Consider the following 115,343-nt stretch of genomic DNA (forward strand, 5'->3'; position numbering starts at 1 on the left):
CTTTTGATTTTATTTACGCTTTAGTATTAGGCGGCATTCTGGAAGAAGGCATTTACGATGAAAAAGTGTCGATTTGGCAGATTCTATTTGCCATTTGCCTTTGGGGGATTTCCGTTTATATCATTGAGATTTGCGCTCAAAAAAGTAATCGCATGAAAAAATTGCTCAAAGGACATCCTTCTTTGATTATTCGTAATGGCGAATTGGATATAAAACAAATGAAAAAAAATCACCTGGAAATTGAACAGGTTCGAACCATGCTGCGGAAACAGGGGGTGTTCACTCTCCGGGAAGTGCGAGATTTATATCTTGAGCCTGGCGGGGACATCAGTGTAAAGCTTCATTCTAAGGCGGGAAGCATCACACCAGATATGTTTGACCTCAATCCTAGGGATGAAGCACCTTCTATCTTAGTAATTGAAGAAGGCAAAATAAAAGAGGAAGAACTTCGATCCGTGATAAAAATCAAAAGAATGGCTTCTGGAAGGGCTTCAGAAGAGGAATTATAAAAAAATTGAGGATATCCTATATGGAGAATGGTCAGAAACGGATGGATTCTATATACAGCCGTATCCCAAAGAAAACTCTCATATACACAAAAAAACTTGAAGATTTTTATTTTTCACACCGCTTAATTAAAGACGGTACAGTGAAAACCTCTAAGATTCCCGCTGTACCGTCTGCTTTTAAAAAAACAATAGGCCAGGTCGCCCCTCTTGTTCTTCATTCAAAGCATATTTTCTACTTCCAGAAAATTAGTTCAATAAGATAAAAACACCTTAAAGACAGATCGTGAAAAACGTTTTTATTTTTCCCTTCTCCCTTCTCAGTTATCATCTTCTTCAAGATGACAGTTCGAAATTTTTAAAAATTCGCAACCATTTGAGCGGCTCTATCAGTTTTTCAATATGAATTTTAAGGGGTGGCTTCAGGTGTTCTTTCTCAGAAAGCGACAGCTAAATGCAGAAAGTTAATCATTAAAAAATTCCTAAACTTTTGCTCTCTGCATTATGGTTTCCAACTCTCAAAATACCTATTTTTCACAAAAATATTCATATGTAAGATGTGGGTTTTTCTTAAAGTTCTCTCACCTTGTTCACACTTTAGAGAAGAAAAAACAAAAGGCAGCATATTTGCTGCCTTTCATTCAGGGTAGGTGAACTGTTTTAATATGATGAAGATTTAAATATACAGGTTCCTCCCTAGCCGTAATAAGTTCAACAAAATTATCTTCTAACTTATTAATTTGTCCAATTAAATTGGAATTTTCTCCTATATTAAAAATAATTAAGCTACCGATCAGTTTTTCCATTTGTACGTCAAAGGTTCTTGCCATTGAATGTTTTGATGGATGTACAGGAAGATCCTTGTTACTTAAACCATAAGGAGTTTGATTGTCCGTATATGGGATAATCCACTTTAAATGATTTAAAGGTATATACATAGTCTTGTAAACTGGTGAATAGAATTCAAAGTAATTATTCATCACCCTTGTTATATAACCATGTAACGGCTGGTTACCAGTCACGTATACTTCCGTGAACATCCCTTTCGCGGATAAAAGAGTTTTTCGTAGTGATAATTCTTCCTCAGATTCAATTCCAGGTGAATCTACAGGAAGGAAAATCTCCTCGTTTTCCGTAGTATTTACTTTGCAATTTTGAATATGAATTATTGGAAGATACACAAAGTCCTGTCCATTAAAGATGACCACTACATCAATACCAGTATCAACCAGTGTACCGAAAAAGATTTTTTTTCCGGAAATTTCTATTTTAATTGTTTTTCCTCTGAGATTTTGTAAGATTTTATTCATAATCACCCCTCCTTCCTACTTTAATAACCAAGTGGTCCAAAAATACAGCGAGATTAAACTTACGATTAACCCTATAGGGATTATCAAAAAGGTAACCCTAAGATACTTTCCCCAGGAGATATTGATGGAGTGTTTCTTCAATATATACATCCAAATTAATGTAGCCAGCGTTCCAACAGGCGTTAACAAAGCACCTATATCGCTTCCAATCACGTTAGCAAGATAAGCAATTTGTACAAGGTGAGGATCCAATCCCATCTCTGTTATCGACAAAGTCCCTATCATGACTGCAGGAAGATTGTTAAATAAATTGGATAGGATCGTTAATAATATGCCCATGATCATGGTAGCGTTGAATGGGCTGTCCATTATTAAGGGTTTTAAATTGCTGACGATATAATCATTCAAGCCAACATTCTTCAAACCATATACCAGCACGTACATATTGAAAGCAAATAAAAGAACATGCCACGGTGTTTTCTTTACAATATCGCTAAGACCAGTTTTGGTTTTATACCATCTCAGTATTATTAAAAGGAACGCTCCCACCATACCGATCAATTCCAAGGGAACCCCAAATGGTGTAAGTGCGAAGAAGCTCGCCCGAGTTAAAATGACGATTGCAAAACTCATTTTAAACAATTTCCAATCATTATCTTCGGATTGTTGTTTTACATCGAGTGGATGAGTTTGTACATAGCGTGAAAAGGTATTATCCCATTTTACAGGTACACTGGGAATTTTCCTTGGAAGGTCCTTCTTAAAATAGAGATAAAGTAATAACCCGATGGTTAAAATCCCTATCATTGAAGGAACAAACATCATATTGATATAACTATTAAGGCTCAGTCCTACAATTTTTAGTGCAATCAAATTGGAAATATTGCTTACTGCTATTGGGGCACTCGCTGCCGTTGCAATTAGAGCTCCTGATATTAGAAAGGGGATTTTTTGGTGAGGTTTAATCTTTAGTAACGTTACAATGTGAATAATGATAGGTGTTGTGATAAGGATACTTCCATCGTTATTGAAAAACATGGTCATGAAAAAACATAGGAGATTAGTGTAAACGTATAATCTAACCCCTGAACCCTTAGACCGGATGATGATATTCAAAGCAATCCACCTAAAAAAACCAATGCTCTCAAGTACAATAGACATCATAATGGTGGATAATATGGTTAAAGAAGCGCCCCTGATAATATCAAATATATTTAAAACATCCATCCAAGGAACAATGCCTGCAACTAATACAGTCAAGGCACCTATTGTAGTAGGTATCGTTTCGTTAATCCCAAATGGTCTCCATAACATGAGAATAATTGTTAAAGTAAAAATTATTGTCATCAAGACAATTTGTGAACTAAGCATTTACCTCCGCCGCCTTGTTTTTGGATGGTGTAATTCTTACGGTATCAGGAGTGGTTTGATTTTGAGGTTTTACAAAAAAAGAATAGAAGACTCCCCCAATAACAGAAAAAAACAAAATCATCATTCCATGTCCTCCTTTCAATTAGCCTTGAATTGTATCTTAAGGCTTTAACCGTTTTGCCTTCAATTTCCCCTGCATTCTTTCAGCAAATTTCGTTAATGAATAATATTCGTTTTTTTGATTTCCGTTGTCTGTATTCATTTTTTCAGTGGACTTCATTAATTCGTAACACTTCTTATCTATCAGTTTTCTTTTTTCTTTTAAATCATTTTTCTTCGCGGATTGATCGTTCATTTCTTGAGGGTTTGATTCCCTGAATACTTCAGTCAGGTTTTCTTGGATTTCGTCATGTCTATCTTTATTATTAGTTACTGAAGGGTTTTCCTTCTTACCTTCTTTTTTCTTTTTTTCACGGGATTTTTGTTTCTTATTTTTATCCGCACTTTTTTTTATTACATTGGACTGATCTTTGTTCACTTCATTTACTGTAGATTGAAAGGTGGGTTCTTCTCTCACGTTAGATAAAACTTCCGGGTGTGCACTTATTTCAGGATTAGTTTCTGAAGCTTTTTCCTTCTTACTTTTTTTCTTTTTTTCAGTGGATTTTTGTTTCTTATATTTATTAGTACTTTTCTTTACATTGGATTGATTTTTGTTCACTTCATTTACTGAAGATTGAACAGTCGGTTCTTCTCTTACATCAGATAAAACTTCTGCATGAGTACTTCTTTCAGTTGGTGAAGCTGGTCCTTCTTTTCCAATAGTTAAAATGGCCTGTTCTTGTTTCTCTTCAACCGGCTCTTCTTTCACGACAGATAAAACTTCCGGAAGTGCACTTATTTCAGTTGATAAGGGTTGTTCTTCTTTTCCAATAGTTAAAATGGCCTGTTCTTGTTTCTCTTCAACCGGCTCTTCCTTCTCTTTGGAATTAACTTCAGCGTCTTCCATCAGCTTGGAATCACTTTCCTTAGCTTGATCTCCTTCTGCCTGTTTACTTTCAGTTTTTTCGTCTTTATTTTCCTGCTGTTTGTTCTCAGATGATTCCTTATTATCTATCCCTTTGAAAATATAAAGTATATTTGATAATTGGACATAAAGTTGCTTATCCTTATTTATTAAAACGATATAATTATTAGTTACGGTACTTAAAAATCCATCAAAGGTTAAATTATTATCCCTTTTTACTGTCACCCAATTACCTTTGAGTTCATTTATTAATTCTGTAAAACTTTGTTTTTGTGTTGGTTCTTGGTCAAGTATTTGGGCCTGGAATTCTTTGGTGTTTTTTGATAAGGCATACACCTGATTTAAGTTAAAATAACATGGTTTATCTGGATTCATTTGAATGACAATAAAGTCACTTTTCACATCCAGTACCACCCCATCATGAACGGTTTTATCATCGGAAATGATACTTACATTAAAACCTATCAGTGAATGAAGTGCCTCTTGAAAATTTTGTTTTTTCATCTGATGAGTCCCCCCTTATTAGTTGGATGGTCGCTTCTGTTCAGAAGCGACACATCATTTATGGGATATACTATTTTTCTTTTTCTTCAGCTTTATTATCTTTATTTTTTTCCGATTTTCCATCGTCTTTATTATCTTTATTTTTTTCCGATTTTCCATCGTCTTTATTATTTTTATTTTTATCCGATTTTTCATCTTCTTTTTGTTTCTCTACTCTTGCCCCGTAACTGATACTGCGGATATGGAACATTGACAGGCGAATAACTTCTTCGTTTAGTATTAACGTTACAAATTCATCATTAATATCATGAAGTACGCCTTCAAGCTTCTCAGGACCGCCTCGGTTAATATTTACCCATTGATTTCTAAGGTCATCTAATAAGCCTTTAAAAGTTGCAGCTGTTTTAAAAGTAAAATCTTCGGGAATTTCCAATTGAAATTGGAACCCCTTCTTTACATTCTCGGTAATACTTTTTATATGGTCGGTTTTATAGTAGATAACACCTTCTTGTTCAGTTAAAATCGATAAGTGGTCATCATATACCCCTAATAATAATCCTGTCCGAGATTCAGGCCCTCCTCTATCTACCTTTAGAACTTTCCCAACCAAATTAGTTAACCATTCCTTATTCATAATGTTGCGCCTCCTATATAATCATTTACCCTGTATGTATATGTGTCATGGAATGACATTGTGTCGTGGTAAATGTCCAACTTCTATCCATAACACTGAAATCCATCAAAAATGTGTATATACACTAACCTTTTGAATTTCCTGGGGTTACATGACGGAAAATACTGAATGAACTCTATGTCCAGAATAATGGATAGTTAAAAAAGCACTTTATTCGAAGCAAGGACGCCTTTAAAATAGCTGAAGTATATTGAATACAAGAGGGTAAAGAGAGTGGATCGCTGCGAATGTACCCAGAGAATTACAAAAAAAAGACCCCGGCGCATAACCGGAGTCATTTTAAGCAGCACTAAAAAGTGTTTTTATGGACTCTAAAAACCTGGTGTTTTGTCACCATTTTTCTATTTCATTTTTATACAACTTGTGTAAGTTTAGATTTTTGATGCCATTCATAACTGCTTTTCCCCGCTGCTCCTTAATTGATGAAGGAATAGTGAACAAATTCGACATATCTGAAGTCAGAGCTTGATGTTGGACAGAAATACTCGGAATATTTCTTGGAAGCTTGAAATGTGCTGCTAAATGAAATCCCCATAAGCCAAAAGAGGGAACAATAACATTGTATTCAAGTGTATTAAGACCGGCCTTATTAATAGTTTTACCAATACTCCAAAATACTGTTGGTGTATCTTCCGGTGAATTGGACTGACAAACTAACACACCTTGTTTGGATAATATTTTTGCTGTTTGACTAAACAATTCAATTGTATATAATGAGCTAATGACTGGGTCAACGGGATCTGGAAAATCAATAATTATTACGTTGTAGGGCTGCAATTCCCTTAAAATAAATTTCTTTGCATCTTCAAAATGAATATTTACCCTTTCGTCCAATAGAGAACGATTATTTTGAGTTATTAATTTTGGATTTGTCTTTGCAAGTTCAATCACCTGAGGATCAATATCAACAAGATCGACATGTTTTACGTTGGGATATTTAAGAACTTCCCGTAAAGCAAGTCCATCTCCACCTCCTAATATGAGAACTCGTTCATGATCAGAAGCCATCTCCATCGCAGGGAATACTAATGCTTCATGATAATGTCTTTCATCCAATGAAGAAAATTGTAACTCTTGATCTAAATATAACCGCAAGTCATTGGCCTCAACTAAAGTAATATCTTGAAATTGACTGGAACCATGATAAAGAATATTATGTTGTCCTTCCACAAGTTCCTTTAACTGTATACTATCATAAGCATTTCCGCGATCATCCCGTAATTCTACAATCCTTTCACTATCTTTCTTTTTACTGCCATCATAAGTGAAAATAAGATCTTTAATGGCAGGTTCACTTTTTGATTCATGTCCGCGTGAAAGTTCATAAACACAAGCGGAACCCGCTTTCATTTCGATAAGAAGCTCTTCTAATACTGGCCATAATTCCTGATTTCCGCACGTATATAAATCCAAAGCTGCATAACGGTGTTCCGGCCATGTATGAATCGAAAAATGTGAAGTTGAGAGAATGATGGCACCCGTTACCCCGTAAGGCAAAAATGAATGGAAATGAGTATTTAAAATCTCCATTCCTAAATCAGACACCGATTTAGTTAATAATTTTTCCAACAACTTCGCATCATTTAGAATTTCCGCCTTGCATTCCTTAGCATCTATAATGAAATGCTGTCCATATGAATCCAACTATTCCACTTCCTTTATAGGTAATGTATGGAGTTATACAGTTTATGATAGAGAGGAACTGTTTCCTACCATGCTTGTATAGCTATTTTATGTTCAATAAGATAAATGGCTTGTACCATTTCCATAAAATGGTTACTAATCATTTTGGAGTGTTATGGAACCTGTCCATATCATTTCGTATTGGTTTTACATAAGTTATATAAAAAAGGATTTGGACGAGATATGAATATGAAGGCCAAAAATACAGTGATCTCCATTGTCGGAAGCGCTGGCGGTGTGGCAAAGTCATTACTCGCTATATTAAATAAATCGATACTTGATAAAAAAGACCCGATTTACGATACCATTTTTAATGACAAAATACACTTAATCGATGTGAAACAAAAAGAACTAGAGTATTACCATAATCTTTTCCCTAATTTAGTCAATAAGCTTTTGCTACACGAATTTGATTTAATGGATACGATGACATTTAAAAAACATCTGGACAATACAAAAACAGATATTGTGGTTGATCTTTCCTATGCTGACACAGTGGAGATGCTAAAATGCTGCAATGAGCTCGGTGTGAAATATGTTAATTCTGCCTTGGAGAACACTATGATTGACGAAAATGAAGATTTGTATGCGGGATTCCCTTTGATTGAGAGAATTAGATACTTTGAAAAATTCAAAAAAGGTTTCACCAATACGTCCGCTATCGTTTGCTCCGGGATGAATCCAGGAGTCGTTCAATGGATGGCGATAGAGCTTCTCAACAAATATGCCCAAGAATCCCCAATTGCCTGCTATATTATTGAACAAGACACTTCTTTTTTTAAAGATAAGAAATTGGCAAAAAAGAACGTCATCTACACAACCTGGTCACCAGAATGCTTCCTTGATGAAGCGATTATGAGCTACCCGATGTTTATTCAGCACCACACACCTCTCTTCTTATACGAGCAAGTTTATAACCTTGAATTCAAAGTGAATTTAGGCGGAAACCAGTTTTATGGTTGTTTGATGCCTCATGAAGAAGTATATACGTTATGTCAGTTGTATGATTTGGAAGGTGGCTTTTTATATAAAGTAAATAAACATACCACTGAATTGATCCGTTCCCATCTGGATGACGTTGATGAATTATGGAACCATGAAATGAGGGTTCTTGATCCGCTTGAGGCGCCAATGGAAGGGGAAGACTTGGTGGGGGTGCTTCTTGTGTTTAAAGACAAGGAGCGATATATGTACAATATATTAAGCAATGATGTGGTGTTTTCAGAATATAAAACCAATGCGACTTATTTTCAGGTGGCGTGCGGTATCTATGCTTCATTAACCGTCCTTTTGCTGGACCAAATACCTAACGGTGTGTATTATGTGGACGAGTTATTGTTAACTACAAACAATCATTATGCTCAATATTTGACCTATTACATGACGGATTTTGTGACAGGAGAAAATGAAAATACAGATGGTTGTTTACTAAATAGGATGAGGAAGTTTCGCGACTGAAATTACTCTTTTAGATAAGGATCAAAAATCTTAGCAAAAATAAATGTGTTGGAGTCTAATCAAGTTTCGGATTTTTTTCATAAGTTAAACAAGAAAATAAATTTAATAAGATGGTGAAAAAATGAAGAAAAAATCTAATAAAAAAGATCAGCCAGTGCCTGCAACTCAAGATGTAACAGAAGGAAAAAACGTCAAAGAAAAAAAAGGACCGAAAGATAGTACAGCCTCCACCGAGTCAGTACAAACCGAGGAGCTCTCAGAACCTAAAGGCGATAAAGGTCCAAATGAAGGAGGAGACTCAGCGGGAGCCGGTGAGGGGAAGCATGGCAAAGGCGCCAAAGGGAAAAAAGGGAAAAAAGGACCGAAAGATGGCACAGCCTCCACCGAGTCAGTGCAAACCGAGGAGCTCTCTGAACCTAAAGGCGATAAAGGTCCTCATGATGGAGGAGATTCAGCGGGAACCGGTGACGTGAAAAAGGACAAAGGCGCCAAAGGGAAAAAAGGACCGAAAGATAGTACAGCCTCCACCGAGTCAGTGCAAACCGAGGAGCTCTCTGAACCTAAAGGTGATAAAGGTCCTCATGATGGAGGAGATTCAGCGGGAACCGGTGACGTGAAAAAGGACAAAGGCGCCAAAGGGAAAAAAGGACCGAAAGATGGCACAGCCTCCACCGAGTCAGTCCAAACCCAGGAGCTCTCTGAACTTAAAGGTGATAAAGGTCCTCATGATGGAGGAGATTCAGCGGGAACCGGTGACGTGAAAAAGGACAAAGGCGCCAAAGGGAAAAAAGGGAAAAAAGGGCCGAAAGATGGCACAGCCTCCACCGAGTCAGTCCAAACCGAGGAGCTCTCTGAACCTAAAGGCGATAAAGTTCCTCATGATGGAGGAGATTCAGCGGGAACCGGTGACGTGAAAAAGGACAAAGGCGCCAAAGGGAAAAAAGGGAAAAAAGGACCGAAAGATGGCACAGCCTCCACCGAGTCAGTGCAAACCGAGGAGCTCTCTGAACCTAAAGACGATAAAGGTCCTCATGATGGAGGAGATTCAGCGGGAACTGGTGACGTGCAAAAGGACAAAGGCGCCAAAGGGAAAAAAGGACCGAAAGATGGCACAGCCTCCACCGAGTCAGTGCAAACCGAAAAGCTTTCGGAACCTAAAGGCGATGCAGGTCCTCATGATGGAGGAGATTCAGCGGGAACCGGTGATGGGAAACATGGCAAGGGCCCCAAAGGGAAAAAAGGCCCGAAAAAAAGATAGCATCAAAAAGAGAACCATGGGATATAAATATTTTTGTGTAAATGTGGTTTTAACCTTTTAGCCTGGCGATGTCTTTCTTTTGGAGGGTATCGCCCAATCGCATTACGCCCACGACATTTTTGAAGTTAGGAGCTGTCAATCAAGACAGCTCTTTCGTTATTCAATTAACACCCGTGGTTCTTCTTTGGCGTTGTCATTTTTTGGAGGGAGGGATGTTTATTTTAATGGTAGTTTAATAACAGATTTCTATTTTGGTTTGGTTGGGATAATACATTGAATTAGTGATTTCAACGAATGCTTCAGGCGTAAAAACATATTAAATTTTATTCGTATAACAAGCCATGTTAACTAAAAAATATTTACATACCATTTATGATTACTACACTGAAAAGACTGATCGTACCTCATCCATTTAAATACTCAACAAATTATCATCCATTATGTCCTTAATTAAAGAAAGAGCTGCCTTAAAGGCAGCTCTGATCTTTTTTAACGTATTAAGAATTCCAGCAAATCCTACTGGACACCATTACATAACCGACCGATATTCTCGACTTCAACAACGACTTCATCACCCGACTTGATCATGCAGCTGCCAGATGGTGAACCCGTGGCCAAAATATCACCGGGCTCAAGTGTCATTACCTGTGAAAGCCAGCTGATCAAAAATGGAATGCTTAGAGACATTTCATTAGTATTTCCGTCTTGGACGACGCGGCCGTTTAAAGTGGTCACAATCCTTAAGTTTGTAGGATCTACCCCGGTAACGATGCATGGTCCCAAAGGTCCGAATGTATCAAATCCTTTGCCCCGCGTAAACTGTGGATCTTTTTTTGTAAGATCTCTTGCTGTCACGTCATTAAATATCGTGCAGCCGAATACATAATCAAGCGCATCTTCTTCTTTAATGTTTTTTCCGCGCTTTCCAATGACAAGGGCCACTTCCCCTTCAAGTTCCACTTGATTGGATAGCTCGTTTGGAGGAAGGATAATATTCTCCTTGTCTGCAATAAGCGAAGATAATGGCTTTAAAAATAGGAATGGTTCAACAAGGTTTGCCTCTCCACCCGTTTCCTTCGCATGACCTGCATATGTCCAGCCGAAATTAACCACTTTCGAAGGTTTTACAGGTTCCAAGATTTTCACGTCACTATATTTCAGCTCGACCCCGTCATACTTTATTTCCTTGTTGACAAGTTCAGCAAAACTGCTAGACAGTTGTAATATCATGTCATCCTCAACAATACCGTAATGTATATTGCCCTGTTGATTCTGATAGCGAACTATTTTTTGTGTTTTTTGTAGCACATGCATTATGAATAAACTCCTTTGATGATTAAGATTACCACAGATATTATAAAATCCGGTTCTACTATACTATAACATGCCTGTTCTTTTACGGGAAAAAAGAGCTCTCGTCGCGACTCCATCTTCTACTAAACCGACCTTTAGTTCAATAAGAAATTATTTAACTATGTATTTTATGGAACCTATCATTTTTTATAATTTTATCTGTGCATTGCCTTATATAGGCTGCAATACATATTCCGATTGGCAGCCCCAGTAGTACATTCCCCATGAAATGTTTACACCCAAACTTGTATAATATTTTCTAAACAAATCCAGTCTATTAAAGACTTATTGCTTATTGATTATCTCAAAATATCAAAACTTTTGTACTGGTAATTCGTCCCTTTTCAGCCAACCTGCCTTGTTAGTGCCATAAGAAAAAGTGCCAACTTCTCTTTAATAGAAATTCAGCACTTCGTTTCTTTGCATACGTTAACGAGTCGCTTTAGGCGGTTGACACACATCACATTTACGTTGGTTATTATTTTTAAATTTCTTAAATGTCTTTTCAAAGTTGCTTCCACATGTACATTTAAATAGTAACTTTTGAGAAAAACCGTGATATTCCGTCGTCAGCAACTTACTTTCCGAATTCTTCTCAACAAATTCTTTAATTTGACCAATCGTCCATTGTTTATTCATTCTCTTACACCTCCATATTTTATCGCTATGCGGAGGCTTTTCTAGGCATCCGTTCAAAATAGTAATTTTCGTAAGTTATTCATTATAACATGAGCCGGCACTCAATCAAACAACTCGTTTGTTGAATAAGAAAAGGAGCTGCTGAACAGCTCCTGGAAATGCACCCGTTAGTTCAACAAAATCACTTAGCCTTATTATGCAATTGAAATGACTCTTCAGAACCATCCCATTTTACATTTACTTTTATAACTTCACCTTCACCTATTATTGCCCCATTTTCTGATCCACCTCTAATTGTAAATACTTTTTCACTAGGTGGTTCTTTGTATGCCTCAGTTTCAGTTCCGCTTGAAGTGGTTGTTTCATAAGTATATTCCAGGTTTTTCATGGAAGATAACTCTTTCAAAGCCCCCTTATATTTTAATACAAGTTCATAGCTATCTTTGCTAGAATGAAGCATTAACAAGGATTTTAATTCGGATACCACTAATTTGGAAACCACTAAAAAAGATACTAATTCGGAGGAAATGACTGAGTATAATTATCAATTTACAGGAGAAAGCGAACATTGGGAAGCTGTATATTTTTATGAAGGAACTGAATTATGGGGAGAGAAAAACGAACAAACCACTAGAAAAAGAGCTGCCAAAAAGCAACTCTAAAGATAAAACCTCTTTTTTGTAATTAACCAATCGTCTTCAGAATATTTTTGACTTGTACGATATTGTTCTGTTCGCCGTCGTTCATCTTATAAACGAAAACGGTATTAATGACATTGTTAAAGCTTAATTTGTAAAAGTGAATGTTTGTATAGTTATATAAATCTATAAGCTTAGTATTCAATACTGCAATGGTATTACTGATTTGCAAAAAATCTTGGATACTGCTGATTGATTTTATTTCCTTTAATTTATATGGTATTTGATTATTCATAAGCCATTCGGTCACAGCTCTTGTATACATACAACCTATACTCAATACGAGCAATGTAATAGGTGTTTTCCAATCAAAATTGATGATATGGTCCTTACTTGAAATGATCTCGAATGTTTCGGATGCAACGATGTCATAAGTTAAGTCGGGATATTTCTTAATAGGTTCACTAATGAGTGCACAATCTAATTCAGAATTGTGCACTTTTTGGTTTATGGCATTACTGGAATCTACGGTGAAATCCACATCCATTTGAATGTCGTTCTTCATATTCAAAGTATTCGCGATATGGGCACCATAGATTTTCAAGGTTGTATGTGATGTGCCAAAATCCACTTTAGAGTTAGTTTGAATGGCACCAATGTTTTGTAAAAATTCTTCGTACTCTTGTGAAATAAGTTGAAGATAGTTTTTATACTGTATTCCTACGCTAGTGATTTTCAATCCTTGGGGCGTGCGTTTAAAAACAAGTTTTCCAATTTCCGACTCTATTTTTTTCACTTTAGCCGTAAGGGCGGATTGAGTATAGTTCGTGATTTCTGCAGACTTACTTAAATTTTGACGGTTTAATATTTCAATTTTCAATGCTATTTCTTTGATGTTCATATAGTTGGCACACCCTATAAAAAAAATTTATGAACCCTATCATTTTCCTCCATTTTACGCTTCTGGGCAGTCAGAGTAAACTCTAGTTAGTTAATAAGTAAGGGAGACTAGATAATGCTAGAAGCTAAAAATAAGAATTTATCCCACCGAATTATTATTGAACGATACATCAAGCATAGGGGGAGAATTTCTTAATGCATACATATTATAAATGGTTAATCGTATTGGTGGCCACGTTATCCCAAACTGCAGCAACCTTTGTGACATATGGCATGGGACCCATCGCTGCATTTTATCAAATTGAATGGAATTTAACACCACTTCAAACAGGCTTCATTGTTTCAGCGGTCAATATTGGTCCGATGTTTTCAATGCTGGCTTTCGGTTACTTGATGGATAAAAAAGGGGAAAAACACATTATCGGGTGGGGGACCATTTTATTGGGCCTCTCAGCTTTAACGCTAGTTTTTGTTAATGATTATATTGTATTGCTGCTTTTATTATTGTTGGTCGGTATATGGTACGGAAGTGCTCAAACCGGTGGAAGCACGGCCATCGTAAAATGGTTTCCAAACGAACATAGAGGTCTGGCTCTAGGGATAAGACAGACGGGAATACCGCTTGGAGGATCTCTAGCCTCTGTAGTTTTATCCTATACATATTATCATTTCAATTTGTCATCAGTACATATAGTACAAGGGATCGTAGCAATAATGGGAGGGCTGCTTTTCCTAATATTATATAACGAACCAGAAAGAACGGGTAAAACGGGATCAACCTCGGTCGGGTTCAAGGAGAAAATGAGTGTCATCAAGAATAATAAAGAATTATATCCGATGTATATAGTGGGTGTTGTAATGATGTCATTACAGATGATTATCATTGGGCATTTTATGAGTTATTTGCATAACGAAGGGGGCTATGCATTAACAGAGGCAGGAAAATATTTAAGCGTCGTTTTAATAGGCGGTATGGTTGGACGGGTAGTCATCGCATGGGCGAGTGATCAATTCTTTGAAGGTAAAAGGGAAAGATTATTGCTTATTGTGATGGCTGTTACCGTAATTCTTACAGTGATGCTGCCACTCATCCTGACTGTTGAAATGGAAATCTTGATGCTATTATTTTGTTTTCTTTTGGGTTTTGTAGCCATTGGTTGGTATTCCATTTTTATTGCTTGTATCACAGAGCAATCGGATTCACGTTTTATAGGTTTAACGGTGAGTTCAGCATTGACATTAAATCAATTATTCATTGTCATAGCACCCTCTTTATTCGGTTTAGTCGTTAATCTATTGAACAGTTATCAACATGCTCTATATTTGGCCGGAATATCTGTAGCTTTGGGAGCGATTAATTTATACAGAGTAAAAATAAAAAAAAGAATGGATCATGGGATCACCACAAAGTTTGATCAAATTAATACAAACAACCTTGATAAATGAATAAATAGAAAGGGCATGTTTTGAAAAAAGATTAATCAAAACATGCCCTTATACTATTAATAAGATTGATCATTTTTGTGTTCCTTAATCAGCTAACGCACCTGTTAGTTCATTAAGGAAAGCGAACCTTATTCAAGAATGCAGCTGATTGATGAACAAAAAAATCCTGTGCATCAACACAGGACCTTTGATAAAACATTTTAAAAACGATCAGGCTTTATGTAGTAAACAACGTTCCATTTAGTGCTTTAACGTACCTAGTTGCAGATTTTTGAACTTGGTTATGGGCTTCTTCTTTAATTACTCGGTGAAAAGCGTCATATAACCGACCAAACTTAAATTCATTAACCCGATTTGCGATTCTTTCTACTGTTACACTGGGCATTGGGATGAAGTTTGGATAACTATACATAAAACTTACCCATTGGCGATCAGCAACAATCCGAATGATATCCCCAGTCAGTAATATTCCGTTCTGGCTGAATCCGTTTTTCCATTCTAAAACGGTGCCGCCTTTAAAATGTCCACCAATTCTCTGAAGTATGACACCTTGCTGTAATTCAAGCGATTCTCCAGACCAGAAAATGATTTTTTCGCTTGGCCTCGTTACCCAGTCTTTTTCATCCTCATGAATATAAATCGGAGCGTCAAAAGCTTCGGCCCATTCCACTTGACTAGAGAAATAGTGAGGGTGAGATAACGCTATAGCATCAATTCCACCTAAATCTTCAATTTGCGTAATCGTATCTTGATCAATATATGTAATACAGTCCCATAATAAATTAAAATTCTTATCTTTTATTAGATAAGCAGTTTGTCCGATTCCAAAATTCGGAATAGTATTTATGCTATATAACCCCTCTTCGTCAAGATTAATAGAATTTTTAAATATTCCATCTTTTTTCATCATTTCTAATGTTGTCCATGTTTGCCCTTTAGGACTAACATATTGTCTTTCTTCCCCGCAAATCAAACATTGATTAGGTACTTTTTTAGAGCTTTCATATTGGACTCCACATGTCTCACAAATATAATTAACCATAACCTTTTTCCCCCATATATACAAAATCTTAACATTAATTATTATATATAAATATGATAAAAATTTAATTTAATGCTCAATTCCACTTCCTTTATGTTTGAGTTATATATAAAAAAAATACAAATTCTTTAATGGTCATTTATTCAACAATCTGGCCCAATTGTTGAACAAAGAGTAAACAGCTTCAATTTAATAATAAGGGTTAATTCTTGTAATTAGGCATGTTCTTCTATCTTGACATGTGTAATTACTTGAATCGTTGTTTTTTAGACTCTAGAGGATTTTTCGGAAAAACGGGTACAAACCTAAAGCCTTTCTTAAACGTGATACATAAAATACAGTACAACATCACAGGAGGGATAGATGTAAGGGGGGGACAAGAGTGGACTTGCTCAATAAACGGGTTAGGTCGTCTCATGAAAACATCATGAAAACTAGCTAGAAAGAAGGAGAAAAATATGCAACCGATGGTTTGGATAACCGTTTTATCTTTTTTGGTTACCCTCGGATTGATTCTTTGGAGGCCTAGAGGCATTAATGAAGCTATACCTGCCACGATAGGTGCGATTATTGTCATACTCAGTGGAAGTGTTTCTCTATCAGACCTGGGTTTAATTGCAGAAACGATAAGCGGTGCTGCGATAACTATTATGGCAACGATTGTAATGGCGATTGTCTTAGAGAGTTTTGGATTCTTTAACTGGGTGGCAGAGAAGCTTGCGGAAAAAGCAAATGGGTCTGGCATCAGATTATTCTGGTATGTCAATCTTTTATGTTTTCTCATGACACTCTTTTTCAATAACGATGGAAGTATCTTAATTACAACCCCAATTCTAGTCATGTTATTAAACAACATGGGCTTAAAAAACCATCAAAAAATTCCGTATTTGCTGTCTGGAGCCTTAATTGCGACTGCTTCGAGTGCTCCAATAGGTGTAAGTAACATTGTCAATCTGATCGCTCTAAAAATCGTGCATATGAGCTTGTATATGCATACGGCGATGATGTTTGTTCCTGCCACGCTTGGTTTACTACTGCTGGCTTGGCTCTTGTTCCTTCGCTTCAAAAAAGTCTTACCGAAAACCGTTCCTACTAAGATTACTGGGCGGTCACACCCTTCTTACCATCCACTTAAGCCAAGTCCTATGAAACATGGTTCAGAGAAGGAACGTACAAGGTTTATGCGAAACGTCCTGCTGTTTGTATTTGCAGTCCGTGTCAGTCTATTTGTAGCTTCGTTTCTTTCCATTCCAGTTTCTCTTATGGCTGTAATTGGCTCTCTGGTCCTTTTAGGATGGAGATGGGCTTATTTAAAAATACCTCCAACCGATATGCTGAAAAAAACGCCGTGGTATATTATCGTGTTCGCTTTTAGTATGTATGTGATTATTTACGGTCTAAATAATATCGGTCTAACAGACTGGTTGATTCAATTTATGCGTCCAATGGTTTCTGGAAGCCTGCTCAATGCAAGTGTGATGATGGGTGTACTTCTATCAGTACTCTCAAATATTTTTAATAATCACCCTGCACTCATGATTGGAACCCTAACGTTAACGGAAATGAATCTAGATTTACTCTCCTTGAAAATCGCCTATCTGGCAAACGTTATTGGCAGCGACATGGGTTCCTTACTACTTCCAATGGGAACGTTGGCTACGCTGATGTGGATGCACATTGTAAAGCGTGGAAAAGTAAGAATCACATGGTGGGAATATATAAAAGTAACAGCTGTCGTTATACCGCCTACTGTATTATTCACATTAGTGGTTTTATATTATTGGGTTTCTTGGCTCTTTGGTGGAGCACTTTAAGGATAAAGCAATATGAGGAAAAAGGAGAATAAATATGCTTTCTGATTTTGAAGATTTAATGGGAAAATATATCGAGGTGGAAATTTCCGGAGGAGAATTTCGCAAGGGAATCCTAATAGATGCTGGGTTGGACATCATTGTTTTAAACGATGGCAGGACAAATTCATTCCTCTACATTCCATTTGTTCATGTTCAAAGATGGAAAAAAGCCAGTTTAGATGAAGAATATACCTCTTTTAACCCTCCTTCAGAAAAACCAATTGAAGCTGATACCATTTCGTTTCGTAAAGTATTAACTATTGCTAAAGGTTTGTTTGTCAAAGTTTACGTCACAGGGAATAAATCCATTCATGGTTATATAACCAGCATTATGAACGACTATTTTGTCTTTCACTCCCCAGTGTACAAAACAATGTTTATTTCGATGAATCATGTTAAGTGGCTAATTCCGTATTCTCCTAATACAATACCGTATTCTTTAAACAAGGAAAATCTACCCCTTCTGCCTATATCCACTCCTTTATCCAGATCCTTTTATGAACAGTTGAAAAGATTGGAAAATCAACTAGTGATTATTGATGGTGGAGACCATACTGAAAAAATAGGCTTACTCCAAAAGGTTCGAAATAACAAAATGATGCTGATAACAGCTGAAGGGGAAACGGTTTATCGGAATTTAGAGCATATCAAAACAATACAATTACCGTAAATACCTTATGTAATTGATAAGGAACTTAATAAACTCATCTTTATACAAGAATAAGTAGGTAGGTGATGTTCACATGAGCAAACAATATATACAAAAAGAATAATCCACCCTGTTTTTGCTGACGAGGATGGATTACTCAATTACTTCTATAATTGTTTGTTGGATCGTGACGTTTGAGTCACGATCTTCTTTATGGGGTACCACATATTGTTATTATATGTTGTTTGGTTGAATTTTGTTTAAGGTAGAAAAAATTTTGTAGTTCTATTCCCATGTATTATCTCCCCTAAATTAATTAAGTCAATCTTAATTGGCACACCCAATAAAATAACTTTTGAAAATCCCTTGTATTTAAATATTTATGCATTTATTCTTCAACTAAGCTCGCCCCCGATAGTTCCATAACAAAAAGCTGCCTTAAAGACAGCTCTGATCTTCAGTTAACGCAACCGTTAGGTCAATAACAAAGCTTACCACTATGGTTGATGAGGTGTATTTTTATTTTTGCCTACTTGCTAAATTCAGCAAGTAAAATATTTTTAAAAGGATTAGGACTGTTATCCCTACCCAAACTGTTCAAACTGACGACCAACGTATGCTTGCCTCCAAGTGTACCTCCAGCAATAGTAGAAAACCCTAGAATGCCACCTGTGTGTCCCCATATCGAGACACCGTTTGGAAGCTTGGTTTCAAATATTCCAAGACCATATCCATCAATTCCTGCTCTTCCTGTAGGAACTGTAGTAAGCATTTGTTTTAGTTGCTGTTCCTTCAGTAATTTGCCACCAAGCAAGGAAGAGAAGAATTTATTTAAGTCGTCAGCAGTAGAAATCATATCTCCAGCCGAGCTACCTGCACTTGGGTTATAATAGGTAACGTCTTTTATCTCACTTGCTTCGTCTGGTTGGGAATATCCCCGAGCGTGCTTGGTGCCTGGAATAACGCTTGAATTTCCAGGTAGGAATGTCTCCGACAATTCAAGCGGTTCAATAATCCGATTTTCAATCTCTTCCGCGTAGCTGTTTCCGGTTACTTTTTCAATAAGAATACCCAGTAATACGTATCCTGTGTTTGAATAGGACCAGCCCTTTCCTGGGTCAAAGTCTGGGGGCAGTGAAATCCCCATCTTCACTAGTTCTTCAGCCGCATACGATTTTTTTGTATCCATAAAATCAGTGTCTTTTGACCTTGAGTATTCAGCGATACCACTTGTATGGTTCAATATCTGCCGGATGGTAATCAGTTTATCATTATATCCGTTTCCTTGAATGACACCAGGCAACCATTTTTCGATGGAGTCGTCTAGACTCAAGCGGTTCTCTCCAGCTAATTGAAGTACAACCGTTGCCGTGAACGTCTTCGTCACGCTGCCAATGCGAAAACGAAAATCTGTTTTCATTGGTTTCTTGGTGCTCAGATTCGCTACCCCAGCGGCATGACCCCACGTTTTTCCATCATCGGAAGTTTTAGCAAGTATCCCTGGGAATCCAAGTTGCAATGTATCCCGCATTGCTTGCTTGACGGAATTATGACCTCGTTGAGTGCTTGTTTGTAACGAACTAGATACATTTTGAGTAGGCTCTACTTTTGCAATTGAGGGTTGCGATGTGTATAGCAGGGAACTTCCCGTTATTAATAGGGCAAGACTTGCAAATGTAAATTGACTACGTATTTTCATAAGGCATTCCTCTCTTTCTATTAATATTGTATGGGTGGTTGCTTGTTGTTCCATATGAATCACACAGCTATACTTTGCTTAAAATGACTATCCTCGTCTTCGTCTTGATACTCATCATTCTCATATTGATTTTCAATGTTCTTTTTTTATATGGAATTGCTCCGTTTCTTTTACATAATTTTACCATAAAACCAAATAATTAGATTTAAATATCATTTTTCTATTCTCATTGTTTAGTATTTATTGTATAGTTCGAATACAATATGTTTGATGAACTATCCTGCCCCGTTAGTTCCATAAGAAACTCCTATGGCGGCGCTCCGCCGCCACCATCTACTACGAAAATCTAAATTCAAAATAGAGTCTAACCCATTAACCCCTTGACAATAATTGAAAATAACAATACAACCAGGCTGAACTTTTTTTGGTGGATCTTAAGGAAGATACCCTGTATAAGAAACTGGTTGTGACAGTATGGAAGAACCATTTAGTGTACTGCTAGTACGTATACAAAAATTTTTGTAACAAATCCCCTGTCATATGTATTGTTAATCTTTTTTGAGGTGATTTCTCCTATGGAAGCAATGATTGAACGGTGTGCTGGCCTAGATGTACACCAAGAAACTGTAGTAGCCTGTGTATTATTTGGTCCATTAGATAAAAAGCCAAAGACCTCTATTGAAACTTTTTCAACTACAACAACAGGACTCTTGGCTTTAAGTGATTGGCTCGCTACCCTTCAGGTATCCGATGTTGTGATGGAAAGTACCGGAGTCTACTGGAAACCAATATGGAATATACTCGAAGGTTCTTTTCACCTTGTTCTTGCCAATGCCAGACATGTCAAAAATGTTCCAGGGCGTAAAACTGATGTGAAAGATGCCGAATGGCTTGCCAAGCTTCTAAGATGCGGACTTATTGAAAACAATTTTGTCCCACCAGAGGATATTCGTGATTTACGAGATCTTACTCGTTATCGAAAAAAATTGATTCATCATCGCACATCAGAGCAGAATCGCATTCACAAAATCCTTCAAGATGCTAATATCAAGCTAACATCCGTTCTATCAGACATTTTTGGTTTATCGGGACGTCGTATCCTTGAAGCGATTCTAAATGGTGAAAAAATAGAGACCGATGGTCTTCGAAAAATGGTGGATTGGCGAACAAAAGCAAGTATAACTGACATTGCCAGTGCAATTAATGGTCGTATTCGCCGTCATCATCGTGATATGTTGCGTTACCATTGGGATCATATGGGTTATTTAGAACAAACCATAGAAGAATTGGAAAAACAAATCGATCAACTCCTGTCCCCCTATCGTAAGGAAGTAGAATTATTGGATGGTATACCTGGTGTGAACAAAGCTGCCGCAGCCACTTTTATTGCGGAGATGGGTGTTGATATGTCCGTATTTAAGTCAGCTAAACATCTTGCCTCTTGGGCTGGTGTGAGTCCTGGAAATTACGAAAGTGCTGGTAAAAAAAAAACGAGTAAAACCACACAAGGAAATAAAGCTTTAAAAACAATGGCCGTAGAATGTGTATTAGCAACATCAAGGCAAAATAATCGAATTGCTTCACATCGAAAAAGGATTACTAAACGACAGGGGAAAATGAAGGGACGAATCGCATCTGCCCATTTACTATTAACGATTACTTACAACATCTTAAAAACAGGAGAACCTTATCATGAACTAGGCTCAAATTACCTTGAAGAAAAACAAAATAACAAAGAATTAAAAATGATCGAATACCTAAAAAAGAAAGGCTATACAATCGCTCCATCTGAACAACAAACTGCATAACTTAAATAACAACATAGTACATTTACCCCCATCAAAAAAATGAGAATATGGAGGGTTTATTTTAGCATGGCTTTTTTACTATTGTGTTTTCATACAAAAAAGCGATCCTTCTTAATGAAGACCGCATCCGTTAGTTGAAGTTCAAGGATATGTTTTTATGTGCTTATAATTTATTAACTCACCCCTTGTATCTACAACAACCTCATCTATTCCATAACTATTATGAGCATCATAATAAGGGTGGACTTTTAGAGTTATCTCATATCCTCCACCAACTCCGTACAGTTGCTTAATTTTGATTATTTCTGTGTCATACGAAGCCCAAGTAAGATTACTTGGTGCATCTTTATCATTTTTATATATTTCAGCAATTGCTTTATCTACTGGTTGTCTAAGACTATTTATAAGTGCATATTTAAGTGTTTCACAAAGTTCCGTATCAGCTTCATTTATTGTTTTAGAATAAACTGGCTTATTAGAGCTTATTAAGAATATTGCTATCAAAAGCATTACTGCGAAATTTTTCATTTCATCACCCATTTTAGTTTCCTAAGAACTGTTAAGTTTTATTCAATTATTTTCCCCAGATAGTGAATAAAGAAAAAGCTGCCTTATAGACAGCTCCGATCTGCAGCTAACGCATCTGTTTGTTCAACAAGAAAATCAAATCACAAAAATCGATAGTAACTATCTAATAATTCTTCGCTTCCGTTTTCTGCTTCTTTCTCATCCATTTCCTTATCTTCTAGCCATTGTTGATAATGGATTATCTCATGAGCCATGCTGCTTAAAATTGCCCATAAAGCATCATTTTTTCCTCTTTCTGAAACTGATTCTTCATAATCACCTGTTGCAATTCTTATGTATGGTTCAACAGTTTTATCATAAGGTGCAAAAAAAAAGTAGCACTTGCCAGTTCTCTTGTATCTCTCGTTTTAAGTTGATAATCCGTTTTTAGATATACAACAACCCTTGTAGGAAATTCCATATATGTACGCAACCAAACCGCAAAGCTTTAGCACGTCCGTCTTACTGATGGATTTACATCCTTTTCACATTTGACTCTTAACCCTGAGCGAAGATGTTGCAAATCATTTGTTTTCATAATCGCTTTTGAAACCCTTCCTTGCGACCCGGTGACTTCAATGTTTTCCTCTGCTCTCTCTTCTAAATCCACAGATGGTATTAATTTCAATTAATCATTGCCTTAATTTATTTTGAAATCTATGTATATAACTCTTAACAATATCAAAACCTATGACCAGCAACACATTATATTCATAGGAGCTGACAACATGGCTAGAAATAACAACAATAATCAATTAGTAGTTAATGGTGCAGAGCAAGCTCTAGAACAAATGAAATACGAAATCGCTAGTGAATTCGGTGTTACACTTGGCGCTGATACAACATCTCGTGCAAACGGATCTGTTGGTGGAGAAATTACAAAACGTTTAGTGCAAATGGCTGAACAACAATTAGGCGGAAGAACTCGTTAATCGAAATCATATGTATTGTTAGGGATAGTGATTGGACTATCCCTATTTATAATTCTCCAAGTAAGTCGTCTATGTGTAGTTTTGAAATCAAGATTGACCAAAATCCCCTCTTGAAACCACATATTAGTGTAAAAACAAGAATCCATTTTGTGAAAAAATATTGAATAAATGAATTCTTTCCTTATGATTCAGATACAATTTTTATAAAATAGTTTGATTATTTTTAGTAATTCTTAATGAACTACCAAAGTTCTCACGATAATCACCAATTCACATTTGTGTCGATGACTATATTATCATGAGATGCCTGGAACTAAATACCGTGGTCCTACCCCTTATTCAATTTGTTTTAGAAAGTCTTCAATCGTTTGTAACAACTTTTCAGGGTACTCCCCATTGATAGCATGAGAGGCGTCTTCAAATAACACCATATTACTGTATGGATTTCTTAAAGTTTCTAAACCGATTTGAAACGACTTTTCGGAATGATGCATAGTCGATTGACCACCCAAAATTCCGAGCACTGGCATCTTAAGTTTCTTCAAATGTTCAGTTTTAACCTTTTCTGGCATTGGCAATTTACTTTTGAATGTTCGCATTCCTGTTTCAATCAATTTGGCAGCCGGCTCACTTTCATCAATTTTAGCACCACCAGAGATATAACTAAGCATTCTTTCCCTTATTGATTTTGGCACTGCTGGTACGGAAGCTGGAATCGAAACTAGAATCATTTTTAGTGGAATAGGACCAAAAACATAAACTGGTTCTACTAATATGAGTGTTTGAATTTTTTCTGGGTGCTTAATTGCTAAATTTGCCGCACTCCATCCACCAAATGACAATCCTAATAAGTTGATTTCCTCTTCTGGTAATTGTTCCAGCACTTGTTTTAACCAAATAGCTTGATCCATATTAGTTTTGATACGTTTTGTTTCTATACTTAACCCTGGCTCACCTATTAAATCAATTGTGTAAACCGGACGGTGTTTAAAGAAGTCATTGAGATTTGCTTCCCACATTGGTGTAGCAGACCCCTTTCCAGGAAGTAACAATAACGGTGTTTTGTCTGGTGTTTCCTCTTCTTGAAATTTGTATAGCTTCACTTTACCAAAATCGGTATTGAGCATTTTTGACTCAACAGGTTGTGGTAAATAGCTCATTGCCTCATGATAAGAATTTATGTATTCTTGCTTACCTTCATTTGTAACGAAACCACTCATTGAACCATCATCTTTGAAAAGACCTGATTATGTACAATAGTATGAATATAGCCAAAGAAACAATAACTAAAATGATCCATCTTTTTTTTCGTAAATATACAAACCTCCTTCTATTCTTACTTTAGACTATGACGTAACGTTATAAAAAATGCTTAAATTGAAGTAATAAACGATATAACCACAGTACCTATTTCTAGAAAATGTGTTGAATATCAGATAACAACCTTCTTTTGATAAATTGAACGTTATTCAATCCTGCCCCGTTAGTGCCATAAGAAAAAGAGCTGCCAAAGCAACTCTCTTATCGATGTAAAGCAACTGTTAGTGGGACAAGGAAGGATTAAGTGTATAGTTCTTTTTTTAAAGCCTTAATTCCATCAATTACACTTTTTACATTTTCATCATTATTCAATTTGTTTCTTGCATGGAGCAAAACTGGTCTAACGGATTCTACCGAACGTCCAAAATCGTACATCCATTCATATCGAGGAACCATCCAAGTATGAAAATGGTGGGTAGTATCTTCATTATAAAAGTAATAAACATGTTCTATCCCTAATACTTCCCTTTGAGCTTTTCTAATCTTAGATAATAAGTTTATGTAATCAACCTTTTCTAAGTCATTTAACTCGTCAAAGCACTTAATATGGCGCTTAGAGGCTAAAATTACTAAACCTTTAATGGGATATGCCACGTCTTGGTGAGCATGAAAATATTCAGTTTCGACTATTACACCACCATCCGGCTCTGTTTCCCCACTTGTTAAAGCACAACTTAAACATTCGACTTCAACTGTTTTTCCATTAGACAAAGTAATTCCCCTCATAATTCCCTCCAATATATAAAATTATCTCTCTTAAAAAGATAAAAATAAACAAACCCTTGTTGAGCTATCCTGCCCCCGTTAGTTCATTAAAGGTAGTTTTTCACTTGAATATGAAAGTATGATAATACTAAGAAACGTTTTTCAAAAGGCCGCCAATTGGCGGCCTTTTAGAATTTAAACTAACTCTAAGATTTCTTTGAAGTTATTCACTACAAAATCTGCTTGTTTTAATTCATCTTCTTGGGCAAAGTCAAAGTTCACACCAACGGCAATAAGTTCATTATCCTTAGCAGCAGATATATCCGAAGACCGGTCTCCGACAACGTAACCTTTTCCAATTTGATTTTTATTTTTCACCATTTGCACTAAATCTGATTTATTCCCAGATTTAATTAGTTGGATACTATATGTATCTTGAATAAACCTATCCAAATTATAAGTTTCTACAATTGTTTGTAAATATTCTATCTGACCATTGCTGGCAATAAATAAGGGATACTTTTTACTTAACTCATTTAATGTGCTTTCCACACCAGCATATAATGCACCTTTTTGTGCTTGGATTAGTTCTATAAGCTTTTTATGAAAAATCTCATTGCTCTTTACTCGTATTTCTAGTGAGTGGTTTGGGCAAAGTGTTTCCCATACAACCGGTAGTGGCACACCCATAATTCCCCTATATTGTTCAATCGGTGTTTTTTTATCCCATAAATTTTCTTTTCGTAGTACTTCAAATGTTGCTTCTAGGGCAGGTTCTAAAATTAAATTTGTTTGAAATAAGGTTCCATCCATATCAAAAATGATTGCTTTACTCATTGAAATTCCCCCTCAAATTATCTCTCATTAAAACATTTTTAAAAAGCGCTGTCTTAAAGACAGTTCTGACCTTCAGCTAACGTCACCTGTTAGTTCATTAAAGCTAGTTTTTATTTGTGATTTTTTAATATTTGAACCTCTTCTTCTAGTTTATCAATTTTTTGTTGAAGTTCTTTCTTAGGTTCTAAAATTCTTCGAACTAATATAACGAGGAATCCGATAATAGCAATAACTCCCCCAGCTGAAGCTATAAACAAAATCAAGGCAATGTCAAACATAAAAACAACTCCTATTTTATTTTCTATACTGCAGGTAAGCCACTTAATCACTATAACCAGGTTAATTTTACCATTAAAAACCCATTCGTTCTTAAACGATCTTGCCCCGTTAGTGCCATAAGAAAAAAGGCTGCCGCAGCAACCCTTGTAATAAGGCACCCGTTATGAATACACTAATCTTCCCTTTTCAATATGAAAGGAGCTGCGGAAGCAACCCCCTGTCCGTTAGTTTATACCGCACGCCCCAAAAGGAAAACGTTGCGAGAATGGACATATTTTCGAAAGAAAAAATGGCCATTCTTTTGGTAATATAGAGGCAGCTACTTATCATGAGGCATTTATAACATACGGAGATGATGAAAAAATGACAGGACCCGTTTTGATTTTGACCATTATTATGACGATATTTAAACTAGTTGTTACCTGCCTTCCAACCGATGTCGTCAATTGGCTTTTGAATAAATTTAAGATGCATCCAACACTTAGTGACGAGAATACCGTGATCACGATGGACGGAAAACAATTGGAAGGGGAAGAGAAGAACCAAGTGATTCAGGATGTTAACCACGCGATGATTTTGAAGAAAAATCATATATTTCCCGGAAACGATTCCTTGTTTTTACATCCAGAGAGCGGTGTTAAGCCATTGGTCATCGATACGAAAAAAGGCAAAAAGGATATTCGGTTATTGGTGTTCGTGTACGGTGACCATGTGGATGTCGTAAAACAGGACAAGAAGAAGCTCGTGGCATATAGCATGCGTTCCGAAAGCCTCCAAGACCGTTCGATGATGAAGGGAATGGATGTAAAAGAAGCATAAAAGGAAGAAAAATGAAAACCACACCATGATGTGTGGTTTTTTGATTGGGAATTATTTATTTTCTGACACTTCTTCTTCTTCTTCTCTTATGAGGATGCCTTCATTTTTTGGCTCGCTCACCTAGATCGCGATCTTATCAGTGACCATTTTCTAGTACGACGCACACTTTAGCTGAACAAGGGAATTTTTTTTCTTGATTTTAATCTATGATAATGTAAAGGAACGCACATTTAAAAGGCCCTAAAATTGGGGGCCTTTTCATTTAATTTATTTTCTTTTTATAAATATATAAATCAATATTAGGAACGTTAATTACTTTTAAAACTACGCATTGCTCTCCGGCGGTCGTGCAGTACCATCAGGATGATTATTCCCATCATCACTCCCAAGACGCTACCTAACTCGGTGGTTAGTGCATATGCAAGCGGGTTCTCTAGAGCAGGTTGTGCATCGGGGCGAGTGGCGGCCAAGCGGTTAAAGAGGTTATAAGAGAACAGCATTCCCGACGAGATCCATGCTGCTGCCATAGGAGGGAGGAACCGCTTCGACCCGCGGCGAGTGGTCAATACCAACAAACCCCACGCCCCCGCGAAGGCCCACACACCGGTACTCAACGACAATAGGTGCCACCATAAATCTCGGTTATCCAACATGGCTGGGTTGATGCCAATAGTTCCGCCAACCGCCCAGAATAGCTTAATAAATCCAAGCAGGATACAGCCAGCCGCGACAAGCCTAGCCAAGGTGATATGCATTTTCTGGCTGTTGCCCGGGAGTAATTCAATGTCGATTGGATCAGCAAATGCCTCTGGCCAACGCGCTTTAGCGTATCCAGCTAAGGCGAAAGGTAGGCAGATGCCGACTCCAACCAGTGAGACCATTACGAAGATCTGCTCATATACCCAAACGTTAGCAGCACCTGCCTTCTGATCGCGTATCATAGCAGCAGGACCAAGCACAGGTGCCAGCAACAGCATAGGAATAAGTAAACCAGTACCTACCCAGACGGGCAAGGCAACCAACCAGGCGGGCAGTCGCTCACCCCATGTCATGCTAAACGCCAATGCTAACAGGATACCAACTGCAGCTAGAACCATTGTTACTGCGTTTGCAGTGCGCCAACTTGGGTCGCCCATTTGTTCGGTCGGCATGAAGAGACCGAACGTCCAGGCTATTTTGATTAACAGATAAGGCATTACCGCTATAGCGGCACCATAACCCCAAAATCTACGCTTCTTCATCAAATGTGAAATTGGCTGCTTTTTCATTTCTGTCATGAGTTCACCTCGGCAGCCTGACCAGTGAGTTCGTAAATCTCTACCCCTACAATGAACAGTGCGCTCCCAATTAAACTCTCATGTTTATTTCTATTTATAACTATAAATAAACACCCCTTAAGAATTATCATTTAAACTGTTTTAGTTTTAATGAATCATAGGACTTTTCTCGAAGATAATCATTTCCCCCATTTCGCTCACCATCAATACCCTAAAAACTGCTCTGTCCGCTTTAACTTTAACATAATATTCCAATTGCAAATCCCTTATTCTAAAAAAAATTAACACAAGAAAATTGTCTTCATTGACGACCTTCTTGTGTTAATTCTTCTATCCCGCCTCGATAGTTCAAGAAGAAAAAGCTGACTTAAAGACAGCTCCGATCTTCTGCTAACGCTCCCGTTAGTTCATTAAGAAAAGCGATTCCTATTAAAGAATCGCTCCCGTTGCAGAAAAAATGTAACTTCCTTTTATATGTTGACCCAAAGATAGTTACTAGAAAATTATCAGTTTAAATCCATATATTATTTTCAGCAGTTAGTTTAAAATTAGTTTCACCAGTGTTGACTACACCTTTAGGCTCTACCAGCATTATATGGCATTCCTTTTCAGCATAAGGCTTATGCTCCACACCTTTTGGTATCACATACATTTCTCCTTTGGAAAGTTTAACCTCTCCATCGCGGAATGCGATGGACATCTCGCCGTCTATCACGATGAATGCCTCATCGGTGTCTTTATGATCGTGCCATACAAAATCCCCCAGAATCTTAACTAACTTAAACTGATAGTCATTCATTTCACCAATGACTTTGGGCGACCAGTGTTCACTGAATTTGGACAGTTTCTCGCTAAGATTAATAGCATTATAATTGATATAAATCCCCCCAGAACTATTCTTACCTTTATTTTACAACTTCCATAGATTAATTGCTATTTTGATTAAGACCTCAAAAGTTTCTGCTGATTTTCCACAAAATGGTCCAATTGTTGAACAAAGACCAAACAATACTCTTGAATCAACCTGCCCCGTTAATGCCTTAAGAAAAAGAGTTGCAGCAGCAACCTACCTTATTTGCACCTAGTTAAGGATTGATATACTTAATGATGAATGATTCCTGCCAATGTCAAAGATAGGACTCAGACTTCCACTTTTCGCCTATCCATAAAAAATTTTACAAAAAAGACTTCCATACACAGTATGAAGTCTCTTTGGAAGGCTCTTTTCGTAAAGATTGATGTTTTTAAAACGAAACCATTTAAGGTTGATTGGAGCGGAAGTGCGAGACTCCTGCGGGAGCAGCGGGACAGGTGAGACCCCACAGGCGTTTACGTCGAGGAGGCCTCACCGCCCGCCCCGCGGAAAGCGAGCATCTGGAGGGGAAATCAACCACAACTCACTACCTGGTAAATAGCAACAAAGTATGTGAAAACAGCCGTTTGGAAAGAGAAGAGTATTACGGTTTTAAAACGACTTTTATACATTCATCCTCACGATTATTAAAAATTCGATAACCATGACTTGCTTCTTCAAGGGACGTATTGCAGAACAGAGCTTGAAGATACTTGAGTATGATGCCCACTATACAACTAATGAAGAATCTTTTCTTTGCAATCCAACTATCCTGCTCTATAGTTCAACAAGAGAAGTGAACAAAAAAAAGAACCCCTTTGCAATAAAGAAGTCCTTATTTATTCATTCAATTTCAGCTGCAAATTGAAACAATTCCGGGTGATCTGCCATGTCTTGCATCGCTTTTTCTCTTTGTTTTTTGGCTGTTTCAATGTCATCTTCAACCAATGTGTCATTTCCGGGTAAAAGAATAACTTCTTCATCTACTGGTACTGGCGCATTTGCTAAATCAGATTGGAAAGAAAAAAGACCTATGAAAGTTACTCCAAATAACATAAGGATTTTCTTAAATTTAATCTACCTCCTTAGGATATGTTTAATTATACCATTTCCTGGCCCTCTTATGGTGCTAACATCACCTGTCAGTTCATTAAGGGTACCACCAGCAAAACGCTAAGTAGATGTGTAAAAAATAACCGGTTTTCACCACGGTAAGGGTGTAACCGGTACTTATTACTATTATGGGTTGTTCAACTGACCTGCCCCTTTACTTGCATAAGAAAAAGGCTGCCGCAGCAACCCTTGTTATTGAACTAACGCACCGGTTAGGTTTAAATCAATTTATTTTTACTCTATCTATCTTCATTATTACTTCTCTCATTATTTTGAAGATAAATCTTTTTTAGAGTTGAATTTATATTATTCAATGCAATTAGAATAACCCCCAACATAACAAAGGTTACTATTTCCCCAGTAAACGTAGATACTATTCCTAAAATTACAGCATAAAGAATGAATAACCAATTACTCATTTATTCAATTTCCTCCCTAATCTACATAGATAACTAATTTTACCTCAAAATTTTAATTTTCATTATGCTACTAACCTGCCACTTTGGCTGCATAATGAAAGAGCTGCCTTAAAGACAGCTCCGATCTTCAGCCTGTTAGTTCTATAAGAAAAGCAACTTAATCAAGAATCGGGCCCGATTACTGAAGAACGAATATAAAACCTTGATACCATATGCCTTGTCATTTTTTTATGATACGGTTCACCGAATCGAATCAAGCCGTGTTTTTTCCACTTTAATTCGATGCCGTTGAGGAAGCAGCGGCTTGATCAGCCTTCACACAATCAATTGCAACAACGAGTGCAATAATGATGGTTTCCATCTCTTCATCTATTATTTGTACTTTGTAGCTATCGCCCCAAGTGAACCACTCCTTGCCCACTTTACCTACGATTTTACCATGCTGTAAAACTTTAAATTCCATATCCCACCAATTGCCATGTACTTCAATGCCTGCCGCATCAATTGTATATCGTGCTTTTAAGAAGGAAAATTCCTTCTTTATTGTTAATACCTCTCGACCATTCACCTCGACCAAAAACTTTGGTAAAAAGCTGAACACCTTTTTCGTAATGAGTGCTATCTCATCTCTTGCTGTATTCATAATGGAGAAAGTCTTTGGAACTTGCATAAAACTTCCCTCCACGTAATATATATCCTTCTCCTGCTGATCCTTTACTGTAAATTTCCCGCTAAGACTGAATACCTTCTGCTTTATATAAAGCTCCCTCATATTATGCCTCCCAACCTTAAGTCTTTTACATTACTTACGTTTGAAATGGGCATTGGTTCCAATAATATGCATTAAATCCCAAATAATAATTCCACTCAAAACCCTTCTTTTCGGTTCACTTTTGTAGCTAATGTTAATAATCAAATAGATTTTAATGAAATACTCTACAATGTACTTGCATTTATCCCATTTGGAATTTATATCAGTATGCTGAAACCAAATTGGTCTTTCTTGAAAAAGATTGCAGTTATAGTAGGAGTTAGTTTGTTATTTGAAGGATTGCAATTCATCTTTGCTATAGGAGCTAGTGATATAACTGACTTTATGGGAAATACATTAGGTGGAATTATGGGAGTTGGAGTTTATATTGTTTTTTGTAAGCTGTTCAGTACAAAAGCAAATAAAATACTTAATGTTTTAGCTTCAATCGGAACGATATGCATTGTTGCATTATTGCTGTTATTAATATAACTCAGGATTAGTGGTGTTATTATTTATAAAGTTTCCTAAGTAAACGGAGAATTGCTGTTCATGAAAATTAACAGAGGGTAACCATCAATGACTTTGATACAGCAGGTTCTTTATTTATAAAACAAGAATGACAAATATCACAAGCCGCCTATTTTGAGGGTGGTTTGTGATATCCAGTAAACAAAGTAATGTATATCCCCTACATTTCCAGTTCAAGGGTTTAAGCCCAACACCCATTAATTGCCCATAATTTATTTGATTTGCTCCGCTAACTCTAAAATAATTCCCTCTGGTCCACGACAGTAGCATAACTTATAACGATCTTCATATTGTTGTATCTCACTAAAGATTTCCGTACCTTTCTTTTTCAATTTGGCAACAAGAGCTTCAATATCTTCAACAGCAAATGCAATATGCCGGATGCCCAGGGTATTTGCAAAAGGCTGCTGACTATCTTTTTCATCTGACGGCGTATAAAATTTAATTAGCTCTATCCATGCCTGACCGTCTGGCTTCCCCAAGCCTACACATGCTACTTTAACGTCATTAAGCCCACTCATCCGATCCATCAAATCTCCTTCCATTTCCCATTCCCCTTGCACTTCAAGTCCAAAATCGAGAAAAAACTCTTTAGCAGCAGAGAGATCATTTACGATTACACCTACATGATCTATTCTGTGGATCTTCATATTTCATACCTCCTTTGTTCCTGTTATTTTGCAATATCCTGTATTCTTACATTCTAATTCTCGAAAAACAGAAAATATCCTTCTTGTTGAAGAAAGGCAAAGAGCACTCTTCAATATCCTGCCCCGTTAGTGCCATAAGAAAAAGAGCTTCTGATCAGCTCTTGATTATTTTTAGTCAAATTTTTATCGTAAAAGAAAAAGCTGCGTTAGAACGTTTCCCTTCCCGCAACTTTTACTTTATACCATTTCGTTTTTGAATTCTGGGGTTAACGATGGATGTGTTAGCTTTGGTTAGTCTACCTGCTCCCCAAACTTCTTCCCAAATTCTTCCATTAAATCAATAATAGGAATGAGTTCTTCCCCTTTTGAGGATAATGAATACTCAACACGAGGAGGAACCTCTGGATAAATTTTGCGATTAACTAAACCAGCTGTTTCTAGTTCTCGAAGTTGCTTTGTAAGAGAGCCTTGTGAAATATCCCCTAAAAAAGCTTTGATTTCACTATAACGGCGCTCTTTGGACTTTATAAACCAAAGAATGAGATATTTCCAACGTCCAGATAGTATGTTTTGGGTATAGGCAATGCCATATACTTCTCTCTGTTCCTTTATACACTTTTTGTCAAATCCATCCTTACATATTCTAGACACCCATTCACCTGCTTTCTACTGTTAAGTACAAAAAAATGTACTATGGCAATTTTTATTGCCTTCTTCAAAGAAATGAGAATTGGTTATATTCTAGTATATGTAATAAAAACGCACAATATTTTTAATATCTAATGAGATATGTTTACGGATTGATAAAGTGGTGATATTGATTCAGATAAAAATATCATTGTTAACTTTAAGCAGAACAACTCTTTGATATACAAATTCTTTAGGAGGAGAAATGATGAAATTTGGAATTATAGGTGCTGGAACAATCGGGTCGATTATTTCTAAAAAATTAGTTAAGAATGGACATGATGTAAAAATTGCAGATGCACGAGGAATTGAACATTTAGAAGGAAAAGAGCTTGCTGGAACTCCTGTCCTTATAGAAGATGTAATGACCAATATTGAAGTTCTTATAATATCTCTCCCTTTAACAGCACTGCCAAGCATTCGGAACATTATCGAGCAAGTTGGGGAGGAAGTAATCGTCGTAGATACTTCAAATTATTACCCTAGCAGAGACAAAAAAATTGCAGAAATTGAGAACGGGATGGTTGAAAGTGATTGGGTTTCCAATCAATTAGGTAAACCTATCATCAAAGCTTTCAACAACTTGTTAGCCCATACTTTAGAAAATGAGGGAACCCCCGAAGGTACTAGTGGACGCATTGCCATGGCGATTGCTGGTAATGACGTATCACAAAAACAAATAATCATGGACGTAGTAAACCAGCTAGGCTTCGACACAGTGGATAGTGGTTCTTTAAGTAATTCGTGGAGACAACAGCCAGGAACTCCTGCATACTGCACAGAACTAACAAAAGAAGAACTAACAAAAGCATTGGAAAAAGCAAATAAAGACAAAGCCCCATTCCTGCGGGATAAGGTAATAGAGAAGTTATCAGCTTCTAACTTCCCCCTCGCAAATAAAGATATCGTGAATATGAACAGAGAAATATATAATTCATAAAACAAAAAGGTGCACTCAGTTTAAAGTGTACCTTTTTGTAATATTGCCACCAAACAATCCACAAAAGCCTATCCAGTCCGATCTCGATTTTTTTTCATGATAAAAAGCTACCCATTAAGAGTGGGTAGCTAGTATTACATGTTATTTGAAAACAATTTGCAGTTTTCCAGATACTCTTCCAGAAGAGTATCCATCTTTAACATCTACATAAAATTTACCAATTCTCATATCTGTGAATAAGGTCTTTCCACCAGCTAAGCTATGATAGCCTGTGCACTTTCCAGTACTGGCATTGCAGAGACGGGACCATATGTTACTATAATTAGTCAACAACTTACTTCCAGAAGAAGTCTTTAAATAGATTGGGGAAACCAGTTCTACCTGTAAGTCACTACCTCTGTTAGGATTTCCAACTTCACCATCCCATTTTCCATCTTCTGTTTGAAAAGAATACTGAGGAACACTTGCTTGTGCAGAAGAATTGCCTAATACCATCCCACCTACCAGAACTAACACAAACATACTTAAGATTGAAAATAAGTTTTTTATGTTATTCCCTCCTCCCATTTTATTCCTTTTATAATATCAGAATAAACTGATTATTAAAATGATTAAAAATGACTATACCTTCTTAGCTTCAAACATGTTTTAAGTTTCGTCATCTTCATCGCTTTACAGTTCCAGTCACTACGTTTTGAACAATCCTGCATCTATTTTCTTTTGGAGCGCATGCCTTTAAGTTTTGTAATGTCATCTTGCTTAAGCAACTGATTATACATTTCACTGTTAACATCATATATCGCAATTTTCCCTTGATTATTATAATGAATTCCCCAACCATAATTTTTCACTAAAGGAGAAGCCCTGAAACAAGCCTTGGATTTTGAAAAGAACTGTTCTCGAAGTTCAGCTGCATTTTCCGCTTCCATTTGATTTTTGATTAAATATGTTTTGAATTGGACGTCTTCTTGTGTAAATTTATAGGGGTTATTGTTGATCAAATCATGCTCAATATAAGCAATGGTCGGTTTTTCGTTTCTGATGACAGGGACCTTTGCTGAAGAAACTTTTGAATCCTCTGAAATGGTAATAAGTGTGTTCTTATAACTCATATAACAACCTCCTTAGTCTACATACCATATCATACCATTATTCCCCTCCACCATCCTGCCCCTTTGGCTCTATAAAAAAGCGTCGCTTCGTTATGTCTTCATAGCAATACAGATGATGAAAGGCTTTCGTTAATGGCTTTGAAGAAGGGTCACCATAACGATCATTATAGGAATTAATCTACTAAAAAAAGGCTACTTAACGTAACCTTTTTTAGCACAATCATTTTCTATTTACCTTTGACTTTAAGGGCCTTAATTACTTCTTCTGTCGCCTCAGCAATAAGCTCGTCGTTATAATCAGCCTCTTTTTCATCACGACTTGAAAGTACAGCAAGAACAATAGGATCTCCTTTTGATGGCCATATGATCGCAATATCATTTCGCGTACCATATGATCCTGCACCAGTCTTATCAGCCACTACCCAACCTTTCGGCACTCCAGCACGAATTAAAGCATCTCCAGTAGTATTTCTCTTCATCCAATCTATTAAAAGTTCACGTTTCTCAGTTGGAAGTGCATCTCCCAATGTAAAAGCCTGAAGACTAGTAGCAAGTGCTATTGGTGTACTCGTATCATGCGTTTCACCAGGATTAACTACATTTAAATCTGGCTCAATTCGCTCAGGGTTGGTAACATTGTCTCCAATTCCCTCCAGTACTTTTTTAAATCCAGCCGGTCCCCCCAGTTGTTCAAGGATAAGGTTTCCAGCAGTATTGTCACTGTATCGAAGCGAAGCATCAGCAAGCTCCTTAAGGGTCATCCCCGTATCAACATGCTTTTCGGTAATCGGATTATAATTAACAAGATCCTCACTTGTATAGGTAATTCTTTGATTAAGGTCTTCTATTGATTTCTGGTGTAAAAGTGCCCCTACAGCCAGAGCCTTATGAGTAGATGTAAACGCAAATCGTTCGTTCTCATGAAATTCCACGGTTTTTTTCGTTCCTGTATCAATGGCATAGACCCCAAGCTTTGCATCATATTCCTTCTCAAGTTGTTCAAATTTCTTGATTGTGGCTTCTTTTGCCGTATTATTTTCCGATGTTTGGTTAGTTCCCCCGGTTTGTTCTGTTTCCGACTGTTGTACAACCTGTTTTTCCTCATCTGAGCAGCCTGCAACCATAAGCACCAAGCCTATTGGTGCCAGTATTTGATAAAACCATCTTTTGTTCATCATGTAAACCTCCTAATTATTTGATTAGACTCTTATGTACGAATTGAAAAAACAACCTCATGCAAGGAGTTTTAACAGATTACGTTTGTAGTCTGATTACATCTGTAGTATAGTATTACATATGTAATCAAAGAAAGTCAATTCTTTATTTTTTTACCATCAAGCCACTATAAATTTGCTATAAACCTGTTTTATAAATTTAAAAGTCAAGAGAGGTGGTATTGAAGGACATGTTTTTAACCTACTTTATAATAGGTCTATTGGTGTCTTCATTTTCCGTTACTGTTATCCTCCTTATACGAAAATGGTTTGGAAGACAATTAACAGCAAAATGGCACTATCATTTGTGGATGTTTCTTTTTATGGCTTTAGCACTTCCTTTCATACCTACTGATTTATATAATTTTAGTTCTCTCTTTAGCAGCGGGGACATAAATCAAATTAATGCACCCAGCTCTAATATGGAAAAAACCGGGACCGATATGATGCAGGGCCTACACCTCATACAAGACTTTTCTGTATCGGTCAATCGGCCGGACCTGTCCTTACTTAATAGGGGAGTGATGGTTTTATGGTTGTCAGGGATGCTTTTATTTACCTTTACTATGGTTCGTGGATGGCTCACAATCAGAAGGATTAAGAATGATTCTTCTCCGTTTTCCAATCAAGAAGTCCTCGTGCTTTTCGAAGAATGCAAGAAAAGACTGCAGATAAGAAAACCAATAGAGATTGTTATTTCGAATAGAGTCCAATCTCCAATGATATTCGGGCTTTTTCAAACATATATCGTCTTACCTTCTCAGCATGAAAACTGGCTTAGCTTGAAAAATTACGAGTATATCTTTCTTCATGAACTGAATCACTATAAAAACAAGGATTTGCTGACAAATTACGTGATATTGTTCTATCAAATCATTTATTGGTTTAATCCCCTTGTTTGGCTTGCTTTTAGAGAAATGAGATTGGATCGGGAAATCGCATGTGATACATCTGTTTTACAGGTACTGGATGATCATTCCATTAGTGAATATGGAAATACTATCATTAATTTTTTGGATCTATCAAAACGGTCAAGTAATCTACAGTTGGTGACACAACTAAACGGTTCGAAGCTTCAAATCAAAAAACGAATTGAACAAATTTCTGCCTATAAGCATTCCGCAAAAAAATCATTAAGGAAAAGCGTCTTCATTTATGTGTTGGCCAGTATCATTTTGACAATCCAATTACCTATCGTTTCCGCATTTGCGACGGAAAACGACCGATACTATTTTAAAAATGACGGAGTAGTTTATGAGGATTTACAGCTATTCTTTAAAGGGTATGATGGAAGCTTTGTTTTATATGATCATAACGCACAACAATATCGCATTTATAATGAAGAAAAAAGCACTTTGCGGGTATCACCTGATTCCACATACAAAATCTATAGTGCCTTATTTGCTCTAGAATCAAATGTGATATCACCCGAAGAATCCAAACTTTCATGGGATGGGACGGAGCAACCCTATGAAGCTTGGAATATGGATCAGGATGTTTCATCTGCTTTACAAAAATCTGTAAACTGGTATTTCCAAGAATTAGATCGTCGAACAGGATTTGAAACAATTCAATCCAATCTACAAGAGATAAACTATGGGAATTCCGATGTATCCGGGGAATTTAGTGAATTCTGGAACGAATCCTCATTAAAAATTTCTCCTGTCGAACAAGTCCAACTGCTGCAAGCCTTTTATAACAATCAATTTGGATATAAGGAAAGGCATATCCAAGCCGTGAAGGAAGCACTGCTCTTAGAAAAGAATGAAGAAGCTCGCCTATCAGGAAAAACAGGCACAGGAGCAGTGAATGGAAAAAACATCAATGGTTGGTTTATCGGGTATGTAGAGACGAAGAACAACACTTATTTCTTTGCTACCAATATACAAAATGAAGATGATTCATCCGGAAGCAAAGCGGGAGAAATCACTTTATCAATTTTAAAAGATTTAGGAATCTATAATGAAAATGAAGGGGAGAAATATGGAGAAAAACATTCCTAGTATATCAGAATCAGAATGGGAAATCATGAACGTACTTTGGGATAAAGCCCCTCAAACAGCGAATGACATCATACATTCCTTACAGGAAAGTACCGATTGGAAACCGAAAACCATACGGACCCTTCTCGATCGATTGGTTCAAAAAGATGTAGTAGGTGTCAATAAAGATCAAAGGGTTTACACCTTTTACCCGCTTTATTCACAGGAAGAATGCCAGCGTGCCGAGACCGAATCATTTATCAAACGTATCTATGGAGGGACCATGAAATCCATGCTTGTCCAATTCATTCACGAAGATACCCTATCTGATGATGATATCAATGAACTGCGCACTATTTTAAATAAAAAACCTAAAAAGTAATCCTATTAAAAAAGTCGATTTGGAAATTAAACACCTATAAGAATGAAGAAAGCCTGCGATCCTTGTTATGTAAGGAAGGGGGCTTTCTTTTATTTCAGTTATTTTGACTTTTCTCTATTTTTCAAATGGAATTCGGGGATCTTCGTCTTTATATCGAGAATAGGTCGTGCCTGCGCTTTCCATTTCTGAGCATTGTTCATTACTGCAAGCAAACAGATAAGTTTGTATGTCAGTACGGACACTTACTCCAAAATAGTAGGGGAACTTTCCACCTTTATTTTTATCCATGTTTGCATCAATAGCGATAATATTCTCTTTTTCTGCTAACTTTTTATACTCTTTACTCTCAACTGTTTTCAGTACCATTTCACTTAAAATGACCTGTTCACTTTCGGACGGTTCATACGCTTGTTCAAAAATAAACCATCTGCCAAAGAAAAACAAATTAAACCCTATACTGATTATCAATATTGTTATTAAAATCTTATTCTTCATATATCCATCCCTGTATCTTTATCTATCTCGATAGTCCCCGCCTCCTGTAATTCATTTAAACGACTTAAACTCTCTTCTTTATTAAAAGAACTATGCCAACGATAATCATATTGATCCAATATACGGTAATGGTTACTAATCAAATTTTGTTGCAAACGAAAATCCCCTCTATACTCGATCTCTTTCCACCATATCTTACCACCCATTGTTTTTTCTTTAGGCGTACCACCATTTTTGCTAGCAATTAACTGAACAAAATCTACTGGATTGTCACCTATCGATGATATCAACAATTCGCTATGATTAAACAAAGCACAAAATGCAACAACGGTGGTCCAATTGGCTTCTGTTCTTCTTTTTTCAATTTGAACTAGTGTTTTTTTTGAAATCCCTAGAATTTCAGACATCTTATCTTGAGAAAAACCTTGTTCAGTTCGGACAAGTTTCATTTTTTCTGATATTAAATGGATGAACTCTTCTTTTTCCATATATACTAAATACCCCTTTTTAGTGTAATTTTACACTAAAAGTATTATTTTTCAATGAAAAAATACCCTTTTTGAATAAAAAGCAACTTTAACACAAATAAAAAAGCAAGAAATAACCTTGCTCTAAATAAGTTTGAAATGGAAATGTTTCTTAATTAAAAGGCTTGTTGAACTAAACTGCACCTATAGTTCCATAAGAAAAAGCTGCCTTAAAGACAGCTCCGATCTTCAGCTAACGCACCCGTTACTTGAATTAGAAATTTAATTAGCTTTTCTTGGTCCTCTTTAAAAATAAATAACCTAAAACACCTAAAATTAATGCTATACCTCCGAAAACAATAACTTGAAAAATAATATCCCCTATAAACATAACCTGTTCCTCCTGTTTCTAAAAAACATTTTCCTAAATCTGTATACGAGATTTTTCCTAAAAAAGTTTCAACTGATAGTTTGATTCTAAAAGTCTTATTAAACTAAACTGCCCCTAAGTTGCAAGGAGCTGCTGGTCAGCTCCTGATAATGATGAAGTAAAGCACCCGTTAGTTCTATAAGGGGTAGCATCAGGAAATGGTATAGATTAACGATTAAGTAAACTGAAAGAATAAAAGTTTTTGAGATTCATTAAAAATATTCTTGTTTAAGTCACAAAGCTGAAGGTTTCACTGAGTTTAAACTTTCAGATGTAAACTCAGTGGCAATAGATACTATGGAACTACCAAATTAAATATTTGAATAATCTGAAAACTTTAGGTATAATAAAAAAAAGGTCAAGGAGTTGGTTTCCTATGGAAAGGAATTTGGTTAATACGACACCACAACCTGAAGTAAGCGCCAAGGTTTCTGAATTTGCTGAAATGGTGTTAAACAACGCCCTTCGTAATTTCCGAAAAGAGCAAATCCGAAAAGAGATTGACCAGTCATTACAGGACCGAAACAAAGAAGAATTTCTACGTTTAACTGAGGAATTGAAAAATATTTCTTAAAATATTGTATTATATATCGGGATGATTTTGAAATGAACCTTAACATAATCATTGATTATCGGCATTGAAAAAGGATCTTCAAACGAAGATCCTTTTTAGCTGCTTGTTCAATTAAAACGCCCGATTGCGGAAGAACAAAATAATGATAATAATTGTTGCCTTTATGCCTTTAGCTTCTTGAACTAAAGCCCCTGTTAGTTGAAGTAGATTTCTTCACAAACTTTTTAGTATTTCAGTTAATACAGGAATGCTGCCCCGTTAGTGCCATAAGGAAAGGAGCTACTGATCAGCTCCTGATAAAGAAGTAAAGAACCTGTTAGCTTAATAAAAATTATTTATCTAGTTGTTCATTATAAATACTAATAGAATGTACCCTCTCTTTTAATAATTTATCTATTATTTGCTTTAGTACCCTTGGTTCACGTAGTTCTTCATTATCAAATTTCACAAGGTCATTCACCTTAATCCATCTACTGTCTAAAATTTCATCTTCTTCAAGATTTAATGAACCGCCATTAACCTCACCAGTAAAATGAAATAGAATAACTTGATTGTTTCTACTACTGATAAAATTATATACACCCGTTGTACCATTAAGTTTTACATCAAAGCCAGTTTCCTCTTTTACCTCCCTACGAGCTGAATAGGGAATGTCTTCACCATATTCAATGCGTCCACTCGGAAAGTTCCACTTATCAATAGCAGTTGGTTTATTTTCTCAAATTATTAAGACTTCATCATCTCTGAATATTGATACACTAACTACTAAAACTATCCCATTATGAGCCATCCTTTTCGCCTCAGTTATTTAACTTTATATTTATTGCTACCTTTTTCTCTACTTAACACCTGATTACCTTCTTCTACCACTAACCTGCCCCGTTAGTGCCATAAAGAAAAAACTGCTGCCTTAAAGGCAGCTCTGATCTTCAGCTAACGCACCTGTTACTGTTAATTAAGAAAATTATTTTTTAGAGCTTGTGCATTATCTTTATCTAACTCTCCATAACTTTCGTTTTCATTATTGCTAATAATTGTTGCTGTACCTGAACTTACATTAAACCAAATTTCATATTCATAAAGTCTTTCAGGTTTATTTTCATCAAAAGTGTAAAATAAAGTAGCTTCTACGTCTGGTTTTCTAGCCATTTTAACCACTTTATCATCCCATTTGATTTGTTCAAATGCCTGCCTTAGCAGCTCTATTGATTCTCTATCTGTTATCATTACGACATCTTCGTATTTTCCTTCTGTATCAATTTTTTGGACATCTACTCTTGATAATTGTCCTTTTTCTTCAATACATCCGACCAATAACACCATAAAGACAAAAAGAGAAGTAAAATTTATTATTTTTTTCATCATACACCTCCATAAATTTAGACGTTTACATTACAAAATAGTGCCAGCTTATCTTCAACTATCCTGCCCCGTTAGTGCCATAAGAAAAAGGCTACATCAACAGCAGCCCTTATTACCTTTTAGTTTAATATCTAAATATCTTAGTTTAAAGTAGTGTTCTAATATTATCCCATCCATATACAAGTTCATTGAGTTTCTTCCCAGAAATGTTAACCTCAATGGTGTCTATTTTTTTACCACCAAGAGCCTCATAAAAAAGACGAGAACTATTATCTTCAAGCACTAAAACTATCATTGAATAAAGTTTTTTTTGTTGTAGTTCTTCAACTATTGGTTTAACTAATAATTTCCCTAACCCATTTCCTTGATATTCTTTTAAAATATAAATAGCATATAATTCACCAGTGTAATCAGGGTATTTACTAGATCTTTCTTTACCACCAGATGAAAAACCAACAATTTTTCCTTCATCATTTTCTGCTACAAATACATCGCTATTAGGAATGTTCTCTTTCCATAATTGCTCTCGTCCTTCATAAATCAAATTATTTAAGTATTCGTCTGGAATGATATTTGCATATGTAGTTTTCCAATTATCAACGTGTACTTTAGCTATCCCTTTGGCATCCGTTAAAACAGCTTTTCTTATCCTCATTAAACCACCTCTATTTTTTCTATATTTTAACATTTGTAATTTCACAAATATATAATTTTGAAATGTTTGCCTTATGCAACTAACCTCCCCCGATAGTTGCATAAGAAAAGGAGCTGCTGATCAGCTCCTAAAAATGAAGTAAAGCACCCGTTAGCTTAACAAGATATGTATAAGTTTTTATCTGTTCACTCACTCGAATACAGGGCGCATAAAGCTTCTCTCATAACTTAAAATACATTTAGTTTCTTCTGCAAATTTATAAGCTTCCTGACACTCTGCATCTGATGCCATTTTTACTCGGTACTCTTCATATGCTGCTAAACTTGGGAAAGTAAATAAGGCATAAGCAATGTTATTAGCGCCCTCATGTGGAAGAAAATAACCTTGATGTGTACCGCCTAATTTATTAACTAATCGAATCCATATCTTACCGTATTCCTCGAATTCCTTTACTTTATAAGGGTCAATAACATATTTCAGATAGCATGTAATCATTTTAATCCTCCTAAAAATCTACTTTTTTCCATCATAACATGCAATTGAACTAACCTGCCCCGATAGTGCCATAAGAAAAGAAAAGAGCTGCCTTAAAGACAGCTCTGATCTTCAACTAAAGCACCGTTAGTTTAAGTACATTCCTTCACAATCTTTGTAAATTGAAGAAAATATCACTCCATTTAAATTAACCTTTTATTATCTAACAATTCCTCCTCATCACATTTTATATTGATGAATTTAATTAAAGACGCAGTTACATACTTACCTTATCGGTAAATGAATATGTTTTGACTTTTCCGTATAGATTCGGTATTGAATGTTGTCTAATGATTCAGTCTTGTATATGCTTTGTAATCACATGAGCATCAGTTCCTCTTCGAATACCTCTAAAAATCGTGATGCACCTAGACCTCCTACCGCAATTTTTTCACAATCCGAAACAATACGATGTAGACTAAACCTTATATATATCTTCTTCGTTTGGTAGAGAAGAAATCGCTCCTACCTTCGTACACACGACGGCACCTACTTTATTTGCAAAAAGAATGATTTCTTTAAGTTTACTAAAATCACTAAGAATTGTGTCATAGGACTCAAGGTTTGCAAATTGAAATAAAGCTGCACCGACAAATGCATCACCAGCACCAGTTGAGTCAATTGAATTTACTTCGACACTGTTTATTACACTCATTCCACTTCCATTTGAAAGAAGAGTGCCTTCCCACCCAAGGGTAACAGCCACTATTTTTGCCCCTAAATGATGGAGCATTTCTATTCCATCATATTTATCCATTTTTCCCGTGATTAGTTCAAGCTCTACTTCGCTTACTTTTACAAAGTCAGCCATTGATATACCCTTTCTGGCTAAACTAATAAATTCAGCCACTCTATTTTTCCATAAATCATGGCGGAAGTTAGGGTCAAACGATAGAAATATCCCCCTTTTTTGTGCAAATTCCATTGCCTTTAAATAAGTTGTTTTAAAAGGGTTTTCCAGAAATGCAGTTGCAGATCCAAAGTGAATGATCTTTGCACCACTTAATCTATCTAGGTATAAGTTATCCTCTGTTAAATTTCGATCCGCTCCTCTATTGAATACAAAATCCCTTTCACCATTTGCTTGTAAAGAAACAAATGCTAAAGTAGTTGGTGCTAAATCATCAGTAACAATCATCGATGTATCAACCCCCACCTCTTTTATCGTTTCTATTAAAAATAATCCAAATGGGTCATTTCCTACTTTTCCAATAAGACTCGCTTCCCCACCTAGCTTTGAAATAGCAGCTGCGACATTCGCTGGTGCACCCCCTGCTTTCTTTAGAAAATGATTACCTTCCATTAAATTAACATCAATATCTGTACAATAAAAATCGATCAAAAGCTCCCCAACGCATATGACTGCGCGGTTTGTTTTATTCATTTACATTACATCTCCATTCTTGTGATTTAGGTAAAATGAAAGGCTATCGATCATTTTCGACAGCCTTCATAAACTCTTACTATCAACCCATCTTTAATAGGATTGAAATTTAGTCTTTATCTTTTCCATATACTCTTTAAAGGGTATATTTTCAAAGACTTTAATGTAACTTCTCCACCCTTGCTATAAATTTGTAATCCTTTACTTGATGGATCCGGGAAAATTTGATCAGAAATAACCGTTTCACCTTTGTTTCCAAACACTTCTACAGCAGATCGGTCAATGAAAATATGCATTTTCACAGTCCCATTTAATGTATTTAACGGTCCGTCATGCTTACCGACTACATTGTTCCCATAATCAAAGCTTCCTGAATTTGAACGGTCTACGAATAATTGTTTGGTGGCAACATCATAGCCAATAGTCGTATATTCAGTTGCTCCTTTACGAACTTGAAAGCCGAATTCAGTTGCTTTTAAATCATCTACATCAAACTCAGCTATCATTTCAAATGTATCTTCTGATAGTTTGGATAGGAGATTACTTTCACCAGATATGACTTTATTTTTATATGAAATTTTTTCACTCTTATCTCGAATGGTTTTTAAAGAAACTGGTGTTTGTTTTAAACGTAAACCTTCTTCTGTCTGAGTTAGCTCCATCTTTCTTGGCAATGTCGTTGAACTTCTCCAAGTCGAAGTTGGTGTATGATTTGCATATAGCCAATTACTCATCCAGCCAATCCAATATTTTTCGCCATTCTTCCCTTCAATTCCGCTCCAATCAACTGCGGCATAATAATCTGCACCGTAGTCAGTCCATAACACTTGATTGGAAGGGTTTTCATTTTTAAACGTTTTCCCGTCAAAGGTACCTACAAAATATTGCATACCTGACCCGCCTGCAGGAGCGCCATCATTAATGCTTACCTGTAGTACCCATTTTGTTTTTGAAGGGTCACCATCAATTGGTAATTCGATGAGAGTAGGACATTCCCAAATCCCTCCGTTACTACCATGAGTAGAAGGTATCCACTCTCCAGAAACAGCAGACCAGTCTGTAAGGATGCCGCTTTCTTTCGAATCGCCTTTCTCAGGCTCTTTGGCAACTTGGTCTACTTCATTTGGCATGGCCCCTTCATTATAAACATTAACATCATCCATGTTTATATGACCCCAACCACCTGTAGCTTTGTCTGCAGCTTTAATATATAACACTTCTCCAATGTATTTAGACGCATCCCAAACGTATTTTTGATATTTTTCTTCTTTAAATTTGGTATTGGCTTGTCGAATTAATTCTTGATCATCAGAGGCTCTCACTAACGAAACATAGCGGTTGTTGATATCATTACCACCGCCCAACAGAAAGTTGATTTCTCCAGAGCCACCTAGTTTAAAATATGAGGAGTGCAGTTCACCTGTTGCGTCATCTCCCTTTTGAAGATCAGTAAACCCCCATAGGTGGTAGTTTCCTTGGTGGCCGAAATCCCCTCCCCAGTATGATGGTACATTTGTCACATGATCTTTTGTGAAAGCATTACCTTCGATTGTATTCCACCCAGTTAGATCACCTGTCTCAAAATCATGATTAATAATTTCCTTCTCATCTGTCATGATGTTTTTACCAACTTGAACATCTTGGAATAACGTGGATGAATTCCAAACATTTAAGCCAAAATTCCCTGATGAAAAAGTTGAATCATTTACATCATGAATGAGATTTCCATCTAAAGAAATTTTAATATTTTTTCCATGGGTGCTTGCTTTTAAATGGTACCTTTTATCTGTATCTAGATTTATTGTTTTTTCAGCTAGAATGGATATGTCTCCATTTTCGATTTTCATGATTTTTATTGTATCGTTTAAAGCATCGATATTCGCCATATAACCGTTCTTTGCATGAGGATCTGCACGAAAAACGAGCGAGCCAGCTCCATTGCCACCTTTTTCCCCAGATATCTCAATGTTTGCTTCATAAAAAAAGTTATCCCCTGTTTGACCGCTCATTACAAAAGCATCCTCCGTAGAGGTTCCACTTTTTCCATCCATCGTGTTCTCCCAGCTGCCGTTTACATCTGTCCATTTTGATAAATTGGTTTCAAAGTTAGATGTATTCTTGAACTCCACATTTCGAAAGGCAGCCGTTGAATTCCACGCTGACAATCCATAGTATCCATAATCGAATTCTATATCTGTTTTTTTTATAACGGATTGATCGTTAACAGAGACTTGAATTTGATCCCCATCTGTTTCCACCTTCACATGGTAGGTAGTTGAAGTTTTGAGGGTAAAAGGTTTTCTCGCAATTTCCTCGTTTGTTCCATCTACATTCTTACTTAATGTTATGACATCGTTTTTGGCATCTAAGCTCGCAACATAGCCGTTCTTTGCACGCCTATCTGACCGAAAAACTAAACCGCCTGCCCCTTCTCTCCCATTCTTTTCATTAAGGGTAATATCTCCCTCATAGCTAAATGATTCACCTGTCTGGGATGACATGCTATAAGAAGTTCTGTCTAAGCTATTTGCTTGTATTCCACCATCTTCGCCGAATTCACTTGCATACTCCCACTCTTTTAAATTAGGTGAGGTATAAAACATAATCTTATCCTTAGCCGCTAACGACATAACCCATTGGTTTGATTCTTCATGCCAAAATACTTTAGGATCGCGCCAATCTTGTATAGGAGGGTCTGGCATTACGGGATTCCCTTTATACTTTCCCCAAGTTCTTCCTTTATCTAGGCTATACGCTATACTTTGGACTTGCTTATCCCCTGCATGCGTAAAGATGGCAACCATTGCTTCTTTTCCAAAGCCAGCTGTATTGTTCCAATCAATAACAGCACTCCCCGAGAAAATCTGACCGTTTTCATCCGGCGATAAAGCAATCGGCAAATGCTCCCAATTAACAAGATCTTTACTGACAGCATGCCCCCAATGCATCGGTCCCCATGTCGTTCCATACGGATGATATTGATAAAACAAATGATATTCACCTTTATAAAAAACCATACCATTCGGGTCATTCATCCAGTTAGCTTCAGGAGAAAAATGAAATTGATTACGGTATGGTTCATTATAATACCCAGGGTCTTCTGCATATGCACGATTAAATGGTAAACAAGTGACAGTTGAACATATTAGTAGAATACTAATGATCCTCTTCACTTTTATTTCACATCCCTTTTTTAAAATCTAAAATGACATATGATCGTTATGCTGGACTATTTCCGCGCAATCGATCTAATAAAACGGCTGCTACAATGACTCCACCTTTTACAACTAACTGCCAATAATAGTTGACATCCATTAGAGTTAACCCATTACTGATTACCCCCATAATTAAAACCCCAATAATTGTTCCTATTATTTTCCCTTTTCCACCTGTTAAACTTGTTCCTCCTAGAATAACAGCGGCAATTGCGTCTAACTCATACATTTGACCAGCAGTTGGCTGTCCAGAAAACAACCTTCCCGCTAAAACGACTCCTCCTAAACCAGCTAGTAAACCACTAATCGAATACACATTGATTAAAGACTTTTCAACCTTAATTCCAGTTAACCGAGCTGCCTCTTCATTGCCACCAATCGCATAAATATGACGACCGAACATCGTATATTTAAGAACAAAAAACATCACGACATATACTAAAGACATGATATAAATAGGAGTGGGGATTCCGAAAATACTTCCACCACCGATGAATTTAAATGTTTCGTTTTGTAAAACAATTGGATAACCGCCACTAATGACATAAGCGAGTCCACGAACATATGTGAAGCTGCCTAGTGTAACGATAAATGCTGGTAACTTTGCTTTGGCTGTAAGAAACCCATTAATCAGTCCTACTGCATACCCTACTAGTACGCCTGATAACATCGCAATTATAGGATTAACTCCTGCAGAAGAGACCATGACTGAGATAACGCCAGATAGAGCAACTGTTGCACCAACTGATAAATCAATACCACCAGTTAAAATAACGATTGTCATCCCAGCAGCTAAAATAGCAATAATGGAAACTTGTTTTAATACATTCAATAAATTGGCTGTATCTAAAAAATTTGGTGCTGTAAATGAAAGTACTCCACACAATATTAATAAAATCATGATCATGCCAAGCCTATTCCATAAAGAATAAAGGACATTTCCTATATTTAGGCGTTGTGAATGTGTAATAGTTTGCGTATTCCCTCTCATTTCTCTCTTCCCCCTATGGTAGCTAAACGCATAATAGTTTCCTGTGTAGCTTCTTCCTTCGAAAGCTCGCCTGTTAACCTTCCTTCACTCATGACAAGTATTCGATCACTTACCCCCAATACTTCAGGAAGTTCAGATGATATCATTAAAACGGCCAATCCTTCATCTGCAAGCTTTGAAACAATCTTGTGGATTTCAGTCTTGGCACCTATATCAACCCCTCGTGTTGGCTCATCCAGTAGTAATACCTTTGGTGCAATTGATAGCCACCTAGCGATCACTACCTTTTGTTGATTCCCACCACTTAAGTTTGATACTTGCTGTTCTGGGGAAGCTATTTTTATATTTAAGTCTTCAATATATTGGTTAGCGCTTTCATTTGCTTGCTTCCAACTAACAATTCCTGCTTTAGCGTGTTTTTTCAATTCAGCCATTATGATGTTCTCTTTTACGGACATTGATAAAAATAACCCTTGTTCTTTCCTGCTTTCAGGTACATGTGCAATCCTATTAGCAATAGCATCTATTGCGGATTTGATTTTAACAGATTGACCATCAACCAATATTTCGCCACTTTTCAACTCGGACAAACCGAAAATGGCCCTAACCAATTCTGTTCTGCCAGCACCAACAAGCCCCGCTAAACCAACAATTTCACCTGGGTAAATTTTTAAAGATACATTCTTTACAATTGTGTTATCAGAAACATTTCTCAATTCAAGTACAGGTGAAACTTCCTTTGGATTTTTTGTGCCAAAGGCTTTTGACCGATTAAACAAGTCCTTTAAATCCCGTCCTACCATCAGCTTTACGAGATGATCAGGATTTGTCTCTTCAATCGGCCCACTTGCAATCCATTCGCCGTCACGTAATACAGTGAACCTATTAGAAATTTTAAAGATTTCTTCCATTCTGTGAGAGATATATACAATGGCAACTCCCTGCTTTTTCAAATCATCAATAATTTCAAACAGCTTTTTTATTTCTTTATCTGTTAAAGAGGCGGTTGGTTCATCCATTATGAGTACCTCTGCATTAAAGGATAATGCTCGGGCGATCTCAACCATTTGTTGTTGAGCAACACTTAAGGTCGAAACCAATTGGCGTGGATTTAGATTCGACCCCATTGAATCTAACACCTCTTGGGCACGTTCATGGACCTTATCCCATTTCACCATTCCTAAACCATTTCTAGGAAAGGTGGAGCCCATTAAGATATTTTCACTTATTGTTAAATTAGGAGAAAGGTTTAACTCCTGATGAATAACACTAATTCCTTTGTTCCTTGCATCAGTAGGGTCCTTCCATAAAATTGGTTGACCTTTCAAGTAGATTTTCCCACCATTGTCATCAGGTGTATGAATGCCTGCGAGGATTTTCATGAAAGTTGACTTTCCAGCGCCATTCTCTCCCATTAATGCATGTACTTCACCTGGATAAAGTTCAATTCTCACATTGTTCAATACGGTTACACTCGAGAACGTCTTACCAATACCTTCCATATACAACACTGGCTTTTTTAGACTTTGTTGGCTTTTAAGGGACATTTCATTCACAGCCATACCTTTATCTCACCCCTTATATTGATTTGAATAGGCTGATTAAAGGAGGAATCCTTATCAGCCTATTTATTGAAAGATTCTTACCAACCTTGGTAAGAATCTAATGTATCTTGAGTTACAATCTCAACTGGAACTTTAATAAGCTCCTCAACTTTTTCATCATTTTTCACTTTCATTCCGATTTCAACAGCTTTTTTGATCATGTTACTAGGTGATTGAGCTGAAGTTGCGGCAATTGTACTTCCTTCCTTTGCCATTGCTTCTGTAGCTTCAGGAGCACCGTCCACTCCGACAATGAAAAATTCATCTTTACGATTCGCTTGCTCTTGAGCAATTTCAACACCAATTGCTTCTGGATCATTAATCGCAAATACAGCGTCAATAGAGCCTGATGAATTAGCTTGTAAAATACTTTCCATCACCGTTAATGCCTTTTCGCGATTCCCTTCTCCATTTTGCTTCGCAATAACTTTAATTTTGGAATCCTTTATTGCATCTTCAAATCCTTTAATACGATCAGATACAGCCGAAACAGGAGGTCCATCAATAATGACTATTTTTCCTTTTCCATCTAATTTTTCAATCACATATTCTCCGGCCAGTTTACCAGCTTGATAGTTGTCTGAAGTAACAGTGGCATCGACACCACCTTCAGCATTGGTATCTACAGCAACTACTGGAATATCAGCCGCTTTGGCCTGTTGAACAGCTGCCGCAATTCCTTTTGTATCAACAGCATTTAAAAGAATGATATCTACTTTTTTCGTAATAAAGTTTTCAATTTGAGCTGCTTGTTTGGCTAAATCATATTCAGCGCTTTCAACTAGAACTTCAGCACCTAATTCTTTTCCTGCTTCTTCAGCACCTTTAGCCATGGAGACGAAGAAAGGGTTTGCTAAACTACCCACCGCTACACCGATCGTTAATTGTTTGTTACCTTTTTGTCCTTCGTTACCGTCTGTTGATCCATTTGATGATTCACTAGCCCCACTACATGCCGTCATCGCGGCAATTACAAACGCCAAAACTAGCATTCCTATTACTTTTAAATATTTCACCATATTAGTCCCCCCTAGTTTTTGAAGATGAAAATAATTAGCTGCAGAACGAGAAATTGTTAACGCTCTCAATCTCTTAAACTAGATCACCTCCTTAAATGAATATTTTTGATTGAAATAATGGAAATATGGTTGATTTTGATAGTTTTTCACATTGACTATTTATTGATAACGCTTTCATCCTTTGTAAAACAATATAATTACCCTTTACACATTAGAATTATAATTGATTGATTTTGGTTGTTTTTGATTGATTTTGATTATATTAGAGCTGTTTGTAATTGTCAACGGTTCCAATTATTACAAAAAGTATATTGATAACATAAAATATTAAACGTTTCAAATGGAATATTTAATACATGGAGCAGATTTTCCCTCATTGTTAATTGGCCACATTACAATAAATCAAGCATTCTTTATTATATTGATAAAACAAGGAGGAAAATTTTCAATAAAATAATTTCAGAATCTTCAAAAAAAAGCTGGTATTCAAAATGTCTGAATCAGACATTTTGAATACCAGCTTTCCTTCAACGATAACAAATTTAGTTTTTAGTCCCTCACAATAATTATCTCCGTTTTCTCCTTATATTTTCCTAGCGTTATTGTACCTTCTTCATTCGTAATAACTTTCGTCTGGTTTAAATCTGCAAACTTAGAAAATGATACTTCTCCAAATTTTGTATGATCTGCTAATACAAAGGCCTCACGTGACAAAAGGATGGCTCTTTCTTTTATTTGCGCCTCTTCTGGATCTGGGGTAGTCAATCCAAAATTATAATGAATAGCGTTCGCACCCATGAAACACTTATCAAATCTGTATTTTTTTATACTTTCGTATGCATAACGTCCAACTGTTGCTTTGGTAATCTTTTTAACAAACCCACCAATAAAATATGTACATATTTCATTTTCAAGTAATGCATCTAAATGATCAATTCCGTTTGTAATGACAACGATATCTTTTTGTCTTAAATGTTTGATCATTTGATACGTTGTTGTTCCAGCATCAAGATAAACACAATCGCCGTCCAAAATTAGTTCTGCCGCATATTTTGCTATCTTAGCTTTTTCCTCAAGGTTCTGCGTTATTTTCTCAAACACACTTGGTTCGTCTCGTTTACTATGTAAAAGTGAAGCTCCACCATGTACACGTTTTAAGTAGTTCTGCTTTTCTAATTGATCTAGATCACGACGCAAAGTAGATTCTGAAGTATTTGTTAATTCTACTAGATCATGAATCTTAACATTCCCCTTTTCTTTTAATAGCTTTAAAATTAATTGATGCCGTTCCGTAATAAGCATGATATGATCCTCCTCGTATTACACTTCTATTTAAAGGTTCCTCGTTAATTTTAGTATATAGAATTTTGCTGTGACATGTGAGAACTATAGGGCATCCCCATAAGAAAAAGGAGCTGTTGTCCAGCTCCTGGTAATGAAGTACGCACCTGTTTGTTGAATAAACAATTTAAAATCCATTCTCCTGGAATATTATTCTCATTAATTCAACAGCCATAAAGTAAACGAAACAAACAAATATATTAAGACCTAAAGCTAATTTTCTCCAAAGTCCTTTCTCACTGAGAAAAAGATATAATGATTCCACATATCAGCAATACACGAAAAGGTGTTATTCCAGGGTCAATTACTTGTGCTATATTTCCAGAAAAGAAACAAATAACCAAGATGATTAAAGCACCCTTCTCCTCAATTAATTTTACCAAATCTCGTTATATATCCTTATACTTCTCCCAAAGCTCTATACGTCTTCCCTCTGGATCTTCAATCCCCCATTTTTTCTATATGTTTATACTGTCAACCAAATTTTCAACTTGAAAGTTTAACATCACTTGTTGTTCTGTTGGAAAATAGCGGTCATTTTCAGAAAAGAAGGAAAAGATAGTTTCATTGCCTGATTGTGGTGTAATAATGGTACCATTCCAATTTTCAATTTCAATTTTAGGACTTTACTGTACCATTTTTTTATATCCTCTAGATTTTAGTCCTCCAAAGGATTCCTCCAAAACCCTTTATTATCATAAGAATCTCCTTCCTATCCCATTAGTTATTAATTTAAATTCTAGTTTTGAAAGCGAATTCCTTCTTTCACAACCTGCCAGTTAGAACAAAAAAAAAAAGGCTGCTTCGGTTATATGTAATTCATATAAATGTTATTTTTTAGGGGTTTTATATAGTATTTAATAAGATGTTGAACATTAAAACAAGTAGAAACAAAAGGGATAGAAATCTATCACTTTTTATTTATGCTGACCTCAAAATGACCTCATTTACCACAACAACCCAAAGAATGTAATTGTAAAATTTTCAATTTTAAATTTTGGCTCTGTTAAAGTAAATTGTTGATTTTTGAGCAAAAAAAAGACCACAATTTTTGTGGTCTTTGCTTTTCCTTATTCAATTAACGCACCCGTTACTTTGTGACCGTATCGCTAAGATTGAGGAGTAAGAATGAGTTTAAACGATTCCAAGCCCCAGTATTAACACTGAATAAGGAAGAGGAGGAGGATATCTTTGATAAGCTTATTCATCTGTTTGACGGGGTTGTTGTGGAGGGTGAAATTCAAGAGGTCAAAGAAGAAGAACCAATTGACCAGCTGAAACGCTGGATCGCAAACACTGGTGAGCTCCGAGTAAATGAGTTAGCAAGATTGATAGGTTTAGGGAATAATAAGGTTCATGCCATGATGGTGGAATTAGTAAATGAAGGGTATTTGAAGAAGGAAGGCAGAAGTTATGCCATTAACGTGAATGATGAAGAATTGGATAAAAGGAGGGATAAGGAATGATACCTTTTACGACTGCATTGATAATCCCTGTTGTAACCTTCTACGCAATGATCAAAGGAATCGATTATATGTATAGTGAAATGCTGGAAAAGAAAAACCGATTACGTCCATTAACTTTCGCCAATGGAAGGACGGATGGGGATGAATAAAAAATTAGTAAAATGTAAGTCTGCGTTGATAGAATAATTGAACATAAGCAGAAGGGTTCGAGAATCTTTAAAAGATCTCGAACCCTTCTGTTTTAATATGTGAGTGTCCAGTCTAGTTTACGGGATGCGTGAAAAAAAACGAGTGAAAATATAATTTCTGGTAATCAAAGTTTAAGAGATTTTTACGAATAAAAAAAGTGAAGAAGGAAAACCCTTTAGAGTGGCTAATATGAGTTAGCAACAAACCTACATTGACATGTCATTGCGCTTGTTTTTATGAGAGATATATTTTTTCGGTATCGCAACATTATACGGCACATTACTATGTCCGTAGCTACGATGAATCATCATATACAGTAAACCAATACCTACAACTATAACTCCTGAAACGAGCACGATATAGTTATCATACCAAGGTGCATCTGGCGTTCTTGGCCAACACATGTTGATCATTGCGATGATTCCGTAGACAAGCGCACCAATATTGACTGGCAGTCCCCACTTGCCCAATTGATACTTACCACTTGGCTTCCATCCTTTTAGTCTAGCTCGAAGTGCAGCAAAGACAACCATTTGGAATCCAAGATAAATGCCAAATGCCGCAAAACTGATTACCTTTGTGAGCGCATCTGTAGACACTTTTGATCCAAGCACAATGAGGGCTGGGACAATTGCGGCAAGAAGCAGCGCATAAGGTGGAATGTGACGAGCAGCCGAAAATTTCTTTAATAATCTGCTTCCTACAATCATGTCATCACGGCCATACGAATAGGCAAGTCTGCTTGCTGCCGCTTGTAAACTCATTACACATGAAAGGAAAGAAATCAACACAATACCCAGTACAATCTTCGCGCCAACAGCACCAAATGCATCGTTCAGTAAGGTATCAACGGGCGTTACGTCCTTACCAGCGATAACTGCTGGGATATCAGCAACTGATAGTACTAAAGCCAGGCAAACAAAAGTTGCTGCAGCACCGCCAATGTAAATGGTCCGACGCATTGCCTTTGGGATAAGAACACCTGGATTCGGTACTTCTTCAGCAACATCACCACAAGCTTCGAACCCATAATATTGAAAAATTCCAATTAATCCAGCTGCTGCAAATGCATACATGTAGCTATGACTACCTTGAGCACCAAAAGAATCAAAGAGCACATCAAGACCGTGCACCCTTTGTGTGATAAGCAACCAAAATCCAACTACAAGCGCACCGATAAGTTCAGCAGCAAAACCAATAACTGCTGCAGCTGCGAGAACCTTTGTGCCAAGAAAATTGATGATAGTCGATAGTGCAAGAAGGACTACTGCACAAAGAATCGCGGAGTCCACCGATACTTCAAAACCCAAAACTTGTGCTAGATAAGGTCCAGCTCCGTACGCGACACTGGCAATCGTCACAAGCAAGGCCATTAAGTAAACCCAGCCATTCATCCACGCCCACTTGCGCCCCCATAGTCTTCGTGCCCAAGGATAAACTCCTCCTGCAACAGGGTATTGCGCAACAATCTCACTGAAGACAAGTGCGACTAGTAATTGTCCGAGTCCAACGATGAAAAAACTCCAAATCATAGGTGGGCCACCTTGCGCAAGTGCGTATGCAAATAGTGAGTACACACCTACTACAGGTGAAAGATATGTGAACCCTAGCGAAAAGTTTGCCCACGGACTCATGTCGCGGCGAAATTCAGATTCATATCCAAGCGATGCCAGTTGTGCAGCATCACTATCATAATGTTCTGACGCAGAATCTCCAGTTTTTTTATTCAGATTTTCTTGCATATTTGAGCCTCCTTAAAATGGTAGATATATTCTTATATGCAATTGCTGCGCCAATATAAAAAATAATATAAATATTCAGTTAATTTTACTTTGACAGCGGTAAATTTTACAATTAAATTTCAATTTTGATATTTTGTATTCAACTCTGAAATAATTTTAAGATGGGGGATAGGGATTTTATGCCAAATAACTTCCATCTGTTATTACTTTTTAATCATTAATGCATAATTTATTCACAACTTCATAGGAACGTGGAATTGTTGGGCAGAACCCTAGCTTTTTAGTAAGTAGTTCAGATAACGTGGAAAAAAAGCCAAATAACAAAGTAAATAACATACGAATTGGCAAGTTAAATAGCAGATTAAATAACAATATAATTAGCATAAAAAACACTTGAGTTCCCAAGTGTTCAACTAACGGACCCGTTAGTTTACGTACATTCCTTCACAATCTTTAGTTTTCGCGTTAAATAATCCTTTTACTTCTTCTCAACATATAATGTTGAGAACCTAACTAAAAGGAGTGAAATCACATGAGATATTTCCCACGCCAGGGGACAATGAGTCCACAATCCCCTCCTCCAACATTCATTCCACCAAAACCTTCTGTGTCCTATATCGTCGACTGTCTATATCAAAACACTTATGTATGGCTTATAAATGGCAGACAATTTTGGTTTTACCCTACTCGTGTGGAATATGGAGAAGTATCTGGATATAGATGGAACGGTGCTTTCTGGCAATTCTACGGTATTGACCCAAGACTTATAGATGCTGTTACCTGTCCTCCTATCCCTACATTATACTAAAATCCTAAAAAAGCCTTATCTCGAATAGTCTCAAAATAAAAGATCGCCCCTATCTTTTAATTTTGGAGGTATTGTATGACAACTTTTTATTCATTTCATGGAACTGTCACGGTGATTAGTGATTTTTTTACAGGTCAAAATGGTGAAAGAGAAGGTTGTTATAAATTATTTACAATAGAAAATGAATTGGGTTCAATAGTAAATTTCGTGGTTTCCCCCTCAACTTACTTCGTTGACCATGAAATGGTCATAGTAGGAGATCGCGTGACAGGATATTATGATGGAGATTTACCTGCTATTCTTATTTACCCTCCACAATATCAAGCGCTTGTCATGGTAAAAGATAACCCAAATCAGAATGTAAAAGTTGATTATTTTAATAACCAATTGGTGAGTAGTGATGGACAATTACAATTAAAATTATCTCCCTATACCCAAATATTATTAACAAATGGGCAACTCTTTTCAAGATATCCAGCGAACCGAGATTTAATTGTTTTCTATGGACCTGCCACAAGAAGTATCCCTGCTCAAACCACACCCTATCGTATAATCGTTTTATGTTGAGCGCATTATTATTTTCAACCAGCAATAAAAATAGGTATTTAAAACTCGTTCAGTTTTTGGCGAGTTTTTTATTATATTTTGTTCTTTCCATAACCCAATAAAATTAATATTCCTTTTTCAACTAAACTGCCCCTTTAGTTCCATAAGAAACTCCTATGGCGGCGCTCTAAAGACAGCTCCGATCATCAACTAACGAACTAGGTAACTGACTTAAAAGGTTACCTTTAGGGCAACCCTTTTTTATTAAATCTTCCTTACTTATGGGGGCCACAACTATTTATGAATGGTAAAAACCCCTTTGGCTGCCAAAGGGGTTATCGTCTCTACTTACTTACTTTTAAAAGAAACTGATCGATACGTTCTTTTTGCCGGAAGTGGTGACGGAAGTGCATTTCGATTAGCTGAAAATATTCCTTTGCATTTAAATATCCCATTCTCCGGTGCTGAACTTTCTGGCTGGCCGGAATGTCAGAGAGCCTTCTCTCGATCTCTTGCATTTTCTCAACGATTTGAAGCAGTCCTTCCTTTACTTCTTCTTTTCCTGCAGGATTTGGCGGTGTGAAATCCGGTGTATCCGGACCTTTTAACCTGATTGGAGGAAACGTCCCTTCATTGAAAATCGATTCGCCTATTTCTGTTTTTTCACCGCCATCGGAAGTAGTGCCATTAACACATTGCTCAATGGCTTTCAAATGGAGACTAAGGGTACTCTTTATTAAATGATTGTACATTTGTCCTAATGACCATTCATCCTCAGAAGGCTTCCTCGTAAACTCATCCAGCGAATATTTACTTAACTCTTCAATATAGTATGCAGCCACCTGTTCGAATCGCTTCAATACCTCTTTTGAATCCAATAGATCTCCCACTTTCTTTATAACTTTTCTTTCTTCTTAATGTTATTAACTTCGACTCACTTACAAATAATCCCTTCTCTCCTATTCAAGAAAGTAGTGATTTCTGTTTATCAGGTTTATAAACGATTGGACTTTATTTAGGTACTCTTCTTAAAACATATGAAGTTCACCTGACAAAATTGTAAGTATACCCATCAAAAATAAAACCCCTTGGCGGCCAGGGGTTTTATTCGTCTATGCTGTAGGTTTGAAACCAATAACCCACCCTTACATCCAATCCTTTCCATGTTCCCGAATGAAGTTAATATCACTTTGATAATGTTCAAGATGCCCTTCCTTTATCATCTTTTGAAAAGCAATCTCCCCTTCACTAGCTTTTCTTGTAATTGTTTTACATAACCCTTCTAACCGCAGCAATACCATTTCCAAATAGTCTGCTTCTATTCCCTCACCGTAAGATTCAAGAAACAATCTGATTCTTTGTTTTATACGGGTACCATGCTGTAATGAATGGTAATAAACTTTCTCACCTGCTTCAGAAAGATGAAATCTGCTTAAAGGAACGCAAGTATAAAGTGTGTAAGCTATGTCCCAAAGTCTTGGACCGGGTCCAGCAACATCAAAATCAATAATACCCATTGGTTTTTTACGGTTAAAAATAATGTTGTACATCGCAAAATCATTATGGCATAGCACCTCAGGTTGTTGGGGGGTGTTATCTATCGGTTGCCAGCTGTCATCAAATGAAAAATCACTAACAGAATCATGATAAAGACGGAGCATTTTCGCTATTTCCATTAAGACATCATCTGACCACATGTATTCCTTTAAAGGATAATTACCAGCTTCTCCTTCAATAAATGATAATATTTCTCTTCTTTTTTCATCTATACCTAAAAACTTTGGTGCATAACTGAAACCTTTATTCTCCAAGTGCTTTAATAGCTTATGAATCTTGGGACTATCAGGCTTTAATTCCCGTCGCACAGTATCTCCTGAACGATAAACTTCAGAAACATTCCCTCCTGTTAGCATTTCTTCATTATCAAGGTTTGACATCCATGTATCCCTCCCTAATATGACTTTCTATAACACGTAAAACAATTCCTGTTTGTAACTGCATTATAGACAGTTACGATTCACGAAACATTACGTAGAAATATTCATGGGCGAATACGATAAAGGCAGGGATTCTAGTAAATTTGTACAAGCATGTTTTGTTTCATCTCATATATATAGTAGAAAAGGAGTGATATTTATGAATTTAAGTAATGATTTTTTATGCCGTCATAATCCATTCTGCGGTCATAGTTCATCCAGCCATGATAAGTCATCCTGCTGTGATAAAGCAAAGGACAAAGGGCATAAACAAAAAAGATTTTCGCCAATCGGACAAGCATGTCAGACCCGACAACAAATAAGTGAGTTTTTAAGGACTTCCATCATAGGTTCAATCATTGGATTCACTACAACCGCTGAACCATTTACACCTATATTTGTAGAGTTACGCAGTTTTGATGCTGTTACCGGGCAAGTTATAGTTACTGACAGAGCAATGGGTAATTTCACTATTAGCCTTTCATCTATTTGTTCCGTTAAAACGATTTGTCCCGCTACAACGCAACCGATGTTTAATGCTTAAGGCTTTATAGAGGATTGGGAAAAAATTAAAAACTCCCCTAAGGGAGATGGGGGTCAGGAAGTTCTGAATGACTCCTTCATATTCTTCTCTATTCCAAGCAGGGTATAAATTGTCTCAGAAGACAAACTCGATGAAAATCGAGTTTGTCTATTTTTATGGCTTGTACAATTTGGACGTTGATGGGAACGTAGGGCACTCGCTTTCCGCGGGCGGTCGGCCCTCGGCTTTCGCCTGCGGGGTCTCTCCTAGACTCGCTTTTCTAAGCAGGAGTCTCGTACACCCGCTCCAATCAACTTTGTCTTACCTTTTAGATAGAACACTTTTGCCTGGAGTCATTTTTGTTTTAAAATAGAAGTATTAAAACTTGAGGTGATGAGGATGCTTTCTAAACTTGATTCTATTTCAGCGAGATCAACTTGAAATGATTACTTTAGATAAACTGGTGCCACCGAACCATTTGGTTCGTAAAATGGAGGCTGCCATTGACTTCACTTTTAATGCTCTAATTGCGTCTTACTTCTTTAGCAAAATCTAGTGGTGGTTCAAGGGATTTTTAGATTAATTAGATACATAGACTGCAGATGGAAATTTGCTATATAACCCATTAACAGCTGACTTTGTAGTTCAGCAGGATTTTTTGTAAAAACAAGCCCCTCTATCGGCAAGTTGTGTACAAGCTCCTCCAGAGTTGAAGAATTTGTATGTAAAAAAGGAAGGAGGTCTCTATGCATTATATCTTTATCAATTAATGTATCGAAAAAAGATACACAGTATATTTCATTTTCAAAATTGAGTGTAAAGCTTGTAAAGTCCTTGGACTTTTGCAGATGTTCGAGTACATCAGTGAAGTCTGTAGATTTATGATTTTCTTGCTTTTTAAAGAATGAATATCTTTTCAACAGACTCCACTCCTTTGATTGTAAGATATGGATATTATTAACGAATGGTAGGATTTTATACGCACGAATACTTAGTTGAAATTACTGATTAAAATTAGCGGCCAACTGTAATTTTCAATAAATTTATTAGTGAGTTTTAATCGGATAAATGAAAAAGAATCATTAAAGGGAGTTGTATTGTCTACTACTCCCTCGTCCATTGAATATTTATTCAGCCTATAACGAATAAAGATGAATCCACCCCAATACTCTAGCCATTCCCATAGATTTCTAGCATTCTTAAAAAACTTCATAATTAGGCTTGCAACAGAATGGATTCCCTGTTATATTACAATCAATTAAATATTTTCTTACTTCAAATTTTTTTGAAGTGAGGATAGAGGAGCAAAGACCATTAGTACACATTTTGAGGAGAATGAGATCCTATGACTATTGTGGAAAGGGGAATTTGCCGAAGCGGAAAGAATCTCATGTTCTTGAAGCTGGTTCTGCTATTGAATAAATACAGGACTGTCATATAGGAAACTATATGGAGGGCTATCTTATGCGCGGAAACATTTTTTGGTAAATATTGTTTCTACTGCAGCAGCGAATCCTCGTTGTTGCTTTTTTGCGTTTACTCCTGAATGGCCCTAACCACCTCTGAATATTTTTAAAAACTATACAAAAGGGTGTGAAGTTATGAATTTTGGCCAAGTTTTAACCGCAATGGTTACCCCGTTCAATCATAATGAAGAGGTTGATTTTAATGCTACGAGAACTTTAGTAAACCATTTGATTGCTAATGGTTCTGATGGATTAGTAATAGCTGGTACAACTGGAGAGTCCCCTACCTTAACTCAAGAAGAGAAAATAGATTTATTCAAATTTGTTGTTGATGTTGTTGATGGAAGAGTTCCAGTCATAGCTGGAACCGGCTCAAATAACACGAGAGCTTCCATCAGCTTAACAAAGCAAGCAGAGGCAGCAGGAGTCGACGGAATCATGCTCGTCACCCCCTACTATAACAAGCCTTCTCAAGAAGGACTATTTCAGCACTTTAGCGCTATTGCCCATTCCACTTCATTACCGGTAATGCTTTATAATATTCCAGGACGAAGTGTTGTAAACATGTCAGTGGAGACGATTGTCAGCCTCTCAAAAATCAACAATATCGTGGCAGTAAAAGAAGCAAGTGGTGACTTGGATGCCATGGCACAAATCATAAGCAAAACAACTAGTGATTTTACTTTGTACAGCGGCGATGATGGGTTGACATTACCGGTTTTAGCCATCGGTGGAACAGGCGTTGTTTCGGTTTCTTCACACATAATTGGTAATGAAATGCAAGAAATGATCAATAGCTTTAAAAATGGTGATGTCCTTGGCGCTGCCGTTGCACATCGTACACTACTTCCAATCATGAAAGCATTATTTGCTGCACCAAGCCCGGGACCAGTAAAATCAGCATTAAATATGCGGGGGGTACATGTTGGAGGTGTCCGCTTACCATTGATCCCTTTAAACGATGAAGAAGAAAGAGCACTGCAAATAGTTCTACAGCCTAGTAACGCAGAAGCCATTTTATTAAATAAATAAAACGAATGATTCTGGAGAAATTTTAAAAAGCAGTGCATACTCGAAAGAAATGCACTGTTTTTTTATCCATGTACGACTCAGGAGAAAGAATTTATACTATATATAAAGAATCAATAAGGAGAGAGCCAATGGCGGGTACACACAAACCAAACATTCTTGTATTTAGTCCCATTCAGTCAGAGGTCGATGCTTATGCTGATCATATCCGAAATCGTGGGTTTATATCGGTAAAGACAGCGAAAACTTTGGAGGAAGCAGAAAAATATTTACCCGGCACTGAAGTTATTTTGGGATGGAATTTCCCGACGCAATTACTATGTAAACCAGTTGCCTCATCTGTTCGCTGGTTTCAATCAATGGGAGCCGGGGTCAATGATTTGATTGCAGACAAATCGATACCTCAAAACATTACAATAACTCGAATTATTGACCAATTTGGTGCTTACATCTCTGAATATGTATTTTCGTTTCTCTTGGACATAGTGAAAGATGGTCCTCGGATGAGACAATCGCAATTGGAGCGGAGATGGGATCCTTTCATTTCTGAAACTCTAAAGGGGAAAACAATCGGGGTGGCTGGACTTGGATCGATTGGCGCTGAACTTGTACGTAAAGCCCGGGCATTTGATATGAATGTGCATGGGTTAAGCTTTAGTGGAAAACAAGCAACACTCGTGGATCTCCACTTTACTCCAGATCAATGGGGTGAATTTGTAAAAGATCTGGATTATTTGGTCCTGACCCTTCCTTTAACGGATTCCACTTATCATATCATTAACCAGGACCTTCTTTTAGCTATGAAGTCCAACGCTTACCTTATCAACGTCGGCCGCGGAGCACTGATAGATGAAGGGGATTTACTATCTGTCATGCGGGAAGGACATCTTCAGGGAGCGGTCCTCGATGTTTTTGAGACAGAACCGCTGCCAAAAGAACATGCCTTCTGGTCCATGCCGAATGTGTTTGTCACTTCCCACCTGTCAGGACCAAGTACGATTAACGAAGTGAGCAGCTTTTTCATAGAAAATTTAAGTCGATTTTCAAGTGAACAACCATTAAGTGGAATGGTAGATCGGAACCGAGGGTATTAAACCCGATTAGAATTGTTGTTATTTGCTTGCAATTATTTATTGAAAAGGCCGCATTCTTCAACGGAGGAATTCGGCCTGCAAACTAAAAGTGAATAATTTGATTTTTTTCAAGGATTATTGAAAGTGGATTTTCATTTGTTTAGTTTTATCTCCCTCTTACAAATCAAAAACCCTCACAAGAGATAGGCTTTTTTCGATGGAGTTACCGTGTGGCGATGTACCACCATCCATTTGTTATCTCCTCATGTATCGTTCCATAAGAAACTGGCTCACCCTTTATCAACAAGAGTTGGTGCAGTTCTCATTATATGTACTCGATGTCGAAATGAGTCGATAGTAAATCCATGCTTTGTAAATCCCATTCAAAGGTAAGTATGGCTGATTGTTTTGATTTATGAGTCAGGAGGGGTACACCATTTTTAATGATTATGCTTTCTGCATCCCAAAAACGGACCGTTTCGTCTTCGCCAGTACGATTACAGACTATTACGGGCAGCCCTGTTTCTAGTGACCTTTGTTCCCATTCTCCCTCCGGACCATGAAATCCGGGACCCCAAGAAGACGGTGCAAGTAATATTTCTGCTCCTTTTTCAGATAAGGTGCAAGCAATATCTTTGTTATATGCGTCTGCACAAATCATAATACCAACCTCAACATTGTCTGTTTTTATTGGCTCCAATACTTCCCCTGATGCTGACCAATCATCAATAACACTGATTTTTCTCTGTTTACCTATTAAATGACCTTTTTTATCTATGACAAACACAGAATTATACAACTCTCCGTCACTGCCTTTTTCAGGGCAGCCCAAAAATACAGTGCTTTTCAAATTCTTTAGTTTACTGCCCAAATTATTCATCCAAGCATCAGGTTGCTTGTTAATCCATCCAGTCCCAACCTTATGATTGAATTGAAGTCCGCTGACACATAGTTCGGGTGTTATAATCCATTCGGCATTTTTATATGATGCACTATGAATGGCTTGTTCAATCAGTTTTTGGTTATGCTCCACATCACCAGCGATGGGCAATAGGTGCAGTAAAGCTATTTTTATTTTTCCCATAGTGGTCTCCCAAACATCAACTTATATTATGGTCATGCTTGTAATGATTGTAGCATGGACATGAATTGGCTTGTTCAAGTAATCTGTCCCGAAAAAGAAAAAGCTGTTTCCTCCCCCATCTCTAAACAAGCCTTTGCTCCAATGAGCAAAGGCCGTTTTTACGAGTTTCTTCTATAATATAAACCAAATTTGCCTAAGGTGCCCCCATTCGTATACGTGTACTTTTACGAACGAATAATTTGTTCTTTGGATATCTGCTTTGAAGCATCGGGAATCTTTCGTATTTTATAATTGATCATATCTGAAGAGTAAACCTTGATACTCACCGTTCCTCCTTGGATTGTAGCCCGGATCAGGATCGGTTGATTGTACTTGTTTTTAAAACTAAAATCAGGCCCATACCAGCTTACTGTAGCATCGCGGCCAGATGGAACATACGGAACGCTCCTTGTATGGGAATAGCGTTGAACCGTTTGCAACCCTGCATTGTCGATAGCATTAAACAAGGTGGATGAAACCTGGCAAATCCCTCCGCCAATCCCTTCAGAAAACTCTCCTTTAACGATAACCCGAGCGAGCAAATATCCTTTTTCCACTGACCTCTTGCCAACAACTTGGTTAAAAGAAAAGACCTCTCCTGGAAACACGACATAATTATTAATGGCTTCTGTAGCAAGTGAGATATTATTTGAACGATTTTTATTGTTCACATTAAAATAGGTTCTATATTCACCTATCTTTTTTTCACGAATTTCCGCAAGCATTTCGCTGTCAACCTTTGGATGAATAGCAAGCAAAGGTACTTCTAGTTTGTATGATCTATTACTGTACAAAAAGGAATGAAATTGTTCTTTAAAGGCTTGATGGTATAGCTTGTAACCTACCCGCCCAGGTAGAATATTACCTTGCTTGTCCATTGTGGCATTTACAGGTTTTTGGTAAACTTGCCGGTCTATTTTTTCGACAAATTGATTGTATTTATCCATGTCCAACATAGGAACATCCAGGTAGGGCATCGTAATATCAGCATGGTTGACACTGGCAATCGTTTGTCCTTGGTGGGTTACCAATAAGCTTTCTGAAATATTCACTGGTTGAACGAATAGCAAAAGTCCGGCAATCCATGTTAATCTCATTGAATGCACCTCCTGGGTTGGTTTCCTTGAACATTCACAATTTTCACCTCAAGTCTTCATAAATTGCATCTTGATCAATAAACCAACGATCAGGCAAACTCTCCTTGCGGATCATAAAATGCATAACCTTTTTTTCTTTGCCTTCTTTCTTCTTATAAATAGCTACTTGAACGGGTACATCCACGAGAAATAGACCATTTAGCTGTTCAGGCGGTTGTCTTAAAGGGTCAATCACACCAAAATATGTAATATCTTTAACAAGTTTATTGACACGGTTAGGGTGACTCGGATTTGATAAGGTCATTGCTAATAATTCCTGATTTCCTTGATTAATGGCAATGGTAAAAATACGTATAAGTTCATAAGGATTTACCGTTTGTATATAATCATCAAGCTTACCAGCCGCTTTCAATATCATTAATTTATGAGAAAGATCTTCGTTTTTCAAACGATGCGTAATACTTCCAGAGAAATGAACACAAAAATGACCTGAAAAACCATTTGGAAGAGCACCAGCACCATGTGGCATTCCGTGCATGGATGCAGCAATCATTTGATTATTGATTAATACAATAATGGCTCTTCTATTCCAACTCCATTTATTATTATAAATTTTCTTCATGATTTGAGTATCTTCTTTGGTTAATGGCTGTACATCGGCATGATGGCTTCCTGCTCTTCGTTGTACCTTAAATGATAAACCAGTTTCAATATCGATTATGGTGAAATTTGTTTTATCAGGAATAATGTTGTTTACAATCTCCCAAGGTAACATCTCAATTTTAAAACTTATAGGTCCTTCTTCATCTTCCCATTCCATGGCATAGACCGACTGATCGACCATTAAGACAAATATAAAAATAGCGATAATTACTTGATATAATGTATTGTTTTTCATTTGACCTCTCCTGCATTTTTTCTTATTATTTCAGGACATAATAAATTGAATACCTTTGAAAATTTGGAAATTCTTCAAATTAAGCTAAAAAGGCTCAGACATGCTAGTTATGATGTTCTAATATGTACTTTTGATATCCCTAATCCGGTAACTTAGAAACTGCACAAGAGGCCATGCGGCCTGCTCCGAAGAACAATAAAAGACATGATATACAAAAAAGAAAACATCAGTGGGATTGATAATCTCACTGATGTAAGGCTTGCCTCTTATAGTCTGACTATACTTTTAATACTCTAAATGCATCTCTAACTTTTTTAGCAAAATCTAGTGGTGGTTCAATCGATTCAAAGTGCATATACATTGCCCGAGGTTCTTCAAATAACCAGTGATTATGAAGAGAAGTAACTAAAAGGTCCCTTTTTCTAAGTTCAGTTAATAACGGGTTAACTTCTTCTTGTAAAAGAACTGTTTCCCCTAAATTTAACGCATTCCCCCTACTATCAACATTTTCAAACGTAAAAAATTGCGGATTGACTAGTGGAGATTACGTTCTGCGATCAAGTATTGTGAATCTAATATTACGAAACTTTTGCACCAAGCATACTCCTTCTGGAGTAATCATTCCGTCTCCGCCTAAAATTCTTGCATATTCCTGACATAATCTTCTTCGTTTTTCCGAACTAATGAAAAATCCCCTTTCAAAAAAAAATTTTCCACATGCTAAATTCACGATTATTATATTCATCTGTTGATGAGGATATTAGTTTAAAATCCTCAACTTCTACTAATCTAGGTTATATGAACATGAAAATCCCTTCAGGTTTTGTTCTGAAGGGATTTTTGTAGAGTATTATGATACATGTACTAAAGATGCTTACATTGATAAATTGATATGGGAACAATGAAAGGCTCTCACCTTCAACAAGAAATAAAAGAAGGCAAGGGCTTTTTAACTTTTATTTGATCTTTCTTAAGTGGGGATGGATATGACTAGAAGAGTTGTTTTAAAAAGGAAATAGTCCCTCGATAGATTTTGCCATTTGCTGATGTAGAAAATATCATTGCAGAGGCTGTTTGTTGTATCATCAAGAAATTGAAGTGGCAGGAGCTGAGATGACGGGTTTCAGGAGTTTACACGTATACTTATTTCTATTTCAGGTGTTTCTAGCATGGTTATGTTAATAAGTAAGTGAAAACATAAAAAGGGCACTTCCTTGAATAAGGAAGCGCTTCCATATTATATAAAGCTATTGGACTTTCATTATAGCATGATTATCATTCAAATAAAAGGAATTAGTGTTTAATTTTAGTAATTATATTTTAACATTAGAAAGAGACCTGGATAAGTCACTGGAAAACTACTAATTTAATTCAGTATCAACAAAAGACCGTCCAGCTTTTGAAAATCGGACGGCCTTGCGGATAATAGAATGTACTTTTACTATCCTTCGTGAGGGAAAATATTTATTTAGCTGCACCAGCTTTATTTATCACTTCTTTCGCTACCTGCAATGCGGATTCATAATCTGCGTGATCCGTGACTTCCGGTACATATTCCACATACTTAATGGTTCCTTCTTGATTTATTACAAATACTGCCCTGCATTCCAATCGTTGTTCTTTCATATACGTTCCATATGCAGTACCAAAAGACAAATCAAAGTGATCGGAGAGAATGGTTATAGCTTCGACATTACTTTCTTTGCACCATCTTGCTTGAGCAAAGGGAAGGTCTGCGCTGATAGCCAACACCGCTACATCATCACCCATTTTGCTTGCTTCTTCATTTAAGAGCCTTGTTTGTAAGTCACATACACCAGTATCAAGCGAAGGAACAGTCGTGATGATGCATGTTTTATTTTTATAGTCTGTTAAATGTACTTTACGGCGGTCATTTGTTAATAGTGTGAAGTCAGGGGCCATATCCCCTACTCTTAGTTCAGGACCAATCAAGGTCACTGGATTCCCGCCTAAAGTCACTGCACCAGTACGCTCATGTGCCAAATTGAACCCTCCAACTCTCTTACTGATTTATTAGCTTCCTCGGTAGGTGCTATATCCTCCCGGAGCAACAAGCAGAGGAACATGATAATGTTCTTCATTACTTTCTATTCCAAAACGAAGTGGGACCTTATTTAAAAATGGCCTTATATTTGGATCATTCGCACCATCATTGAAATATTCCCCGACATAAAAGACAAGCTCATACTCACCTGGTTTGAGATCATCTCCTTGAAGAAGCGGATCATCCACTCGCCCATCTTTGTTTGTACAGACCTCTTTTATGAAAGAATGGTCTCCCTGTTCTGCTATGGCCCAAAGTTCTATCTTCATCCCTTTTGCCGGCAGACCTTTAGAGAGGTCTAAAACATGTGTGGTCAGCTTACTGTCCATTATCGGGAAGCCCCTACAGTTGAATCAGCTGCCTTTTTTTGTTTAACGTCCTCTTGTGTAACGACAAAGCCTTGGAAGCCAAACGGAGGACGTGGTTCCTGATAAACACTTCCTTCTGAATTCGGAATGGTTTCCACAACGGTTTCCCAGGTACGATTATTGGTTTTAAATTGAACATTCGCCAGCTGAGGGAAACGTTCCAGAATCCTAATGCCAATATGATAAATGAGCTGCTGTATCGAACGGTTATTCAGTTCATGGAACACTGTGTTTGCAATATCACAAATTTGTTCCGCTGCTACATATTTTTCGGGATCCGCTCCAGTGCCATCCTCCCAGCGGCTATATTCCCAATCGAAATCCAAGTAGATAAATAGTGGACGATCCTGAGCTTCTGGCAATGTGGTGTATTCATCTTGAATAAATCCATAAAAAGAGCTTCCTTTAACCTTGATTAAATGGACATCAACTATTCCACTTGAATGCTTAACGATTTTGCTTCCGGTAGGTGTCCTTTTGACTTCGATTGTAGTGGTAGCCCTTTCATTTCTGGAACATCGATAGACAACATCACTATTTTCATGTCCTTCCCCTTTTGGAACGAGTACATGATCGAAGGGAACTTCAGTTGCTGTCAGTTCCACTGCATCTATGTGGCTATACTTATCAAGGAAAACTTCACATATGAACTTTAAAAATCCTTCCGCCGTATTTCCTTGATAATTGGCCGCCTGGCGATGAATGATGTTTTTCATGGAATCCGTTGCAACCACCAAGCTATTATCTCCTTCCGTAAAAGAAGATAAAAAAGCTTCCCCTTTTAGAGAAATCTGGCAATTGAATCCGAAAATAGTATTATCTCTTTCTGTGAAACTTGATTCCGGTATTTTCCTCAAACCTGTAAGAGGCTGCACAAAAGTCCTGTATACAAATACATCCCCTTTACCGTAATACATCGTTCTGTTTTCATTTTGAGCTGTCATATTATTCCTCCTCCTATTTTATAAAATCAGATAACCTGTGGCTGGCAATTAAGTGGATTTGCTTGATGGCTTCCTTAAGTTCATTTGCCTGATCCAAACCAATCCTTCTTTTCATCTCTGCCTTTATCACCGTTTTATCGCTGCCACGGACAGCGAATATGAACGGAAATCCAAACTTTTCTTTATACTGATTATTTAGCGCATGAAATTCTTCATATTCATCCGGAGAAAGCGAATTCAAACCGGCTGCGGATTGTTCTTTAACTGATGCTTCAGCCATATCAATCCGGGCTGCTAAGTCCGGGTGAGACTTGATTAATTGGAGCTGTTCCGATAATGAGGCATTTTGCACAACTACTTCCATTTTCTGTTTTAGGTCCTCTACGGAAATGAATGGCTTGTACTCCCATGAACGCTCTGCTATCCATGGAGAATGTTCATATACCCAACCTAACTTTTCGATGAATGCCGCCTTGTTCAACTCATTAATGCTATTAAGGTCAGATATCAATACGGGCCCTCCCTTCTTTCAATTATTTTTTTATAATTCAAAACATTCTTAACTTAATTGAATTATATACGTGCGTTCATTTATAGGTCATTAGCTGAAAAAGCTAATATTTTTCCAACCCCTTTGTGCTTACCGCACTCACCTTTTAAAGAACAGGCCATCTTAATGGCTTAGATCTAGTTGCCAATATTCAAAAAATTAGTTAAATTAGAGAAAAAAGGCACAGCGAAGGGGACCTATCATGCATTTAACGATGATTGATGCATTAAAATTACCACAGATCAAACAATGCCAAGTGGCAGCTGGCATGCAGGGACTTAATAGAGAAATAGAATCCATCAATAGCTTTGATGCTCCTGATGTGCTTTCCTGGTTGAAGCCAAATGAATTGATCCTAACAACCGGATACTTATTTCAAGATAATCCGCAACAATTAGACCAATTCGTAATCGAATTGGCAAAAATGAATTGTTCAGGATTGTTCATCAAACTGGAAGAAATTCCGCAAACCACCATCAGCATTGCCAATATGGCCAATTTGCCTATTCTCAAAATCCCCCCTGAGTTTTCGCTATCAGATATCATGTCTCCCCTGCTTCGTGAAATAGTGACGAGACAGAATGAACAAAAAGGGCAAAGTTATAGCATGGGGGATATTTCCGGAGTTGGTGCCGAAAATTTAAGTTACGGGATTTTAGGAATGACGGAGGACAAATCCAGCTTCCAACAAATTACTGGGGGCTTCATATGTACGGTTTTACCTTTAACGCTGCAATGGAATCAAAGGAATGATTCCAATACTTATAAACAGCTTATCAAGACAATTGAAACATTAACCGAGCAATATAAAATCGATAAGCTCATAAGGAATATCAAGGGCAGTCTAGTTATCATTTATCTGGATACCATCCCCCTAGGGAACACCCGCTTTTATTCACAAGTCACCCAGATAAGCCAACAGATTATCTCCACTTTATCTACACACCTGCCAATGGAACTTACACTGGGAGTCGGTAACTATCATACAGGTATTAATAACCTGGCCAATAGCTTACAGGAAGCTTTACAATCTATTGATTTGGGAAAACGATTGAACCCAGGAAAGGAAATTTACGGCTACAAAGAATTAATAACATTTAAAATTTTGCAGTATGCTCCAAAAAATGTGCTCATGGATATTGTTACAGGTAATTTAGCACCGCTTAAGGACCATGACGATGAAACCCAGTCTGATCTGATCAAAACCTTGGAGGCATATTTGCAATGCAATCTTCGACCTGCTGAAACGGCCAGAAAAATGGGAGTACACCGAAACACTATCCATTTTCGAATTAAAAGCATAAAAAAACTATTAGGAATGGAATTAAGCAATGATGATCTGTTCACTTTAAAACTTGCCCTATATGCCAAACGCCTGCTGGATAATCGATAAGAAATGGCCCATACAAATGAAAAACTGCCAGGGATCCTTCATTCCCTGGCAGTTTTTCATGGGCAGTAACAGTTGATTCCCGATTGCTTCCTTTACCTAGTCATGTAATAATAACTTCGCAGCCTTTATACTAAACTGCAATTTAAAAGCAATATCCCTCGATTTTAAATCAACGCCTAATAAGTCTTCAATTCTAGACAAACGGAACTTTACAGTATTTCGGTGCACAAACAAAGCCCGTGCCGCATCTTCTATTCTCCCTCTTGAAAATAGATAGGTTTCCAGCGTTTTTAATAACTCCCCCTCATTTTCCCTATCATATACAATAAGCGGCTGAATCATGGATAGCACGTATTGAGTTATGGCATCCTTAGGGATTTGGTTTATTAGATCTTCAACTTCAACGCTTGCGTAATCATTGATATTAGTCGGGTTAAGCCTCGAGCCCAGTTGAATGGCCTTTTTAGCTTCAATAAACCCTTCTTTCATATTGTAGATTTCTTTTTTCACCTTGCTTAACCCCATGGATAGTGAAGTGCCAGGATTATCTTTGGATATAAGACCTTCTAAAAGGATGGCAATTCTTTGAGCCTGCATAAGCAGGTGTTCATCAGTCACCATCCCTTTCCCTTGCAGGATAATCAATTGACCATCGAAGTCGATATTCCAATACTTGAAATCTTCCCTTTCCGTTTCGCTTAATTTCTCCAACATTCTGCCAATTGGAAAGAATGAATCCCCTTCTTCTTTCGTTCCGTTTATTAAGAGCAGAATATATGGCCTATCGGGATTAAAGCCAAATTCCTGTAATTGGGGGATAAAAGATGAACTCCTATTTTCCCCATTCAAAAGAGAATGAAAAACTTCAACACTTCCTTTTCCATTGTTTTTCACTTTCTCCTTATTAACAAGTTCATATGTAAAGCTGAATAATAAGTCGGATAAAGGCATTTCATAAGGAATCTCCAGCAGTGGGAAATTGTACTTGTTCGCTTCTTCCACCATTCCAGGAGGAATCGTAGAAAGAAACCGCTTAATCTTGATAGCTAATCCAGCACTTCCTCTTTTCGACAATTCCCTAACAAGATTGATTTGAGCATTCAGGTCATCCTTAAACACATAACCGGTTGTCAGCAGGAGTTCCCCTCGTTTAATCCATGATATATCCGGATGATCCATTATACTTACTGAATTAATTACCCGAGTTAACCCTTGACTTCCTCCAATAACTTCCACTTGGTTTAGGGCAGGAAGTTTCAAAGCTTTTTCGATCGTTAAATACATATTTCTCCCCCTATTCTTCTTAATTATATACAGAATGAACTAGAATGAATATTCATATTTTTCCAAAAAATAGTCTTGATTTAGCATTATGGCGGTGATAATATAAAAATACACCGATTTTGTAAATAGCGTTTCTTAATAAGCAACAGCAAAACCATCCATAAGGAAGTATTTACAAAATCACAAGGAGGCGATTTCGTTACATTCATATAATTGGAAAGTCGTGACTAATTAAAAGGGGGCAAACATGGAAAAATTGAGCAAACTAAACACGTTATTGTTAGGTTTACAGCATGTTTGTGTAATGTATGGAGGAGCGGTAGCTGTTCCACTAATCGTCGGTCCTGCAATCGGGTTGACACAAGAACAGATCATATACCTGATCTCGTTTGATTTACTCGCCTGCGGGATAGTCACCTTGCTTCAAGTTATTGGCGGTAAAGGATTTGGTATAAGATTACCTGCTTTAATGGCTGTTTCTTTTATCGTGGTCGAGCCAGTAATAGCCATAGGATCGGTCCATAGTATAACCGGGGTTTTAGGGGCAGTTATGGTATCCGGAATAATTGTTGCCCTTTTATCAGGAGTAATCGGTAAATTAATACCCTATTTCCCACCAATTGTTGCAGGGTCCGTCATTTTAATCATAGGCGTGTCATTAATGCCAGTTGCCATGAAAAATGCAGCGGGCGGAGTCGGTTCCCCCACCTTTGGAGATCCTATGAATCTAATGCTAGCCTGTTTTACACTAGTGAGTTTCCTTTTATTGAATACACTTACCAAAGGTTTCTTGAAAGCGGTTTCAGTTCTTTTCGCCATGATTCTCGGCACTATATTGGCTGGTTTTTTAGGTATGGTCGATACCTCTGGCTTTACAGAGGCCAGCTGGTTTACAATGGTGACTCCTTTTTATTTTGGGGTACCTACCTTCGACCTTTCATCTATTATCACCATGACAATCATATCTTTAATCATAGCTGTGGAAAGTATAGGCGTCTTTTTGACACTCGGGGAAGTATGCGGGAAGGAAATAACCGAAAAAGATGTGGAAAAGGGCCTTCGTGCAGAAGGAATAGGGAGCTTCATAAGCGGTATCTTCAACTCTTTCAACCATTCTACCTTCTCACAAAATGTTGGCTTGGTCTTGCTGACAAAGGTAACTCAGCGCTCGGTAGTAGTCACGGCAGGTTGTATCCTAATCTTTCTAGCTTTTGTGCCTAAGGTTGCCGGTCTTACGACAATGATCCCTTTACCCGTTCTGGGCGGGGCCATGATACCAATGTTCGGCATGCTTCTATCTGCAGCTTTGGGGATGATAGCCAAAGCGGATTTAAGCAAACCTTCCAATCAATTGACGATTGCACTTGGGATAGGAGTCGGTCTGGCAGTCAAGGGGGTCCCGGAAGCATTCGATAAATTCCCGGAAACAGTCCAATTAATATGTGGAAACGGAGTCGTGATGGGTACAATAACACTGGTTGTGTTAAATGCCATCCTGAATGGAAAAACAAATCCATCCATTACACACCATCATTCCATACCCGAAATTCAACCAAGCATGAGCCAGAATATTAATATCCACCCTTAGAAAGTAGCGGACAAGGCAATTCTCTAAGGGTGTCTAGTTGGCTAGGTTCTCCAACACTTTTAATTATAACCTTATTCAGGGAATTTTCAAACAAATAATACAAGCACCTTGAACAGCCTATTTAATAGGTAAGCAAGGTGCTTTTTTTTACTTAATTATGGCTCTTCAACTTGTTTCATTTGAAAAGAGAGCGATATAACCCTCCAAAATTTGGAGTCAATCCCGAAATTCCCGACCTTTTTCGAATCTACATTCAAGGGGTCCCTTAAATTTTATTTTTTTTACAAAGTCTGATTCCGTGGGGTGTCATTGACAAATTTTTCGCATATTAAAATTGAAATTCGGGGTGGTTCTGGAGAACTTTAAGCTTAACCTTCTTAGCTTATTAGGGGGTAATGGAGGTAGGCCCTGCAACTTCAACATTTTTGGACACGAATGGGAAAAGTATACGCCAACGTTAGATCAGTTGCCGTTTAAAGGTGATACCATAATTGGAAATGATGTCTGGATAGGAATGGATACTGTCATCATGCCTGGAATAAAAATCGGGGATGGTGCAATTGTAGCCGCCAAATCGGTTATTACCAAAGATGTGGAACCTTACACCATCTTTGGAGGGAATCCCGAAAGGAAACTTAAAACCCGCTTCTCAAAAGAAATCATTAACGAACTGCTGGAAATTAAATGGTGGGATTTAGATATTGATATCATTTCTGCTCATATTGATGTGATAGTAAATGGGGATATGGAAAGTCTAAGAACCTTAAAAAATAAAAGATGACAATGCATCAACTTCAGAGAATCCGATTCTTGTACCACAAATTAATGGAGGGAAAATCACTTTTTATAATAGAATGATTCCATTGACTATATTAAGTTCGCTTTTTAACCATGGCTTTGTTAAAGATTAATGTTGATTTTTGATCAAATAAAAGAGACCACCTATAAGTGGTCTTCTTGTGCATCCTAGTGAAGTAAAGCACCCGTTAGTTCATTAAACGATAAATATATATAATAGCCCATATTATAATGAAGACCCAAATCATTACTATTAGTGAGCCGACTATCCAATTCTTCGGCTTACCCTTTTTCATCATTTCTTCTGCCTTAACTTCACAGTCGGTTAATACACTCTTTGGTATCATCTTTAATGCAATCATTATCCCTATTGGAACGAGAATTACATCGTCTAAGTAGCCAAGAATGGGTATAAAATCTGGTATTATGTCTATCGGACTGAATGCATAAGCCACAACACAAGCCGTAAATACCTTTGCATGCCAAGGCACCCGTTCATCTTTACAAGCAAAGTAAAGGATAAAAATTTGTCGTTTTAGACTCCTCGCCCAAATCTTAATTTTATCAAACATTTTTATCTCCTATAATTAAGCTTTTATTTCCATTATAACAATATAAGATTTACAAAGGATTGTTATTTCACTAACCTCCCCGTTCCATAAGAAATAGCCGCCTTCGATCCTATGCTAAAGCTACCTTTAGTTTAAGCACTATTATTTCACAAACTTCAATTACTGCGTTAAATATTAGTTTTGGAACTCTTCAATTCTATCCAACCATTCATTTAATAGAGTGCTAAAAAGTTGTGGTTGTTCAATTTGTAAATTGTGACCTGCCATATCCAATACAGCAAATGTTCCTCGCGGATACTTGTTTGCTATGTCAAGAGCATCTTTATATCCAACCGAAGAGTCTTGTCTTCCTAACAGGAATACACTGGGTTTAATAAAATCAGACTGGTCAATCTTAAAAGAAAACCCATATTTATTCTTAACCTTATTTAGAAACCTTTCATCTCCAATTTTACAACCACTTAGAATTTCTTTGTTGTACCTTAACCATGTGTACTCATCAAGTATAATGTTGTTATTTCTAAAATCCTCTAATTCACCCGTTGATAAATTTTCAATAAACTTCTCATCCGTTCTCATTATTTTATGTATCTCAACTGTTCTATTTTCTGGAAGAGGAATAATAAGAGGACATATAAATGCTGCACCAAGTATTTGTTCTTGATGCTTTTCAATAATGCCCCTAGCTATATAGCCACCGTAAGATTCTCCAGCAATTACGTACTCTTGGTTAGGAATTACAGCTTGAATAAACTCTAAAACAGCATCCAGCATTTCATCAGAACTACTTATTTCGTTATATTCTTTTGTTAATCCCATCCCAGGCAGGTCGATATAAATACGTCGCCACCCCTCCCTATTGGTAAATATTGGTTCCATACAACCACTCATTAATCGATGGTCCGGAGAATAACCGTGTATCATTAAAATTGGTTTTCCTTCCCCTAAATCTTCATAATAAATTTCTGCTTGGCGAACTTTGCAATATGCCATATTAATCCTTCTTTCTATAAAAATCATTTTAACTAACAGTACCTATTCTCTTTTTGTTTCTTTAATTCCTTCTTCAACTATCCTCCCTCTATAAACATTGATGTATCAACGATTTGCACCACTCGGTATATTAGGGAATTTATTTTTTTAATCATATTCCATAGTTGTTTGGGCCTTTTTTTACATATTCTTCACACAAATGATAATGAAAATCATTTTCAGTTATGTTATTATATTTCTTAGTACTTTTTATTTTGAACTATTGGGGGAAAAACATGATGATTGATGCTCTAAGACAAAACAAAAACATTTCTATACTCTTAGCTGTATTACGTGTATATATCGGATATACGTGGATTATGGCTGGTTGGGGGAAAATAGCAAGTGGACAGTTTGATGCTTCTGGCTTTTTACAGGGTGCGTTGGCCAACGCAACAGGAGAACATCCGGCAGTTCAAGAATGGTGGGTGGTATTTCTAAAAAATATAGCGATTCCTAATATAGAGGTATTTAACCTCTTAGTTCCTTGGGGAGAACTATTTGTAGGTCTAGGTCTATTAATCGGTTGTTTTACAAAAACAGCAGTGTTTTTTGGAATGGCGATGAACTTTTCTTATATGTTTAGTGGTACTACAAGTACAAACCCACAACTTGTTTTATTGTCAATGTTTATCCTAGTTTCTGCTATGAATGCAGGAAGATATGGGGTAGATGGTATGATTATGCCAACTCTTAAAGAAAATCTATTTGCTAACAAAACAAGAGAGATAAAAGATGCTGCTTAGTTTTTTAATACGTAGATTCGAAAGATCGCCAGTATAGGCGGTCTTTTTTGCAATCTTCTTGTTGAACTATCCTGCCCCTTTAGTTCATTAAGAAAAAGCTGCCTTAAAGACAGCCTTTTTCAGCTAACGCACCCGTTACTTTAAATACAATTCTTTCACAAACTGATTTTGCTTAACAAAACTGACCAGCAGCAGAACATCGAAAAGGCGATTTCTAATTGAAGGATTTCACTCAATATATATAGAAACCGACTAAATTAATATCTATTTGAATTATTTATATGGAATGAGAGGAAAGACCCCGACCTATAAGGTTTGCAGAAACAGGCTTTTTCCCTAATTCCCTTGCCCAAATTGATAATTGCCCTATATGGTGAATTTCGTGAGTAATAGTATGTCGCAATATTTCACCCCAAGTATCCGTCACAATTCTTCCATCTTGCAAGGTATCATAAAATAATTGATTTTCCATACTAGCATCCCAGTTGTTCACAAAGTTTTCCACTTCTAAATGAAATTCAGCGTCCAATTTTCGAACTTTGTTCAAGCTTTTATAACTATCGAAACTCTCCTGAAAGTCAGTTTCACCTTGTAAGAGACGTATCCAGCTCCATTCGACATTAACAATATGGAAAAGTGTATGCAATATACTTCCCATTCCACCCGTTCGGTTCCGCAGAAGTTCTTCTTCACTTAACTCTTCACACCAACGATACCAGTCTTCTCTTACCATCCAGTTATATCTAAAAAAAGTTTGCAAAAATGCCCCTCCCCATTTAGAAAATAATTTAATTGTTAAAATACTATTAGAGCAATGCCTAGACATTGTTAAATATTACCTTTCAGACACACATAGGTTGAATTCCTTTTTCAACAATCCTGCCCCTTTAGTTCATTAAGAAAAAGCTGCCTTAAAGACAGCTCCTAAAGCACCTAAAATTAATCATTTGGATTTATTATGGCTAAAACCTGCTTTATGGTCCCGGAAGCTTTGATAAAACGCTGATACTCTTATACCAAATTGCTTAGCCTTGGTTCCCAAAATCAAAGCCACTAAAAATCCAATATCAAAATAAAAAAGTCGATATCCTTAAATCTATATTCGGTATCGATCTGCCGATAAAAAAACCAGTAATGCAGCTATAACTAAACAACAGTCAATATCAAAGGTATTGCTTCTTGTTTGTTCAATTTTCTTGTATTTTCCAAAACTTCACCCCTCCTCTCACAATATCAAAATTCACCTAAATGAAAAAGAACAATTTTTATACTTGGAATAATAAAAATAAAAAGCCCTTCTCACACGAGAGGGGCTTTTTTGTTATTAATATTCACTTACAGAATAGCTTTTGTATGTTAACTTGTTGTTTTCAAAAACCGTATAAAAATCTGTGTCATTAGTGTCACTGTAACGGCTCCAGGTATAATCTTTTTGGGTAATGCCGCCATATGTATATGTTGAATCTAATTTCATATATTCACCTGTGATAGATACCGTTTGATTATAAGTCATTCCTTTTTTTACATTCGTATATTCATTGTAAGTTATACCATTTTTAATAGGAGTAAAGAAATATCCTTTGGCTGTTTTTGTATACTTGACCCACTTTGTTCCTACTTTATCATAATCTACAAATGTTACTGTAGCATATGAAAAGTTTTTATTTGTTGCATATGGAGTTAACGTTACAGCTTTAGTTGTTTTTGCATTAATTGTATTACCTTTATAATCTTGAACCTTATAGGTAGTACCTACTAAGGCGCTCTTATAGAAAGTTGAACCGATCGGCTTAGTTACTGTTGCAGCTTCTCCTTTATTTGCTCCAACTCCTGCCAGTAATCCTAGAGCTAATACTCCTACGGTTAATGCCTTTGCTAGTTTTTTCATCATAATTTCTCCCCCAACCCGTTAGTTCTTATGAATTTATAGTACATTTGTAGTATTCCTATTATTATTATAATCTACAGATTGCTCAACAATCAATGCTACAATAATTATGAGGTGGTAAACTTTGTTCATTTCACCAATGCTATTGCACAAAACAGAGCACCCCTTCGAGGATGGAGGGGATTTTTTGTATGGCAAAAAAGGGGGAAACGTTTCAAGCGTTCCAAAATGACCTTCAAAAGCCATTTCCTGTACGATAGGAAATGACTTTTTTTACTTATTATATGGCTTCTTTTTATTTTTCACTTCCCCGCGACCAGATAACCACTGGAATCAATAATAAAGATAATAACCCTCCGATAAATGATAATGCTGTATAACTTGAGCCGGCCACAATCATTCCAGATAAGGCTCCACCAGAGGCTCCTGATAATGCAATTAAAACATCCACCGTACCTTGGGTTTTAGCCCGATTCGAAGTGTCAGTTGAATCAACAATAAGAGCCGTCCCACTTATTAAACCGAAATTCCATCCTAATCCAAGTAAAGAAAGGGCAATAACTAGGAGAATCATAGAATCGCCTGGTGCAATCGCCGATATTAAACCAGCCAGAAGCAGCGTAGCTCCAGAGGCAATAGCCATGGCAGTACGGCCAAACTTATCAACAAGGACACCTGTAACCAGTGAAGGAAGATACATGGCAGCTATATGAAATCCTATAACGAGACCTATTTCACCCAAGTCATGTCCATGATGTCTCATATGAACTGGCGTCATGGTCATAATGGCCACCATTACAATTTGAGTAAGAACCATAATTGCCGCACCAACAATAATTCCTCTTTTGTTTACCATTTGTTCAGTATCAGCCGAATATCCTAATCGATTACTTTCTTGTTTGGACGCTTCTATTGTTCTTGCTATAACTAATGGGTCCGGGCGAAGTAAAACGAAAAGGACAAGACCTGCCAAGATAAATGCTGCCGCTGATAAAATGAAAGGACCAGCGAGTGAAGGAACGCCAATGGAAAGAGCAAAATCCCCCATTACATTCACTAAATTCGGACCGGCAACTGCACCAAATGTTGTAAACACCATGGTAATACTGATGGCAGTGGCTCGCTGTTTATTGTTAGCCAAGTCCGTACCAGCGTAACGAGCTTGTAAATTTGTCGCAGTTCCTGCACCATAGATGAGCAGGGAAGCAAATAAAAGGAATACGCTATTTATGATGGCTGCCGTTATGACTCCTATCGCTCCAAGCCCACCTATCAAAAAACCAGCAGTTAGACCTGTACGGCGACCGTAACGTTGAGAAAGTCTCCCTACAATTAAAGCAGCCCCGGCAGATCCTAAGGTAAATAAACCCGATGGAACTCCAGCAAATGCATCTGTGCCAAGCATTTGTTGTGCAAGAAGTGCCCCCACCGTAACTCCAGCCGCTAACCCGGCACCGCCAAAAATTTGTGAAATACTTATAATAATTAATGTACGTTTGTATAACATTTTTTGTTTTTCTTGAGAATCAGCATAACTCTGGTTCATTTGATATGTTTTACTGGACATTTGTTAAGACCTCATTCATCATTCTGTAATTTCCCCCCACCATGTACACCTTCCTCTAGTTGATTTTATAATATTTTTATAACCTTTACTTTTTTAGTTTAAAAACTATAAAATCAGCACATCTGAAATCTTCTTCAAATGAAGGATATTTTTCTAACATCTCTTTTGATGGCTTAGGTTCTATTATGCTTTCTAAAATAAAACCTGTTTTGATTAAAGTGTTTATATAACTTGTTAATGTTCTATGAAAGAATAGCATTTTTTCTTTATCACCTAAACGTTGTTCATACACACCTTCATAAAAATATTTATCTACGTTCCAATGCAGTTTTTTACCGCCCTTTGTTTTTTCCCAACCACTTTCTGGAGTAACAAAACAAGGATGTAAAATCGAAAATATAAAACAGCCTCCATCTACTAATAGACGATACATTTCCTGAAATGCTTTTTCATAATCTGCAAGATCTTGAATGACCATATTGGATACTATTAAATCGAAACTTTTGTCCTCTAAACAATTCAAGTCCTCACAATTAGCCTGCCTATAATCAATCAACAAATCATTCCGGGTTCTTTCTTTAGCAATTTCTATCATCCGTGATGAATAATCCACAGCCGTTACATTCGCTTCGGACCTCGCTAACATTCGACTTAAATACCCCTCACCACACCCGGCATCTAAAACGTTTTTATTCCTTACCGTTTCCATAAGTGATAATAAAGTTGGATTTAAAAAAACTTCTTTATGAAGGTCTCCTTGCTCGGTATGATTTGCAGAATATGTATCCGCGAAACTATCCCACCTTTTAATCGCTTCTTCTGTACCAATATTCTGATTCATGTTGACTCCTCCCTGTTCTTTTGCTTTAAATTCATTCCCCTGCCCTGATAGTTGCATTAATAAAAAGCTGCCTTAAAGACAGCTCCGATCTTTTGTTAATGCATGACTACCACATCTGTTCGTCCTTGTTACTTAGCTTATATATAAATGGCATCAAAATAATCACTAAAGCATACGCAGCTATTTCAAAAGCTAAGACATAACCTTTAGGTACACCATATGATATTAACGGTACAATCAATAAAGATATAAATATAAATAGGCTTAATAGCATTCTTGTTTTCTTGGAACGTATTGGGATGAATCACAGGATGAACATCTTAACTTCTTTTTAAAGGTAAACTTTTAAAAAAGGCCTCTATCCAACCCCATTTATAGCCACATTGCTGACAGGTTGGCATATGCAGCAAACTCCTTTCAATTAAATCAATATTACAAATTATATCATTTATTCCTAAACTATCCTGACTAGTTTGTTGTATAAAGAAAAAGCTGCCTTTAAAGACAGCTCCGATCTTTTGCTAACACACCCGTTAATTTAAGTACAACCCTTCACAAAATAACTTTGGAATAGGAAAAAGAGGTGCCGCAGTTACCTGGATTGTTCAACTCAGCTCCATATAGTTCAATAATTTTATTACGTTTTTCTTCCTAATATATCCGCAAATACCCCGATTACAGCCGATTATCCTTGATTAAATGACCTGACTGGCATGTAAGCCCCAAATGATAACGCTTCCCTTCACTATCTCGGCCTTTTCCTTGTGAATGTCCTCTCTTCCCTTGAATCTAAATCTCAGCATGTTACGATAACAAGGTTAAAAAATACGAACGGAATTACGAACAATGAACTTTTAGGAGGGCATAATGTTGAGAGATAAAACTGTTGCATTTTTAGGAGCCGGTTCGATGGCAGAGTCGATGATTTCAGGAATTGTGCAGATTGGGAGCATACCAGCAGAAAGAATTTATGTGACAAATCGCAGCAATCAATTACGACTCGAGGAAATGAATCACGTGTATGGAGTCCATGCGGTCCATCAGGATGCATTACCATATGAAGAAGTTGATTTCTTCATTTTGGCAATGAAGCCCCAGGGAGCAGCAGATGCTCTTGATGCACTCAAAGATAAAATAAGAGTGGATCAAGTTGTAATTTCTGTTTTAGCGGGCATTTCCACTGAATTCATGGAAAATCATCTACAGCTTGGACAGCAGGTTGTGCGGTTGATGCCAAATACGTCGAGCATGATCCGGGAGTCGGCAACCGCGTTATGTCCGGGAAGATATACAGCGATGGACAACGTGATAGCAGTGAAAGAACTGTTAGGCTGTATGGGAAAAGTGTTCTTAATTGAAGAAGATCATATGGATATTTTTACAGGAATTGCAGGAAGCGGACCTGCTTACTTCTATTATTTAATGGAGCATATGGAACACGCTGGCGTTAAAAAGGGGATGGATGAAGCAATGGTCCGTGAGATTGTCGCCCAAACGATTTTAGGCGCAGCCAAGATGATTATGGTGAACGACGAGACACCGGCAAGTCTCAGAGAGAAAGTCACTTCACCAAATGGAACGACAGCATCCGGACTTGATGCTTTACGGAAAAATAATGGCGGCAGAGCCATTTCACAGGCGATTCATCATGCTGCGAAACGTTCGAAAGAGCTGAATGAAGAGATGGCAGTAGCGTACAGCAAATCGACTAATCCCCCGAGAGTACTGGGGAACTTCAGTACCATAAAAGGACGGTGTCTAAGTTAATCATCTCCAGAAATACACCATGGAGCCTCCTTAGGAAATTATATGTATCAAAAGATGTGGTTATCAAATAACAATCCTATCAAATAGTTAAGAAAAAATATAAACGTAAGAAAAACGGAGGACAACATGAAGAGAATCCTTAAGATCGCTAGCGCTTTTATCGGAATTCTAGTCGGAGCAGGGTTCGCCTCAGGACAAGAAACCATGCTTTATTTTGTAAGCTTCGGGAACTTGGGCACAATTGGAGCTATCATTTCAGTCGCTATTTTTGCATACCTTGGAATGATTCTGATGAAGCTTGGCAGTCGTACACAAACAGATTCGCATCAGGAAGTAATTTATAAGATTTGTGGTCGCTTTCTCGGCTGTATCATTGATTATGTTCTGAACGCCATCCTATTTGGTATAGGAATTGTCATGATTGCGGGGTCAGGCTCGATCTTTGAGCAGCAGTTCGGATTACCTTCCTTTATAGGAAGCATTCTTATGACTGTTCTTGTTATGATAACAGTTATGCTGAAAGTCGACCGTGTGATTAAGGTAATTGCATCCGTCACACCATTTCTGATTCTTGTCGTACTTTTTCTATTCATTTATAGTATGTTTACAATGAATTCATCGTTTACGTCACTTGAACCACATGCGCTGGAACAAAATTCAGCTGCGGGACATTGGCTTATATCTACAATAAACTATATTTCAATAACCATTGCAATGGGGGCTTCCATGACACTTGTTATGGGTGGAAATGAACCCGATGAAAGAATATCATCCATTGGAGGGCTTACAGGAGGGATCGCTTTAGGTCTACTTCTTATAATAAGTCACCTTACTATTTTCTCAAATATTAATACTGTATCGGACTTGGATATGCCCATGCTGGGAATCGCCAACAGTATTTCACCTCTCCTAGGTATTTTGTACTCTCTCGTTCTGTTCGCTATGATTTTCAATACGGCAGTCAGCATGTTCTACTCATTTGGAACACGCTTTTCAAATCCGCAGACCACAAAATTTAAAGTGATCGTTATTTCATCACTGTTGATAGGATTTATAGCAAGCTTCTTTGGCTTCACTAAACTTGTTTCCTCTCTCTATCCAATCTTTGGCTATATGGGAATTGTCCTTATTATCGTTCTCATCATTACTCCATTCCGAATGAGTCGATTAACGAAAGAAAATTAAATTACGGATTGTTTAACCAACCTTTCTACTCATGTAGAAAGGTCTTTTGTTTTATCAATATATAATTCTTCCTTATTCGCGAGGTGTGATAACTACTGATAAAAACATTTTTTAAATTAAAATTGTTTGTCGCTGTTTTGATGGCATCTTGCTAACCAATCATCCCAAAAATCCGATTCTTTAAAAAAATCACTTTACCTTCTTGCAAAGGATTTCTTTCATATTTTCCTCCTACCAATTTGATGATGCTTATTAAACTAACCTGCCCCGTTAGTTCCATAAAAAAAGCTGTCTTAAAGACAGCTCCGATCTTCAGCTAACGCACCCGTTAGTTCATTAAGAAAAGCGAAACTTCTTCAAGAATCGCGCCCTTACTAATGAATATTGATTTGACTATACTTCGACAACATCCACTTTCCAGCTCTTTTGCAGTTTTCGAATATAAATGATTTGCCCAATGTGATATGCGTTATGAGTTGATGCATTTCCAAGTATTTCCCACCACTTCGCAGGTTCAGGAAAGCCATTTACTTCACTTTCAACTTTTTCTTCCGTTAATAAATTTTGCCATTGTAATAGCACCTCTAAAAGTCGTTCTTTTAAGTCATTAAAATTTTTATTTTCTGGAATGATAAAGCTTTTATTATTATCACCTATGGAAAGCACAGCATTGACATGAGATTTTTGGTACCTGGTTTGCCATGTTTCATTCCAATAAAGCAGGTGCTGCACAATTTCAACAATACTATTACAATTTTCATTAGGCTTCCAAAACGCTTCTTCCTCTGACAAGTTTTTAACAGAGTCAGAAAATGGAAGGTACCAGCTAGGATCATTAGCATTAGCTAATAATTGATCGGATAATACGTCTTTTGCATGAAACATGCTTTCCACACTCCTATTAAATTTTTTCTTTGAATCCAAAAGAATGTAAAAATAGTCATAAATTGAATACCTAGTTCTATTTATTCTCTTGATTAAAGTTAATTCCCTTTATTATTTTTCATAAGAAAAGCGTTTCTATTTTAGCCTATATAAAAATTACAATCTGGCTCAATTGTTGAATAAAGATCAAACAGTACTCTTCAACTATCCTGCCCCGATAGTTCCATAAGAAAAAGCTGCCTTAAAGACAGCTCCAATCTTCAGCTAAGGCACCCGTTAGTTTAAGTACAAAATTTCACATACATTTTCAGTTAAATTAACCCCATACTTTTTCTATGCAAAAGCTATACCGTATTCACTGTTTTTTTAGTAAAGATCAGCAAAAAAAAGAATTATTCATCTCCATTACCCATTGCTATACCAAGGCCTACTAAGCTTCTTGGACTTCTTTTTTTAAAAGCTTTTGTACGCTGCTTAAGCCTGGTGCATTAGAAGTTTATTAAAAAGTAAAATCAACTTTAGTACTTTATAAATAAGCGTGAAATAAAATAGTTACAATAATAAGTAATTCTAGACCAATAAAAGAGAGAGCTATTTTGAAATACTAGCTCTCTGCAATTTATTATGTTTATATAATTAAATGGATAGTACTCCGAACAATACACCAACAATTATCATAACTAATGCTGTACCTACCGCATACTTGGCTGTAAAGCGAATATGATCACCTATTTCTATACCAAGAAGCCCCATTAATATATAGATAGAACCTTGGAGTGGACTTAACAAGTGCAAGGGTTGTCCTAATAAAGAAGCTTGTCCAACTTCCATCGGATGGATACCGAAGTTGGCAGCTGTTTCTGCCATAATCGGAATAATCCCGAAATAAAAGGGAGCATTCGCCATGAAAAATGTAAATGGCATGCTTATAAGGGCAACAATGACTGTTAATTTTGGTCCGAGAGAGTCTGGAATAACTGCTATTAGGGTATCTGCCATCGCGCTAACCATGCCAGTACCATCTATAATCCCAGTAAATACACCTGCTGCAAATATCATGGAGACAACAGTTAATATATTACCTGCATGTGCGTGTAAGCGATCCTTCTGGTCCTGCAAGTTTGGATAATTTACAATCATAACGATGGCAAAGCCGAGCATGAATAACGCAGGCAACGGTAGGAAGCCCGTAAGTAAAGCTGCCAATACTAAAATCGTAAGGCCTAGGTTAAACCAAAATAATTTAGGTCGTTTTATTGATGAGTCCATTCCTACCTCAACTGCAGCAGCAATTTCTTCTTCGTTAAAAGCTTCAATATTGATAACTCCTAATCTCTTACGCTCACGTCGACCCAAGAAGTAAGCCACTCCTAAAATCCATAACACACCCGCAATCATAGAAGGAATGATTGGCAAAAGCAAGTCTATTATATCCACTTTTACCGCCGCCGTAGCTTGGGCAGCTGGTCCCCCCCACGGTAACAAGTTCATAACCCCCATCGCCAATGCAGGAATGCAGGCCAAAATGAGTTTATTCATACCCAGTTTATTATATAAAGGAAGAAAAGCTGTTACTACAATAAGGTAGGTAATAGTACCATCACCATCTAAAGCAACTACCAATGATAAAATTGCAGTGCCCAGTACAATTTTTAATGGGTCACCGCCTACCATTTTTAAAATTCTTGATACTAGTGGATCAAATAATCCTGTATCAATTAATACACCAAAATAAAGAATGGCAAAAATAATCATAATAGCAGTAGGAGCTATAGTCTCGAGACCTTTTAACATCATCGGTCCTAAATCCGTAAACCCTGCAATTAGCGCAAAAACGATTGGAACAACCGTCAGTGCACTGAACGCTGATAAGCGCTTACTCATGATTAAATACATAAATACCACAATCATGGCAAATCCCAGAAATGTTAACATAGTATGCCCCCTCTTTATCTTCCCTGAATTTTTAGAATACATGTTGAATACGTTATTTCGAATCATATATGAAAATTTTCTATAGTATAAGTTAGCACTGCTTAATGACTATTAACATCATTTCATTGTAAGGGTTTACAAAATTGACATTATTGAATTCCCCTATAATTGTTGCTATGAACCATATCTTGAAGTACTAGTAATTATACATCCAATTGATCATTTGATCCGTTAAGATAATATTACCAATACGCTGGTATCTTGCTCTTTTAATAGTCTCATCTGATTTTTACAGTTTTAAATTATTCACTTAATTACACCTCTTTTTCATTTTAAATTTTTTTATGAATCACCACTTTAATTAAAGAGTGCTCATTACATGTAAGAAATTTTTCTAATAGTTAAAGTAACATAAAGATCATTTATTACCTTTAAACAAAAAAACTCAAAAAGATAACGTTTTCAAAAACCTTTAATTTTAAAAATAAAGCAATATTCGGTGATTCTTAGATTCCAATAGTCATTCAGCATATTATAATAATTACTTTTATTGAAATATTCAGACATGTACTGGTGAATATTTTAAAAAAACCAGAAATTGGAGAAAACTAACTATATCTCTAAGAATTAACGTCCTTTTTGTAGTAATATTTTTTACTTATATAGTTTATGTTGTAATATTTTTAACTATTAAAAGCATACTATCATGGATGCTTATTAAAAGTAAACCTTTTTTTATCAAGCAGGAAGTAGATGATGGTGAGTAGGATATCTGGTTTAGAAGAAATAAAAAGGTGATAGGAACAAGGATTCAATTGAATCCTTGCTCCTATCACCTTATAAATTTAATCACTATAGTGATAATTCATTTTGGTAAGAATTGAATTAATTTCATCAAGACGATTTTTGGTTTTTTCAGGATAATTGATGGCTATGGCGCTTACAAGATAATCTGCTACAAGCATAGATGCTATTGGTGAATTATGAAAAGCGATACTACTAGAATTACATGGCAAGACTAAATCTGAATACTTAACTAGAGGAGAAGAATAACTATCAGTAATAGAAATAATTTGTGCGTTATTGTCTTTAGCTGCCATCGCGAATTCAACAATTCTTCTAGCGTATCTTGGAAAAGAGGTTGCGATGACTAAATCCTTCGAAGTAAAATTAATTCCTTTATCAACCCAATCGCTTAAATCAGCAACAATCAATTCACAGTTTCCAAGTAGACGATTAAGTCCAAAAGTTAAATGTTGTGCCACTGGTAATCCACTTCTCACACTGGTACAAAATATTCGATCTGCAGACACAATCATTTCCACCGTTTTATTTAAACTCTCCGTGGAAATCATCTCTACTGTAGATTGAATATTATTGAGTTGACTTTCTGCAGAGCGAATCCACAAATCACTTTCATTTAAATCTTTTAAATTTGCCTCTAATCTAATTTGAGGAGCTGCTCTATTACGTAAAAGTTCCTGAAGTCCTTTTTGAAATTCAGTATATCCCGAATAATTCAGACTAAAAGTCAATCTCATAATGGTGGTAGTACTAGTTCCTACAATTCCAGCCAACTGATCTACGGTTAAAAAAGCGACATCCACAGGATTTTTAATAATATAGTCCGCAACTCTTTGTTGTGTTTCTGTTAATTCTGATATCTTGTTTTTTAATTTTAATATTGGGTTTTCCATAAGATTCGCTCCAATTGAACATATTATAGTGTAAATTTTATATTTTTTTATTCTAATAAAGTATTTATTACGATATTTAATTGAATTTTATCATTTTTATTTATTAATGTAAAAAAGAGTCCCTTAATAAGAGTATTAATAATTTCCTTACCTGAAACTTCTAGAACGTATGCATGATTATTTCATAAGTAGTAAATAAAATTAATTTCTATTAGCACTTCGGAATAAATGAGCTAATAAAGGTGATTGAACCTTTCAAGTTAACAATCTAATTCGCTTTCTTTGTTCTTTAGCCCTTTTTCTTCTTAAAATTCAGTTTCTTTTCAATGTCATAAAAAAAAGGGTTTACTTTAATAAATAACGCTGTTAGTATACATTTAAGTTATTAGTAATAAATATTACCCCCAAACTAGTTTTAGTAATATTTATTACTTTAAAACTGAAGTTAAGAAAAATAGTGGATTTTCCAATGACCTACAAATCTTTTTTTGTCAATAAACTTAGAAAAATAACGTGACAAAGTGTTGAAGAGACAGGAAATACACTAAAAATTATGTAATTTTTGAAAGCGTTATCTTAGTTGATTGTACAGCAAAGATAACAAGTTACATTTAGTAGCTAATTGTTTAGTTAATGGAAACATAAAAAAGTAAAAGGAGTGTATGTCATTGAGTAACTTAGCACCGTTATTGTCGGAAGAAATTATCGAAAGAGCAAAACGTCTTAACACTACACTTATATCAGATGCGATGGGATGTACAGGTTCTATGGATTATAAAATAAAGCCTGTAGCACCAGGTATGAAAGTAGTTGGTACTGCTCTAACTGTAAGCTTAAGACCTGGAGATAATTTGTTCCTTCATCAAGCTATCTATGATGGGAAAGAAGGTTATGTATTAGTTGCGGATGGAAAAGGACATACTTCAAACGCCTACCTTGGAGAATTGATGGCAGGAGCTGCGAAAGCCATTGGACTTGAAGGAGTCATCATTGATGGATTAGTTCGTGATAAAGAAACACTTAGCGAATTAAAATTTCCTATTTTTGCAAAAGGATTTATTCCAAACGGTCCTCTTAAAGATGGTCCTGGTGAGCTTCATAAACCTATTTCTTGTGGAGGGGTATCCGTAATTCCAGGGGATTTGATCATTGGTGATGATGATGGTGTTATTGTGGTTCCAAGAGACAAGATTGAAGTGGCTCTTTCTAAGGCAGAGAAAAAACTAGATTATGAGAAAACGCGCATAGAAACCATTACAGCTTATGAAACAACCCGCAAGCAAGGCAAACCAGAAGGAAGCATTGAACCTCCTTGGTTGAGAGAACAAATAAAAGCGTATGGACTATAAAAAGAAGGGAGAACTTTAGAATGAAATTAGGTTTTATTGGATTTGGAGAAGCAGCCTTTGAATTATCCGTCGGATTAAAACAAGAAGGTTTAGAAAAGATCCTGGCTCATGATGTCATGTTAGACCATCCTACTTTCGGTCCGCAAATAAAAGAACGGGCTATACAAGCGCAAGTGGAGCTTCATTCTAATCCCGAGGGCGTATTAAATGAAGTTGATGTAGTCATGGTAGCAGTACCAGCAGATAAAGCTTATGAGGTTAGCGAAGTGTTAAAACTTCATCTGAAGAAAGATTGTATTTACGTTGATGTATCGGCTTCGACTCCTGTAGTAAAACAAAATATTAACAAAAACATTCAAGAAAAGAATGCATTTTTTGTCGACGCAGCAATGTTAGGGCCCTTACCAGTTTATAAACATAAAGTTCCTATTTCAGCAAGTGGCAACGGAGTGGATCGGCTTATCGCATTAATGACTCCATACGGCATGGATATAACTAAGGTGAGTGAGAATCCTGGCGACGCTTCTGCTATAAAACTAGTCCGTAGTATTTATATGAAGGGAGTAGCCGCCCTTTATCTAGAGTTGTTAGAGGCCGCCCATGAATTTAATATAGAAGAATTGGTTTTAGATTCGATAAGTGAAACGATGGATAGCAAGAGCTTTAAAGAAACCATGAATCGATTAGTAACGGGAACGTCTATTCATGCATTAAGAAGATCAATTGAACTAGATGGTTCTATCCAAATGTTAGAAGCTTCTAATCTTAATTCAGTCATGTCTAAGGCAGCAAAAAACAAATTAGAAAGATTAGCTACATTCAATTTGAAAGAGAAGTTTAAAGGTCAAAAACCGGATTATTGGTTAGAAGTCATTAAAGCATGCAAAGAAGAGAATACAATTTTAAGTAGTTAAATGAAATAAGCTATATTACTATTATGGGGTACCACCATTGTTACATGGTCCTTTGTGCTTCGAATCAAAAACACCGCCCCTTGGATTTTACATTATCTACCTAAGAGAATATTGATTTTTAGTGTGACAATTTTTTGTGATGGTAAATTTGTTTATTTCTCCAATGCTATTGCACAAAACAGAGCAACCCTTCGAGGATGGAGATTTTATAACTGAACTTCAATTTTCAAGACCCAAATTATAAAAACCTTAATAAATAAAGGAGAGCACATATTAACCATTTATAATATGTACTCTCCTTTTTTCTTTTAGTGAACTAACGCACCCGTTTGTTTAAGTACATTCCTTCACAAAACTTGTCATTTGCCATTTCTATTATCACAGGAATGCTCCCTCTATTAGCTCAACCAACAGGACTTCAATCCCTCTTGAAACAGTCCCCCTTTAGCTTAGAAGGATAAAATAATGTTGACGTTGAATATACATTAAATAATCAATTACTGTTTTAAATCAACAAAATTAGAGGAGTTATTCTAATGAATAATATTTTTGAGGTCTTGTTTACAGAAGAAATTTTAAAACGTATCGACAACTTAAGCGCAAATTCAAAACCATCATGGGGAAAAATGGATGTCGCACAAATGTTAGCTCATTGCTCATCCTTCCAAGACATTGCTATGGGCTATTCTATGCCTCCAAGAGGTTGGTTAGGGCTATTAATAGGTCGGTTTGCAAAAACCATGTTTTATAATGACAAGCCCCTACCGCATAATATGTCTACTATTCCAACCATTTTAATAACCGATAAAAAAGATTTTGAAATAGAAAGAGAAAGATTGAAAGAAAAAATTACAACCTTCCAAAAGAATGGACCAGAGGCTTGTACAAGTCACCCACATCCTTTTTTCGGAAGACTTTCTTCCGAGCAATGGGGACATGGAATTTATAAGCATCTTGACCATCATTTAAAACAGTTTGGGGTTTAGTAACGGTAATTTAATTATGGACGAAAATCAACAATCCGGTAAAATTGGATTGGATAATAAGGTTTGAGCTTTAACCATTACTGGTTTCCTTATTGAACTAACCTGCCCCTTTAGTTCATTAAGCAAAAAGGCCACCAAATGGCAGCCCCGGTTCTCAACTTACGCACCCGATAGTTCAACAACATACTCTTTCGTAAAAGAAAAATGAATCGGGCGGCTTTTTGGGGTTCGATTTCCCAAAAGAGTGCCCTAAAGCTTCTGCCCTACTAGCTTTATTCTGCCCTAACTACGCTTTCGAAATTACTTTTGTGGGATCCGTCACAAAAAGGTTTATTATCGGAAAGTCCACATCTGCATAGGGAAAAGGCTTCTTTTGTTTCAATTTTATTCCCTTCACCATCGACTAGCTCTACATTCCCTGATACACGTAATGAACCATTATCATTAACTTTAATAGTAGCTATAATAAATCACCTCTTTTTTAAAACATTTTTGCCATGGGGGAATAACTTTAAACGATAAATAAGTTCTACTTCCTCAATATTATTTGATTGACATCCTGCAATTACCAAAAGAAGAAGTGTTATACCAATAAAAACACACCACATTTTATTGACAGTTTCGTTCATATCAGTTGTATAAAGAAAGAGCTGCCTTAAAGACAGCTCTGATCTTAAGCTAACGCACCCGTTAGTTTAAGTACAATATTTCACAAACTTCTAACTAATAAAAAAGACGGTGACTTACATAAGTCATCGCCCCGATATTACTAATTATTCAATGCACTAGTAGATTTCCACTCGTCAACTATATGGTCCCTAAAATGAGCTACTTTAATTGTTTATTCATTCCCCACTGGAAGTACAACAGTAAATGGTTGTAATTCCTTAGCTGGGATAAAGCTTGAAAAATCGAATTGCAAAATTGTATTTTCCAGTTTAAAGTTCATGATTTTTTCTTCTCCATTTAAATCGAATGTAGATTGGAAGTGCGCTGTCTTTTTATCGATAGTTTTCACTTTATTCATGCGAATGCTATGATTTTTAGGTGGTACTGGATTTTCAGGATCTATTTCCCCTATATATTCCTTATCTACCAACAATAATTCATATTTCAAATTATTTTCAAATAAATCAAGCTGGTGTTTACTCAATTCCTTGGAGAGCCCTGTAAATTGATAATCGATTACTAGTTTACTACCCTTTTTAGTTATATCATTTACCTGAAGGCCTAAATTGAGCCGTTTGCTTTTTAACGTAAACGATTTTTTGTCCAATAGCTGTTGTACTTTTGGGTCTGCAACAGATAGCTGCGGATAAAAAGTAAGTGAAGTAGTATTTGAGTTCAGCTTGGTCATTTTTGTTCGAGCAGTACTATGATATCCATCCTCTAGTGCTGCCTCCTCTAGAGATGTTCCGTTTCCAAACCTATATACCTTTCCTTTATTATCAATTGCTTTTAGTATATAAATTTCATCATCTTTGTATTTTTCCACCGTCTCATAAATAAGCGAAGATGACGCCCTTGCGGTGAGGATCTCTTTAATACGGATTTTGACCTCATCATCCGGGTATCCTTGCTCCTGATCAATAACAAGTGTACTGTTTTTTTCTTGCTGAATTGGGATATCAAAATTCCATTCACCTTTTATCCCGTTAATATTATGAATAGTTATGGGGAGAGTAGAATTCTCCTTAAATGATTTATATGGATATTCCATTTTCCATTGGAAATTGTATCCCCCCTTGACCTTCCTAATGTCTGTCGACTTTCCATTCAACCAAGGGTCATTATCCCCTTTGTTGTGTTCAAAATTCATATCAAAGCTTACTTCCCCTTTTTCGTTATGCCCTTTTTCAACATCTTCATCTACAAATCCTGTAATTGATACCACATTGCCATCAAAATAAGCGCTGGTGAGTTTTATACTCACTCCATTTTTAGTTAAGGATTGATTTAATTCTGTAACTGCATCTTGATTCGCAAGTTCAACGCCCATTGAATCATTGAATTCTTGAAAAATCCCACCTATTAAAGGGGTATTAGCCAATACTTTATTCATTGTAGGATTAACAAATCCAGAAGCAATCGTGATTCCAAGAAGAGCAGCTGCAGCAGATGAACCTGCAAGAACTTTCTTTTTCTTTATTTTCCTACCTTGCCCTGACATTTTTAAGCCTTTATCAATAGCGCCAAACACTTTTTCTTTTGGTACAACTATTTTTTCAATAGCACTTTTTACTTCTTTGTTATCCATTGCATTTGCCCTCCTCACCTTTATAGGACTTTTTTAATTCGGCTTTCCCCCTGCTTAAATAAGTTTTTACAGTCCCTTCGGGGATCTCCATGATTTCACTAATGGTTTTAATAGAATAATCATAGTAGTAAAACAAAATAATGGCGGATCTATAATTCCCTTTTAACTGTCCGATCGCATTTAATAGATCTATTGCTTCGTCATGAACTGAATGATAGGTTACCGATAAATCAGACAATACTTCGTCTGTTAGTGGCACAATATTATTTCTTCTTTTGAGAATATGACCAGCACATCGGATAATGATCCTGGTAAGCCAAGTCATAAAGTAATCTGGTTGCTTTAACGAGTGAATACTCTTATAAGCTTGATATGTCGTCTCTTGAACGACATCCAATGCATCCTCTTCGTTATGTACATAAAGATAAGCAGTCCGGTAGATTCGTTCATAGTGCTGCTTTATGAGTTGTTCAAAAGCTTTTTTATTGCCCCTGATTGCTTTTTTAACCATCTTATCATTCTCAAACTCCATCTCTCTCAACTCCTTTCAACTATTAGTGGAATATATCTTCAGAAAAAGTTTCAAAAAGTTAAAGTATTTTTAGAAAAAACATAACATGCAAATAAAAACCTAAGTTTAACAAAATAAACAGAAACCACTTTACGATTTCTGCTTATTTAAACTGCTGCTTTTTTTTGATAGCTTTTGAATTTGTTGAGTGTATTCTGCAACTCAAAGGTGTTGTGAGTTTATACTTTATTCTACAAAATCGCTTAATGAACTAAACTGCCCCGTTAGTTGCATAAAGAAAAAGGCTAACACTATTAAAGTCTCGTCTCTTTCGCTTTAGCGTAAATAGTGGAACGTGGAACGCCTGTCATTTTAGCTATCTCATTTACACTTAATCCGTTAGATTCTCTCTCCTGAAACAGCTTCAAAGCCTTTTTAACGTCCTTCTCGTCCTTTCCTTTACGTGTCCCATATGGAGTTCCTTTAGCTTTTGCCCTTTCACGTCCCTCAGTGTCCTATCTTTGATTAAATCACGTTCAAACTCAGCCCCCAGCATAGTAAACATTAGCTTTCCAGATGGTGTACTAAAATCAATCTGTTCTTTGATGAATACTAAAGCTATTCCCCGTTCTCTAGTTCCTTAGCAATCTTTTGTAAATCAAATGTACTCCTAGCTAGTCTGTCTATTTTGTAAACAACCAGCTTGTCTCCTTCCCTTAAAAAGTCTAACGCCTTAATCAGTTCCTCACGATCACTTTTAGCACCACTTTGTTTCTCCATGAATATCTTCTCACAGCCATATTCTTTTAACTTCTCTTCCTGTAAATCTAATGATTGATCAATGGTACTTACTCGTCCGTATTCATAATCACATCCGATGCGTGAAACAACTACCTTTTGGATTTATCTTTTATAGTTTTTGCTATTGCTAAAAAAATGATGATGTTAATATAGAAGTAGCTATTAGAAAAATAGAAAAAATTATAGGAGTGAAGGACAATGAGTGTACATAAAGCCCTTACGTTACATGCTCAAAAACAAAATCAACTTTTTACTAAATTTTCCCTATTAGACCAACAACGTGAAGATTATATTCAAGGAGCTATAGAATTATGTAAGGCTGAAAAGGATTTTACAACAGACCATATTAATCAAATCACTATGCAAATCAATGTTCTTGCAAACCAAAGGCTAATACCTACTCGTAAATTAGTTACCCCAGAAATGGTTCATTCATATGTGGAGTCATTAAAGTAAAATAATTCACTGATCTCTTAGTCGTAAGAAAAAGCACCGAATATCGATGTTAACCCTCGACCTCCTGACACTCATTTTATAGATGAGTGTTTTTTTATGCTCAAATCTCCAAAAATACTCGTTAGTTCTACAAAAAGAAAAATATAGAAAGCTAGTTTACCTTTATCCTGCATATATTCAAATATGGACAAGATAAAGGGTGAATAATTGATGACTAAACAAACTCTTTTTAAAGGAACTATGATTTTAACAGTTGCCGCATTCATTACAAAGATATTGGGATTCGCTAACTTTCCTAAAAAGATGAAAAAAACACATATATATTTATTACACAGTACGAAAACACTACGCTTAATGAACTAACCTGCCCCGTTAGTGCCATAAGAAAAAGCTGCCTTAAAGACAGCTCCAATCTTCAGCTAACGCACCCGTTAGTTTAAGTATAATCATTCACAATCTCTATTAACTTCTCTAAAGTTTTTAAGTTATGTACAAAAACTATACTTTGACATCGCACAAAGTATGGAGATTATTTCAAGTAAAATAAAACTGCCAAGTTGATTTTTAAACTCACTTATTTATTGAGTTCATTAGTTGGAAAAAGTATTCAGGTTTGTGAGTCTTATTTAGGTTATACCACGAATGTAATGTATCTGGTGCAAATACATCTAATTTTTTCAGTACTTCCATCGCAAATTCCAAAGGAGCTACTCCTGATGCAGTAACCAAATTTTCACCAGTTACGACAGGTTCCATCTCATAAAAGTTTTCTCCTTTATAATTAGGACAGACCATTTTAATATACTCTAAGCTATTGCTTGTATGCTTTCTAGAATCTAGATATCCCATATTCGCTAGTCCCTCAGTTGCACCACAAATAGCAGCAACAATAGTGCCAAGCTTTAAAGCCTCGCCAATTTTTTTCAAGATAGATTGATGAATAGCTTCTCCCCAAGTATTCCCTCCAGGTAGAATTACAAGATCTTTACTATCAAAGTTACATTCATCAAGAGAAATATCTGGTTTTATACTTAGTCCCCCCATCGTAGTAATAATTTCTTTATTCGCTCCTACTGTAATTACTTTTAAAGGTGCTAAATCCTTTTTGAAATATCTTCCTGAATTTAGTTCAGCAATTAAATATCCATATTCCCAGTCTGACATTGTATTAAATACATATAGATAAACTTTTTTTATTTTCATCCACTAACACTCCAATCATAATTTTCATAGTTTATTTTTCCACATCAAAAGCTACTCCACCAAAAAGAACGTATGTTCCTTTTGGTGTAATTATATACCATAATTAGCCAATAGTCTATTTCTTATTGAACTATCCTGCCCCTTTAGTTTAAGTACATTTCTTCACAATCTCAAAACGTGCTTTTCAATTAAATGGCCCGATTGCGGAAGATGGAAAAATATGAAAGAGCTGCAAAATGGCTTCTAAGTTATTTTACTAACCTTCCCGTTAGCGCAAGAACGAATAAGAGAAGTGAAAGGATCATATAACAATTTAGTAAATTAGCATTATTATAAAATGATGGCTTTTTTGATGTTATTAATACAAAATATATGTCTTATAAGCACTCCTGGATTACAAAAAAGTGCTTATGGTACTTCAAAGTGCGTACTTCTCAAGTGTGGTTTTTTGATGCAAAATAACAGTGAACAAAGCACAATACAGAAGGAGCTGAAATACTATAAATAATGAATCTCAAACAACACGCAAAGTCGCCTTGGTCGTAGGTGCAAATGGTGTTATCGGACGCAACCTTATTGATCACCTCATTACTCTCCCTGACTGGGACGTGATCGGCGTATCGCGTCGAGGCGGAGAGTCTGTCGGCCGTGTCCGGTATGTGGCTGCGGATCTACTCAATATAGACGACACCCGCGAGAAGCTAAACAGTTTAACTGAGGTAACACACATCTTCTATGCCGCCTATCAGGACCGTCCAACTTGGGCCGAACTTGTTCCTCCCAACCTCGCCATGCTAGTGAATACCGTAGAAACGATAGAACCAATCGCGCCGGGTTTAAAACATGTCAGTTTGATGCAGGGATACAAAGTATACGGCGCACATCTCGGCCCGTTCAAGACCCCTGCCCGTGAGACAGACGCTAACCATATGCCACCCGAGTTCAATATTGATCAGCAAGATTTCTTAGAACAAAGGCAAAAAGGAAAGGCTTGGACTTGGTCGGCGCTCCGTCCTTCTGTAGTCTGCGGTTTCTCGCTTGGAAATCCGATGAACCTCGCCATGGTTATTGCGATCTACGCCTCAATTTCGAAGGAGCTTGGAATTCCGCTACGGTTTCCGGGCAAACCAGGTGCCTATGACAGCCTCTTGGAGATGACAGATGCGGGGCTTCTCGCGAAGGCAACAGTATGGGCGGCGACTGAAGAGCGTTGTGCTAATCAGGCATTTAACATCACTAACGGCGATCTGTTCCGTTGGAATGAATTATGGCCGAAGATCGCTCACTACTTCGGCTTGGAGACGGCGCCTCCGCTGCAGATGTCACTGGACGTTGTCATGGCGGACAAGGAGCAACTCTGGAACAAAATGGTCAAGAACCATGGGCTTGCTCGGCACTCCTATCAAGACGTATCCTCCTGGCGATTCGGTGATTTCGTGTTCTCTTGGGATTACGATTTCTTCGCCGACGGAACTAAGGCCCGCCGCTTAGGTTTTCACGAATACGTCGATACCGAAGCGATGTTTATGAATATCTTCGACGACTTCCGCAAACGTAAAGTTATCCCGTAAACAAAAAGCCGGCCTTGTATATTAGGTCGGCTCCTTATATGTTATGTACGTCTTCAAGCTGTAGATTGGCTAGGACGGTAGCTCTTCCCCCGTACTTTCTCTCTATATGCGAATCCCCCCACCTACACATCAGATGCAGGATCTCCTTTAGACTCCAGCCGTAGTCTGTTAACTCATATTCGACTTTTGGTGGAACCTGATTGTAAGAAATGCGCAGGATGACGCCTTCCTCTTCAAGCTCCCGAAGTTGCTGCGTTAACATTTTTTGAGTAATTGCGGGTATTAAGCTTTTCAATTCATTGTTACGTTTCTTTCCAAATGTTAGATGAAAGAGAATTACGGGTTTCCACTTTCCTCCAATCACCTCCAAAGTTGCCTCTACCGCAGTGTTGTAAATCTTATTAGGATCCTTCATTACACACCTTACCTTCCTTTTAAGAATATTCCGACACAGGTCACTGGTATACATCATATGAATTGGAGCCATTAAATATCCGTCCATCGGTCCATCCTCCGATAAAAACACCTGAAATAACAATACTTACTATCCCAACAATAAGAAAAACTGAAACATTAATAACTCCCCCTTGTTGGCTCTTATGTATTTACATTACATATTATACCGTGGGATTAATTCGGTTTATCATTGAAATTTCTTGCCCCGTTAGTTGCATAAACAAAAGAAGCTGCCCGATGGCAGCCGGCTCTTCAATTAAGCACCCGTTAGTAAAATAAGTACCTTATGGATTGCAATGCACCTATTTGTCATATTATTTTTGTACTTGAATCACTTAATTTCTAAAAATCATTGCTAGCCCACGACTGCATAATTCGTGCGATTTCTTTTTCTAAAACAACGGGCTCGTTTGCGTAATTGTAAATCCCTAAAAACTTCTCTATAGCCTCTGGATGGGAACTGATTAGCTTGTTGACAGCATCCTGTTGTTCAGATATGCGTTCATTCTTCGAAATTTGGCATCCCATGTGAAACCGAACCATAAACTCATCTTCTATTGCCTTTTGATATTCTTCAGACATTTCATTTGATTGATTGGATTGTCTCTTATACTTTAAAAGAATATTGGATAATAAACGTGCTCCACATATAGCATCATGGATACCCTGCGCCATGCCAGGATCTTTAAAACAAACTGCATCCCCAACCAACGCCCATCCTTTTCCCATTCCTTTATACCAGTAATTATCATATCCTAGAATGCCTTTGACCGGTTCTACTAGGTCTGCATTTTTCAAGCGCGCCCCAATTGTTGTATTCGGAAAGTTATCTGTTAAGAAATTGCGTAGACAGCTCTCCGGATTTAATTTCAACCGTTCTATCAATTCCTTATTTTCTAATGGGAAAATGCCGACAATAACATATAAATCATCATTCGTCGGAAAGAGAATGGCTGTGTTATCTTTTATCTTGTATACTTCAAATTTAGGGACATTATCGTGACGAAATCCAGAGAAATACCCGAAATAGATGCCGACTGTTGCCGGAATACTTATTTTGAGTTCACTTTTTACCAGCTTGCGAATAATAGAAGAACGGCCGTCTGCTCCGACTACCAGGCGAGCTAAAAATTCTTGTTTCTCGTTGTTGCCGCCTAAACCTTTCACGCCTATTACTGTTTCGTCATCACGAATGACATCCGTCACACGAAATCCTTCTAAAACGGTTACATTCATTTGAGATTTGGCTTTTTCAAGTAGGATATGATCGAGATAAGTTCTTCTAATACAATAACAACTGTCCTCTCCGTAAACCTCGGGGATGAGGCCTTCTATCACGGTATCCTCAAATTGAAATTTAATATCCCGTACCGGTGGTGCTTTTGTTTCCAATAACTTGTCCAGGACACCTATTTCTCGAAGAAGAGCGACAGTATTATTGAAAAAGGTATGGGTTGATAATGTGTCCCTTGGAAAAGTCGATCGGTCCACTAACAACACATGGAAACCTAACTTAGCAAGATAGATTGCCAGGGTAGAGCCGGCACATCTAGCACCAGTAATGATGACATCATACTTCTTATTCATCGTATCACTCCATTTTTAAGTACAATTATTAACTTGCTTATCCATTACCGGAATTTTAAAGTTAATGCTCCTATGAATTAAAGTAATGAGGGAAATTGATAAGAATATACTACATACATAAATTATGGAAGTTAAAACCAAATAAGTAAAGAGAATTCCAACTTAAAAAGTCGATCTCCTCTACGTTAAGGAATCGACTTTTTTTACTTCTTCTTATAGAACTCCCTCAGTTAATTAAGTATTTCTTACGATTGCTCGCTTATTCTTTTATCCCCCTCTCACTAGAGAATCAAAAGGAAAGTAGTGAAATTATAGCATGTCTTATTCAACCTGCCCCGTTAGTTGCATAAGAAACTCCTATGGCGGCGCTCCGCCGCCACCATCTACTACGAAAATCTAAATTCAAAATAGAGTCTAACCCATTAACCCCTTGACAATAATTGAAAATAACAATACAACCAGGCTGAACTTTTTTTGGTGGATCTTAAGGAAGATACCCTGTATAAGAAACTGGTTGTGACAGTATGGAAGAACCATTTAGTGTACTGCTAGTACGTATACAAAAATTTTTGTAACAAATCCCCTGTCATATGTATTGTTAATCTTTTTTGAGGTGATTTCTCCTATGGAAGCAATGATTGAACGGTGTGCTGGCCTAGATGTACACCAAGAAACTGTAGTAGCCTGTGTATTATTTGGTCCATTAGATAAAAAGCCAAAGACCTCTATTGAAACTTTTTCAACTACAACAACAGGACTCTTGGCTTTAAGTGATTGGCTCGCTACCCTTCAGGTATCCGATGTTGTGATGGAAAGTACCGGAGTCTACTGGAAACCAATATGGAATATACTCGAAGGTTCTTTTCACCTTGTTCTTGCCAATGCCAGACATGTCAAAAATGTTCCAGGGCGTAAAACTGATGTGAAAGATGCCGAATGGCTTGCCAAGCTTCTAAGATGCGGACTTATTGAAAACAATTTTGTCCCACCAGAGGATATTCGTGATTTACGAGATCTTACTCGTTATCGAAAAAAATTGATTCATCATCGCACATCAGAGCAGAATCGCATTCACAAAATCCTTCAAGATGCTAATATCAAGCTAACATCCGTTCTATCAGACATTTTTGGTTTATCGGGACGTCGTATCCTTGAAGCGATTCTAAATGGTGAAAAAATAGAGACCGATGGTCTTCGAAAAATGGTGGATTGGCGAACAAAAGCAAGTATAACTGACATTGCCAGTGCAATTAATGGTCGTATTCGCCGTCATCATCGTGATATGTTGCGTTACCATTGGGATCATATGGGTTATTTAGAACAAACCATAGAAGAATTGGAAAAACAAATCGATCAACTCCTGTCCCCCTATCGTAAGGAAGTAGAATTATTGGATGGTATACCTGGTGTGAACAAAGCTGCCGCAGCCACTTTTATTGCGGAGATGGGTGTTGATATGTCCGTATTTAAGTCAGCTAAACATCTTGCCTCTTGGGCTGGTGTGAGTCCTGGAAATTACGAAAGTGCTGGTAAAAAAAAAACGAGTAAAACCACACAAGGAAATAAAGCTTTAAAAACAATGGCCGTAGAATGTGTATTAGCAACATCAAGGCAAAATAATCGAATTGCTTCACATCGAAAAAGGATTACTAAACGACAGGGGAAAATGAAGGGACGAATCGCATCTGCCCATTTACTATTAACGATTACTTACAACATCTTAAAAACAGGAGAACCTTATCATGAACTAGGCTCAAATTACCTTGAAGAAAAACAAAATAACAAAGAATTAAAAATGATCGAATACCTAAAAAAGAAAGGCTATACAATCGCTCCATCTGAACAACAAACTGCATAACTTAAATAACAACATAGTACATTTACCCCCATCAAAAAAATGAGAATATGGAGGGTTTATTTTAGCATGGCTTTTTTACTATTGTGTTTTCATACAAAATGAGCTGCTGATCAGCTCCTGTTAAAGAAGTAAACACCCGTTAGTTATATAAGCAACCTCGATAAGTTAAAAAAACAAACACTTTCTACCTAAGGAAAGGTTTGTTAGATAAGACTGATTATTTTAATTTAAGTATTATTTTTCCTTTTGCTCTTCCCGTCTCTGCATACTCCAATGCTTTTTGGGCATCTTCGAAAATAAAAACTTTATCAAGTGTAGGCTTAATTACTTCTGACTCTAACATTTCTGTTAAAATTTTTAACTGCTCTCCACTATGCTTCATAAAAAGAAACGTGTATTGGACATTATGTTTTTTTTCTAGCTTCGTAAGTTTATAACTTGCAATGGAAAATAAGGTTTTTTTTAATGAACTAAATCCGTTTTCTTTAGCAAAGCGACCATTCGGGATTCCAGATATAGAAACAATCTTTCCTCCTTTTTTTAATGTTACAAATGATTTCTCTAATGTCGCCCCCCCAATGGTATCAAGAACTGCGTTGTAGTCACGAATCGAATGTTCGAACTTTTCTTTCTTGTAATTAATAACTTCGTCAGCGCCAAGAGATCTCACCAAATCAGTACCATCACTAGCTGTAGTTGCGACAAAAGCACCCATATGTTTTGCAAGTTGGATAGCAAATGTTCCTACTCCCCCTGAACCTGCATGTATTAATATTTTATGTCCTTTTTCAATTCGCAGAATATCATGCAAAGCTTGGTAGGATGTCAATCCGATTAGAGGGATGGAGGCGGCTTCTTCAAAACTTAAATTTTTAGGTTTTAATGCAATATCTTCTTGGTTAACAGAGATATATTCAGTAAAAGTTCCCATTTTATTTGCTCTAGGTCGACCATATACCTCATCACCGACTTTAAACTTCGTGACACTAGTACCTACTTCAACAATTTTTCCAGAAAAATCATTTCCTAAAATTAACGGCATCTTGTATTTCAATAATAATTTTAATTCACCTTTTCGAATTTTTGTATCAAGAGGATTTATACTTGCCGCATATATCTCAACTAACACCTCATCATTATTTATTTTGGGCATAGGGAAGTCTAAAAAATTTGGATTTTTACCGTAGTTTTCAATTGCTAAAGCTTTCATTATAATCCTCCACATTTTTATTTAACGCACATGTATCTTTTCATAACGAACCCTAAGAAAAAAGATTATGAATATCCCTGGATGGGATATTCATATTAAATAAATTATTTTAAGAAAGGATAATCTGTATAACCTTCTTTTCCCCCTGCATAGAGCGTGTTTTTATCAGGTTCGTTTAGGGGAACACCTGATTGAATCCGTTCTGCAAAGTCTGGATTAGCTAGTACCCAAGTGCCTACTGTGACAATATCTGCAAGATTATTATCTACATCAGACGAAAGTTGATCTAGAGGACGGCCTGGACGGTTAACAAGAAGTGATTGATCCCAAAGTTGACGCACATCTTTTAGGAATTGCTCGTTTCCGAAGTGCATTAAATGCAGATATGCAAGGTTAAGCTTATTTAATTCACTTATTAAATAGCGATACATCTCAAGGCTATTTTCCCCCTCATCAATGCCTTGCAGTGTTCCTTGAGGAGAAAAACGGATGCCTGTTCTTTCTGCTCCTATTTCATCAACAACTGCTTTAGCTACTTCAATAGCGAATCGAGAACGCCCCTCAATCGTACCACCGTATGCATCTTGACGATGATTGGAGTTTTCACTAAGGAATTGTTGGATCAGATAACCATTCGCTCCGTGAATTTCAACTCCGTCTGCACCAGCTTCAATTGCTGAACGTGCTGCTAAACGAAACTCATTGATAACATCTTTTATCTCAAGCTCACTCAATTCTCTTGGTGTTGGAATTTCTTTCATTCCTTCTGCAGTGAAGATTTCTACACCAGGTGCAATAGCTGACGGTGCAACTGCTTGGCGGTGGTGAGGTGTGTTATCAGGGTGTGATACACGTCCCACATGCATAAGCTGAACAAAAATATGACCGCCTTCACCATGAACTTTAGAAGTTACTTTTTTCCACCCTTTAATATGATTTTCTGTATAAATTCCAGGTGTATTAGTGTAACCTTGCCCATCATCTGAAGGTTGGGTTCCTTCGCTTATAATTAAACCGACTGAAGCACGCTGACCATAGTACTCTGCTATTAAATCGCTCGGTGTACCATCTGGTAAAGCTCTGTTTCTAGTCATCGGAGCCATTCCTATACGATTTTTCAAGTCAATGTTTCCGATACGAACTGTTTCAAATAATCTGCTCATATGAATACTCCTTTTTAATAAGAATTAGAATCAAGGAATGAATTTACGTGTTCTGCAAATAGTTCTGGAAATTGAAACAGGTGCCCGTGACCAGAATCAGGATATATGATCAGCTGTGCTTTGGGTAATTTCTCTGTTAAGATATAACTGTTTTTAGTCGGTACCATCACATCATTAACACCATTAGTAACAAGTACAGGGTGTTTGATGTTTTGTAACCATTCATAATCATGATTGGATTTTTGTTTAGCCCATTTTGCAATGGCTTGTAATTGTGCCTCTTTTACTTGTTCTGAACTGTTTACTTTTTTCTGATTAAAAATTCTTTGTAGTGAAGCCATTCCTGCAGATTTACTTGTTTCGGTTTGTCCGTAGAAAAAGAACATAAAATCATTTATTCCATCTTCTTCCGTTCCGCCGTGACGATTCATTCTTTCCAAAATTTCTGGATTTGGATTAATACCAGATTCAGGCGAAGTACCTGCCATAATAATTTTTCTTACTAAATCTCCCTCTTGTAAAGCTAGCTCTTGTGCAACCATGCCACCAATGGAAAAACCAAGAATGTCAACTTGTTCTAATCCAAGAGCTTTTATAAATGTTGCTGTATCTTTTGCCATATCCGCAATTGTAGTAGGCGTTAGTCCATCGGTCTCACCAACCCCTTTATTGTCAAACAAGATTACTGGGCGTGTATTTGCAATAGGTTCAAGCATGTTTGGATCCCAGTTTTCCATCGTTCCTCTAAAGTGAACAAGAAATACTACTGGTATACCATCTTGTGTACCAAATTTTCTATATGCGTAACGAACTCCATCTGCTTCAATAAATTGTGATTCTGTTGGTATTTTAAAGTTAGTCATTATTGTGTTCCTCCTTAGAAATTTAAAAACGGTTTTATAAGTATGCAATATGATGGTTTGTTTCATGTTATTTTTAGAATGAACGTTCTAGAAAGGGTAAAAAAAAGAAAGCTAGTCCAACACTGAAAGTGCTAGAGTGATGATGCCTTCTAATTCTTTTTTATTGTAATTAGTTTTTATTAGTACTCTTATACCTACCAAATTGTTGTGTAAGAAACGAGATGTGTTATCAGAATCGATTTCTTTTGATAGCTCTCCACTAGTCTGGCCCCGTTTTATAAGGTTATTAAACATATCTTCAGTACGGTTAAACATTTTTGTAACTATGCGTCCAATTTCTTTGTCCAGCAAAGATAATTCTATGGCTGCATTTACTGATAGACAACCTTTTGGGTATTGTTCAATGGAATTCAGTACGAAAATAAAAACATCACGTATCGTCTGTTTAATGGATGAAGTGCTACTAATTATCCTTTCCATCTCATTGACGATGAGCTCTTCATAGTGATTAAGGGAAGCTAAAAACAATGAACGCTTGTCACCAAATGTATCATATATACTCCTGCGGTGTATTCCCATATGATCCACCAAATCTTGCATGGATGTTTTTTCATAACCCTGTTCCCAGAAAAGCTCCATTGCTTTTCTTAATACTGCTTTTTCGTCAAACTCTTTACTTCTAGCCATTTTATTTCTCCTTTAAAAAATCCATGAACCAATACTAACAAAAACAAACGTCATAATCCATTATAGAATGAACGTTCTAAAATAAACACATGAATTTCAAACCATGATTAAATAATACCCTTTTTAGAACGATTAGTAAAGAATTATAACTATCCAATAATCCCCAACACATTTGCTGCATACCACAATGTTATCCTTTAACTTTCACCTAGGGGTACCGCCAAGCATTTCTTTATTCGTTTAGTTTCTTCAGGATTGTTTTCTTCCACTGTACAATTAATGGATCAAACTCTTTCACATGCACTCATACCAAATAAACAAGAAACAGCAATTAGAAAAAACATCTGAGCCCTTACTCAACCAAACTGCCCCGATAGTTGCCATAAGAAAAAGCTGCCTAAAAGACAGCTCCGATCTTCAGCCAACGCACCCGTTGTTTATCTGTTTAAATTTGAAAGGATTGAACCAAACATTCTTCATTATCGACAATTTGCTTTTTTTCTTCAAAATCTATATTTAGCTCACTGAAAATCTTTCTCCAAAATATAACAGCAGGGATATTATTGGCTAATTGAACAACAAAGTAACTACCTTTTTTTTGTTTAAACAATTCCTTTAATAATGATATTGCAGCACCTTTTCTTCTATATTTTTTCAAAAAGTATGGGGTTAATCCTTCCTCCTTCCAAATTAATTCAAATGAATCAAATTCAAATGAGCCATCTGTTGATATGTCTAAACCCTCGGTAAACTCCGAAAGGTCATGTAAATAAAGGGAATATAAATTCTGAAGAATATGCTTTTCATCTTTGGAAACGGGGTTAAATGAAACAGTCATTGTTATCCCTCTTTTACCATTTATTAAGCTCTTACTTCATTAAGTTCGATATAAACTTCCATTTGTCCTTCATGAACTCCCCTGCCACCATTAGTTGCATAAAGAAAAAGCTGCCTTAAAGACAGCTCCGTGGAATAAGGGTTAATGATTTTTATTTGCATACATTCTTGCCATTGCCGAAGGTGAAAATTTAATTCTATATTTCCCTTCAAGTTCTTTCTTAATTTTATCCGTTAAAGTTAAGCCTTGTTTATTGTGTTCTTCTTCAAGTTCAATCCCATTAGGAAGCAATTTATCTTCATCCCAATCAATCCATTCACCATACCTATTTACCCATTCAATCAATTCATTTGTTAACGTATTTGAAATTAGACCTATATCCAAGTTACAACCACATTGATTGCACCATATAGGATCCGCCCCAACATCTCCTTCAACTTTCAACTCATATGTTTCTTTTTGTTCACAAAAACATTCCATATTATTTTCTGACTCCTCTACTACACGCTTTTTTATAATATTTTACATGACTTTTGTTAAAGTAACCTATCCTATTAGTTCAATAAGAAAAGCGATTCTTATTAAAGAATCGCTGAGTTTGTAGATAACTATCATCCGAAAAATTGAGGGAACGTCAGGCCTTATCCCTTATCCCTTTTCGATCATGTAAAATTTCTTGAATGATTTCAATATGAACAAAAGACCATGATCTTTCATGAAAGTGAAGAAACACACTTATGGAAAGAATGGAAATATATATTATACTAAAGACGACCCAAAGCAAACTCCCATCTTTAAAAAGGAAATCTTGCAATTGATTTGAAAACAGAAGAAAAAGCCAAGGCCCAGAGGATATTATAATAGGAATGATCCCCGATCCGTTTTTCTCTTTTATCATACAATAATAAACTTTTTTTAACGTATCGCTATCAATCGAACTATAAAAATTTTGAATTTCTTCCACTTCAATCAGTTTCTTCATCCCTTTGAAAGAACGGTCTTTGTTTGATGCTTTTTTTAATTGAAGATAAATTTTATGAGCATCTCCCCGTAATGAAAACATATATCTGATCTTTCCCCCCTTCCAAAAAACTCCTTACTGAAAGGTTTTGTAATACTCCGCAATTTTATGTAGTCTTTGTCTTTTACAGTATCTACTTAAGGGGATACATACGAATCATTCTAAAAATCCAGCTCGTAATAAAAATCTAAAAAGACCATAATCATCGATGATTATGGCCTTTTAGGTAACGAAAAGAGAACCGTTTTATTTAGTTTCAGATTCATTTTTGCCCGTATCATCAGCTAATTGTTCAAATGAAGGGACCTTACCATGTGGATTCTGCGATTGTTTACGATCTTTCCATTGGCGTTCTTGCTGTCGCTTAGATTGAGTCATCTAAATAAGCTCCTTTATATAAAGTTAAGTAAAAAGTTTGAAGCACGATAAGCGTACTCGAGCAGGCATCAATGCATGCCTTTCCACTCACCCTGATTTTTAGATGCTTTTTCTTTTTTTGCTTTATTTTTATGTGCTTGATTGGCATTTGCACTGCCGAATTCTTTAGAGAATTCAGAATCAGTTTTGCTTGAATCAAACCCTTGTTTGTTTTTTTGATCTGCACCATTTTTCTTTGTTCGTTTTGCCATGTATACCCCTCCTTCTTATCTTTAGTATGAGATTTCAAAGAAGAAATATACTCCGAATAAAACCGGCAGTAGCATGAATCCGTCATGTAATTCGGGTAAATAATAAAGTGAATAATGAGTCCGTTTTTAACCGTTCGTGCAGTACCATCCAAAATAAAATGGCCTTATATGTGATTTTTTTAATTCTTTTCATCATTTCTGCCATTTGTTTCGTATTTGGCTGATTTCCTTCATTATTTATCAATGATGCACTTTCAAGATAAGTTATATGAGTGTTTTGGTCATTATAAAGTCCGTTTGTTCTTCATCCCCCATATAAAAAGAGTGGGCTCCAGTTTGAACAAACCCAATTTTCTTATAAAAACCAATGGCATTTTCATTTTTTTCCCATACGCCCAGCCAGATTTTCTTTTTATTACGTTCCATCGCCATGTCCATTGCTTTATTTAGCAGACACTTACCAAGCCCATGTTTTTGAAATTTGTTCTTTATATAAATCCGCTCGACTTCAAGTGAATCATCACCCATTTCTTCAGTCTGAGCATCATTGGTATTGACCTTTAAATATCCAGCGACTTCATTATTAAAATAAACAAAATAGAATTGCGAAGAAACATTGGCTAATTCTTTTTCTAATTGGTTTAAGTTAAATGCCTTTTCCAAATAAGCATTCATATTTTCGGGTGAATTCTGATGCTTAAATGTCTCATTAAATGTTTCATAACTAATTTCTTGAAGAATGCGTGAATCGTCTAGGGTACACTTTTTAATATTTGTAGTCATTTAAATATGCCGCTCCTTTATATAATCAATAATTTCTCTTGTTTCCCTTTTTTACAAATTCCCAGTCTTTCTCTACATTTTTTCTTACTTTTTGAAGAAGATCGGAAATGGTTTCTACTTCTCTTTCCGAAAGTCCCTCTAATGCAACGGTATTGGAATAATCATTTTCTCTTTTTATAAAAGGATAAATACTTTTTCCTTTCTCCGTTGGAAAGAGCTTTTTAATTTTTTTGTTGTGTTTATCTTCTTTCTTTTCAATAAAGCCATTGATTTCAAGTTTTTTTATAGCACGAGCTGCTGTTGTTCGATCTACTTTTATCATCTCAGCTAACTTTTCCTGAATCATTCCTGGATTTTCACATATTCGCACAAGGTACAAATACTGCCCTTTTGTAAGGTCATGTTCTTTAAATTCGATATTGCTTATGGAATCTAATGCCCTTGCTATCATTCCAATTTCACGAAGAATTTCCTTCATAATGAACTCCTTAGCGCGTATTTTGTTGCAAATGCAATAAAAATGACCTATATTTAATTTAACGTAATTTTGTTGCGTTTGCAACAAAAAAAAGGGGGGCGGTATAGTGAAATATGTTTTTTATGTATTAGGAATTTTAATATTAACCCTTGGTATTTCTTTCACTATACAATCAGATCTTGGGACTTCACCTTTTGATGCACTTTTGGTGGGGCTATCCATAAATGCTGGGCTTACTGTGGGAAGTTGGGAAATCATAATAGCTTTGATCTTGATATGTTTTAATTCATTTTTAAAAAGGCAAAGACCAGAAGTTTTGGGGTTGTTAACAGCATTTATAACGGGTATCGGGATTGATATGTGGCTTTTTATATTGCACAATTTGATAACACCTGAACTATGGTACAGCAAAGTTATTTGTTTTGGAATCGGCTTGGTTGTTATAGGATTAGGAACGGCAACATATTTACACACAAATTTTGCACCGATTCCAGTTGACCGATTAACATTAATCATACAAGAATTAACGAAAACAAATATATTTTTTTCGAGAACAGCCATTTACCTTGCATTCTTGATAATGGCAATGATATCAAATGGACCAATTGGCGTTGGAACTTTATTAACCGTTTGTTTAGGCGGGCTAATACTCAATTACTTTATGCCATTTACTGAAAAAGTACTAGACCGCATATTAACACACCCTAGTACATCACCGAATTATGATAAAGATAAAAAACATTCAATATAGAATGATTTTTATCTTTATTGCTCAACTAACCTGCCCCTAAAAAGACTGCCAGCGATGGCAGCCAGATTTTAAAAGTAACGCACCCGTTAGGGAAAGAACAAGTACTATAAAACTCTTTTATAAGCAAGATTACGGATCAAAAAATCCAGGTGAAAAGAGCGTAAACTCCGATTAATGCAAAGAGAATTGTTAATATGATTATTGAGAAGCAACCCAAACTAACCAAATTATCTTTCAATCGATCGTCAGGTTGTTCCAGCAGACTCTCTTTCACTTTATTTTGTATAGGTGAAATTACCTGATCCAATTCCAGTTCTATTAAAATTTCACTATCACCTTTAAATTTCAGAGCTCGTGCTATTCTGAAAGGATCGTTTCCCATAGATTTTTCGAACAAAATGCACGCTTTTACCATCTCTGATGTCTTATTCTTTTCTAAATACCAGTAACGACCTGCCATTGAAGGGTATTTCAATGCAAAATAGATGTCCCCAAGCTTTCTGCGCAGTTCTAACTCATTAGGATAGGTCGAAATTAAACCGTGTAGCCTATCCCTTGCTTTCCCTAAATCATTTTTTTCAATGTCCTCTTCTATCTTCTTAATCGTTTTAACAGGTATCTTTTCTATACAAACACCTCATATATTTTCTTTATAGTCTTTATTTCTAGATCGTTCAAAATAGTTCCTTCTCCAACAACCTGCCCCTATAGTTACATAATCCAATCTTCAATTTTTACTCCCATGGATTTTCATACTTATTTCTAATTTTATCGACTTTAGTATATTCGCAAATGGTATCTTTGCCTGATGAATGGACTTTCATCGTATTTTTTTCGACTATAATAGTAAGGTTGTCAGAACCGCCACCATAATCAAATTCGTAATCATTGCTCTCAATTTGCCTTGGACTCTTGAATTTTGAATTTCAAAATTATTTTAAGGTAAAGGATTTTCGACAAACACTCTTATCTCCACCTGAATTTTTCCATTCTCCTTTCCAAGATAGTGCTTTTTCTTCACCACACGCAGCTAATACTAAAGCAGACATAGCTGAGATCATTAAGGCTTATGTAGAGTTAACACGATCTGTGAAGGACAACAACCCGAATTCAATAAGGAATACGGGCAGAATCATTAAGAACAGAACTATCTATTTTTACGATTCATTGCCGTCACCTTTTTTCATGTTAAAAGTCTTGATTCCACGTGATGTAGGAGGCAGCGGCCTTTGATTATTGCCTTCCCTTTTTAAATTATGAGTGGAGCTTATAAATTTGGGTCTGTCTTTAAACGCCCATATTGGTCTCCTGAAGAATGTATCTCCTAGTCCTTCCGGGTTAAGTGGAGCAAGTGGTGACATATAAGGAACTCCGAATGAACGTAGGCTACATAAATGAACTACGACGACAAAAAGGATGAGAATCACACCATATAAACCCATTATGCCTGCGCAAATGATAAATACGAACCGCAGCAAGCGAGCCGAAATTGTAATGGCATAGGAAGGGGTCGCAAAACTTGCAATGGCGGTGATTGATACGATGATGACCATCGCCGGTGATACAATGCCAGCCTCAACGGCAGTCTGCCCAATTACAAGAGCACCAACAATGGACATAGTTGAACCAATCGCTTTGGGCATCCGTATGCTTGCCTCTCGTAAGAGTTCGAATATAACTTCCATCATGAATGTTTCGATAACTGCCGGAAAAGGGACCGTTTCCCGTTGTGCTGCAATAATGACGAGCAACTTAGTCGGAATTATTTCCTGATGAAACGTTGTAGCTGCCACATAAAGAGACGGGGTAATTAGCGATATTAAAAAAATTAAAATACGTAAAACACGTATAGATGAGGCTATATCAAATCGGGCAAAGTAGTCCTCGATAGATTGAAAGAACTGAATAAATAACGCAGGCACCAGCAAGACAAAAGGTGTTCCGTTTACAAAAATGGCTACTCTTCCCTCAAGGAGATTGCCAGCGACCTTATCAGGTCTTTCTGTATAGTCAATAGTGGGGAATGGGGTCATGACCTGGTCTTCTATCAATTGTTCAATATATCCGGATTCAAGAATGCTATCAATATTTATTCCTTTTAAGCGCTTTTTAACCTCCTCGACGATTCCTGCTTTGGCAATTCCATTTATATACATGATGGAAACATCCGTCTTTGTCACCGTCCCAATTTTCATCGGCTCTATCCATAAATCCGGACTTTTAATGATGCGGCGTACCAAGGCTATATTTATCGCATTCGATTCCGTAAATGCTTCTCTTGATCCGCGGACCACTGAATTTGTGCTAGGTTCCTGAACGGAACGCCTTTCCCCCCCTTTTGTACTTGCAACCAATGCCATGTTTATTCCGTCAACAAAAATGATGCTATCCCCTGATAATAATGACAAAAATAACTTTTCCCATTCTGTGATGGTTTCTACACCGCCAAGTGAAACCACATCCTCAGAGATCACCTCCAGCACTTCATGTGGAAGCAGCTTTTCTTTTAGTTGAGGATTTTTCATGATGGATTCAATCAAAAAGTCTGTAACGCTTTGACTGTCTATCAGACCATGTACATACAAAATGATCACTTTAATCTCAGGATTTTGACTCGTCTTCAACGTTCGGAAAATGATATCTGGGCTATT

The 115,343-nt window shown here is 36.7% G+C and carries 111 protein-coding genes, 6 pseudogenes and 1 riboswitch (2 of these 118 only partly in view); of the genes and pseudogenes, 34 read left to right on the forward strand and 83 right to left on the reverse strand.

Annotation, left to right across the window (positions count from 1 at the left end; all coding sequences use genetic code 11):
• Window positions 1-509: the 3' portion of a DUF421 domain-containing protein gene (locus ACJ9PY_RS22330; RefSeq protein WP_411739040.1), read on the forward strand. It extends 43 nt beyond the left edge of the window; only the last 509 of its 552 coding nucleotides appear in the window; its start codon lies beyond the left edge, outside the window; the stop codon is at window positions 507-509.
• Between the two features lie 638 nt (window positions 510-1,147).
• On the opposite strand, the gene ACJ9PY_RS22335 is transcribed toward ACJ9PY_RS22330, so the two are convergent.
• From ACJ9PY_RS22335 to speD, 6 genes are all read right to left on the reverse strand, one after another.
• Window positions 1,148-1,816 carry a DUF2642 domain-containing protein gene (locus ACJ9PY_RS22335; protein WP_098866351.1) on the reverse strand — a complete coding sequence of 223 codons (669 nt, stop codon included), beginning with the start codon at window positions 1,814-1,816 and terminating at the stop codon, window positions 1,148-1,150.
• A gap of 15 nt (window positions 1,817-1,831) precedes the next feature.
• Complete coding sequence (locus ACJ9PY_RS22340; protein ID WP_098866352.1) at window positions 1,832-3,187, reverse strand: arsenic transporter; 1,356 nt, start codon at window positions 3,185-3,187, stop codon at window positions 1,832-1,834.
• The gene (locus ACJ9PY_RS22345; RefSeq protein ID WP_255294714.1) at window positions 3,180-3,311 is read right to left on the reverse strand and encodes a hypothetical protein; all 132 of its coding nucleotides are present in this window, start codon (window positions 3,309-3,311) and stop codon (window positions 3,180-3,182) included. Before ACJ9PY_RS22345 ends, ACJ9PY_RS22340 begins: the two co-directional genes overlap by 8 nt.
• 36 nt (window positions 3,312-3,347) lie before the next feature.
• Window positions 3,348-4,718 (reverse strand): DUF2642 domain-containing protein, encoded by a 1,371-nt coding sequence (locus tag ACJ9PY_RS22350; RefSeq protein WP_411739041.1) that lies wholly within the window; start codon window positions 4,716-4,718, stop codon window positions 3,348-3,350.
• 70 nt (window positions 4,719-4,788) lie between these two features.
• Window positions 4,789-5,352 carry a hypothetical protein gene (locus tag ACJ9PY_RS22355; protein WP_283929355.1) on the reverse strand — a complete coding sequence of 188 codons (564 nt, stop codon included), beginning with the start codon at window positions 5,350-5,352 and terminating at the stop codon, window positions 4,789-4,791.
• Window positions 5,353-5,742: 390 nt separating this feature from the next.
• The gene (speD, locus tag ACJ9PY_RS22360) at window positions 5,743-7,056 is read right to left on the reverse strand and encodes an adenosylmethionine decarboxylase (RefSeq protein WP_411739042.1); all 1,314 of its coding nucleotides are present in this window, start codon (window positions 7,054-7,056) and stop codon (window positions 5,743-5,745) included.
• Window positions 7,057-7,284: 228 nt separating this feature from the next.
• On the opposite strand from speD, the gene ACJ9PY_RS22365 reads away from it, so the two are divergent.
• Both ACJ9PY_RS22365 and ACJ9PY_RS22370 read left to right on the forward strand, forming a co-directional pair.
• Complete coding sequence (locus tag ACJ9PY_RS22365) at window positions 7,285-8,553, forward strand: S-adenosylmethionine decarboxylase related protein (protein ID WP_411739043.1); 1,269 nt, start codon at window positions 7,285-7,287, stop codon at window positions 8,551-8,553.
• Between the two features lie 121 nt (window positions 8,554-8,674).
• The gene (locus ACJ9PY_RS22370) at window positions 8,675-9,811 is read left to right on the forward strand and encodes a hypothetical protein (RefSeq protein WP_411739044.1); all 1,137 of its coding nucleotides are present in this window, start codon (window positions 8,675-8,677) and stop codon (window positions 9,809-9,811) included.
• A gap of 516 nt (window positions 9,812-10,327) precedes the next feature.
• Here the strand turns inward: ACJ9PY_RS22370 and ACJ9PY_RS22375 are convergent.
• From ACJ9PY_RS22375 to ACJ9PY_RS22385, 3 genes are all read right to left on the reverse strand, one after another.
• Complete coding sequence (locus tag ACJ9PY_RS22375) at window positions 10,328-11,125, reverse strand: fumarylacetoacetate hydrolase family protein (protein WP_034304454.1); 798 nt, start codon at window positions 11,123-11,125, stop codon at window positions 10,328-10,330.
• A 468-nt stretch (window positions 11,126-11,593) separates the two neighbouring features.
• Window positions 11,594-11,803 carry a hypothetical protein gene (locus tag ACJ9PY_RS22380; RefSeq protein WP_034304456.1) on the reverse strand — a complete coding sequence of 70 codons (210 nt, stop codon included), beginning with the start codon at window positions 11,801-11,803 and terminating at the stop codon, window positions 11,594-11,596.
• Between the two features lie 181 nt (window positions 11,804-11,984).
• Window positions 11,985-12,209 (reverse strand): hypothetical protein, encoded by a 225-nt coding sequence (locus ACJ9PY_RS22385; RefSeq protein ID WP_411739045.1) that lies wholly within the window; start codon window positions 12,207-12,209, stop codon window positions 11,985-11,987.
• 85 nt (window positions 12,210-12,294) lie between these two features.
• On the opposite strand from ACJ9PY_RS22385, the gene ACJ9PY_RS22390 reads away from it, so the two are divergent.
• Window positions 12,295-12,465 carry a hypothetical protein gene (locus ACJ9PY_RS22390; protein WP_187050083.1) on the forward strand — a complete coding sequence of 57 codons (171 nt, stop codon included), beginning with the start codon at window positions 12,295-12,297 and terminating at the stop codon, window positions 12,463-12,465.
• Between the two features lie 22 nt (window positions 12,466-12,487).
• On the opposite strand, the gene ACJ9PY_RS22395 is transcribed toward ACJ9PY_RS22390, so the two are convergent.
• A complete protein-coding gene (locus ACJ9PY_RS22395; RefSeq protein ID WP_187050084.1) occupies window positions 12,488-13,342 on the reverse strand; it encodes a LysR family transcriptional regulator in 855 nt (284 codons plus the stop codon).
• Window positions 13,343-13,536: 194 nt separating this feature from the next.
• Between ACJ9PY_RS22395 and ACJ9PY_RS22400 the strand changes: the two genes are divergently transcribed.
• Window positions 13,537-14,787, forward strand: coding sequence for an MFS transporter (locus ACJ9PY_RS22400; protein ID WP_268565256.1), 1,251 nt, complete (start codon window positions 13,537-13,539; stop codon window positions 14,785-14,787).
• Window positions 14,788-15,004: 217 nt separating this feature from the next.
• Here ACJ9PY_RS22400 and ACJ9PY_RS22405 read toward each other — a convergent pair whose 3' ends face one another.
• Entirely contained in the window at window positions 15,005-15,829 is an 825-nt protein-coding gene (locus tag ACJ9PY_RS22405) for an MBL fold metallo-hydrolase (RefSeq protein WP_411739046.1), read from the reverse strand.
• A gap of 467 nt (window positions 15,830-16,296) precedes the next feature.
• On the opposite strand from ACJ9PY_RS22405, the gene ACJ9PY_RS22410 reads away from it, so the two are divergent.
• Window positions 16,297-17,643 (forward strand): arsenic transporter, encoded by a 1,347-nt coding sequence (locus ACJ9PY_RS22410; RefSeq protein ID WP_106027972.1) that lies wholly within the window; start codon window positions 16,297-16,299, stop codon window positions 17,641-17,643.
• A 34-nt stretch (window positions 17,644-17,677) separates the two neighbouring features.
• A complete protein-coding gene (locus tag ACJ9PY_RS22415; RefSeq protein WP_411739047.1) occupies window positions 17,678-18,352 on the forward strand; it encodes a DUF2642 domain-containing protein in 675 nt (224 codons plus the stop codon).
• Between the two features lie 508 nt (window positions 18,353-18,860).
• On the opposite strand, the gene ACJ9PY_RS22420 is transcribed toward ACJ9PY_RS22415, so the two are convergent.
• Window positions 18,861-20,030 carry a serine hydrolase domain-containing protein gene (locus ACJ9PY_RS22420; protein WP_411739048.1) on the reverse strand — a complete coding sequence of 390 codons (1,170 nt, stop codon included), beginning with the start codon at window positions 20,028-20,030 and terminating at the stop codon, window positions 18,861-18,863.
• 575 nt (window positions 20,031-20,605) lie between these two features.
• Here ACJ9PY_RS22420 and ACJ9PY_RS22425 point away from each other — a divergent pair.
• Complete coding sequence (locus tag ACJ9PY_RS22425; protein WP_411739049.1) at window positions 20,606-21,838, forward strand: IS110 family transposase; 1,233 nt, start codon at window positions 20,606-20,608, stop codon at window positions 21,836-21,838.
• A 141-nt stretch (window positions 21,839-21,979) separates the two neighbouring features.
• Here ACJ9PY_RS22425 and ACJ9PY_RS22430 read toward each other — a convergent pair whose 3' ends face one another.
• Complete coding sequence (locus tag ACJ9PY_RS22430; RefSeq protein WP_222619971.1) at window positions 21,980-22,378, reverse strand: DUF3888 domain-containing protein; 399 nt, start codon at window positions 22,376-22,378, stop codon at window positions 21,980-21,982.
• Between the two features lie 755 nt (window positions 22,379-23,133).
• On the opposite strand from ACJ9PY_RS22430, the gene ACJ9PY_RS22435 reads away from it, so the two are divergent.
• A complete protein-coding gene (locus tag ACJ9PY_RS22435; protein WP_034315006.1) occupies window positions 23,134-23,337 on the forward strand; it encodes an alpha/beta-type small acid-soluble spore protein in 204 nt (67 codons plus the stop codon).
• 335 nt (window positions 23,338-23,672) lie between these two features.
• Here the strand turns inward: ACJ9PY_RS22435 and ACJ9PY_RS22440 are convergent, their stop codons facing one another.
• The 4 genes from ACJ9PY_RS22440 to ACJ9PY_RS22455 form a co-directional block, all read right to left on the reverse strand.
• Window positions 23,673-24,557: an alpha/beta fold hydrolase gene (locus ACJ9PY_RS22440; protein WP_411739050.1), complete on the reverse strand. Its 885-nt coding sequence runs from the start codon at window positions 24,555-24,557 to the stop codon at window positions 23,673-23,675.
• 340 nt (window positions 24,558-24,897) lie between these two features.
• Complete coding sequence (locus tag ACJ9PY_RS22445) at window positions 24,898-25,383, reverse strand: HIT family protein (RefSeq protein WP_411739051.1); 486 nt, start codon at window positions 25,381-25,383, stop codon at window positions 24,898-24,900.
• A 174-nt stretch (window positions 25,384-25,557) separates the two neighbouring features.
• Complete coding sequence (locus ACJ9PY_RS22450) at window positions 25,558-26,199, reverse strand: HAD hydrolase-like protein (protein ID WP_063575089.1); 642 nt, start codon at window positions 26,197-26,199, stop codon at window positions 25,558-25,560.
• A 110-nt stretch (window positions 26,200-26,309) separates the two neighbouring features.
• The gene (locus ACJ9PY_RS22455; RefSeq protein ID WP_411739052.1) at window positions 26,310-26,477 is read right to left on the reverse strand and encodes a hypothetical protein; all 168 of its coding nucleotides are present in this window, start codon (window positions 26,475-26,477) and stop codon (window positions 26,310-26,312) included.
• Window positions 26,478-26,841: 364 nt separating this feature from the next.
• On the opposite strand from ACJ9PY_RS22455, the gene ACJ9PY_RS22460 reads away from it, so the two are divergent.
• Window positions 26,842-27,297 (forward strand): YfmQ family protein, encoded by a 456-nt coding sequence (locus tag ACJ9PY_RS22460; RefSeq protein WP_411739053.1) that lies wholly within the window; start codon window positions 26,842-26,844, stop codon window positions 27,295-27,297.
• 308 nt (window positions 27,298-27,605) lie between these two features.
• Here the strand turns inward: ACJ9PY_RS22460 and ACJ9PY_RS22465 are convergent, their stop codons facing one another.
• From ACJ9PY_RS22465 to ACJ9PY_RS22485, 5 genes are all read right to left on the reverse strand, one after another.
• Window positions 27,606-28,574, reverse strand: a complete 969-nt coding sequence (locus ACJ9PY_RS22465) for a hypothetical protein (RefSeq protein ID WP_411739054.1) — start codon at window positions 28,572-28,574, stop codon at window positions 27,606-27,608.
• Between the two features lie 511 nt (window positions 28,575-29,085).
• A complete protein-coding gene (locus ACJ9PY_RS22470) occupies window positions 29,086-29,451 on the reverse strand; it encodes a cupin domain-containing protein (RefSeq protein ID WP_034304537.1) in 366 nt (121 codons plus the stop codon).
• Between the two features lie 819 nt (window positions 29,452-30,270).
• Window positions 30,271-30,483, reverse strand: coding sequence for a hypothetical protein (locus ACJ9PY_RS22475; protein ID WP_145504339.1), 213 nt, complete (start codon window positions 30,481-30,483; stop codon window positions 30,271-30,273).
• Window positions 30,484-30,779: 296 nt separating this feature from the next.
• Window positions 30,780-30,959, reverse strand: a complete 180-nt coding sequence (locus ACJ9PY_RS22480; protein ID WP_063575085.1) for a hypothetical protein — start codon at window positions 30,957-30,959, stop codon at window positions 30,780-30,782.
• Window positions 30,960-31,233: 274 nt separating this feature from the next.
• Window positions 31,234-31,731, reverse strand: a complete 498-nt coding sequence (locus tag ACJ9PY_RS22485) for an LURP-one-related/scramblase family protein (RefSeq protein WP_098866035.1) — start codon at window positions 31,729-31,731, stop codon at window positions 31,234-31,236.
• Window positions 31,732-31,806: 75 nt separating this feature from the next.
• Here ACJ9PY_RS22485 and ACJ9PY_RS22490 point away from each other — a divergent pair, with 75 nt between their 5' ends.
• Window positions 31,807-32,202 (forward strand): VanZ family protein, encoded by a 396-nt coding sequence (locus ACJ9PY_RS22490; protein ID WP_098866034.1) that lies wholly within the window; start codon window positions 31,807-31,809, stop codon window positions 32,200-32,202.
• A gap of 251 nt (window positions 32,203-32,453) precedes the next feature.
• Here ACJ9PY_RS22490 and ACJ9PY_RS22495 read toward each other — a convergent pair whose 3' ends face one another.
• Together ACJ9PY_RS22495 and ACJ9PY_RS22500 are read right to left on the reverse strand one after the other, a co-directional pair.
• Window positions 32,454-32,891 carry a VOC family protein gene (locus tag ACJ9PY_RS22495; protein WP_268565535.1) on the reverse strand — a complete coding sequence of 146 codons (438 nt, stop codon included), beginning with the start codon at window positions 32,889-32,891 and terminating at the stop codon, window positions 32,454-32,456.
• Window positions 32,892-33,182: 291 nt separating this feature from the next.
• Window positions 33,183-33,542: a winged helix-turn-helix transcriptional regulator gene (locus ACJ9PY_RS22500; protein WP_057277250.1), complete on the reverse strand. Its 360-nt coding sequence runs from the start codon at window positions 33,540-33,542 to the stop codon at window positions 33,183-33,185.
• Between the two features lie 244 nt (window positions 33,543-33,786).
• Here ACJ9PY_RS22500 and ACJ9PY_RS22505 point away from each other — a divergent pair, with 244 nt between their 5' ends.
• Window positions 33,787-34,518 (forward strand): NADPH-dependent F420 reductase, encoded by a 732-nt coding sequence (locus tag ACJ9PY_RS22505; RefSeq protein ID WP_411740313.1) that lies wholly within the window; start codon window positions 33,787-33,789, stop codon window positions 34,516-34,518.
• Window positions 34,519-34,659: 141 nt separating this feature from the next.
• On the opposite strand, the gene ACJ9PY_RS22510 is transcribed toward ACJ9PY_RS22505, so the two are convergent.
• From ACJ9PY_RS22510 to bla, 3 genes are all read right to left on the reverse strand, one after another.
• Window positions 34,660-35,085: a hypothetical protein gene (locus ACJ9PY_RS22510; protein WP_235568257.1), complete on the reverse strand. Its 426-nt coding sequence runs from the start codon at window positions 35,083-35,085 to the stop codon at window positions 34,660-34,662.
• A gap of 143 nt (window positions 35,086-35,228) precedes the next feature.
• Window positions 35,229-35,630, reverse strand: a complete 402-nt coding sequence (locus tag ACJ9PY_RS22515; protein ID WP_095680071.1) for a DUF6157 family protein — start codon at window positions 35,628-35,630, stop codon at window positions 35,229-35,231.
• 227 nt (window positions 35,631-35,857) lie between these two features.
• Complete coding sequence (bla, locus tag ACJ9PY_RS22520) at window positions 35,858-36,805, reverse strand: class A beta-lactamase (RefSeq protein WP_411740314.1); 948 nt, start codon at window positions 36,803-36,805, stop codon at window positions 35,858-35,860.
• 230 nt (window positions 36,806-37,035) lie between these two features.
• Between bla and ACJ9PY_RS22525 the strand changes: the two genes are divergently transcribed.
• The gene (locus ACJ9PY_RS22525; protein WP_411739055.1) at window positions 37,036-38,847 is read left to right on the forward strand and encodes a BlaR1 family beta-lactam sensor/signal transducer; all 1,812 of its coding nucleotides are present in this window, start codon (window positions 37,036-37,038) and stop codon (window positions 38,845-38,847) included.
• Window positions 38,828-39,208, forward strand: coding sequence for a penicillinase repressor BlaI (gene blaI / locus ACJ9PY_RS22530; RefSeq protein WP_063575077.1), 381 nt, complete (start codon window positions 38,828-38,830; stop codon window positions 39,206-39,208). The genes ACJ9PY_RS22525 and blaI overlap by 20 nt, the downstream gene beginning before the upstream one ends.
• Before the next feature lie 114 nt (window positions 39,209-39,322).
• On the opposite strand, the gene ACJ9PY_RS22535 is transcribed toward blaI, so the two are convergent.
• On the reverse strand, window positions 39,323-39,703 hold the full coding sequence (locus tag ACJ9PY_RS22535; RefSeq protein WP_411739056.1) for a hypothetical protein: 381 nt from the start codon (window positions 39,701-39,703) through the stop codon (window positions 39,323-39,325).
• On the reverse strand, window positions 39,700-40,191 hold the full coding sequence (locus tag ACJ9PY_RS22540; RefSeq protein WP_411739057.1) for a helix-turn-helix domain-containing protein: 492 nt from the start codon (window positions 40,189-40,191) through the stop codon (window positions 39,700-39,702). Before ACJ9PY_RS22540 ends, ACJ9PY_RS22535 begins: the two co-directional genes overlap by 4 nt.
• Before the next feature lie 785 nt (window positions 40,192-40,976).
• On the opposite strand from ACJ9PY_RS22540, the gene ACJ9PY_RS22545 reads away from it, so the two are divergent.
• Window positions 40,977-41,174, forward strand: coding sequence for an IDEAL domain-containing protein (locus ACJ9PY_RS22545; protein WP_034304560.1), 198 nt, complete (start codon window positions 40,977-40,979; stop codon window positions 41,172-41,174).
• Window positions 41,175-41,505: 331 nt separating this feature from the next.
• Here ACJ9PY_RS22545 and ACJ9PY_RS22550 read toward each other — a convergent pair.
• The 12 genes and pseudogenes from ACJ9PY_RS22550 to ACJ9PY_RS22605 all read right to left on the reverse strand — a co-directional run.
• Window positions 41,506-41,964, reverse strand: a pseudogene (locus ACJ9PY_RS22550) (NUDIX hydrolase).
• A gap of 161 nt (window positions 41,965-42,125) precedes the next feature.
• Window positions 42,126-42,539 (reverse strand): hypothetical protein, encoded by a 414-nt coding sequence (locus ACJ9PY_RS22555; RefSeq protein ID WP_411739058.1) that lies wholly within the window; start codon window positions 42,537-42,539, stop codon window positions 42,126-42,128.
• 142 nt (window positions 42,540-42,681) lie between these two features.
• Window positions 42,682-43,191: an N-acetyltransferase family protein gene (locus tag ACJ9PY_RS22560; protein WP_411739059.1), complete on the reverse strand. Its 510-nt coding sequence runs from the start codon at window positions 43,189-43,191 to the stop codon at window positions 42,682-42,684.
• A gap of 189 nt (window positions 43,192-43,380) precedes the next feature.
• On the reverse strand, window positions 43,381-43,686 hold the full coding sequence (locus ACJ9PY_RS22565; RefSeq protein WP_411739060.1) for an NIPSNAP family protein: 306 nt from the start codon (window positions 43,684-43,686) through the stop codon (window positions 43,381-43,383).
• Window positions 43,687-44,143: 457 nt separating this feature from the next.
• Window positions 44,144-45,109 (reverse strand): carbohydrate kinase family protein, encoded by a 966-nt coding sequence (locus tag ACJ9PY_RS22570; protein ID WP_187050091.1) that lies wholly within the window; start codon window positions 45,107-45,109, stop codon window positions 44,144-44,146.
• 116 nt (window positions 45,110-45,225) lie between these two features.
• On the reverse strand, window positions 45,226-47,160 hold the full coding sequence (locus tag ACJ9PY_RS22575) for a glycoside hydrolase family 32 protein (RefSeq protein WP_411740315.1): 1,935 nt from the start codon (window positions 47,158-47,160) through the stop codon (window positions 45,226-45,228).
• Between the two features lie 78 nt (window positions 47,161-47,238).
• Window positions 47,239-48,273: pseudogene (locus ACJ9PY_RS22580) on the reverse strand (glycoside hydrolase family 32 protein); the annotation flags it as partial.
• Between the two features lie 55 nt (window positions 48,274-48,328).
• Entirely contained in the window at window positions 48,329-49,315 is a 987-nt protein-coding gene (locus ACJ9PY_RS22585) for an ABC transporter permease (RefSeq protein WP_098186659.1), read from the reverse strand.
• The gene (locus tag ACJ9PY_RS22590) at window positions 49,312-50,877 is read right to left on the reverse strand and encodes a sugar ABC transporter ATP-binding protein (protein WP_098186660.1); all 1,566 of its coding nucleotides are present in this window, start codon (window positions 50,875-50,877) and stop codon (window positions 49,312-49,314) included. The genes ACJ9PY_RS22585 and ACJ9PY_RS22590 overlap by 4 nt, the downstream gene beginning before the upstream one ends.
• Before the next feature lie 80 nt (window positions 50,878-50,957).
• A complete protein-coding gene (locus ACJ9PY_RS22595) occupies window positions 50,958-51,938 on the reverse strand; it encodes a substrate-binding domain-containing protein (protein ID WP_278089525.1) in 981 nt (326 codons plus the stop codon).
• 549 nt (window positions 51,939-52,487) lie between these two features.
• Window positions 52,488-53,240, reverse strand: a complete 753-nt coding sequence (locus tag ACJ9PY_RS22600) for a DeoR/GlpR family DNA-binding transcription regulator (protein ID WP_289322792.1) — start codon at window positions 53,238-53,240, stop codon at window positions 52,488-52,490.
• A 500-nt stretch (window positions 53,241-53,740) separates the two neighbouring features.
• Window positions 53,741-53,975, reverse strand: a pseudogene (locus tag ACJ9PY_RS22605) (glyoxalase); the annotation flags it as partial.
• A 530-nt stretch (window positions 53,976-54,505) separates the two neighbouring features.
• On the opposite strand from ACJ9PY_RS22605, the gene ACJ9PY_RS22610 reads away from it, so the two are divergent.
• The gene (locus ACJ9PY_RS22610; RefSeq protein ID WP_176548661.1) at window positions 54,506-54,745 is read left to right on the forward strand and encodes a helix-turn-helix domain-containing protein; all 240 of its coding nucleotides are present in this window, start codon (window positions 54,506-54,508) and stop codon (window positions 54,743-54,745) included.
• A complete protein-coding gene (locus tag ACJ9PY_RS22615; protein WP_156500244.1) occupies window positions 54,742-54,894 on the forward strand; it encodes a hypothetical protein in 153 nt (50 codons plus the stop codon). The genes ACJ9PY_RS22610 and ACJ9PY_RS22615 overlap by 4 nt, the downstream gene beginning before the upstream one ends.
• A 246-nt stretch (window positions 54,895-55,140) precedes the next feature.
• Here the strand turns inward: ACJ9PY_RS22615 and ACJ9PY_RS22620 are convergent, their stop codons facing one another.
• Window positions 55,141-56,676 carry an APC family permease gene (locus ACJ9PY_RS22620; RefSeq protein WP_411739061.1) on the reverse strand — a complete coding sequence of 512 codons (1,536 nt, stop codon included), beginning with the start codon at window positions 56,674-56,676 and terminating at the stop codon, window positions 55,141-55,143.
• Window positions 56,677-57,559: 883 nt separating this feature from the next.
• Here ACJ9PY_RS22620 and ACJ9PY_RS22625 point away from each other — a divergent pair.
• On the forward strand, window positions 57,560-58,051 hold the full coding sequence (locus ACJ9PY_RS22625) for a hypothetical protein (RefSeq protein ID WP_057277227.1): 492 nt from the start codon (window positions 57,560-57,562) through the stop codon (window positions 58,049-58,051).
• 323 nt (window positions 58,052-58,374) lie between these two features.
• Here ACJ9PY_RS22625 and ACJ9PY_RS22630 read toward each other — a convergent pair whose 3' ends face one another.
• Entirely contained in the window at window positions 58,375-58,908 is a 534-nt protein-coding gene (locus ACJ9PY_RS22630; protein ID WP_411739062.1) for a DinB family protein, read from the reverse strand.
• A 267-nt stretch (window positions 58,909-59,175) separates the two neighbouring features.
• Window positions 59,176-59,967: a phosphotransferase gene (locus tag ACJ9PY_RS22635; protein WP_145504326.1), complete on the reverse strand. Its 792-nt coding sequence runs from the start codon at window positions 59,965-59,967 to the stop codon at window positions 59,176-59,178.
• Between the two features lie 199 nt (window positions 59,968-60,166).
• Here ACJ9PY_RS22635 and ACJ9PY_RS22640 point away from each other — a divergent pair, with 199 nt between their 5' ends.
• Entirely contained in the window at window positions 60,167-60,550 is a 384-nt protein-coding gene (locus ACJ9PY_RS22640) for a hypothetical protein (protein WP_063575057.1), read from the forward strand.
• A 542-nt stretch (window positions 60,551-61,092) separates the two neighbouring features.
• Here ACJ9PY_RS22640 and ACJ9PY_RS22645 read toward each other — a convergent pair.
• The gene (locus ACJ9PY_RS22645) at window positions 61,093-61,449 is read right to left on the reverse strand and encodes a hypothetical protein (RefSeq protein WP_411739063.1); all 357 of its coding nucleotides are present in this window, start codon (window positions 61,447-61,449) and stop codon (window positions 61,093-61,095) included.
• A 369-nt stretch (window positions 61,450-61,818) separates the two neighbouring features.
• A riboswitch (Lysine riboswitch) is annotated at window positions 61,819-61,997 on the forward strand.
• A gap of 133 nt (window positions 61,998-62,130) precedes the next feature.
• Between ACJ9PY_RS22645 and dapA the strand changes: the two genes are divergently transcribed.
• Together dapA and ACJ9PY_RS22655 are read left to right on the forward strand one after the other, a co-directional pair.
• Window positions 62,131-63,027, forward strand: a complete 897-nt coding sequence (gene dapA / locus ACJ9PY_RS22650) for a 4-hydroxy-tetrahydrodipicolinate synthase (RefSeq protein WP_098866019.1) — start codon at window positions 62,131-62,133, stop codon at window positions 63,025-63,027.
• Between the two features lie 128 nt (window positions 63,028-63,155).
• Entirely contained in the window at window positions 63,156-64,118 is a 963-nt protein-coding gene (locus tag ACJ9PY_RS22655) for a D-2-hydroxyacid dehydrogenase (protein ID WP_411739064.1), read from the forward strand.
• A 304-nt stretch (window positions 64,119-64,422) separates the two neighbouring features.
• Here the strand turns inward: ACJ9PY_RS22655 and ACJ9PY_RS22660 are convergent, their stop codons facing one another.
• From ACJ9PY_RS22660 to uraD, 8 genes and pseudogenes are all read right to left on the reverse strand, one after another.
• Window positions 64,423-65,181, reverse strand: coding sequence for a carbon-nitrogen hydrolase family protein (locus tag ACJ9PY_RS22660; protein WP_411739065.1), 759 nt, complete (start codon window positions 65,179-65,181; stop codon window positions 64,423-64,425).
• A 224-nt stretch (window positions 65,182-65,405) separates the two neighbouring features.
• Window positions 65,406-66,317 carry a VanW family protein gene (locus ACJ9PY_RS22665; RefSeq protein ID WP_411739066.1) on the reverse strand — a complete coding sequence of 304 codons (912 nt, stop codon included), beginning with the start codon at window positions 66,315-66,317 and terminating at the stop codon, window positions 65,406-65,408.
• 43 nt (window positions 66,318-66,360) lie between these two features.
• A complete protein-coding gene (locus ACJ9PY_RS22670; RefSeq protein ID WP_063575049.1) occupies window positions 66,361-67,215 on the reverse strand; it encodes a hypothetical protein in 855 nt (284 codons plus the stop codon).
• A 277-nt stretch (window positions 67,216-67,492) separates the two neighbouring features.
• Window positions 67,493-67,837, reverse strand: a pseudogene (locus ACJ9PY_RS22675) (DUF1259 domain-containing protein).
• A gap of 842 nt (window positions 67,838-68,679) precedes the next feature.
• Window positions 68,680-69,219, reverse strand: a complete 540-nt coding sequence (gene tpx / locus ACJ9PY_RS22680) for a thiol peroxidase (RefSeq protein WP_063575047.1) — start codon at window positions 69,217-69,219, stop codon at window positions 68,680-68,682.
• Between the two features lie 30 nt (window positions 69,220-69,249).
• Window positions 69,250-69,609 (reverse strand): hydroxyisourate hydrolase, encoded by a 360-nt coding sequence (uraH, locus tag ACJ9PY_RS22685; protein ID WP_057277121.1) that lies wholly within the window; start codon window positions 69,607-69,609, stop codon window positions 69,250-69,252.
• Complete coding sequence (pucL, locus tag ACJ9PY_RS22690) at window positions 69,609-70,592, reverse strand: factor-independent urate hydroxylase (protein WP_053536436.1); 984 nt, start codon at window positions 70,590-70,592, stop codon at window positions 69,609-69,611. Before pucL ends, uraH begins: the two co-directional genes overlap by 1 nt.
• A gap of 13 nt (window positions 70,593-70,605) precedes the next feature.
• Window positions 70,606-71,103 carry a 2-oxo-4-hydroxy-4-carboxy-5-ureidoimidazoline decarboxylase gene (gene uraD / locus ACJ9PY_RS22695; protein ID WP_187050101.1) on the reverse strand — a complete coding sequence of 166 codons (498 nt, stop codon included), beginning with the start codon at window positions 71,101-71,103 and terminating at the stop codon, window positions 70,606-70,608.
• A 241-nt stretch (window positions 71,104-71,344) separates the two neighbouring features.
• On the opposite strand from uraD, the gene ACJ9PY_RS22700 reads away from it, so the two are divergent.
• Window positions 71,345-72,535, forward strand: coding sequence for a PucR family transcriptional regulator (locus ACJ9PY_RS22700; RefSeq protein WP_400448923.1), 1,191 nt, complete (start codon window positions 71,345-71,347; stop codon window positions 72,533-72,535).
• A gap of 96 nt (window positions 72,536-72,631) precedes the next feature.
• Here ACJ9PY_RS22700 and ACJ9PY_RS22705 read toward each other — a convergent pair whose 3' ends face one another.
• Window positions 72,632-73,819: a PucR family transcriptional regulator gene (locus tag ACJ9PY_RS22705; protein ID WP_411739067.1), complete on the reverse strand. Its 1,188-nt coding sequence runs from the start codon at window positions 73,817-73,819 to the stop codon at window positions 72,632-72,634.
• A 247-nt stretch (window positions 73,820-74,066) separates the two neighbouring features.
• Between ACJ9PY_RS22705 and ACJ9PY_RS22710 the strand changes: the two genes are divergently transcribed.
• Together ACJ9PY_RS22710 and ACJ9PY_RS22715 are read left to right on the forward strand one after the other, a co-directional pair.
• Window positions 74,067-75,407 carry a nucleobase:cation symporter-2 family protein gene (locus ACJ9PY_RS22710; RefSeq protein ID WP_057277118.1) on the forward strand — a complete coding sequence of 447 codons (1,341 nt, stop codon included), beginning with the start codon at window positions 74,067-74,069 and terminating at the stop codon, window positions 75,405-75,407.
• Window positions 75,408-75,822: 415 nt separating this feature from the next.
• Window positions 75,823-76,188, forward strand: a pseudogene (locus tag ACJ9PY_RS22715) (CatB-related O-acetyltransferase); the annotation flags it as partial.
• Between the two features lie 205 nt (window positions 76,189-76,393).
• On the opposite strand, the gene ACJ9PY_RS22720 reads toward ACJ9PY_RS22715, so the two are convergent.
• Together ACJ9PY_RS22720 and ACJ9PY_RS22725 are read right to left on the reverse strand one after the other, a co-directional pair.
• On the reverse strand, window positions 76,394-76,777 hold the full coding sequence (locus ACJ9PY_RS22720; RefSeq protein ID WP_268938334.1) for a YkvA family protein: 384 nt from the start codon (window positions 76,775-76,777) through the stop codon (window positions 76,394-76,396).
• Between the two features lie 174 nt (window positions 76,778-76,951).
• Entirely contained in the window at window positions 76,952-77,770 is an 819-nt protein-coding gene (locus ACJ9PY_RS22725) for an alpha/beta fold hydrolase (protein WP_411739068.1), read from the reverse strand.
• Between the two features lie 275 nt (window positions 77,771-78,045).
• Between ACJ9PY_RS22725 and ACJ9PY_RS22730 the strand changes: the two genes are divergently transcribed.
• Window positions 78,046-78,555, forward strand: a complete 510-nt coding sequence (locus ACJ9PY_RS22730) for a DoxX family protein (RefSeq protein ID WP_278090213.1) — start codon at window positions 78,046-78,048, stop codon at window positions 78,553-78,555.
• 277 nt (window positions 78,556-78,832) lie between these two features.
• Here the strand turns inward: ACJ9PY_RS22730 and ACJ9PY_RS22735 are convergent, their stop codons facing one another.
• From ACJ9PY_RS22735 to ACJ9PY_RS22750, 4 genes are all read right to left on the reverse strand, one after another.
• On the reverse strand, window positions 78,833-79,315 hold the full coding sequence (locus ACJ9PY_RS22735; RefSeq protein WP_411739069.1) for a DinB family protein: 483 nt from the start codon (window positions 79,313-79,315) through the stop codon (window positions 78,833-78,835).
• Window positions 79,316-79,879: 564 nt separating this feature from the next.
• Entirely contained in the window at window positions 79,880-80,446 is a 567-nt protein-coding gene (locus tag ACJ9PY_RS22740; RefSeq protein ID WP_057277109.1) for a hypothetical protein, read from the reverse strand.
• Window positions 80,447-80,738: 292 nt separating this feature from the next.
• Complete coding sequence (locus tag ACJ9PY_RS22745) at window positions 80,739-82,010, reverse strand: MFS transporter (RefSeq protein ID WP_057277108.1); 1,272 nt, start codon at window positions 82,008-82,010, stop codon at window positions 80,739-80,741.
• 85 nt (window positions 82,011-82,095) lie between these two features.
• Complete coding sequence (locus tag ACJ9PY_RS22750) at window positions 82,096-82,851, reverse strand: class I SAM-dependent methyltransferase (protein WP_411739070.1); 756 nt, start codon at window positions 82,849-82,851, stop codon at window positions 82,096-82,098.
• 867 nt (window positions 82,852-83,718) lie between these two features.
• Here ACJ9PY_RS22750 and proC point away from each other — a divergent pair.
• Together proC and ACJ9PY_RS22760 are read left to right on the forward strand one after the other, a co-directional pair.
• On the forward strand, window positions 83,719-84,618 hold the full coding sequence (gene proC / locus ACJ9PY_RS22755) for a pyrroline-5-carboxylate reductase (protein ID WP_411739071.1): 900 nt from the start codon (window positions 83,719-83,721) through the stop codon (window positions 84,616-84,618).
• A 126-nt stretch (window positions 84,619-84,744) separates the two neighbouring features.
• Window positions 84,745-85,803, forward strand: a complete 1,059-nt coding sequence (locus ACJ9PY_RS22760) for a hypothetical protein (RefSeq protein WP_411739072.1) — start codon at window positions 84,745-84,747, stop codon at window positions 85,801-85,803.
• A gap of 393 nt (window positions 85,804-86,196) precedes the next feature.
• Here ACJ9PY_RS22760 and ACJ9PY_RS22765 read toward each other — a convergent pair whose 3' ends face one another.
• From ACJ9PY_RS22765 to ACJ9PY_RS22775, 3 genes are all read right to left on the reverse strand, one after another.
• Entirely contained in the window at window positions 86,197-86,688 is a 492-nt protein-coding gene (locus tag ACJ9PY_RS22765) for a DinB family protein (RefSeq protein WP_411739073.1), read from the reverse strand.
• Window positions 86,689-87,324: 636 nt separating this feature from the next.
• Entirely contained in the window at window positions 87,325-88,623 is a 1,299-nt protein-coding gene (locus ACJ9PY_RS22770; protein ID WP_239859457.1) for a CitMHS family transporter, read from the reverse strand.
• 845 nt (window positions 88,624-89,468) lie between these two features.
• Window positions 89,469-90,320 carry a MurR/RpiR family transcriptional regulator gene (locus tag ACJ9PY_RS22775; protein ID WP_076370312.1) on the reverse strand — a complete coding sequence of 284 codons (852 nt, stop codon included), beginning with the start codon at window positions 90,318-90,320 and terminating at the stop codon, window positions 89,469-89,471.
• 668 nt (window positions 90,321-90,988) lie between these two features.
• Between ACJ9PY_RS22775 and ACJ9PY_RS22780 the strand changes: the two genes are divergently transcribed.
• The 3 genes from ACJ9PY_RS22780 (at window position 90,989) to ACJ9PY_RS22790 (ending at window position 93,569) form a co-directional block, all read left to right on the forward strand.
• Entirely contained in the window at window positions 90,989-91,669 is a 681-nt protein-coding gene (locus ACJ9PY_RS22780; RefSeq protein ID WP_081395730.1) for an RraA family protein, read from the forward strand.
• 20 nt (window positions 91,670-91,689) lie between these two features.
• Window positions 91,690-92,583, forward strand: coding sequence for a prephenate dehydrogenase/arogenate dehydrogenase family protein (locus ACJ9PY_RS22785; protein WP_063575014.1), 894 nt, complete (start codon window positions 91,690-91,692; stop codon window positions 92,581-92,583).
• Between the two features lie 536 nt (window positions 92,584-93,119).
• A complete protein-coding gene (locus tag ACJ9PY_RS22790) occupies window positions 93,120-93,569 on the forward strand; it encodes a DUF1569 domain-containing protein (protein ID WP_063575013.1) in 450 nt (149 codons plus the stop codon).
• A gap of 272 nt (window positions 93,570-93,841) precedes the next feature.
• Here the strand turns inward: ACJ9PY_RS22790 and ACJ9PY_RS22795 are convergent, their stop codons facing one another.
• From ACJ9PY_RS22795 to ACJ9PY_RS22810, 4 genes and pseudogenes are all read right to left on the reverse strand, one after another.
• The gene (locus tag ACJ9PY_RS22795; protein WP_081109037.1) at window positions 93,842-94,036 is read right to left on the reverse strand and encodes a CDGSH iron-sulfur domain-containing protein; all 195 of its coding nucleotides are present in this window, start codon (window positions 94,034-94,036) and stop codon (window positions 93,842-93,844) included.
• A 374-nt stretch (window positions 94,037-94,410) separates the two neighbouring features.
• A complete protein-coding gene (locus ACJ9PY_RS22800) occupies window positions 94,411-95,826 on the reverse strand; it encodes a DUF4179 domain-containing protein (RefSeq protein ID WP_411739074.1) in 1,416 nt (471 codons plus the stop codon).
• Window positions 95,819-96,358, reverse strand: coding sequence for a sigma-70 family RNA polymerase sigma factor (locus ACJ9PY_RS22805; RefSeq protein WP_411739075.1), 540 nt, complete (start codon window positions 96,356-96,358; stop codon window positions 95,819-95,821). The genes ACJ9PY_RS22800 and ACJ9PY_RS22805 overlap by 8 nt, the downstream gene beginning before the upstream one ends.
• 293 nt (window positions 96,359-96,651) lie before the next feature.
• Window positions 96,652-97,216 (reverse strand): annotated as a pseudogene (locus ACJ9PY_RS22810) (recombinase family protein).
• Between the two features lie 120 nt (window positions 97,217-97,336).
• Between ACJ9PY_RS22810 and ACJ9PY_RS22815 the strand changes: the two are divergent.
• Complete coding sequence (locus ACJ9PY_RS22815; protein ID WP_057277283.1) at window positions 97,337-97,594, forward strand: DUF2533 family protein; 258 nt, start codon at window positions 97,337-97,339, stop codon at window positions 97,592-97,594.
• Between the two features lie 570 nt (window positions 97,595-98,164).
• Here ACJ9PY_RS22815 and ACJ9PY_RS22820 read toward each other — a convergent pair.
• The gene (locus ACJ9PY_RS22820) at window positions 98,165-98,797 is read right to left on the reverse strand and encodes a type 1 glutamine amidotransferase family protein (RefSeq protein ID WP_063574981.1); all 633 of its coding nucleotides are present in this window, start codon (window positions 98,795-98,797) and stop codon (window positions 98,165-98,167) included.
• 500 nt (window positions 98,798-99,297) lie between these two features.
• Between ACJ9PY_RS22820 and ACJ9PY_RS22825 the strand changes: the two genes are divergently transcribed.
• Window positions 99,298-100,368, forward strand: coding sequence for an SDR family oxidoreductase (locus ACJ9PY_RS22825; protein ID WP_034310999.1), 1,071 nt, complete (start codon window positions 99,298-99,300; stop codon window positions 100,366-100,368).
• A 34-nt stretch (window positions 100,369-100,402) separates the two neighbouring features.
• Here ACJ9PY_RS22825 and ACJ9PY_RS22830 read toward each other — a convergent pair whose 3' ends face one another.
• Window positions 100,403-100,783 carry a winged helix-turn-helix transcriptional regulator gene (locus ACJ9PY_RS22830; protein ID WP_063577596.1) on the reverse strand — a complete coding sequence of 127 codons (381 nt, stop codon included), beginning with the start codon at window positions 100,781-100,783 and terminating at the stop codon, window positions 100,403-100,405.
• Between the two features lie 383 nt (window positions 100,784-101,166).
• Complete coding sequence (locus ACJ9PY_RS22835; protein ID WP_063574979.1) at window positions 101,167-102,411, reverse strand: NAD(P)/FAD-dependent oxidoreductase; 1,245 nt, start codon at window positions 102,409-102,411, stop codon at window positions 101,167-101,169.
• A 625-nt stretch (window positions 102,412-103,036) separates the two neighbouring features.
• Between ACJ9PY_RS22835 and ACJ9PY_RS22840 the strand changes: the two genes are divergently transcribed.
• Window positions 103,037-104,269: an IS110 family transposase gene (locus ACJ9PY_RS22840; protein ID WP_411739049.1), complete on the forward strand. Its 1,233-nt coding sequence runs from the start codon at window positions 103,037-103,039 to the stop codon at window positions 104,267-104,269.
• Window positions 104,270-104,486: 217 nt separating this feature from the next.
• Here ACJ9PY_RS22840 and ACJ9PY_RS22845 read toward each other — a convergent pair whose 3' ends face one another.
• The 11 genes from ACJ9PY_RS22845 to ACJ9PY_RS22895 all read right to left on the reverse strand — a co-directional run bounded on the left by ACJ9PY_RS22845 (window position 104,487) and on the right by ACJ9PY_RS22895 (window position 111,941).
• Window positions 104,487-105,479 (reverse strand): NADP-dependent oxidoreductase, encoded by a 993-nt coding sequence (locus ACJ9PY_RS22845; protein WP_411739076.1) that lies wholly within the window; start codon window positions 105,477-105,479, stop codon window positions 104,487-104,489.
• 104 nt (window positions 105,480-105,583) lie between these two features.
• A complete protein-coding gene (locus ACJ9PY_RS22850; protein WP_411739077.1) occupies window positions 105,584-106,642 on the reverse strand; it encodes an alkene reductase in 1,059 nt (352 codons plus the stop codon).
• A 14-nt stretch (window positions 106,643-106,656) separates the two neighbouring features.
• Entirely contained in the window at window positions 106,657-107,505 is an 849-nt protein-coding gene (locus ACJ9PY_RS22855; protein ID WP_411739078.1) for an alpha/beta fold hydrolase, read from the reverse strand.
• A 111-nt stretch (window positions 107,506-107,616) separates the two neighbouring features.
• The gene (locus tag ACJ9PY_RS22860; RefSeq protein ID WP_057279053.1) at window positions 107,617-108,192 is read right to left on the reverse strand and encodes a TetR/AcrR family transcriptional regulator; all 576 of its coding nucleotides are present in this window, start codon (window positions 108,190-108,192) and stop codon (window positions 107,617-107,619) included.
• A gap of 445 nt (window positions 108,193-108,637) precedes the next feature.
• Window positions 108,638-109,030 (reverse strand): GNAT family N-acetyltransferase, encoded by a 393-nt coding sequence (locus ACJ9PY_RS22865; RefSeq protein WP_411739079.1) that lies wholly within the window; start codon window positions 109,028-109,030, stop codon window positions 108,638-108,640.
• A gap of 141 nt (window positions 109,031-109,171) precedes the next feature.
• Entirely contained in the window at window positions 109,172-109,510 is a 339-nt protein-coding gene (locus tag ACJ9PY_RS22870) for a hypothetical protein (RefSeq protein WP_411739080.1), read from the reverse strand.
• Between the two features lie 154 nt (window positions 109,511-109,664).
• Window positions 109,665-110,093 carry a hypothetical protein gene (locus tag ACJ9PY_RS22875; RefSeq protein WP_249599003.1) on the reverse strand — a complete coding sequence of 143 codons (429 nt, stop codon included), beginning with the start codon at window positions 110,091-110,093 and terminating at the stop codon, window positions 109,665-109,667.
• A 204-nt stretch (window positions 110,094-110,297) separates the two neighbouring features.
• Entirely contained in the window at window positions 110,298-110,429 is a 132-nt protein-coding gene (locus tag ACJ9PY_RS22880; protein ID WP_330501727.1) for a DUF6254 family protein, read from the reverse strand.
• A 68-nt stretch (window positions 110,430-110,497) separates the two neighbouring features.
• Entirely contained in the window at window positions 110,498-110,680 is a 183-nt protein-coding gene (locus ACJ9PY_RS22885) for a hypothetical protein (protein ID WP_096340372.1), read from the reverse strand.
• 264 nt (window positions 110,681-110,944) lie between these two features.
• Window positions 110,945-111,463 carry a GNAT family N-acetyltransferase gene (locus ACJ9PY_RS22890; RefSeq protein ID WP_411739081.1) on the reverse strand — a complete coding sequence of 173 codons (519 nt, stop codon included), beginning with the start codon at window positions 111,461-111,463 and terminating at the stop codon, window positions 110,945-110,947.
• 25 nt (window positions 111,464-111,488) lie between these two features.
• The gene (locus tag ACJ9PY_RS22895; protein ID WP_411739082.1) at window positions 111,489-111,941 is read right to left on the reverse strand and encodes a MarR family winged helix-turn-helix transcriptional regulator; all 453 of its coding nucleotides are present in this window, start codon (window positions 111,939-111,941) and stop codon (window positions 111,489-111,491) included.
• 106 nt (window positions 111,942-112,047) lie between these two features.
• Between ACJ9PY_RS22895 and ACJ9PY_RS22900 the strand changes: the two genes are divergently transcribed.
• Window positions 112,048-112,692, forward strand: a complete 645-nt coding sequence (locus ACJ9PY_RS22900; RefSeq protein WP_328132072.1) for a YitT family protein — start codon at window positions 112,048-112,050, stop codon at window positions 112,690-112,692.
• Window positions 112,693-112,828: 136 nt separating this feature from the next.
• Here the strand turns inward: ACJ9PY_RS22900 and ACJ9PY_RS22905 are convergent, their stop codons facing one another.
• The gene (locus tag ACJ9PY_RS22905) at window positions 112,829-113,320 is read right to left on the reverse strand and encodes a DUF6584 family protein (protein ID WP_283930944.1); all 492 of its coding nucleotides are present in this window, start codon (window positions 113,318-113,320) and stop codon (window positions 112,829-112,831) included.
• Window positions 113,321-113,849: 529 nt separating this feature from the next.
• On the reverse strand, window positions 113,850-115,343 hold the 3' portion of the coding sequence (locus ACJ9PY_RS22910) for a spore germination protein (RefSeq protein ID WP_411739083.1). Its footprint extends 147 nt past the window's final position; only the last 1,494 of its 1,641 coding nucleotides appear in the window; its start codon lies beyond the right edge, outside the window; it ends in the stop codon at window positions 113,850-113,852.

Source organism: Peribacillus sp. S4, from assembly GCF_046715815.1.
In the GTDB taxonomy this organism is placed as follows: domain Bacteria; phylum Bacillota; class Bacilli; order Bacillales; family DSM-1321; genus Peribacillus; species Peribacillus frigoritolerans.

Excerpts from the sequence above, each read along its gene's own strand:
- pucL (WP_053536436.1), bottom strand. The coding sequence starts at position 70,592 with ATGACAGCTCAAAATGAAAACAGAACGATGTATTACGGTAAAGGGGAT.
- ACJ9PY_RS22740 (WP_057277109.1), bottom strand. The coding sequence starts at position 80,446 with ATGATGAAAAAACTAGCAAAGGCATTAACCGTAGGAGTATTAGCTCTA.
- ACJ9PY_RS22775 (WP_076370312.1), bottom strand. The coding sequence starts at position 90,320 with ATGGAAAACCCAATATTAAAATTAAAAAACAAGATATCAGAATTAACA.
- ACJ9PY_RS22445 (WP_411739051.1), bottom strand. The coding sequence starts at position 25,383 with ATGAGGGGAATTACTTTGTCTAATGGAAAAACAGTTGAAGTCGAATGT.
- ACJ9PY_RS22515 (WP_095680071.1), bottom strand. The coding sequence starts at position 35,630 with ATGAGTTATAAGAACACACTTATTACCATTTCAGAGGATTCAAAAGTT.
- ACJ9PY_RS22410 (WP_106027972.1), top strand. The coding sequence starts at position 16,297 with ATGGTTTGGATAACCGTTTTATCTTTTTTGGTTACCCTCGGATTGATT.
- ACJ9PY_RS22570 (WP_187050091.1), bottom strand. The coding sequence starts at position 45,109 with ATGAATAAAACAAACCGCGCAGTCATATGCGTTGGGGAGCTTTTGATC.
- ACJ9PY_RS22460 (WP_411739053.1), top strand. The coding sequence starts at position 26,842 with ATGACAGGACCCGTTTTGATTTTGACCATTATTATGACGATATTTAAA.
- ACJ9PY_RS22885 (WP_096340372.1), bottom strand. The coding sequence starts at position 110,680 with ATGGCAAAACGAACAAAGAAAAATGGTGCAGATCAAAAAAACAAACAA.
- ACJ9PY_RS22560 (WP_411739059.1), bottom strand. The coding sequence starts at position 43,191 with ATGAGGATAAGAAAAGCTGTTTTAACGGATGCCAAAGGGATAGCTAAA.
- ACJ9PY_RS22555 (WP_411739058.1), bottom strand. The coding sequence starts at position 42,539 with ATGATGAAAAAAATAATAAATTTTACTTCTCTTTTTGTCTTTATGGTG.
- ACJ9PY_RS22370 (WP_411739044.1), top strand. The coding sequence starts at position 8,675 with ATGAAGAAAAAATCTAATAAAAAAGATCAGCCAGTGCCTGCAACTCAA.
- ACJ9PY_RS22585 (WP_098186659.1), bottom strand. The coding sequence starts at position 49,315 with ATGAGAGGGAATACGCAAACTATTACACATTCACAACGCCTAAATATA.
- ACJ9PY_RS22655 (WP_411739064.1), top strand. The coding sequence starts at position 63,156 with ATGGCGGGTACACACAAACCAAACATTCTTGTATTTAGTCCCATTCAG.
- ACJ9PY_RS22425 (WP_411739049.1), top strand. The coding sequence starts at position 20,606 with ATGGAAGCAATGATTGAACGGTGTGCTGGCCTAGATGTACACCAAGAA.
- ACJ9PY_RS22840 (WP_411739049.1), top strand. The coding sequence starts at position 103,037 with ATGGAAGCAATGATTGAACGGTGTGCTGGCCTAGATGTACACCAAGAA.
- ACJ9PY_RS22575 (WP_411740315.1), bottom strand. The coding sequence starts at position 47,160 with ATGGATGGAAAAAGTGGAACCTCTACGGAGGATGCTTTTGTAATGAGC.
- ACJ9PY_RS22615 (WP_156500244.1), top strand. The coding sequence starts at position 54,742 with ATGATACCTTTTACGACTGCATTGATAATCCCTGTTGTAACCTTCTAC.
- ACJ9PY_RS22725 (WP_411739068.1), bottom strand. The coding sequence starts at position 77,770 with ATGGCATATTGCAAAGTTCGCCAAGCAGAAATTTATTATGAAGATTTA.
- uraH (WP_057277121.1), bottom strand. The coding sequence starts at position 69,609 with ATGGACAGTAAGCTGACCACACATGTTTTAGACCTCTCTAAAGGTCTG.
- ACJ9PY_RS22890 (WP_411739081.1), bottom strand. The coding sequence starts at position 111,463 with ATGACTACAAATATTAAAAAGTGTACCCTAGACGATTCACGCATTCTT.
- ACJ9PY_RS22440 (WP_411739050.1), bottom strand. The coding sequence starts at position 24,557 with ATGAGTGGTTTCGTTACAAATGAAGGTAAGCAAGAATACATAAATTCT.
- ACJ9PY_RS22405 (WP_411739046.1), bottom strand. The coding sequence starts at position 15,829 with ATGGTTAATTATATTTGTGAGACATGTGGAGTCCAATATGAAAGCTCT.
- ACJ9PY_RS22600 (WP_289322792.1), bottom strand. The coding sequence starts at position 53,240 with ATGCTTATTACGGAACGGCATCAATTAATTTTAAAGCTATTAAAAGAA.
- ACJ9PY_RS22480 (WP_063575085.1), bottom strand. The coding sequence starts at position 30,959 with ATGAGTAATTGGTTATTCATTCTTTATGCTGTAATTTTAGGAATAGTA.
- ACJ9PY_RS22430 (WP_222619971.1), bottom strand. The coding sequence starts at position 22,378 with ATGGGTGATGAAATGAAAAATTTCGCAGTAATGCTTTTGATAGCAATA.
- ACJ9PY_RS22395 (WP_187050084.1), bottom strand. The coding sequence starts at position 13,342 with ATGAACATCAAAGAAATAGCATTGAAAATTGAAATATTAAACCGTCAA.
- ACJ9PY_RS22495 (WP_268565535.1), bottom strand. The coding sequence starts at position 32,891 with ATGAAGATCCACAGAATAGATCATGTAGGTGTAATCGTAAATGATCTC.
- ACJ9PY_RS22485 (WP_098866035.1), bottom strand. The coding sequence starts at position 31,731 with ATGAGGGAGCTTTATATAAAGCAGAAGGTATTCAGTCTTAGCGGGAAA.
- ACJ9PY_RS22465 (WP_411739054.1), bottom strand. The coding sequence starts at position 28,574 with ATGACAGAAATGAAAAAGCAGCCAATTTCACATTTGATGAAGAAGCGT.
- ACJ9PY_RS22770 (WP_239859457.1), bottom strand. The coding sequence starts at position 88,623 with ATGTTAACATTTCTGGGATTTGCCATGATTGTGGTATTTATGTATTTA.
- ACJ9PY_RS22805 (WP_411739075.1), bottom strand. The coding sequence starts at position 96,358 with ATGGAGTTTGAGAATGATAAGATGGTTAAAAAAGCAATCAGGGGCAAT.
- ACJ9PY_RS22545 (WP_034304560.1), top strand. The coding sequence starts at position 40,977 with ATGGAAAGGAATTTGGTTAATACGACACCACAACCTGAAGTAAGCGCC.
- ACJ9PY_RS22640 (WP_063575057.1), top strand. The coding sequence starts at position 60,167 with ATGAATTTAAGTAATGATTTTTTATGCCGTCATAATCCATTCTGCGGT.
- ACJ9PY_RS22535 (WP_411739056.1), bottom strand. The coding sequence starts at position 39,703 with ATGAAGAATAAGATTTTAATAACAATATTGATAATCAGTATAGGGTTT.
- ACJ9PY_RS22375 (WP_034304454.1), bottom strand. The coding sequence starts at position 11,125 with ATGCATGTGCTACAAAAAACACAAAAAATAGTTCGCTATCAGAATCAA.
- ACJ9PY_RS22730 (WP_278090213.1), top strand. The coding sequence starts at position 78,046 with ATGATGATTGATGCTCTAAGACAAAACAAAAACATTTCTATACTCTTA.
- dapA (WP_098866019.1), top strand. The coding sequence starts at position 62,131 with ATGAATTTTGGCCAAGTTTTAACCGCAATGGTTACCCCGTTCAATCAT.
- ACJ9PY_RS22400 (WP_268565256.1), top strand. The coding sequence starts at position 13,537 with ATGCATACATATTATAAATGGTTAATCGTATTGGTGGCCACGTTATCC.
- ACJ9PY_RS22855 (WP_411739078.1), bottom strand. The coding sequence starts at position 107,505 with ATGACTAACTTTAAAATACCAACAGAATCACAATTTATTGAAGCAGAT.
- ACJ9PY_RS22870 (WP_411739080.1), bottom strand. The coding sequence starts at position 109,510 with ATGGAATGTTTTTGTGAACAAAAAGAAACATATGAGTTGAAAGTTGAA.
- ACJ9PY_RS22720 (WP_268938334.1), bottom strand. The coding sequence starts at position 76,777 with ATGTTTGATAAAATTAAGATTTGGGCGAGGAGTCTAAAACGACAAATT.
- ACJ9PY_RS22355 (WP_283929355.1), bottom strand. The coding sequence starts at position 5,352 with ATGAATAAGGAATGGTTAACTAATTTGGTTGGGAAAGTTCTAAAGGTA.
- ACJ9PY_RS22665 (WP_411739066.1), bottom strand. The coding sequence starts at position 66,317 with ATGAGATTAACATGGATTGCCGGACTTTTGCTATTCGTTCAACCAGTG.
- proC (WP_411739071.1), top strand. The coding sequence starts at position 83,719 with ATGTTGAGAGATAAAACTGTTGCATTTTTAGGAGCCGGTTCGATGGCA.
- ACJ9PY_RS22745 (WP_057277108.1), bottom strand. The coding sequence starts at position 82,010 with ATGTCCAGTAAAACATATCAAATGAACCAGAGTTATGCTGATTCTCAA.
- ACJ9PY_RS22705 (WP_411739067.1), bottom strand. The coding sequence starts at position 73,819 with ATGTATTTAACGATCGAAAAAGCTTTGAAACTTCCTGCCCTAAACCAA.
- ACJ9PY_RS22875 (WP_249599003.1), bottom strand. The coding sequence starts at position 110,093 with ATGTTTTCATTACGGGGAGATGCTCATAAAATTTATCTTCAATTAAAA.
- ACJ9PY_RS22790 (WP_063575013.1), top strand. The coding sequence starts at position 93,120 with ATGAATAATATTTTTGAGGTCTTGTTTACAGAAGAAATTTTAAAACGT.
- ACJ9PY_RS22565 (WP_411739060.1), bottom strand. The coding sequence starts at position 43,686 with ATGATTACATGCTATCTGAAATATGTTATTGACCCTTATAAAGTAAAG.
- ACJ9PY_RS22415 (WP_411739047.1), top strand. The coding sequence starts at position 17,678 with ATGCTTTCTGATTTTGAAGATTTAATGGGAAAATATATCGAGGTGGAA.
- ACJ9PY_RS22710 (WP_057277118.1), top strand. The coding sequence starts at position 74,067 with ATGGAAAAATTGAGCAAACTAAACACGTTATTGTTAGGTTTACAGCAT.
- ACJ9PY_RS22340 (WP_098866352.1), bottom strand. The coding sequence starts at position 3,187 with ATGCTTAGTTCACAAATTGTCTTGATGACAATAATTTTTACTTTAACA.
- ACJ9PY_RS22660 (WP_411739065.1), bottom strand. The coding sequence starts at position 65,181 with ATGGGAAAAATAAAAATAGCTTTACTGCACCTATTGCCCATCGCTGGT.
- ACJ9PY_RS22420 (WP_411739048.1), bottom strand. The coding sequence starts at position 20,030 with ATGAAAATACGTAGTCAATTTACATTTGCAAGTCTTGCCCTATTAATA.
- ACJ9PY_RS22595 (WP_278089525.1), bottom strand. The coding sequence starts at position 51,938 with ATGGTGAAATATTTAAAAGTAATAGGAATGCTAGTTTTGGCGTTTGTA.
- bla (WP_411740314.1), bottom strand. The coding sequence starts at position 36,805 with ATGAACAAAAGATGGTTTTATCAAATACTGGCACCAATAGGCTTGGTG.
- ACJ9PY_RS22350 (WP_411739041.1), bottom strand. The coding sequence starts at position 4,718 with ATGAAAAAACAAAATTTTCAAGAGGCACTTCATTCACTGATAGGTTTT.
- ACJ9PY_RS22620 (WP_411739061.1), bottom strand. The coding sequence starts at position 56,676 with ATGCAAGAAAATCTGAATAAAAAAACTGGAGATTCTGCGTCAGAACAT.
- blaI (WP_063575077.1), top strand. The coding sequence starts at position 38,828 with ATGGAGAAAAACATTCCTAGTATATCAGAATCAGAATGGGAAATCATG.
- ACJ9PY_RS22865 (WP_411739079.1), bottom strand. The coding sequence starts at position 109,030 with ATGACTGTTTCATTTAACCCCGTTTCCAAAGATGAAAAGCATATTCTT.
- ACJ9PY_RS22590 (WP_098186660.1), bottom strand. The coding sequence starts at position 50,877 with ATGGCTGTGAATGAAATGTCCCTTAAAAGCCAACAAAGTCTAAAAAAG.
- ACJ9PY_RS22635 (WP_145504326.1), bottom strand. The coding sequence starts at position 59,967 with ATGTCAAACCTTGATAATGAAGAAATGCTAACAGGAGGGAATGTTTCT.
- ACJ9PY_RS22785 (WP_063575014.1), top strand. The coding sequence starts at position 91,690 with ATGAAATTAGGTTTTATTGGATTTGGAGAAGCAGCCTTTGAATTATCC.
- ACJ9PY_RS22510 (WP_235568257.1), bottom strand. The coding sequence starts at position 35,085 with ATGGGAGGAGGGAATAACATAAAAAACTTATTTTCAATCTTAAGTATG.
- ACJ9PY_RS22880 (WP_330501727.1), bottom strand. The coding sequence starts at position 110,429 with ATGACTCAATCTAAGCGACAGCAAGAACGCCAATGGAAAGATCGTAAA.
- ACJ9PY_RS22450 (WP_063575089.1), bottom strand. The coding sequence starts at position 26,199 with ATGAGTAAAGCAATCATTTTTGATATGGATGGAACCTTATTTCAAACA.
- ACJ9PY_RS22835 (WP_063574979.1), bottom strand. The coding sequence starts at position 102,411 with ATGAATAAGAAGTATGATGTCATCATTACTGGTGCTAGATGTGCCGGC.
- ACJ9PY_RS22540 (WP_411739057.1), bottom strand. The coding sequence starts at position 40,191 with ATGGAAAAAGAAGAGTTCATCCATTTAATATCAGAAAAAATGAAACTT.
- ACJ9PY_RS22525 (WP_411739055.1), top strand. The coding sequence starts at position 37,036 with ATGTTTTTAACCTACTTTATAATAGGTCTATTGGTGTCTTCATTTTCC.
- ACJ9PY_RS22830 (WP_063577596.1), bottom strand. The coding sequence starts at position 100,783 with ATGAAGGATCCTAATAAGATTTACAACACTGCGGTAGAGGCAACTTTG.
- ACJ9PY_RS22670 (WP_063575049.1), bottom strand. The coding sequence starts at position 67,215 with ATGAAAAACAATACATTATATCAAGTAATTATCGCTATTTTTATATTT.
- ACJ9PY_RS22505 (WP_411740313.1), top strand. The coding sequence starts at position 33,787 with ATGAAATTTGGAATTATAGGTGCTGGAACAATCGGGTCGATTATTTCT.
- ACJ9PY_RS22365 (WP_411739043.1), top strand. The coding sequence starts at position 7,285 with ATGAAGGCCAAAAATACAGTGATCTCCATTGTCGGAAGCGCTGGCGGT.
- ACJ9PY_RS22335 (WP_098866351.1), bottom strand. The coding sequence starts at position 1,816 with ATGAATAAAATCTTACAAAATCTCAGAGGAAAAACAATTAAAATAGAA.
- ACJ9PY_RS22455 (WP_411739052.1), bottom strand. The coding sequence starts at position 26,477 with ATGTTTGACATTGCCTTGATTTTGTTTATAGCTTCAGCTGGGGGAGTT.
- ACJ9PY_RS22895 (WP_411739082.1), bottom strand. The coding sequence starts at position 111,941 with ATGAAGGAAATTCTTCGTGAAATTGGAATGATAGCAAGGGCATTAGAT.
- ACJ9PY_RS22860 (WP_057279053.1), bottom strand. The coding sequence starts at position 108,192 with ATGGCTAGAAGTAAAGAGTTTGACGAAAAAGCAGTATTAAGAAAAGCA.
- ACJ9PY_RS22435 (WP_034315006.1), top strand. The coding sequence starts at position 23,134 with ATGGCTAGAAATAACAACAATAATCAATTAGTAGTTAATGGTGCAGAG.
- ACJ9PY_RS22760 (WP_411739072.1), top strand. The coding sequence starts at position 84,745 with ATGAAGAGAATCCTTAAGATCGCTAGCGCTTTTATCGGAATTCTAGTC.
- ACJ9PY_RS22475 (WP_145504339.1), bottom strand. The coding sequence starts at position 30,483 with ATGTTATTTGGAGTAACTTTCATAGGTCTTTTTTCTTTCCAATCTGAT.
- ACJ9PY_RS22820 (WP_063574981.1), bottom strand. The coding sequence starts at position 98,797 with ATGAAAATAAAAAAAGTTTATCTATATGTATTTAATACAATGTCAGAC.
- ACJ9PY_RS22750 (WP_411739070.1), bottom strand. The coding sequence starts at position 82,851 with ATGAATCAGAATATTGGTACAGAAGAAGCGATTAAAAGGTGGGATAGT.
- ACJ9PY_RS22380 (WP_034304456.1), bottom strand. The coding sequence starts at position 11,803 with ATGAATAAACAATGGACGATTGGTCAAATTAAAGAATTTGTTGAGAAG.
- ACJ9PY_RS22800 (WP_411739074.1), bottom strand. The coding sequence starts at position 95,826 with ATGGATAACAAAGAAGTAAAAAGTGCTATTGAAAAAATAGTTGTACCA.
- ACJ9PY_RS22625 (WP_057277227.1), top strand. The coding sequence starts at position 57,560 with ATGACAACTTTTTATTCATTTCATGGAACTGTCACGGTGATTAGTGAT.
- ACJ9PY_RS22765 (WP_411739073.1), bottom strand. The coding sequence starts at position 86,688 with ATGTTTCATGCAAAAGACGTATTATCCGATCAATTATTAGCTAATGCT.
- ACJ9PY_RS22850 (WP_411739077.1), bottom strand. The coding sequence starts at position 106,642 with ATGAGCAGATTATTTGAAACAGTTCGTATCGGAAACATTGACTTGAAA.
- ACJ9PY_RS22845 (WP_411739076.1), bottom strand. The coding sequence starts at position 105,479 with ATGAAAGCTTTAGCAATTGAAAACTACGGTAAAAATCCAAATTTTTTA.
- ACJ9PY_RS22345 (WP_255294714.1), bottom strand. The coding sequence starts at position 3,311 with ATGATGATTTTGTTTTTTTCTGTTATTGGGGGAGTCTTCTATTCTTTT.
- ACJ9PY_RS22815 (WP_057277283.1), top strand. The coding sequence starts at position 97,337 with ATGAGTGTACATAAAGCCCTTACGTTACATGCTCAAAAACAAAATCAA.
- ACJ9PY_RS22700 (WP_400448923.1), top strand. The coding sequence starts at position 71,345 with ATGCATTTAACGATGATTGATGCATTAAAATTACCACAGATCAAACAA.